Raw genomic sequence first — 115,004 nt, 5'->3', positions numbered from 1 at the left:
GCCGCCATGCATGGCACCTCCATGGAGGAGGAAGTTCGCCAGATCCTAAAGCGAGCAGTGGCCGCGCCGGAAAGTCTGGGAGATCTCGCCGTTAAGTTATTCAGCCCGGCTTACGGCAGCGAAGCACTGGAATTACCCGAACGTGAAACCTTTCAACCGCTGAGTTTTGAATGATTATTCTGGATACCAATATAGTCTCGGAATTTATGACCTCACCACCGGCCAGTCAGGTTCTAAACTGGCTAAACGCCCAGCATGTCGCCTCACTCTATATATCGACTATCACCCTCGCTGAAATTAACTACGGCCTAAGCGTGATGCCAACAGGAAAACGCCGCCAACTATTAAGCAAACGATTTACGCAGTTTGTTGATGAAGCCTTTACCCAGCGTGTACTCTCCTTTGACGAGGCCGCTGCAAAGACTTATGGCGAGTTGATGGGCCACCGCAAGGAAATAGGACGACCCATGAGCAGCATGGATGGTCAGATTGCAGCCATAGCCCGAGCCAAAGGGTTTAGCGTTGCCACAAGAAATATTAAAGACTTTGAGCACTGCCAAATAGACCTGATCAACCCTTTTGATTAAGCCGGTTTACAGAGACGCCACCATGCAGAAACTGCTTATAGTAATCAGCCTATCTCTGGCAATAACCCATGCTGCGTATGCCGACTCCGCCACCATCGCCGTGGCAACAAATTTTAAAACAGCCATGACCCAGCTGATTGCACAATTCCACCAGCAATACCCACAACATCAAATCAAACAAAGCAACGCCTCCAGTGGCTCTATTGTTAATCAGGTACAACAAGGCGCACCCTTCACCGCTTTTTTATCCGCCGATAGCCGCTACCCGCAATCATTAGAAAGCCAAGGGCTAGCCATTGCCAATACCCGAACCACCTACGCCGAAGGCCAACTGGTGGTGGTAGCGCCCGGACAAATCATCAGCGACCCACAAACACTGAGCAAAGCTATTAAGGCCACCATTGAACAGCAACATAAAATCGCTATCGCCAACCCCGCCATTGCCCCTTATGGTATGGCCGCCCAACAAAGCCTGAACCACCTTAAGCTCTGGCAAAGCGCCCAAGCGCATTTAGTCAAAGGCAGTAATGTAGGGCAGACCTTTCAATATGTGGCCACGGGTAATGCGCCCATCGCCTTTGTTGCCCTATCCCAAGTCAAACACCTAAACCCCGCCATGGCGTACTGGCCCATTCCGCAAGACTGGTATCAACCGATACGCCAGCAAGCTATCCTGTTACAATCCGGCCAGACTAATCAGGCGGCGATTCAGTTTTTAGCGTTTTTACACACTGAACCTGCCAAAGCAACGATTCGCCAACAGGGCTATCGGATTTAACGAGACACCTATGCTGCCAGAGCAAGACCTGACTGCCATTGTGCTGACCATTAAACTGGCGGCAGTCACTACGGTGATTTTATTAGCGATAGGCACACCCTTAGCCTGGTGGCTGGCCCATACTCGCAACCGTGGCAAAGCTTTATTTGAAGCGATTGTTGCACTGCCCTTAGTACTGCCCCCTACCGTACTCGGTTTTTATTTATTGCTGGCATTTTCTCCCACCAGCCCCTTCGGGCAATTTTGGTTAGGTGCCACTGGTACACCGCTAGCGTTTAGTTTTAGTGCCTTGGTGATTGGCTCGGTACTGTATTCCTTACCCTTTGTAATCCAGCCCCTGCAAACCAGCTTTGAACAACTGCCCAAAAAATTATTTGAAGCTGCCTCTACTATGGGAGCCTCCTTTAAAGATCAATTTATTTCTTTAGTTTTACCACTGTGCAAACGCAGTTTTATTACCGCCGCCAGTTTAGGCTTTGCCCATACCATTGGTGAGTTTGGTGTAGTACTGATGATAGGCGGCAATATTCCGGGAGAGACACAGGTTCTCTCCATTAGCCTTTATGACAAAGTCGAAAACTTACAGTACAGCGAAGCCCATTGGCTGGCGGGCGGGCTAGTGATTTTTTCTTTGCTGTTATTAGCGTTTATTTATAGTTTAAAACGCGGCGATGCTAAATCAACAAGGGTAGGCCTGCTATGAGCCTGTCGATTAAACTTAAGCTGGAGCGGGAAAACTTTTCACTGGCGATAGATACCGTCTTGGAGGCCAAAGGATTTACCGCTGTCTATGGCCCTAGCGGTGCCGGTAAAACCACGTTGTTACGTTGGATAGCTGGGTTGGAACCAGCAACCCAAGGGGAACTCTCCTTTCAGCAAACCGTTTGGCAAGATAAAGAAAAAACATTGCCACCCCAACAACGTCAAATCGGCTATGTCTTTCAAGAGCCCCGTTTATTTCCACACTTAACCGTTGAAGGCAATCTTAATTACGCCTACCAAAGGCGCTTTAATAATAACGGCCCCTCACTAAACCAAGTCTGCGAATGGCTGGAAATAAAACATCTATTGATGCAAGGCAGCGAACAACTGTCCGGCGGCGAACAACAACGGGTAGCCATTGCCAGGGCCTTATTAAGCAGCCCGCAATTAATCCTGATGGATGAACCCTTAGCCTCCCTCGATAAACCCAGCAAGCAACGCATTATTAAACATTTGCAAACCCTGCAAGCCAATATGGCAACACCAATACTGTACGTCAGTCATGACTTTGAAGAAGTCAGTCAACTGGCAGACCAGCTACTACTGATTGACCAGGGGAAAATCACCGCCCAAGGTCCACTGCTGGAACTCAGCCATCGTATTGACTTACCGTTAAGCCATGAAGAAAATGCCGCCAGTATTATTGATGCCACTATCGAGCAACACGACAGAAGCAATCATCTAACGGAATTATTAATCGACAACCATCTATCCCTGTGGATTACTGCCATAGAAGGCCGTGAAGATGAACCTGTCCGTATTCGTATCCCCGCCAGGGATGTGAGTATTAATTTAGAGCGGGCAGAACATAGCAGTATCCTGAATATTCTACCGGCCACCATTGCCGAAATTGAACAAAGCGATAGCAGCGCCAGAGTGTTAATTAAACTTAAGGTAGCCCACCAATATATCTTAGTCCGGCTAACCCATAAATCCGTGACCCGACTGGAACTCACCGTTGGCCAACAAGTCTACGCCCAAATTAAAACCGTCGCGCTACTCAGCGATCAACGAGAACACTAATGCCAAACCCCCACCCCTACGACAGACTAACACCGGAACTCGTGATTGATGCCGTAGAAAGCACAGGCCGCTTAACTGACCTGCGTATCTTCCCGTTGAACAGTTATGAAAACCGCGTCTATCAAGTGGGCATGGATGAAGGCGACCCGGTGATTGTAAAATTCTATCGCCCTGAACGCTGGACTGAAGCGCAGATTTTAGAAGAGCATGAATTTAGCTATGAACTGTTTGATGCTGAAATTCCTGTGGTGCCGCCGCTGAAAAACGAGGCTGGTAAAACTTTATTGGATTATGAAGGCTATCAATTTTCTGTTTATCAACGCAAAGGTGGCCACGCCCCGGAGCTGGATGATTTAGATAATTTATTAATCCTTGGCCGCCTAACCGGAAGGATTCATGCCATTGGTGCACAAAAAGATTTTCAACACCGGCCCACCTTGGATATTGAGTCCTTTGGTGAAAACAGTTTTCAGCTGATCAGTGAGAAGTTTATCCCCAGTGATTTACGCACAGCCTATGTGAGCTTATGCGAAGACTTACTTAAAACTATTAAGCAACAATTTTCCCAAACCACCTTTACCAATATTCGCGTTCACGGTGATTGCCATTCCGGTAATATTTTATGGCGCGGTGAGTCACCGCATTTTGTGGATTTGGATGATAGTCGGATGGCACCGGCTATTCAGGATCTATGGATGTTTATGTCGGGGGACAGGCCCAATCAAACCGCACAGATTAGTGAGTTGGTGGAAGGTTATAACGAGTTTTTTGATTTTGATCCGCGGCAGTTGCATTTGATTGAAGCGTTGCGGACGTTAAGGATTATTCATTACAGCGCCTGGCTGGCCAGACGCTGGGAAGATCCTGCGTTCCCGCATAATTTTCCGTGGTTTAATACGCAGCGGTATTGGTCGGATCATATTTTGGAATTAAGGGAACAGTTTGCTTTGATTAATGAGCCATCGTTGCAATTGTTTTAACTCAACCCCTGCCTTCGCGGGAGTGACAATTTCGAACTCTTGTTGTACCCGCCACTTAATCATCCACGCCACCTGCCGCACTGGAATTAAAACCCACCGCAATCGCCCAAAATAAAAGAAAGGCTTGGCCAACCCAAAGGCCGGGCGGGGTTTGGTTGGAGGTCATAGGTTAGCCTTGTGTAGGTGAGTGATTAGGTGTTGCTGATGGTTTTACGATTAAACATTCAAAGACAAAAGGCAAGGCGTGCCCACTTCCTGCCCGCCTTATTTGCTAATAATTCATTAAATAGTCATTTATTTGATAATACTTCGCTAAAAACGCTCTTATTTGCTAATATTTCTCCAAATAGCCACCTTATTTGGTGATAATTCGCCTATTAGCAGGCATAACAATGAATAACTTATATTTTCCAGCCAGCGCCAATGATGCCAAACAACTCTCAAAGCGAGTCAGCAGCGGGGAGTTAAAGCGCATTCGTCAGGGCATCTATACCGACGCACCCTGGGAGCAGGTGCCCGCCCTAGTGCAAAGCCGCTGGTATGACATTGTTGACTACCTGTTTGAGAATGGCATTGCCTCGCACGTTACTGCAGCCGAACTCAGGCCGGTTGATGGGCGCGTGTTTATTAGTGCGGATATCAAGCACCGAAAAAAAATTACCATTGCCAACACATTAACGATTGATGCATACCCTGGCGACACACAGTTATTAACCGAGTCTTTTGTCCCCAACCTTCGACGCAGTGCACCAGCGCGCTATTTACTGGAAAATCTCCAAGCCACCAGAAAAAGAGCAGGCGACATCCAAAGTAAAGCGCAGGGCAAGGCATGGGTAGAAGGTGAGCTATGTAAAATACTGGAACGCCGTGGTGAAGATGAGCTTAACCGTATTAGAGATCTCGCCCGTGAACATGCTAGTGCGTTATCGCTGGAAAAAGAGTTTGAGCAATTAGACAAACTGATTGGCGCCGTCTTATCAACCAAGCCCGCAGGGCACTTAACGACGCCACAAGCTTTGGCAATGGCACGCCAGCAACCTTTTGATGCCAACCGTGTACAGGCCTTTGAGCAACTGGCCGACTACCTAAGTCGGTGCAACCTAAAACCAAAAGACTATCAATATTCTGCAAGCACTTGGCGCAACCTGTCTTTTTATGAGAGTTATTTCTCAAACTATATTGAAGGGACTGAATTTTTAATTGATGAGGCTGAAGATATTATCTTTTCAAAAAATATTATTGAGCAGCGTCAACAGGATAGTCATGATGTATTGTCGGTGTTTGATGTAGTTCAAGACTATCAGGAAATGACGACAACACCTTCATCAGCAGAAGAACTGCTGTCGCTATTAAGCGAGCGACACAAACTGATTATGCATCAACGCCCTGAAATACATCCCGGGCAATTCAAAAGCAAAGCCAATAAAGCGGGCGATAGCTTATTTGTTCTGCCGGAACAGGTAGAAGGCACATTAGCCCAAACCTTTGGTTTTTATACGGCGCTTCCAGCAGGCCTGCACCGTGCTATTTATATGCATTATCTTATCGCAGAAGTTCACCCGTTTGATGATGGCAACGGGCGACTGGCCAGAATTATGATGAATGCCGAATTAGCCAACGCCGAGCAATTCAAAATCATCGTACCTACCGTCCATAGAGACAGCTATTTAAACGGCCTGAGAGATGCAACCCGCCGCCATAAATTCAGAACAATGACCAAGGTTTTTTCTGATTTACAAGCCTACACCGCCTCCATTGAATGGGGTGATTACGGGGAGGCAAGGTCAACACTGGAAGCCCATTATGCCGACAAACTGCCTGATCAGGGGGTGCCTATCTTTAATCGGCAGATTTCAACATTCAAAATAGAGTTGCCAGTAGATTAAGTAGAGGGGAGAGATGGGAGAGACATCCAAAAAAAGCTTAAATAGTTAAACTGCTAATGAGTTTCTGTCCCATTAAATTCGTGATTAAATTCCTGCGATCAGCCCCAATGTAGTCGGGTTTTGGGTCGGGGGAGAAATTAATCACCTTTTCGGGGGAGAAGAAGCGCACGCAACCAATTTAAAACGGTATTTTCTTTCAACACTTCCCGATCAACACTATCAAAGAATTTCTCCTGCCCAATAGGATCGGCAAAATACTCTTTGCGCGTCATCATGTCATGCTCAGCATCCAGCTCTTTAACTACTATGGCAGGGTTACCCGCCACAACAACATTGGCAGGCACATCTTTAGTCACTATCGCTCCGGCAGCAACAATACTGTTCTCGCCAATAGTTACGCCCTTTAAAACTTTACTACCATCACCCAGCCACACATTATCCTTAATCACCACCGGCGCCACCTCATCCGTGCGATGTGCACGGTCATAAATCCCGTGCCAATCCGAATCCGTAATATAAACACCATTGGCGATCATCACACTGTCGCCAATAATAATTTGATCACCCGCCGAAATCCGACACCCCGGACTAATCAACACATAGTCACCAATATGCAACTCACCCTCATCAGGCTCACGGCCCCACACCCCCAACTTCACCCGACCACCAGGCTCCCCAATGATCGTCGCGCACTTCCCTATTGAAATATTCGGCCCCGAAATATCCACATACCAAGGCTTCATAATCGTATGGTGGTCACCCAGCTCATCACAGGCAGGGCGCAAAAAATGATTGGCATACCAACGACGGAAGCTTAAGTAGTTTTTTTTGACCCAATAAGGGCGGCGGTCTTGTCTCATAGTGGTCTCGTGCGTGTATTTCAAAGAGCAGTCTGCCAGCACACTTCTAAAATCGCAATGACTGAACCCCTATCCCTGTTATAATCAGCGCCATATTCATTTAACGATAGTCACTGTGTCTAACTCCCGCATTATCACCAGCAGCCAAACCGGTATCCACGACAATCTGGAGCCAGTGGTACGCCGGCATTTACACTCGCGCTTTCAACGCCCCTACCCGAATTACAGCAGAGATGTTTTTGAGCAGGCCGCACAGCGGGTAAGCCAACATCATGGCGATCTGATTCTCGACTCCTACTGCGGAGTCGGTGAAAGCACTGTCAGTCTGGCTAAACAATACCCCGGCGCTTTGATCATCGGTATTGATAAATCCGTGGTCAGGCTAACCAAACACAATGAACACTACCGACAATCCGGCGTGGATAACTACCTGCTACTGCGGGCCGATGTGGATGACTTTTGGCGTTTAGCGGTTGAGGCTAATTGGCAATTAGCCAGGCATTGCGTGTTTTATCCCAACCCTTGGCCTAAATCCTCCCAGTTGAAACGTCGAGTGCATGGCTCCCCTCTATTCTCCAGCCTATTGGCGCTGGGTGGCGAGGTGGAACTTCGCAGTAATTGGCCTATCTATGTACAGGAGTTTGCTGCTGCATTAGCGGTGGCAAACTATAGCGCCAAGGCTGAGCCATTTACCCCAGAGCCCGTGATTACACCCTTTGAGCGTAAATATAGTGAGTCTGGGCAGCCGCTCTGGCGCTGTCTTTGTGACCTTAATAGGCAATCCGCCACTTGATTAAGCATTAATCAGCCCCCACAATTACTAACTAGCAATAAACAACCGATATACGGGCACTTCGTCATGGCTACACAACCGATTTCAATCACCAGTGATAACGACAGTATTTGGCTCGCTATTCGCGAGGAAACTGAGAAGACGCTAAGCAAAGAGCCGGTGCTGACCAGCTTTTTGCACTCGACCATTCTTAACCACCAGTCGCTGGAATGTGCTTTGAGTTTTCACCTGGCCCACAAACTCGATAGCCCCACCGCTTCAGCCCTGTTGTTACGGGAAGTGATTGAGCAAGCATTAAAAGAAGACCCGTCCATTGGTAAAGCGATTCGCTGTGATTTGCGCGCCGTGCTGGAACGTGACTCGGCCTGTAATAGTTATTCGATTCCGTTTTTATATTTTAAAGGCTTTCACGCTTTGCAGGCTTATCGTGTGGGCCACTGGTTGTGGACTCAAGGCCGTGAAGAGCTGGCGTTGTTTTTACAAAACTGTGTCTCTACAGAATTTGGTGTAGATATTCACCCCGCCGCTAAAATTGGCCACGGCATTTTGATGGATCACGGCACCGGTGTGGTTATTGGTGAAACGGCGGTGGTTGGTAATAACGTTTCTATATTGCAGTCGGTAACACTGGGCGGTACCGGTAAAGAAGAAGGTGACCGTCACCCGAAAGTGGGCGACGGCGTGTTAATCAGTGCCGGTGCAAAAATTCTGGGCAATATTAAGATTGGCAGTGGCGCTAAAATTGGTGCGGGCAGCGTGGTATTGCAGGATGTTGAAGCGCATACCACGGTAGTGGGTGTGCCAGCCAAGGAAATTGGTCGCCCAACCTCAGACCAGCCAGCACTGGAAATGAATCACGGCTTTACTTGTGATATGGATTGCGATAAATAAGGATTATTGGCAGCGGGGCTTTTTGCCCTGCTGGCGTGCTGCAGCGTACAAATCAAAAGCCACCTCCATATTTGCTTCTAAGCCTTTTATACGGCTTTGATTGGATGGGTGCGTCGACATAAATTCCGGCGGCGCACCATTCGAATTGGCTGCCATATTATGCCAAAGGGTCACGCTGGCACGGGGATCAAAACCGGCTTTTGCCATTAGTTTTAAGCCTATAATATCCGCTTCGGTTTCGTGGGAACGACTAAACGGTAGTGCTACGCCGTATTGCGCGCCAACACCCATTGCTGCCATGACCATTGCCCCCCTTTCTGTTCCCTCCAACAGCGTACCCAGTAATTGCTGAGTAGTTTGTGAAGCATACTGAATCGACACCCGCTCGTTACCGTGCTGGGCTAGTACATGGCCGATCTCATGGCCAACAATGGTGGCTAGTTGGTTTTGGTCATTGGCGACTTTTAAGATACCGGTATGAATACCAATTTTATTGCCGGGTAAGGCGAAGGCGTTGGCGCTGTCGTCTTTAAAGACGACGACTTCCCAGTTACGTTTTTGAGCGCTGGGGAGTGCTGCGATTACACCATTGGCAACGCAGTCTACATATTGATTGGTGGCGACGGCTTTTTCGACTTCGGTAGTTTTTTTCATTTCCGTGAAAGCGGCGACACCCATTTGGTCCATTTCGGATTCTGGCATTAACAGTAATTGTGAGCGACCGGTTGGGGAGGTGGCACAGGCGGCGGTGGCCAAGGCTAAAACAAGGGTGACAATACGTTTCATAAGAGTTGTCCTGTGACCGTAAAATAGTCTGAAGGTTTATCTAACTAAATTTTATAGCGATAGCCGGGAAACAACAATTTTCTTGTTAAAAAATAAGCTGTCATTCCCGCGAAGGCGGGAATCCAGTGCTGTAGATTTTCGCGGCAGCGGAAATAACAGCATAAGCATGCAGTCTGGATTCCCGCCTTCGCGGGAATGACGGAGGTGGGGTTAGGCGGCACTCTCTTGCAGAAAACGCTGCAGGGCTTCAAAGCCACCGATATGATCCTGGCCGTGGAAGACCTGAGGCACCGTGGTTACTGGGCCGCCTACGGTTTTTTCAAGGTCAGCCTGACTAATACCCTCTTTCTCAATATCCACATAGCGGTAGGCCAGCCCTTTAATCTCGCAAAGCTCTTTAGCCCGACGGCAAAAGCCACAGCTCTCTTTTCCGAATATGGTGAATCTTTGCATGGTGGTGCTCCTCTTTAAATGATAGTGAGAGTATGCAGCCGAGATTGTGATTAGAGAAGTTGATTATAATTATGGAATTGATAAATTTTGACTATATAGAAATCTCAGGCTCATCGACTACGATAAGCCACTATGCACCTATTATCGGTAGTGCTTGTGGAAGTGCTTGTGGTACTACTTGTGATAAGGCGCTGACAGCTCATGCACAGATTCGATAAAGGCTCTGGCATGTTCTGGATCCACTTCCGGGGTAATGCCGTGACCCAGGTTAAAGACATGACCGCTACCGTTACCAAAACCTGCCAGAATGGTTTTTACTTCTTCCTGAATGCGACCCGGTGATGCATAGAGCATGGTGGGGTCCATATTGCCCTGTAGTGCTACCTTGTCCCCTACCCGCGCGCGGGCATTGCCAATATCAGTAGTCCAATCCAAACCTAAAGCTGTGGCACCGGTATTGGCCATGGTTTCTAACCACTGGCCACCGTTTTTGGTAAAGAGAATCACAGGGACTTCGCGGCCTTCATGTTCACGGATTAAACCGTTAACAATTTTCTGCATATAGTCTAAAGAAAATTCTTTATAGGCATTGTGGCTCAGCGCCCCACCCCAGGTATCAAAAATTTGTACAGCTTGCGCGCCGGCTTTGATCTGACCATTTAGGTAGGCGGTTACACTTTGGGCTAGTTTATCCAGCAGTGCATGCATGGTTTGAGGTTCGTTAAAGGCCAGGGCTTTAGCTAAACGATGATCTTTTGAGGAACCACCTTCAACCATATAAGTGGCCAAGGTCCACGGGCTACCGGAGAAACCGATTAGTGGCACACGACCATTTAGTTCTTTACGAATGGTGCTAACTGCATCCATCACATAGCCCAAATCTTTTTCTGCATCAGGAATCGGTAAAGCTTCTACTTCGGCAGCTGTTGTTACGGTCTTTTTAAAACGTGGACCTTCGCCGGTTTCAAAATATAAACCCAGACCCATAGCATCGGGGATGGTTAAGATATCGGAAAATAAAATCGCCGCATCTAATGAAGGGTAACGGTCCAAAGGCTGCATGGTCACTTCACAGGCAAACTCGGGATTCATACACAGCGACATAAAGTCACCGGCCTTGGCGCGGCTGGCGCGGTACTCTGGTAAATAACGACCTGCCTGGCGCATCATCCAGACCGGGGTAAAGTCAACGGGTTGTTTTAATAGGGCACGTAGAAAGCGATCGTTTTTTAACTCGGACATACGGTCTTTACCTATCGACATAAAAAAGGCACGAGAGCCGTGCCTTTTAAGAATAAAATAATTACCTGACTATTTAAACTTCTAAATAATCCAGGATGCCTTCTGCGGCCTGGCGGCCTTCCCAGATAGCGGTCACTACCAGATCAGAGCCACGCACCATATCACCACCGGCAAAGATTTTTGGATTGGCAGTTTGGAATTTGTAGGCTTGCTCTTCTTCAGCAATAACACCATCCCAATCGTTAGTGGTAACTTCAAAGTCTTTCAACCACTCCGGTGGGTTGGGTTGGAAACCGAAAGCAACCAGAACGACATCCGCATCAACTATTTCTTCACTGCCTGGAATCGGCTCAGGGCGACGACGACCATTTTCATCGGGCTCGCCTAAACGTGTGGTGACCATTTTAATACCTTCAACTTTGTCGTTGCCGACAATAGCGATAGGCTGGCGATTAAATAAGAACTCTACGCCCTCTTCTCGCGCATTGGCCACTTCGCGGCGTGAGCCTGGCATATTCTCTTCATCACGACGGTAGGCACAAATAACATGGCTGGCCGCTTGACGGATAGAAGTACGGTTACAGTCCATCGCGGTATCGCCACCACCAAGCACTACAACTTTTTTGCCTTTCACACTGATGTAATCGGCGGGGTCTTTTTCAAAACCTAAATTACGATTTACGTTGGAGACCAGGAATGGCAGTGCATCATAAACACCATTCAAATCTTCACCGGGGAAACCGCCCTTCATATATTTATAAGTACCCATACCCATAAAGACGGCATCGTAGTCATCCATTAACGATTGCATGCTAACGTCTTTGCCAACCTCTGTGTTTAAACGGAACTCAATGCCCATTTCTTCAAACACTTCACGGCGACGCGACAGTACGGTTTTTTCTAATTTAAATTCGGGGATACCAAAAGTTAATAGACCACCGATTTCCGGGTAAGCGTCAAATACGACAGGTTTAACACCAGCGCGCACTAAAACATCTGCACAACCTAAACCAGCAGGACCCGCGCCGATAATAGCAACTTTCTTATCAGTCCAAACACGCTTGGACATATCCGGGCGCCAGCCCATCGCCAAAGCGGTATCGGTAATATATTTCTCAGTGGAACCAATGGTTACTGCACCAAAACCATCATTCAGTGTACAGGCACCTTCACATAAGCGATCCTGCGGACAAACACGGCCACAGACCTCAGGTAGGGTGTTAGTTTGATGGGACAGTTCTGCCGCTTCAAACAGGTTGCCTTCAGACACTAACTTTAACCAGTTAGGGATAAAGTTGTGTACTGGACACTTCCACTCACAATAAGGGTTACCACACTCTAAACAACGATGTGCTTGATCTTGTACTTCTTCTTTTTGGTAAGGCTCGTATATCTCTACATACTCTTTGGTGCGAGCATGCATCGTTTTTTTCGCTGGGTCTTGACGACCCACCTCAACAAATTGGAAGTTATTACTTAAACGTTCAGCCATAAAAAAGTCTCGTCGCTTACTCTGGGCGTTGTTTGATGGTATCTAAAAGCGTATCTACGCTGGCAGCTTTTGGTTTAACCAACCAAAACTTACCGACAAAATCAGCCCAATGATCGAGAATATGCTGCCCCCATTGGGAGCCAGTCTCATTAATAAAAGTTTGAATATTGCTACGCAAGTGATTGCGGTAGGCTTCTAAAGATTCGCTATTGATACGCTGAATTTCTACCAGCTCGTTATTGTAACGATCTACAAAACGATTACCCTGATCCAATACATAGGCAAAGCCACCGGTCATACCTGCGCCAAAGTTAACGCCGGTATCACCCAGTACGGTGATATTACCGCCGGTCATATATTCACAGCAGTGGTCGCCTGCGCCTTCAACAACAGCAAAAGCACCGGAGTTACGAACACCAAAACGTTCACCAGCCGTACCGGCTGCAAACAGTTGCCCGCCGGTCGCTCCGTATAAACAGGTGTTACCAATAATGGAGGTTTCCTGTGAGGCAAACTCACTGACCTTAGGCGGATAGATAACCAGCTTACCTCCGGCCATACCTTTACCAACGTAATCGTTGGCATCACCTTCCAGGTACATATTTAAACCGCCGGCATTCCAAACACCAAAACTTTGGCCCGCTGTGCCGGTCAGGTTTAATTTGATAGGGCTTTCTGCCATACCCTGGTTACCATAGCGTCTGGCAATTTCACCGGACAAACGTGCGCCGATAGAACGATCACAGTTAGTCACAGCAAAATCGAATTCGCCGCCGGCTTTATTTTCGATAGCATCAATAGTGCCGGCTACCATGGCTTCCGCTTTCTCGCCTTTATCAAAAGGATCATTAGATGCAGCGCCACAAAACTCTGGCTGGTCTGCCGCATCTGGGTCTTTATAAAGAATCGGTGCAAGGTCCAGGTTGCCCTGTTTTTCGGTAAAGCCTTCAAGGGTTTCTAATAAATCAGCACGGCCGATTAATTCTTCAATCGAACGTACACCGATCTGCGCCATCCACTCGCGAGTTTCCATCGCCAGGAAGCGGAAGAAGTTCATTACCATTTCTACGTTGCCGATAAAATGCTCATCACGTAGATAATCATTTTGCGTGGCTACACCTGTGGCACAGTTATTTAGATGACAGATACGAAGATATTTACAACCCAAGGCCACCATTGGTGTAGTTCCAAAACCAAAACTTTCTGCACCAAGAATAGCGGCTTTAATAACATCTAAACCAGTTTTTAAACCACCATCGGTTTGTACTTTAACCAAACCACGTAAGCCGTTTGAACGCAGAGCCTGTTGTGCTTCTGATAAACCCAGCTCCCATGGAGAACCAGCATAACGAATAGAGGTTAAAGGACTTGCCGCAGTACCACCGTCATAACCGGAGATGGTAATTAAATCCGCATAGGCTTTTGCCACACCGGCAGCGATAGTACCAACGCCGGGCTCTGATACTAATTTAACGGAGACTTGTGCACTGGGGTTAACCTGCTTTAAGTCATAAATTAGCTGGGCTAAATCTTCGATAGAATAAATATCGTGGTGCGGTGGCGGTGAAATCAAGGTAACACCAGGCACCGCATAACGTAGACGGGCGATAAGTTTATTCACTTTGCCGCCAGGTAACTGACCGCCTTCACCGGGCTTGGCGCCCTGGGCTACCTTAATCTGTAGTACTTCAGCGTTTACCAAATAATGTGGCGTAACACCAAACCGACCAGAAGCTACCTGCTTAATTTTTGAGGTGCGCTCTGTACCATAGCGAGCAGGATCTTCACCCCCTTCACCAGAGTTTGAACGACCCCCTAAACGATTCATCGCTGTTGCTAAAGCTTCGTGAGCTTCCGGGCTTAATGCACCCAGTGACATACCAGCGGAATCAAAACGCGGAAGAATTGACTCAATAGGTTCAACTTCATCTAAAGGAATCGGTTTAATATCTTTTTTCAGTGATAATAAATCACGTAGTGAAGCTACCGGGCGATCATTAACTAACGCTGCATAGTCTTTCCACTTGGCGTAGTCATCGGTAGAAACGGCGTCTTGCAAACCTTTAATCACATCCGGGTTAAAGGCATGGTATTCCTTACCGTGAACATATTTCAGCAAACCGCCCTGATCAATTTCTTTACGGGCAATCCAGGCTGATTTAGCTAACTGTGCTTGCTCGCCCTGCAGGTTATTAAAGCTACTGCCTTCAATACGACTGGCAACACCTTTAAAACAAAGGTCAACAACATCACTGCTTAAACCAACAGCTTCAAATAATTGCGCACCGCGATAGGAAGCAATGGTAGAGATACCCATCTTCGACATAATTTTTAGCAGGCCCTTGTTAAGACCTTTGCGGTAGTTGATATGGGCTTGTACCGGGTCACCTAATAATTCACCGACGCGAATCATATCGTCTAATACGCTATAGGCTACATACGGGTAAACCGCTGTCGCACCAAAACCAAACAGACAGGCAAACTGGTGAGAATCGCGAGCAGAGCCACTTTCAACAATGATATTGGTATCACAGCGTAAACCTTCGGCGATTAAACGGTGATGTACCGCCCCGGTAGCTAATAAACTGTGTACAGGTAGTGAACCTTTTTCAAGATTGCGATCAGAGAGTACTAATAAGACAGCACCAGCGCGAACAGCGGTTACCGCTTGCTCGGCAATATCTTCAACGGCTTGCTGTAAGTTTTTCTGCGCAGGGTCAAAGCTGAGTTCGATAGTTTGGCTATCGTAACCGGCTTTATCCAGTGACATTAGACGCTGGAATTTATCCGGCGATAATACGGGTGTAGTAAGAATAATACGGTCCGCGTGATCAGCGGTTTCTTCAAAGATATTTTTCTCAGCACCCAAACAAGTTTCCAAACTCATGACGATAGATTCCCGTAAAGGATCGATCGGTGGATTGGTAACCTGGGCAAATTTCTGGCGGAAGTAATCGTAAATAGAACGCTGTTGGCGTGACAGCACAGCCATTGGGGTATCGTCACCCATAGAGCCTACGGCTTCGTTGCCACCTTCAGCAAGAGGGCGCAGCACTTGCTCGCGCTCTTCAAAGCTAACCTGAAACATTTTTTGGTAAACAGGTATATCTTCGGCGTTGATCAGGTCAGGCTTTTGTACCGGTTCAAAGGTCGACTCTATACGCGTGGCGTTTTCTTTCATCCACTGTTTATAGGGGTGACGGGTTTTAAGTTGCTGATCAATATCTTTGGTGTGTAGCAATTCACCGGTCTTGGTATCAACCGCAAGAATTTGTCCCGGGCCAACACGGCCTTTGGCGACAACATCTTCAGGCTTGTAATCGTAGGTGCCGATTTCTGAAGCCAAAGTGATAAAACCGTTTTTGGTGATGACATAACGGGCTGGACGCAAACCGTTTCTATCCAGCATACATACCGCGTGTCGACCGTCGGTCATGACAATACCGGCTGGGCCATCCCAGGGCTCCATATGCATGGAGTTATATTCGTAGAAAGCTCTTAAGTCGGCATCCATATGTTCCATATTTTGCCAGGCGGGTGGCACTAGCATACGAACAGCGCGGAATAAATCCATACCACCGGCGAGCAGCACCTCTAACATATTGTCCATGCTGGAAGAGTCGGAACCGGTGCGGTTAACTAATGGGCTTATGCCTTCTATATCGGGTAGCAACTCCGTTTCAAACTTGCTGGCACGGGCATCAGCCCAATTACGGTTGCCTTCTATCGTATTGATCTCACCATTGTGAGCCAACATACGGAAAGGCTGGGCCAGAGGCCAGCGAGGTAATGTGTTAGTCGAGAAACGCTGGTGGAAAACACAGATGGCTGTTTCTAAACGCTCATCACCCAGGTCCAGATAGAACTTGGGGAGATCCACCGGCATTACCAGGCCTTTATAGGAAATAACAGACGCTGAAAAACTGCAGATATAAAAGTCTTCATCGCCGGCCAGGGCCAATTCGATTTTACGACGAGCGATATAGAGCTTGGTCGCCAAGGCCTGTTCGTCGGTTTCTTCGGTGTTAATAAATAGCTGTTCGATGCTCGGCAAGCTGCTAAGTGCAATCTCACCACAGTAAGCGGGATCCGTTGGCACTATGCGCCAACCCGCTGAGCTTAAACCCTGCTCTGCCAAAATGCCGTCTACGGTTTTGCGCGCAGCGGCAGCAACTGTTTCATCTTTGCTTAAGAAAATCTGTGCCACACCATACTGTGCGGACAACTCGGCGCCACAGCTTTCTTTCGCCACGGTGCGAAGGAAGCTATCTGGCTTCTTGATTAATAAACCACAACCGTCACCGGTTTTACCATCCGCAGCAATACCGCCGCGGTGGGTCATGCAAGTTAATGACTCAATCGCGGTGCGTAGTAATTCATAGCTGGACTTGCCCGCCATATCGGCGATAAGGCCAAAGCCACAGTTGTCACGGACGTCTTCAGGTCTGTAAAGGCCTGTACTCATATAACGAATCTCGCTAAAAAATCTTTTGTAAAATCAAAAAGATACAACGATCACAGCACAAAATTCTGCCATGCGCAGGAAAAAAGGGAGGACATTCTACACGTATGGCCCTAACGGGACAAATTTGAAGGGGAAATGGCTGTTTTTTGACCAAAAAAAATAAGCAGGGGAAAACTCTGACTATTGACGATTTTCCCGGATATCCTTCTGCACACCAGCAATACTGCGGGCCCAGGGGCGCTGTTTCTGTAGCTCTTGAGGAAGTACTTTGATACCAGCGAGGGCTGCGGGCTTTTCATTATAGGGGCCTGTAACGACCACAAACCAGGGCTTACCCTTTAAGCGGGTTTCAAAATATGTGACTGGCATGCGGTTTATATAGCGCTTAACGAACTCTCTGGCACGGGCCTCATCAACTGAGCCAATTAGCTGTAGCACGTAGTTTGTTTCCGGATAGGCCAATAAGCGCTGTTCTCGCACGGGTATGATGGGCTTGGTCTCAGCTGCTGGTTTAGGCTCAGCTTTTTTGGCTGGTACGGCTGGGGCTGGAGGGACTGGAGGGACTGAGAGTGCAGAAATCACTTTTTCTGGCTCAGGCTCAACCTTTGCCGGAGCAGAGTAATCAATCGACTCGGTATTCACTTCTTCTATGGAGGGCACATTAGTGGGCTCAACACTAGCTACCGATTCTTGCTGTTCAGGCTCTGGAACAACGTGTGCTTCTTTAATCAGGGCAATTGATGGCGGCTCGACCCTTTCAACGCTAACAGGCTGCTGACTTGTCGCCACCTCAACGGGTTGATCATCACGCCCCTGGTATAACCATGACACAATTAACGCCCCAGCGAGAATACCAATAGCCGCCACATGGGCAATAGGAATACCAAAGCGAAACGTTGAGGGCGTAGCTATCGCTTTAACATCTAATAGAGAAGGAACTAACTGATTGACCTCAAATAAATTACCCCCGGAGCGTTCATATAAAACCGCAAGCTGGTCATTGCTTAACGGTAAATCACCGGCATAACCCACCGAACGAAGCAGACCTAAAATATAGTCACCGGTTTCTGTTTCGGTAAGTGGTTCCAACTCAACTAGTTTGATGTGCTCATCGTTAAACGAGGCCAGCTTTGCTAATTGCTCAACCTGGTACTCACCGGCAATTAACAAGCAGATATTACCCTCTCCCAAATCAACCATTTGATGGAGCAGCTTATAAGCGTCAATTGAAAGATAATGGGCCTGGTCAACCGCCAACATAATGGGCTCTGGTTCACCGTCGATAATTAAGCCTGATCGTAAGGCAGCGAGAAAGTCCACCTGACTAATTGGGGAGGGTAGTTGAAAATTAAGCTGTTCGTTAAGGGACTCTAGTAGCTGCTCAGGTGAAGTAGACTCTTCGGCATTGATAAAGCAGCAGTCCATGGCATCTTCAATCAGCTCATAGGCTTGATCAAGCAAGGTTGAAGTACCGGAACCGGTAGCTCCTACTAACAGAACTGTTTGGCCACCGAAGCGGCTAAAGTGAACCAGTTGATCTAGTAGCTGGCGACGCATGCCTCCGGCATAAAAATAATCAGACTCAAAATCAACAGCAAAGGGGTCTTCCCCGAGATCGAGGCGCTGCACATAATGCTCAGCGTCATAACTGGCTGCTTCAGTCATTAGGCATTCCTATTGCTGCTCTTTGATAAAGGTAGTCACTGTTAAGCTGAGACGCCGGCATCGGTTAGGGTATCGCGCACATCTTGCTCCGCAATATCGCTGGTAACAATAGCCTCGCCCACTTTCTTTAACAATACTAAGCGCAAGCGCCCGTCTAATACTTTTTTATCTACGGCCATTAACGATAAAAATTGGTCGCAGGTCATTGCTGGTGGTGCTACAGGTAGTTCCGCCCGCAATAAAATGCTGCGAACACTTTCAACATCTTCAGCGCTGATCCACTGCTTTTTTTCTGATAGCTGGGCAGCTAGTTGCATACCGGCTGCCACAGCTTCCCCATGCAGCCAATTACCATAGCCTTGCGCCGTTTCTATCGCATGACCAAAGGTATGACCTAAATTAAGGATAGCCCGAATACCCGCTTCACGCTCGTCACTGGCTACGACTTTGGCTTTATTTTCGCAGGAGCGGTAAATAGCCTCTGCCAGCTTAGTCTGGTTGCAGGCTAACAGTTCTTCTATATGCTGCTCTAGCCATTGGTAAAAGTCAGCATCGCATATCAAACCGTATTTGATGACCTCGGCAATACCCGCCGATAGTTCGCGCTGGGGCAAAGTCGTTAGGGTGTTGGTATCGGCAATAACACATTGTGGCTGGTGAAAAGCCCCAATCATATTTTTACCTAAGGGGTGGTTAACACCGGTTTTGCCGCCAACAGAAGAGTCTACCTGGGATAATAAAGTAGTGGGAATCTGGATAAAGTTAACGCCGCGTTGGTAGCTCGCCGCCGCATAGCCAGTCATATCACCGATCACACCGCCACCCAAGGCCACTAATGTAGTGGTGCGATTATGCTTATCTTCCAGTAGTTTATCGTAAATAGCACTCAACACTTCCAGTGATTTATGCTGCTCACCGTCCGGCAATATCACTTCTGAATATTGTAAACCTGACAGACTCTCTCTAATTTTGGCAAGGTAGATGGGAGCTACAGTTTCATTACTCACCACCAGCACCTGGCGACCCGTAATATGGTTAAGGAGTAATTCTGGCTGGCTCAATAAGCCTTCGCCGATATAGATCGGGTAGCTTCTATCACCTAAGTCGACACTGAGCGTTTGCATGATATGGCTTAACTTGATTAACTTGAGGGTGTTATGTGAATGCGATATTAGAACACATTCGCTCTTATAAGATAAACCGCTGTCCCGGATTTTGAGTCAGCTTTTACGACGAAAGCATCCGGGTCAGTTCTTGTGCAACAGATTTTGGACTGCGACCATCGGTATCAATCACATAGTCCGCGATTTCTTCGTATAAAGGATGGCGAAGGTTCATCAAGTCGGTCAATACCTTACGAGGCTCCTCGGTATTAAGCAAAGGGCGCTTTTTATCTCTGGCAGTTCTGCGTACTTGTTCGTCGATGGAGGTCATCAGATAAACTACTCTCCCTCGGCCAGCCATAGCTTTGCGGTTTTCCGGCTTAAGGATTACGCCGCCGCCAGTTGCCAACAAGGTTTTATCCAGCTGGGTTAATTCATCCAGCATCGCCGCTTCACGATCACGAAAACCCGCCTCCCCTTCCATATCAAAAATCCAGGGAATATCGACGCCACTGCGGTCTTCAATTTCTTTATCAGTATCTTTAAAGTCTAAACGAAGATCGGCGGCTAATAGCCGCCCGATGGTAGATTTGCCGGCCCCCATAGGACCGACAAGAAAAACGTTGGAAGAAGATTTCATGCTGTTTTCAGGTGTATTGTTGTAAGGTGTATTATTGTCAATTTTATTTTAGTCGATAAGCGTATCAGCCAGAATTCTTGGCGTGATAAAAATTAATGTCTCAGTCTTTTCTTGCGTCACTGAGGTGTTAGTAAACAAACGGCCCAGATAAGGAATATCACCTAATACCGGGACTTTAGATTCTGACTCAACATCAACGGTACGGAACACACCGCCCAGTACAACGGTTTCGCCATTACCCACAAGAACTTGCGTGGTGAGTTCAGTAGTATCTATAGTCGGCACAACGCCACCATTGCCTGATGGTACTAAGTCACCGATGGAATCCTGATTAATTTCCAACGTCATAATGATGCGATCATCAGGAGTAATACTTGGGGTTACCTGTAATTTCAATACCGCCTCTTTAAACGAGATGGTGGTTTCACCGTTGGCTGAAGATTCCTGGTAAGGAACTTCAGAACCAGACTTGATAACCGCTTCTTGCTTATCACCGGTAATGACTTTTGGCTGTGAAACAATTTCACCGCGACCTTGTGATTCCAGTGCATTTAATTCCATCTGTAAAATAACATCCTGATTAACAAAGCCTACCGCCACACTACCTGTTGGGTTGGCAACACCCAAGTCGACGTTCAGTGCATCCGGCGCAAGTACAGGTTCTGACAAATCATTACCTTGGGCAAGGTCCAGGGCAGCCTGGGCAACCGAGTTACGACTGCTAATAATCGATTCAGTATTACCACCAAAGAATAACGAATCATCACCGTTAATCTCATTGATACCTGAAGCACCCCACTGCACACCTAGCTCTTCATCAAAACTGGAGTTGGCAATAACGATTCGGGCTTCAACCAATACCTGTCTAACAGGTACATCCAGCAAGCGAACTACGCGACGAAATTCCTGAAGCTTCTGGGCCGTCTCTGTCACTAATAGTGAGTTAGTGCGCTCATCAACAATCACGCTGCCACGAGGCGACAACAAACTTGTGGTTGCTACTTCATCACCGCCACCGCTGCCTTCGCTACCAAATAACTTATACATTTCACGGGCATCCGCATAACGAATACGGATATATTCTGTTTGCAGTGGCGCCAACTCTTCTATCTGTTTGTTATTCTCAATTTCCTGACGCTCTCTCTCGGCAATTTCTGCCGCAGGAGCCACCATCAATACATTGCCGTTTTGGCGCTTATCCAGACCTTTGGTTTTTAGTACTAAATCCAGAGCCTGGTCCCAAGGTACATTCTGAAGTCTTAAAGTAATACGACCAGAAACCGTATCACTGGCCACCAGGTTAAGGCTGGTAAAGTCAGCAATTAACTGCAGTACGGCACGAACTTCAATATCCTGGAAATTTAGCGATAACTTGTCACCCACATAGGCGAACTCTTTTTTCTTCAACTCAAGTTCTTCAACGGTAAGAGGCTTAACACTGACTACATACTCGTTATCGGTCTGGTAGGCCAGGTAATCGTAATCACCACCGGCTTTCAAAGAGAATAATGCACCACCTTCGCTAGGCTGGGCTTCAACCGACTGAACCGGAGTAGCAAAATCGCTAACATCATAACGACGCTGAAAACGCTCGGGCAGACTGACATCATCAAAGTCAACTTTGATAAAGCCGCCTTCAACAAAAACATTAATACCAGCTTTAGGATTAGCCAGGTTAATTACTAAGCGGCCTTCACCTTGATCACCACGCTTGAAATCAACATCAACGATTTCATTACCCACCGTGGCAGGCTTTGCAGAGGCCACTGATAAAACAGGATTTTCTTTGGTAGGTTTTAAGTATTCACGAACACCGGAATCACCCACATCAACATACAGGCTATTGCCCTCAATGCGGGTTTGATAAGGTGCCAACTCCACTAAATTTAAGATCATTCGCGTGCGACCACCGGCTTCTAAAATTACCGCGCTGCTAGCGTTACCATACGAGAGTGGGAATTTTTTCTGCTCCAGCTTGCTAGAGACGCCGGCGAAGTCGAGGGCAATTCTTGCTGGCTTTTCAATATTGTAGCCTTTGGGCTTTGGTGGCGTACCATCAAAATCCAGGCGCACTTCAAAGCGACCGCCAGGCTGAGAACTAAATTTAACATCCGTTAAGTTGACGGCACTAAAAGCCGTACCAGCAAACAATGCGCATAGTAATAGCGAAAGAGTCCTTAATATAGGCAGTGACCTGAAAAAACAGCCCCCAGTATTTGAACTCAAATGTTTGTTTACAATATCCATGGAAATCTCCGCTCTTACTCTTCTTCTATTGTCTTTAACTGAATGGTTCTTGGTCTTTCTATCCAACCGTCCACACCATTAGGTACTATTTCAATTACCGAAACATAGGTCTCCGTTGATTCAACAATACGGCCATGATTGCGCCCTACATAGTCGCCCAATTTAATGCGATGGACACCGCCTGTTTCATCTTGCATCAGGGCCCATAAAGCATCCCCTTGCTGCAAAGTCCCCACCATAGATAAAGAATCCAGGGGAAACTGCTCCAGATATTCTTTAGTACGATTGGGATCAGGTTTAACATTGCTGGCCATACGTAAGCGCGTAATCTCTGTCACTTCTACGGGCCTTTCAAAAGGACTACGCAGAGCTGATGCGCTATAGGTAAAAGCTTTATAAGCTTTAAAGACTGGAATAGGCTTGATCAGACCGGCAGGGCGGGACTTTTTCTCCGCCATAAAATCATCGAGATCCTCATAACCGCCGCCACCACAGGCAGTAAGGGTGATAACAGAAACTACTAATAAAATTTTTGAAAAGACATTAGGCATCGTCCACCTCCAAATCCTTATAGCGATAGGTCTTGGCTGTGATTTTCATAGTCAGTGCGGAAGAGTCTTTTTGTTTAGCAATTTGAAAGTCATGCAGTGTGACAATTCGAGGAAGGCCGGCAATACCGCTAACAAAGGAGCCCAGATCATGATAATTGCCACTGACTTCAATCTGGATCGGCAACTCAATATAGAATTCTTCAGCCCGCTCATTACCCAAGGTAATGCTGCTAATTTCCAAGCCGCTGGCCAGACCTTTGTTGGTAATATCTTCCAGTAGCCCAGGGACTTCAGTATCACTAGGTAGCTGGCTAATTAGTGCGCCAAATGATTCTTCCATTTCTTCCATTTGTTTGCGGTAAGCCTTCAGGTTTGCCGCCTGAAAAGCCTTGCGTTCAAATTGTGATTTAAGATCTTGTTCTTTCTTTTCAGATTTGGCTAACTCATTTTGCAGATCGGCAACATCGTAAAAATAGCCTGCCGCTAATACCCCGATAAAAACCGCAACCCAAACAATCGTTTTTATCATGATTGGCCATGAGCCAACATTCTCCAGATCTAAATCATTAACATCAAAGTCTTTGAGTTCTTGTATTGCATCGTTAAATGACATCAATTATTTCTCCCCTTCTTCGTTGCCGGAAGGAGTGCTAATGTTAAATGACATTGAAAATTCACTCGCCTGCTCGCCAAATTGCGGGTTGGCGGTTACCGCAGTTAAATTCGGGTCATCAAACCACTCGGACTTATCAACCTTACGCATCAGGCTTGAAATTCGGTTATTGGACTCAGCAATACCCATCAAATTAATCGCATTTGCACTGCGGGATAATTGATTGTAAAAAACGCCATCAGGCAAGCTTCTTACCATTTCATCGAAAATTCTAACGATAATGGGTCTGTTGCCCTGTAGCTCCTGGATAACTTTCATACGGTCCAAAAGCTCTTGCTTTTTCTTTTTCAGCTCGCGAATTTCTTTAACTTGCAGCTCTAATTCGCTGATTTGTTTTTCCAGGTATTTATTTCTGGAGTCCTGGTGATCGATAGCACTATTTACGATCATATCCGCCAACATCACCAAGGCGAAACCAAGCGCTGCAATCACACCCAGAACAACCAAAAAGGCTTGTTTTAGTTCCTGGCGTCGCTCTTCGCGCCAGGGAAGTAAATTGATATTAGCCATTAATCGAAACTCCTTAGCGCCAAACCGCAGGCGACCATCAGTGAAGGAGCATCATTACTTAATGACATGGCATCAACCCTAGATGCCACCGACATATTGGTAAAAGGGTTCGCCAATGTGGTGGGAGTACCTAATTTATCCTGAACAATGTCAGCTAAGCCGGTCATTGAAGCTACGCCGCCAGCTAACACGATATGATCAACATCATTGTACTGACTGGAAGAGAAGAAAAACTGCAAGGAGCGAGTCACTTGCTGTACGACTGCATCCTTAAACGGCTCAAGTACTTCAGGCTCATAGTCGTCGGGTAATCCGCCTTGCTTCTTGGCCAGGCCTGCCTCATCTAAAGAAAGACCGTAACGACGTTGAATTTCTTCGGTAAGCTGGCGTCCGCCAAATAATTGCTCACGAGTATAAACGGTTTGGCCATCGACCAACACACTTAAAGTGGTCATGGTAGAACCGATATCGACAATGGCTATAGCACTGTCTTCATCACAATCCAGATGTGGGCGAATCAAGTCAAAGGTGCGCTCAATGGCATAGGCTTCGACATCAACAACTTTGGCCGTGATATCTGCCATCTCCAGGGCGTCAACTCGCAGCTCGACGTTTTCCCGACGGCAGGCTGCCAGCAGGACTTCAACCTGCTCAGGGTTATGTTCCGACTCGCCCTGCACCTCAAAGTCTATGGCAACTTCATCCAGGGGGTAGGGAATATATTGGTCAGCTTCCAGGGTAATCTGGGTTTCCATGTTGTCGTCATTGAGGCCATCGGGCATATCGATCAACTTGGTAATGACCGCCGATCCGGCAACGGCCACCGCCGCTGTCTTCATTTTCGACTTGGAGCGCTCATAGGCCTTGGTGACAGATTCAGCTACACCTTCTAACTCTGCGATATTTTTCTCCACCACAGCATTGGGTGGCAAGGACGCCACTGCATAGCTCTCGACCTTGTATTGGTCGCCAGTTTTACTAATCTCCAGAAGCTTTACTGAGGTGGAGCTTATGTCCACCCCCAAAACCGGGGTCAATTTCTTTTTTCCTATTAGACTGCCTAACACAGTAAATTTCCTTTTTGCGTCCGTAACTTAGAAGCTCACTTACATAAGTTACATTAAATATCACGTATGGGGATTGCGCAAATTAATCATCATAAAAAAGTGTCCATAATTTCACGCTTTGGCTCACTGACTTAAAGTACTGGCTTAAAATACTGACTTAACGTAGTGACTTAAAGTAAAGTATCGAACCACGATCAACGCAACTGGAAAAGTATGGCTCATATCACAAATTTCACCAGAATCACTTTATGGTTAATGCTATCAGCATCCACCGGTGCCTTATTAATATTAGTCAGCGCCTATTTATACCTTAGCCCTAAATTACCGCCAGTCGATGTGCTTAAAGACGTGCAATTACAAACACCATTGCGTGTTTTCTCTACCGATGGTCAACTTATCGGCGAATTTGGCGAAAAGCGCAGAAGCCCCATCGCCTATGATCAAATCCCTAATCAATTCGTACAAGCCATATTGGCCGCTGAAGATGACCGCTTCTTTGATCATCATGGTGTGGATATAAAAGGCCTGCTGCGCGCTGCCTCGCAATTATTGGTAAGCGGCTCAATAAAAACCGGTGGTAGCACCATCACCATGCAGGTAGCAAAGAACTATTTCCTGAGTTTTGAGAAGACTTTTTCAAGGAAATTCAATGAGATACTACTAGCCCTGCAAATTGAGCGAGAGCTGCCCAAACAAGAAATCCTTGAGCTATATGTGAATAAAATCTTTTTGGGCAATCGCGCTTACGGTATTGAAGCCGCCGCCCTGGTGTACTACGGCAAATCGATTAACGAGCTGGATTTAGCCCAGCTAGCCATGATTGCAGGGCTGCCAAAAGCCCCCTCTGCCTATAACCCACTGGTTAACCCATCTCGCGCTATTATCCGCCGTAACTGGATTTTAAATCGTATGCTGGATTTACAATATATTGACGACAGCGAGCATATTGAAGCTATTAGCAGCCCGATTACCGCCACTTATCACGGCTCTAAAGTGGAGCTATATGCACCGTATATCGCCGAAATGGTGAGAAAAGACATGCTTAACCGCTATGGGCGGGCGACCTACACAGATGGCTTCAGGGTATACACCACCATCAATAGTGAACTGCAAGATAGCGCTACCAAGGCGGTTATCAGCGGCTTGCTCGCCTATGACAAACGGCACGGCTATCGCGGGCCTGAACAGAATCTCGCTGGCGAGACTACGGCAGAAACCGGACAGGAGATTGATACTGAGCCGGACTACACGGAATGGTTGGCAGCACTGCGCAAGGCCTCTAAACCTGGCGATCTTGTTCCCGCTGTTGTTATTGATGTGCAAGAACAATCTGCGACAGCGTTATTGGCCAATGGCAATGCGATTGAAATTGCCTGGGAGAACGGCCTCAAAGGCAAGCGCCCCTATATAACCGTTGATCAATTAGGGCCCAACCCCAAAACAGCCAGCGATGTGGTTGCTGTGGGTGATGTAATTCGAGTGCAGCAGCAAACCGACAGCAGTTGGTATCTCACTCAGTTACCGGCAGCCCAGGCCGCTTTGGTTTCTTTAGATGCTGATAATGGCGCAGTCCTTAGTCTGGTCGGTGGCTTTAACTATGGCCAGAGTAAATTTAACCGTATCACCCAGGCCACTCGCCAACCTGGCTCGAATTTTAAGCCCTTTGTTTATACCGCAGCCCTGGCCAATGGTTTTACCCCTGCCAGCACCATCAATGATGCCCCCATCGTGTTTAAAGATGCGAGCCTGGAAAGCACTTGGCGCCCCACCAATGATGGCGGTAAATTTTACGGCCCCACGCGACTGCGTTATGCCCTGTTTAAATCTCGCAATTTGGTATCGATACGCTTACTGAGAAGTCTGGGAATTTCCAAAACCATTAACTATGTTGAGAAGTTTGGCTTTGACCCCAGCCAACTGCCTCGAGACCTCTCTCTGGCACTGGGCAGCCACTCGCTAACCCCGCTAGAGATAGTAAGTGGTTACTCCGTGCTGGCTAATGGAGGTTTTAGTGTTGAGCCATTTTTAATCCAGCGCATTAATGACATCGATGGCAACCTCCTTTATGAGGCCACCCCTGCCACCGTTTGTCGCAACTGCGAAGAGCCGGTTGAGCCTTCCACCGAGGCTACCGAAGAACTGGCCACCCTTGAGGATATTCTGGAACAGGCCGACGCGGAAGAAGAAGAGTTAAGCCTGCCAGAAGCAGAGCGTGTTATCGAACCCAGAGTGGCTTATATCATCGATAGCATGATGCGCGATGTAGTCAAAAAAGGCACCGGCCGCAAAGCCAGAAGCCTTGGCCGAGACGACCTTGCGGGTAAAACGGGTACCACCAATGGCCCTACCGATGCCTGGTTTTCCGGTTATGGCGGCGGCATTGTTACCACAGCATGGTTTGGCTTTGATAAAAACGGTGTGCTTGGCAATAGAGAATATGGCGGCTCAGCGGCTTTGCCGATCTGGATTGACTATATGCGTGTCGCCCTGAAAGGCCGACCAGAAATCACCCCCAAGCAACCCGAAGGTATTGTCACCGTTAAGATCGACCCAACAACGGGCCTACTCGCCAAGCCCGGCCAATCCAATGCCATCTTTGAAATCTTTAGGGAGGAGCTCGCCCCCACCATGGAAGCTGATAACGAAGATCTTTCCGGAGACCTCAACCAATCTGAAGAAGTGATGGTAGAGGATATTTTTTAAACCAGTGCGTCATTCCCGCGAAGGCGGGAATCCAGTGCTGTAGATTTCCGCTTTAGCGGAAATAACAGCATAAACATGCAGGCTGGATTCCCGCCTTCGCGGGAATGACGGGTAGGGTTTAAATCGCCTCAAGCGCTTCCACTAATTTACTCACCCCCACAATTTCCATACCCTGCACACCATCTTTAGGTACATTGGCCTGTGGCACAATCGCTCGTTTAAAACCATGCTTGGCCGCTTCATGAATACGCTCCTGACCACTGGGCACAGGGCGTATCTCACCCGATAAGCCCACCTCACCGAATACCACTAAATCCTGCGGCAAAGGCCGGTTGCGAAAACTCGACACAATAGCCAATAGCAATGACAGGTCCGCACTGGTTTCCAATACCTTAACGCCACCCACCACATTCACAAACACATCCTGGTCACCCACCTGCAAACCACCATGTCGATGCAATACCGCCAATAACATCGCCAAACGGTTTTGCTCCAAACCCACAGCAACCCGCCTGGGGTTGCCTAAGGGCGAGTCATCTACCAGCGCTTGAATTTCTACCAGCAAAGGCCGAGTACCTTCCCAAACCACCATCACCACACTGCCGGAAGCAGGCTCTTCGGTGCGGGATAGAAAAATAGCCGAGGGGTTTTTAACCTCCTTTAAACCCTGCTCGGTCATAGCAAAAACCCCTAACTCATTGACTGCACCAAAGCGATTCTTTTGGCCACGGAGCGTTCTAAAGCGGCTATCTTCAGAACCCTCTAACAAGATTGAGCAATCAATCATATGCTCCAGAACCTTGGGCCCAGCCAAACTGCCATCTTTGGTCACATGCCCCACCAAAAACAAAACCGTGCCGGTTTGCTTGGCATAACGGGTTAGATAAGCGGCACACTCCCTCACCTGGGACACACTGCCCGGCGCGGAAGTAACATCCTCACTATGAACAACCTGAATAGAATCAACCACCAATACTTTCGGCTTTAACACCTCCGCCTGGGCGCAGATGGCCTCAACATTGGTTTCAGACAACATATTTAATTTATCGGTAGGCAGGCCTAAACGCTGGGCGCGCATAGCCACTTGTTGCAATGACTCTTCACCAGTGACATAGAGTGCATCCATCGATTGCGCCAGATGACACATGGTTTGTAACAACAATGTACTCTTACCTGCACCAGGGTGACCACCCACCAACACCGCCGAGCCATGCACCAGACCACCGCCGAGAACACGGTCAAACTCCCCTGCACCGCTGCTAAAACGAGGTAGCTGCTCCAGGTTGATCTGATCAAGGGTTTGCACTGCCTGACCATTGGCCGCACCGGCATAGCCTTGAAAGCGTGCCTCTTTAGCGGCAGCAGGGGAAGAAGCTAACTTAACTTCCGACAGCGTATTCCAGGCCCCACAATCCTTGCACTGACCCTGCCAGTTGGCATAGTCAGAGCCACAATCATTGCAGACATAAGCGGTTTTGCGTTTGGCCATTGGGGCATACCTGTCGATAAAAAGCTGATGTTAACCAATAACTGTATATATTAACAGTATCTATTTAAGCAGCTTAACTGGTGCCTTGCCAGTGCGAGCCGTACAATAGGCGACCGATGCAACACTCAGGCTAAGTCCTGGGTTAATAACAAAAACCTAGCCAGCACATGTTGAACACTTTACTGTAAGCCTTATGTCATCCCTGATTCCCGAGCGACCGCTAATTATTTCTCCTTCCCTGGCCACCACCATTGGCCTGGAAGAGGCGGTGCTCCTGCAGGTGCTTAACGACTGTATGGAATATAGCCAGGGCAGCCAACAACGCGGCTACCAATGGTTCACCCTAAACCGTAACGACCTGCAAAAATATTTACCGTTTTGGGATCTGAACGAGTTACAGCGCATCTGCCAAAGCTTAAAAGATAAAGGCATCATCCTGATTGAGTCTGCTCCACTGACCCAAAACCAGCAGTTTCGCTTTGCGATGAATGAGCAATCCCAGGCAACTGAGCCCTCGCCACAACAAACTGTAGCAACGCCGACCAAGAAAAGTGCCAACCTGTTAGCCGATAACTGGCAGCCCGATGAAGACTTACTGCAACTGATTACCATGAACCACAATATCCCCCGTGACTTTGCCTTACAGCAGCGGGAAGATTTTGTGCTGTATTGGCGGGACCGCCAGCAAGTGTCCCATTCATGGTCCAGTAAATTCCGCCAGCATGTTTTAAAAGAATGGCGCTTTCATCAAAGCCGGCAAGCGACCGCTAACAACCAGCAGGCATTGTCTAACGATATTAATCAGCAGTGGCAGCCCAGCCCCGATGCTTTGGAAATTTTATATCGCACCGGCATTACGGCTGATTTTATCGAAGACTCTATTCCGGAATTTGTGTTGTACTGGCGTGAACGTGGCGAAGCCCATAGCACCTGGAATTCAAAATTTATTGCCCATATCAGAAGGCAATGGGCGCAGTTTAATAAAACCATGGAACTGGATTACGAGCCACGGGAAATTCCCGCCAACTGGCAACCCAATGAAGATGTTTACGATATTTTAAAACTGGCTAATATAGATATGGACTTCGCCAGGCAACTGGTGCCAGAATTTGTTTTATTCTGGCGCGATACCCAACAAATCCAGCGCTCCTGGAATACTAAATTTTTACAGCACGCCAAATACCAATGGGCGACTCGTCATCAAATGGGGCAACACTATGCAGGACAGCAACTCACTGATCGATCAGGTCAACCGGAGCGTAAGAGCACCTTCGACCTCCTCACCGACAGAAGCTGGGCCAAAGACCTCGTTGAAGGCGAATAAAGGTAAAGCGAAGATGACAACACCTACAATGCATAACGCCACACCTACTGAAGACCATATTACCGCCATCAACCAGATGTTTACGGAATTTCAGTTGGCGTACCATAATCAATTTCACAAAGCCTTTTCTGACGACCAGAAAATTATGATGGCGAAACAGTTATGGGTAAAAACACTGTGCGACTTAAGCCCTGAAAGAATTATGATTGGCACGCGCAAAGCGATTAAAGAATCAGAATATTTACCAACACTTCATACTGTAAGAAAGTTTTGCGATCCCAACCCCGAAGAGTTTGGCCTACCTGATGCCTACAATGCTTATTTGGAAGCCTGCCGCGCCGCCACACCTAAAATTGAACAAAGCTGGTCACATCCTATCGTTTATTTAGCGGGCAATGCATCGGACTGGTTTTTTCTTAGCGGCAATAGCGAAGCCAAAGCCTTCCCTGTTTTTAAACGCAATTATGAAATTTTAGTGGGCAGGGTAATCAATGGTGAGCGACTGGATATGCCTATCCATAAAGCCATCCCTGAAAATATTAGCCAGCCATTAAGCAATAAAGAGAGAAAAGAGCGCTTACAGGCTATGCGGGAAAAACTGGATATTTAAACCAGACCTTCCGCCGAGCAGCCATGGGCCAACGCAAGCCACAAATTGTTCCCTGATTCTTTAAGCGCGCTCTATCCATGGCTTTTATGCTGATAATCGCTACAATAAGCGACCCATTCCTAGCATAGATAGATAGATAGCAATCACCATGTCCGATTCCGACTCTAACAACACACATTTTGGCTACAAAACCGTAGAACGCGAGCAAAAAGCGGGGATGGTGGCCGGTGTATTCCATTCGGTAGCCGCCAAATACGACGTTATGAATGACCTGATGTCGGCGGGCATCCACCGTATCTGGAAACGTTTTACCATTGAAATCTCTGGGGTACGTCCCGGCCACCAAGTTTTAGATATTGCCGGAGGAACGGGGGATTTAGCAGCAAAGTTTAGCAAGATTGTGGGAGATGAGGGTCGAGTCGTACTGGCAGATATCAATGATTCCATGCTAAAAGTGGGCCGCGATAAGCTGACCGACCTGGGTCTGGTGGGCAATATTGAATACACTCAGGCCAATGCCGAAGCCCTGCCCTTTCCCGACAATACCTTTGATTGCATCACTATCGCCTTTGGGCTGCGCAATGTGACGGATAAAGATAAAGCGCTGCGCTCCATGCTAAGGGTGCTTAAACCCGGTGGCCGCCTATTGGTACTGGAGTTCTCAAAACCTGAAAGTGAACTGCTCAGCAAAGTCTACGATAATTACTCCTTTAAGCTACTGCCCAAGATCGGCAAGCTGGTGGCGGATGATGAAGAGAGCTACCGCTATCTGGCGGAAAGTATTCGAATGCACCCTGATCAAGACACCCTAAAAGCCATGATGGAAGATGCCGGCTTTGCCCGCTGTGAATACCATAATATGACGGGCGGGATTGTAGCGGTTCATAAAGGCCTTAAGGCATGATTACTGAGCCCAAAATCATTAGCACAACACTTCACACCACAGCCATCGGTGCGTTGGAAGCAGCGATTAATGCAGCGCTAAAACTGGACCCCTCCACACTCAATAAACTGGCAGAGCTAAAGAGCCATGTGTTTTTACTCCATTGCAGCTCACCGCTATTAAATCTCTACCTGATACCCGGCGACGGCGATATTCGCCTTTGCGGTTTTTATGATGGCAAGGCCGACACCGCTCTAACAGGTAGCTTCAGCGAATTTACTAAACTGGCTACCTCCGCCGACCCTGCCAGCGCTTTAATCAACGGTGAACTGGAACTGCATGGCGATAGCCAGGCCTTAATCACGCTACAAAAAATTCTCAAGCAACTGGATATCGATTGGGAAGCCCCCCTGGCCAATATCTTTGGCGATGTGGTTGGCCATCAACTGGGTCGTAATATTCGCCAGGGTTTTCGTTTTGGCCTGCAAGCCTTGCAAGGGATTAAGCGACAAGTAGACGAATATATTGTTGAAGAAAGTGACCTGGTGCCAGCCCGCTGGCAGGTTGATCATTTTTTAACAGATGTCGACAAACTTGCTATGCGCACTGACCGACTTAACGCACAAATCCAAAAAATTAAACAGCGTCTGAACCCTCAAGGATAACCGTGTCTCGCACCCAACGACTTAGCAAAATCGCCAGTGTTGCCCTCCGTTATCGTCTGGATACCTTTGTTGATGCCGATCAATTACCTTCGGGGCTAAGCGCTTTATTCGCTATTGCCCCCTGGCGGTTATTGCCTGCCCCCAAACAATCACGTGGTGAGCGTTTGCGTTTATCCCTGGAAGCCCTGGGCCCGGTGTTTGTTAAATTTGGGCAAATGCTCTCCACTCGTCGCGATTTATTGGCAGACGATATTATTGATGAGCTGGCAAAACTACAAGATCAAGTCCCGCCGTTTCCATCGCAAGACGCTATCAATATTATAGAAACCGCACTGAAACAGCCGGTTAATGAACTGTTTGCCAAGTTCGAACCAGAACCGATGGCATCAGCCTCCGTTGCTCAAGTCCATGCCGCCACCTTACATTCTGGTGAAGATGTTGTAGTTAAAGTTATCCGCCCCGGTATTGATAAAACCATTTGCCAGGATATTAAGCTGCTATTTAGTATTGCCAAACTGATTGAAAAATATCTACCGGATGGGCGTCGTTTACGTCCCACGGAAGTGATTGAAGATTATCAGCATACCATTCTCGATGAATTAGACCTGCAACATGAAGGTGCCAATACCGCACAGCTGCGTCGCAACTTTGAAAACTCCGATACGCTCTATATACCAGAAGTGCACTGGGACTATACCAACCACAAAGTGCTAACCATGGAAAGAATTCATGGCATTGCGGTCACGGATGTTAAAGCGCTGGAGGCCCAAAATACCAATATGAAATTATTGGCGGAACGCGGTGTTGAAATCTTTTTTACCCAAGTACTGCGAGATAGTTTTTTCCATGCAGATATGCATCCGGGAAATATTTTTGTCTCTCGGGAGCATCCACAAACACCGCAATATATTGGTATTGACTGTGCCATTATCGGCTCGCTCAGTGATTTTGATCAGTACTATATCGCCAGAAACCTATTAGCCATGTTCCAAAGGGACTACCGTTTAGTGGCCGAGCTCCATGTTGAGTGTGGCTGGGTTCCACCCCATACCAAAGTCAATGAGTTTGAATCTGCCATCCGCAGTGCCTGCGAGCCGATTTTTGAAAAGCCCATTGCGGAAATCTCCTTTGGCCAATTATTGATTTATCTGTTCCAGACCGCCCGCCGTTTTGAAATGGAAGTGCAGCCTTCATTAGTCCTACTGCAAAAAACCATGCTCAATATCGAAGGTCTGGGACGTGAGCTTTACCCACAGCTTAACCTCTGGGATACCGCCCAACCCTTTTTGGAGCAATGGCTTAAAGACCGCTACGCGCCCAGCGGCATTTATAAACGGTTGGCCAAACATGTGCCCGGTTGGTTAGAGCAATTACCCCAGCTACCTCAAGCCGTGCTGGATAGCTTGCAACAGTCCAAACAATTACAGGCCGCTAACGAGCAGCAGCAGTTACAAATCAAGCAATTAGAACAGCAGCTGCAAAGTGACCGCCGCCGAAGCAATACCCTTGGCCTAACCATGCTAATAGCTCTTGCCGCTGTTAGCCCTCTGGTCTTCGATGGCTTGTTCGATCTGAAACAGGTATCGACCACAGCTTGGGGGTTAGCCGCTGTAGCCGGAGTGCTATGGCTGCGACGCTAAATCTTCTATGGCATAATGCCCCCATCAAAGCACGCAGAATACGACGGCCGAAAATGACTGAAAGCACCGCGGTAGATATCACCCAGGAATTTCTTGAACAGGTACGCTGGACCAGCGATGGCCTGGTGCCCGCTATTACCCAGGATGCTGAAACTAATGATATCCTGATGTTTGCCTGGATGAACCGTGAATCACTGGCTCTAACGGTGCAAGAACAACGAGCTGTCTATTGGTCACGTTCACGGCAAAAGCTTTGGCGTAAAGGCGAAGAATCTGGGCACGTGCAGTCGATTAAGGAAATCCGTATTGATTGCGATGAAGATGTAATCATTTTGAAAGTGGAGCAAATCGGCGGCATTGCCTGTCATACCGGCAGGCGCAGCTGCTTTTATCGTCGCTTGGAAAACAACGCCTGGCAGACAGTCGAAAAGGTTATTAAAGACCCTGGCGATATTTATTCAAAGTAAGTACCGTAAACCAAAACCCAAGAAGCAATTATGAGCGACGTACTAAAAAAATTGGCAGACCTGCTGGAACAGCGTAAACAAAACGCTGATCCCGAATCCTCCTACGTTGCCAGCCTGCACCATAAAGGCTTAAACAAGATTTTAGAAAAGGTGGGCGAAGAAGCTAATGAGGCGATTATCGCTGCCAAAGATGCCGAGCACAGCGGTGACAACAAAGACCTGATCTATGAAACCGCCGACCTGTGGTTTCACTCCCTCGTTATGCTGTCACACCTCGGTGAAGACAGTGATGCAGTGTTAGACGAACTGGCCCGCCGTTTTGGTCTATCCGGTATCGACGAAAAAGCATCAAGAGAACAGTAAACAATTAACAGATATATGGAGAACAGTTATGGGAATCGGTGGAATCAGCATTTGGCAGTTATTAATTATTTTAGCCATTGTCGTCATGCTATTTGGCACCAAACGCCTGCGTAATATAGGCGGCGATTTAGGCGAAGCCATCAAAGGTTTTAAGAACAGCATGAGCGACGATAAGAAAGACCCTAACGACGAGAGTGACGAAAGCCTCGGCAATATCGACGCCAAAGCTGAAAAAGCCGACGAAGAAAAGTCTTAAGCCACCTCCGCCAAATAGTTATTAATCTATGTTCGATATTGGTTTTCTGGAACTACTGCTAATCGGTGTTCTGTCCCTACTTATTATGGGGCCGGAACGCCTGCCCGGTGCGGTGCGTAGTGTGACGCTATTTGTCTCCCGCATGCGCCGCAGTTTCAATCAGATTAAATCTGAAATAGAGCGGGAAGTTGGTGCCGACGACATTAAACAGCAAATCCATAACGAAACCATTATGGAAAGCCTGGCCAAAACCAAAAGCGACCTGCAAGAAAGTTTCCAGGAAACCGCTGACGAACTCAAGCCCGACCTCGATAAACTGCAATATGATATAGAAGACATTATCAGCGCAGACGAAAAAGAACCGACCGACGATAAGCCTCAATCATGAGCGACACCCAAACCCCACAAGACGACGACCAGGCCCAACCCCTTGTCACCCATTTAACCGAATTACGTGATCGGTTGCTGCGTTGTGTACTAACCATACTGTTCGTTTTTTTGTGCCTGTTTTATTTCGCTAACGATATTTATCATTTTGTCTCAGAACCGCTGCGCACTCTACTGCCGGAAGGCACTAGTATGATCGCAACTGAAGTGGCCTCGCCGTTTTTAACACCGTTTAAATTAACATTGGTAGCTTCTATTGTTGTGGCTATGCCGATGATCTTGTATCAAGTGTGGGGCTTTATTGCACCTGGAATGTATCAATCAGAAAAGCGAATTGCCATTCCTTTACTGGTTTCGAGTATTCTGCTTTTTTATGCGGGTTTAGCCTTCGCTTATTATGTGGTGTTCCCACTGGTATTTGGTTTCTTTAGTGGCGTCGGCCCTGAAGGGGTTAGCTATACACCGGATATTGCGCGCTTTTTGGATATCACTCTAAAACTATTTTTTGCTTTCGGTATAGCGTTTGAAATTCCCATTGCCACACTGCTTTTAATCTGGGCGGGAATTACCACCCCGCAGGCGCTGTCAGAAAAAAGACCCTATATTGTGGTTGGGTGTTTTATTTTTGGGATGCTACTAACACCACCCGATATTATTTCACAAGCTTTGCTCGCTATACCTATGTGGATGCTATTTGAGATTGGGGTTTTCTTTGGGCGATTTATTGGTAGCAAGAAGATGGGGCCGGTTGAAGAATAGAATACCTCCGGCCCTAAGACCCCGTTATAAATTTTCTTCAGCGAACTCTGCCAACCGGGAACGCTCAATCCCACTCACATGCATAATCCCCGCATGTTCAAAGTCTTTGCTTTTTTCCACCAGATAAGTCAGACCGGAAGTCACCGGCGTAATATATTTGTTATCTATCTGTGCCAGGTTACCTAACACTACAATTTTAGAATTTACCCCTACCCGCGTAATAATCGATTTCAATTGAAACTGCGTTAAACCCTGGCACTCATCAATAATGATATAAGCATTATTAAATGAGCGACCTCGCATAAAATTCAGCGACTTAAATTGAATATTGGCACGCTCTTTAATGTAATCAATACTGCCATAGGGCGATTCGTCATGGCCGTGTAATACCTCCAGATTATCTTCAAAGGCCGCCAACCATGGCGCCATTTTTTCTTCTTCGGTACCGGGTAAAAAACCAATATCTTCTGCAATCGGCGGCGTGTTACGCGCAACAATTAATTTGTCATAGCGCTTTTCTTCCATAATCGCATGTAGGCCATAGGCTAAAGCGATCAGTGTTTTACCTGAACCTGCCGGGCCGGTTAAGGCGGTCATATCAATATCGTCGCACTGCACCAAAAAGAAGGCCATTGCCTGCTCGATATTTCGTGGCGTCAAACCCCATAGCTGTTGTGACATTAAACGCTCGCGACTTAGCTGCTGGATATGAATAGACTTCGCATCCACCTCACGCACCAAACCCACAAAATCACCATCGTCACAAACAAACATTTGCGGATAAGCGTTGGGCAAAATACTACTGTCAATCACATGCATGGTGGCCTTACCCTTTTGCACCGATTTCACAGACTCTACACGATCCCAAAAATCACCTTCAAGGGTTTCATAGCCTTTGGACATCAATTCGATATCCTCGATCACCCTATCCTTTCTATAGTCTTCAACGTTTTCTAAACCCGAGCCCTTGGCCTTTAACCGCATATTAATATCTTTAGTCACCAGGCAAACATATTTATCTGCATTGTGAGTTTGCAGATGCAGGGCCACATTAATAATACGGTTGTCGTTGGCCTGTTGGGGGGAGCCGTCCAAATAAGGAGCTTCATTATCATGACTAATTAGCTGATCGGGGAAAATCGCCAGACAGCCGGTCACATCGCCTCCTTTGGCTTCCACAATATCAACTCCATCCTGGATTGCCTTGGGTGAGGCATCGCTTAATACGCCATCGATGGCATTAATCGCAATTCTCGCCTCGCGACTAACATCTTTATCCTTTCTATCTTTGATCGTGTCCAGTTCCTCTAATACCGTCATCGGAATGACTATCTTATGTTCCTTAAACGCATAAAGCGCCATAGGGTCATGCAGTAGAACGTTGGTATCCAGGACAAATATTTTTTCCATCGATAAAGCTCCGGTTTTTGTTATCAAAGGTATTAATAAGGGGAGTACAACAGCTTGAAAACCATCGATATGACGGCTGAAAAGAACGTAGATAAGCAAGGTGTAACAAGTAGTGACTCGAGGGAGTCAAAAGAGTGCATCGTGTTGTGAGGCATTGCTGGCAATCCCCCACAAGCACCACACTAAATTGCAATAATCGCAAAAGAAGCAATGGCAGAACCCAGAGCTGGTGCATGTGTCTCGATTATTAAAAGATGGCGGGATATTGTCAACCTATTACTGCCTTACTGCACTCAAATGATCAGTAAATAAACGATTAATCATGCTAACGGCCGAATCTCAGTATGATCAACGACCCTTGCAACAAAAAGCCTTTTGAGCACAGGCCTAATTAATCTATTGAATAGCCATATCGACTGACATTTACTCTAATATCAGCTAGTCTATGCCTCCCAATCAAAGGGCCGATGTTATAACAACCGTCATCTGTCCTTTTTATTTTGAAATGCTCTCGGTACACATTAGTATGTTAGACAAGGATACCCTCTCCCAGCTTAAACAGCTCAAACAAAATATTGAAGACAGCAAAGAGTACGCTGTAGGTATTGTTAAAGGGACACAAAGAAAATTTGGGTTTGTAATGCTAGACGATGGCCGGGAGATTTTTATTAACCCCGATGAAATGCAAAAAGTCTTTCCCGGGGATAAAGTCAAAATACTGATTACCACCAAGCAGGAAAATAAAGACGCTAAAGCAAAAGTTAGTGGTACTTTAGAAAAACTGATCGACTCCCCGCTAAAAGAATTTACCGGCCGTTATATTGTTAAGGGTAAAGGGCATTTTGTTGAGCCCGATGTACCTAATTTAAAGCGCTGGATTTTTATTCCACCGCAGGCACGCCTTAACGCCAAGCCCAACGATTTTATCCGCTGTAGAATTAACCGCCACCCCTATCCCCAAGCCAAACCCCAGGCAAAAATTACTGAAGTCATTGGCGCTGCGGATAAGGTCGGCATTGAAACTGACTATGTTGTTAGCAAATTTCAACTTGAGCCCGCCTGGCCTGACAATTGGAAGAGCTCATTAATAGAAGTCAATACCAATGATCGCGAAGATTTAACAGCGCTACCGTTTCTTACTATTGATGCCGCCAGCACAATGGATATGGACGATGCCTTATTTGTAAAAAACACAGAGCAAGGTTGGCAGCTACAAGTTGCTATAGCCGACCCCAGCGCTATGATTGCTGTTGACTCTGAGCTAGATAAGCTAGCGCGCCAGCGGGCAATATCAACCTACATGGCTGGACGACCAGTATCTATGCTGCCGGAAGAACTGGCCAATCATTTATGTTCTTTAACACTGAATACCACCCGGCCCGCCTTAGTATGCCAAATGGAGGCCGATCAACAAGGCAAAATCATCAGCTACAAAATCATTGAAGCCATGATTAGCTCCAAGGCAAAATTAAGCTACCGCGATGTTTCTGCATTTTTAGACCAGGATGGTGTCGATGAAAGCCTTGCTGACTGTAATAACCACAAAGATACACTACTGGCATTAAAAGCGCTGTCTGCGGCCTTACGGAGCCAAAGACAAGAACATAACCTGGTCATTCCTAACCGCCAGGAATACCGGCTAGTCCTTAATGCACAACGTAAAATTGACCATATAGAACCCATTAAAAAAACCAGCGCTCATCAGCTCATTGAAGAGTGCATGATTGCTGCTAATCGCTGCGCAGCAAATATGTTAGATGGCCAGGGGATTTTTATAAGTCACCCGGGGTTTCGTAGTGAGCGCTTAGCGGATGTGAAAAAGCTGGCAGAGGAACAATTGTCGCTAACCGATATTGATTTCTCAACACCGCAAGGCTATCAGAAATTAATGAAAAGTATTGATGATGATAAGCTGGAATTTCCTTTGCGCCCCGTTTTAAGTCGCCTGCTTGAGCGCAGCCGTTTAAGCGCTGAAGTGCTACCCCATTACGGTATGGGCCTGGACAAGTATACGACTTTCACATCACCCATCAGAAAATACAGCGACTTAACAGTACACCGCTTACTGAAGAGTAAAATTAAACTATCTAAAACAGCGGCTGTAAAAGCAGAAGACCTGGCTATTATGCAACAGGGACAAGATAATTCCCGCCAGGCTCGTTATCAAATGGAGCAATGGCTAAAGTGCCAGTTTATGCAGCCCTTGATTGGCCAGACCTTTATGGGCACCATTTCCCAAATTAACAGTAATGGCTTTACCGTCAGGCTGGATGACCACTTAATTGAAGGCTTTGTTGAAACGCGCTTATTGCAACAAAAGTACAGTTTTGACCCTATGCGTTTGCGTTTAACCAGTAAATCACAAACCATTGAACTGAATCAGGCGATCGAAGTCGTTGTTAAGGAAGTGGATAGCAACGCGCGTAGTATTCGCTATACCCTGCCTGAGCCCGTTAATTAACCCGCCGCTTGCTGATAACGTGTCTTAATGGGGCACTTAACACCGAGGTAAGGGGATAAACAAGAGCTGGAAGTAGAACCTGCTTCGTAACTGGGGCAGTTAAGAAAGACAATCGAAATACGAATACAAACTTAGCGATGTAACAGGTAGCGGCTCGCTGAACGGTTAGAGGCAATAACGCCCTGTTGCTGGTCCAGGCTGCGCTTAACCTGGCCTACGGTAGTGATCATCTCATCAACACCCATAGCGCGAAGAAACTCACTGATATCACAGCGGGTGGCCTCAAAAAGTGAAGACTCAATCTGCCCAAGGGCCTCAACAACCAGGAACCCTGTCTCATCTAACCTTGAGTCAGCATCAAAAATAAGATTGGTGAAAACGTCCACTATGGACATCTCATCAATCACTCCACTTTCTTTTTTATTCAGCGCCATAATCATTATCTCTCTCAGGCAAGTTATTCTATTACAACCGCATCACTAGCTTGCCACACCCTGAGTATGGACCACTATTGGAAAAATGCACAAAAATTGGCGTTAATGTGTCACATATAAGGTGATTTCACTCCATTTTCGGTCAAAAACCCAATAAGCAGCGCTAGACAGACGATAAAAAGCAATGTGATTTAACGCCAATAACTTAACAAATCTGTTAGAAAGAAAGCGGAGTTTAGTGATTAGTTTGGCGTTTTAGTTTAGCCGTAGAACCAGTAAGCAATAAAAATAGCGGAGACAATGCCAGCAATATCTGCGGTTAAACCGCAGGCCAAAGCATGGCGGCCATGGCGAATACCCACACTGCCAAAGTAGACCGCCAGAACATAAAAAGTTGTTTCGGTGGAGCCTTGTATGGTGGCGGATAATAAACCCTGGAAGGAATCGACACCGTGGGTGTTCATGGTTTCAACCATCATCGCCCTTGCACCGGAGCCGCTAAGGGGTTTCATCATTGCTGTTGGTAGGGCATCAACAAAGCGTGTATCCCAACCGGCCATGACCACCACATCCCGCACACTATCAATAGCAACATCCAAAGCACCACTGGCTCGGAAGATACCAATGGCTACCAACATCGCTAATAGAAAAGGAATAATATCAATCGCCACCTGAAAGCCTTTTTTAGCGCCTTCAATAAATGTGTCATAGACATTGACCTTTTTATAATGAGCCACCAGTAAGAACAGCATAATGATACTGAAAATCATTAGGTTGCTAACCAGACTGGAACTTTGTTGTAACTGCTCAGCACTTAAGGTGGCGAAGTAGGCTATCACCGCAAATAGCGAACCCATTATCAAAGCCAGATACCCTAGCACTACGGTATCCCACAATTTTATTTTTTGTACCCATGCAGTGACTAACAAACCCGCCAAGGTTGAACAGCTAGTAGCTAATAAAATAGGAATAAAAACAGAAGCGGGATCAACTGCACCTAATTGTGCGCGATAGAGTAAAACCGTTATTGGGAATAAGGTTACTGAAGAAGTATTTAGTACCAGAAAAAGAATTTGTGCATTGCTTGCAGTATCGGGTTTTGGGTTAAGCGATTGCAAGTCTTGCATCGCTTTAAGCCCTAAAGGGGTTGCCGCATTATCAAGACCCAGAACATTGGCAGAAAGATTTAATGTCATTGAACCGATAGCGGGATGCCCTTTTGGAACTTCGGGCATTAACCGTGTAAACAAAGGTGACAATGCACGGGCCAGTTTTGCCATTAAGCCACTGGCTTCACCCAATGCGGCAATACCCAACCATAAACTCAACACACCGACCAAGCCAATAGAAAGCTCAACAGAGAGTGATGCCATATCAAAGGTGGATTTTATAATCCGTTGAAAAACATCAGCGTCGCCTAAGCCTAACCACTGATAAAGCGCGGAAAGAAATCCTATAACAAAAAAACTTAGCCAAATCCTATGCAGCATTATTATTGTCTATGTTAAAAAGGTGCATTACCCGGCGTTCTTGGGAACGGAATCACATCACGAATATTTTCCATGCCAGTGACATAGCTAATTAAACGCTCAAAACCAAGACCAAAACCCGCATGGGGTACAGTGCCGTAGCGACGAAGATCCTTATACCACCAAAGCTCATCACCCACACCTTGCTCTGCCATACGCGCCTGCAAAACATCCAAGCGCTCTTCACGCTGGCTACCGCCAATAATTTCGCCGATACCCGGCGCTAATACATCCATAGCGGCAACGGTTTTTTCATCGTCGTTCATCCGCATATAGAAGGCTTTAATCTCTTTAGGGTAGTTCATCACTATCACTGGAGCACCCACATGTTCTTCACATAAAAAACGTTCATGCTCAGACTGTAAATCAATGCCCCACTTCACTGGATACTCAAATTTCTTTTTGGTTTTTTCCAAAATATCAACGGCTTCGGTGTAATCCATACGAACGAAGCTTTTATCGGCAACAGCTTGTAATCTTTCCAGACAGGTTTTATCAACAAACTGATTAAAGAAAGCTAAATCATCTTCGCATTTTTCCAGCACGGTTTTAAAAAGATAACTTAAAAAGTCTTCTGCTAAATCCGCATCGTCATTTAAATCCGCAAAAGCTATTTCCGGCTCTACCATCCAGAACTCGGCCAGGTGACGACTGGTGTTGGAGTTCTCTGCCCGGAAGGTTGGGCCAAAGGTATACACTTTGGACAAGGCCATACAATAGGATTCAACATTTAATTGGCCGGAAACAGTTAGGAAGGATTCCTCACCAAAAAAGTCCTGGGAAAAATCGATAGCTTCATTTTCTGTGCGGGGAAGGTTACTTAAGTCCAAGGTACTAACCCGAAAGAGCTCACCGGCACCTTCACAGTCACTAGCTGTAATCAGCGGTGTATTAATCCACTGAAATTCACGATCAAAAAAATAATTATGAATGGCATTGGCCAGTACTGTACGCACACGGGTTATGGCGCCAAAGGTATTCGTTCTGGGACGCAGGTGAGCAACGGTTCTTAGGTATTCAAAGCTATGGCGTTTTTTGGCGATAGGGTAGGATTCAGGATCGTCCACCCAGCCAATCACTTCAACGGACTGCGCCTGAATTTCAAAGGCTTGCCCTTTGCCCTGCGAGGCGACCAACTGACCTGAGATTTTAACCGAACAACCGACACCAGCTTGCAAAACTTCCTCTTGATAATTATCCAGCTCTGCGGGGACAACCGCCTGAATAGCATCAAAGCTGCTACCATCGTGGATGGCCATAAAGGAAAAACCGCCTTTGGAGTCCCTGCGACTTCGTACCCACCCCTGTGCAGTGACGGCATTACCCGTTGCTATTGATCCGGCAAGTAATTGTTTGATGGAAGTCGCGGCCATTAATAAAATCTCTGGAAGGGTAATTAACTGGAATGGCAGACAGTTTACGCGGTTTTTTCAAACAGTAAATCCCAAACGCCATGACCTAAACGCTCACCGCGCTTTTCAAATTTTGTAATGGGCCGATACGCCGGCCGATCGGAGAAGCAATACTCATCGGCCTGGTTGCTAAAACCTTCCGCTGCGGCCATGACTTCCATCATATGTTCCGCATAGTGTTCCCAGTCGGTGGCCAGATGAAGAATACCACCCTCTTTTAATTTGCTGCGTAAAGCCTGTACAAAGGGAGTTTGGATCAGGCGGCGCTTATGATGTTTCTTCTTATGCCAGGGGTCGGGGAAATAGATTTGAATCCGGTCCAGGCTATTATCTGCAATACATTGCTTAAGCACTTCCACCGCATCATCACAGTAAACCCGGATATTGTCGACATTATGTTCTTCCATACCGTGGAGTAATTTACCCACACCGGGGACATGTACTTCTACTCCGATAAAATCTTGCTCCGGTGCCGCCTTCGCCATTTCAACCAAAGAAGCGCCCATGCCAAAACCAATTTCTAACACCACTGGAGCCTGGCGGTCAAAGACCTGTGCATAGTCGATCATGCCATCCGCCAGCAATAAACCTTTGCTGGGCCAATGGTTGTCATAAGCTTTTTGCTGGCCTGGAGTCATTCGACCGGTGCGCAGTACAAAGCTACGAATACTGCGGCGTTTTTTATCATCGACGGGGATGTTTTGATCTGACATGTACGTTTGCTTACCTACTTATTTCTATTCGCCAATATGCTTATAAACCGCTATGGCCATGGTTAACCATCCAGCGATAAACGCCACACCGCCTATCGGTGTTATAGCACCTAGCCATTTGATACCCGTTAATGCCATTACATAGAGGCTGCCGGAAAAAATAATTATACCGGCAATAAAGAGCCAACCGGTCCAGGTTAACAGTGACACCTCGGGGAATTGCAGCATTAAAATACCCACTAACAATAAAGCTAATGTATGATAAAAATGATATTGCACGCCGGTTTGGTAAACGGCCATTAGATCTGTGGTGACTCGCCCCTTGAGCCCATGAGCACCAAAGGCACCGATAGCTACAGCCAGCAAACCACTAATAGCTGCGATGATTAATAATGTTTTTGCCATATGTTTTTCTGCTGCTGTTAATCTGTCATTCCCGCGAAGGCGGAAATCTACAGTGCTGGATTCCCGCCTTCGCGGGAATGACGAGGGAGGGGAGTAGCCGCTTATAAAAAAACCGCCTGACGGCGGTTTTTCTGGCGAGGGCTGAAAACCATTAGGCTTCCATGGTCGCCCTGACTTTCTTCATTGCGTTTTTTTCCAACTGACGAATACGCTCAGCGGAAACACCGTATTTATCAGCCATTTCATGTAGCGTTGGCTTTTTTTCACTTAACCAACGGGCCTGTAAAATATCACGACTACGTTCATCCAATTGTTCCAAAGCTACTTGCAAGTGCTGGTTGCTATTGCTTTCCCAGTCAGCATCTTCCAACAAAACCGCGGGATTGGCGGTGTTATCTTCCAGATAATGTGCTGGGGCAACAACACCATCATCTTCATCATCGGCACCGGCATCAAAACCGAGGTCAGAGGCAGTTAAGCGACTTTCCATACGGCGGACTTCTTTAACATCAACGCCAAGATCATCAGCTACTGCATTGGCTTCAGCATTATTTAACCAGGCCAGCTTTTTCTTGGCGCCGCGAAGGTTAAAAAATAATTTACGCTGGGCTTTGGTGGTAGCCACTTTAACAATGCGCCAGTTACGCAAAATAAACTCGTGCATTTCAGCTTTAACCCAATGCACAGCAAAAGAGACCAGGCGAACACCCTTCTCGGGGTTAAAACGCTTAACCGCCTTCATTAAGCCAACATTGCCTTCCTGGATTAAATCCGCCAGTGGCAGGCCGTAGCCTTTGTAAGATTTGGCGATATGCACAACAAAGCGCAGGTGAGACATAACCAGCTCACGGGCAGCTTCTAAATTTTCGTGGTAATACAGCTCTTCACCTAACTCGCGCTCACGCTCGACGGTCAGGATCGGGAAGTTATTCACAGTCTGCATATACGCCGTGAGGTTACTCCCGGGTACTAAGTTGACAGTCTGCAGTGCGGTACTCATAACGCTATCTCCAATTAATCGGCGGCAATTTTAGCACTCATTCCGTTAGAGTGCTAATCACTTAAAAGTTCACCTATAGACGCTTTTAATAGCGTTTGAATAGCCCAATATGGTGCTTATTTGAGCTATATCAAGGGGGCGCCTAGCGAGGTTCTATTGAGCCCAGATGGCGACTGACTGCTAGCCAGGCTCCCGCCAGACCCAGCAAACCGGAGGCCAGCCATAGCAGCAGGGTTTGGCCAAAGCCCAAGCCCTGGAGGACAAATTGGCTTTGATAGAGGCCTGAAAGTTCGGCGACAGGGCCGCTGAGCCAGAACAGGCTAATGGAAACCAACAGCCAGGACATCATACCACCGCCCAAACCATACCAAAGGCCGGTATACAGGAAGGGCCGGCGCACAAAGGCGTTGGTAGCGCCCACCAGTTTTACAATCACAATCTCATCCCGGCGGCTTTCAATCGCCAGCCTGATGGTATTGCCAATCACCAGTAACACCCCCAAGGCCAGCAATGCCGCCAGCGCCAGCGTCATACGCTTGCCCAGCTCCATCATGCTATAGAGACGCTGAACCCACTCTAAATCGATAATAGCCTGCTCAATTTGGGGTAATGCCTTTAATTCTTTATAAAGCGCCTCAGTTGCCGCCGCTGAAATCTCTTGTTCAACCGGCCTAACGACAATAACGGCGGGCAATGGGTTTTTGTCCAGATGCTCTAACACATCACCATAGCCGGATAATGCCTGGAACTCTTCCAGCGCCTGAGTGCGGGAAATGTAGTCAACTTCGGCAATATCCTGCCTAAGTCGCAGCTTTCTAGCCAATTTCCGGCTATCTTTTTCAGATACAACTTTATTGACGAATAGGGATATTTGCGCCGCACCATCCCAACCTCGGCTGACAGACTCAGCATTTTCCAAGGCGACAAATAAACCAGAGGGCAAAGCCAGGGCAATACCAATCACCAGCCAAGTCATAATGCTAGGAATCAAAGTGTCAATCAGGCGCATGAAACTATCGCGGGCTACCAACTTATGGTGGGCCAGATAGCTATTCATTTTATCGCCGATACTTGTGCGACTTTGGCTAGCGCCTTTGCTATCTCGGCGAACGGTGCTCTTGTTCGACATATTCAAGCAACACTCCCAGGGGTAGTGACTATCTCACCCTGGCGCAGGGTCATCATGCGATAAGGCAAACGGGCAATCAGGCTTAAATCGTGGCTGGCAATTAAGACGGTGACACCCACCTGATTGAACTGTTCAAACAGATGCATAATTTCAGCGGACAGTTCCGGGTCAAGGTTACCAGTGGGCTCATCCGCCAGTAGGATTTTGGGTTTGTTAACCACCGCCCGGGCAATACCCACACGCTGTTGCTCACCACCCGACAAGGTGACGGGCATTTGTTTTTCTTTACTTAGCAGACCCACTTTATCCAAGGCGGCGCGCACTCGGCGCCCTACTTCCCTTGGTTGGTAACCGGCAATGACTAACGGTAGCGCAATATTATCGAAGACGGTGCGATCAAATAATAGTTGATGGTTTTGGAACACCACACCAATATCACGTCGCAGTGCGGGAATTTTTCGGGCAGGCAAGCCGCGAAGATTTTGCCCATCAACTAACACTTGCCCTTGGGTAGGTCGCTCCATCACCATCATCAATTTAAGCAAGGTACTTTTACCCGCGCCACTATGGCCCGTTAAAAAAACCATTTCATTAGGCTCAATGGTAAAGCTCACCGATTTGAGCGCTTCATGGCCGCCGGGGTAACGCTTGCTGACTTGGTCGAACTGTATCATTCAGGCTTCGCAACAATTAATGAATGGATTAAATATTTTTATTCTTCTACATCGAATAAGGCTTCAACAAATTCTTCCGCGATAAAGGGTCGAAGGTCATCAACCTGTTCACCAACACCAATAAAACGTATCGGCAGACCCAGCTGTTTACTAATGGCAAAAATAATTCCGCCTTTGGCAGTACCATCCAGCTTGGTCAAGGTTAAACCGGTAACACCAACTACTTGCTGGAAACTTTTTGCCTGTGACAGGGCATTTTGTCCTGTACCGGCATCTAATACCAGCATCACTTCATGGGGAGCGGTATCATCAAGCTTGCCCATAACTCTAACAACCTTCTTTAATTCTTCCATTAAGTTGTCTTTATTGTGCAGGCGGCCGGCGGTATCGGCAATCAGTACATCCACATTGCGCGATTGCGCTGCCTGTACTGCATCAAAAATTACTGAGGCACTATCGGCACCGGTATGCTGGGCTACAACGGGGACATCGTTACGTTCACCCCAAACCTGTAATTGTTCAACAGCGGCTGCACGGAAGGTATCGCCAGCCGCTAACATAACGCTTTTGCCTTCGGCCTGGAAACGTTTGGTTAATTTACCAATGGTGGTGGTTTTACCAACACCATTTACACCAACCATTAAAATTACATAAGGTTTTTTGCTGGTATCGATAACCAGTGATTTTACCGAGGGTTTTAGCAGCGCCGCCAATTCTTTTTGCAATGACTGGTAAAGTGCATCGGAATCAAATAACTCTTTACGGGAAACTTGTCTGGCAAGGTTATCCATAATGGACTGGGTGGCTTCAATGCCAACATCAGCTACCAGTAATTGAGTCTCAAGATCTTCCAGCAGCTCATCATCAATTTCTTTTTTACCCAGAAAGATGGCACCCATGCCACTGGAAAAACTGCTGCTGGTTCGCTTAAGGCCTTTTTTAAGGCGAGAGAAAAAGCCGGACTGGGTTTCCTCGGCTGGTGCTTCTAGCTCAGCCTCTTGTCTGGTTTCACCAACAACGGGGAGCTCTTCGCTCTCGCGTTTGTTATCAGCATCGGCTTCAGGCCTGGATTTAAAACGATCAAAAAACTTCATGGATTTTATAATTACTCATCACTCTTCTAACAGGGGTGCTATCCTACCATTCTTGAGGCTTGAAACGGAGCCTCAATTACTGAATCACCACCACCAAAAACACAAGCAAGCAATGAGCAGAGCAAAGACCAGGCGATCGTGCAATTCACCCTCTAATCAACTGCGGATTATTGGGGGCCAATGGCGTGGCCGAAAACTTAGCTTCCCCTCCATTGACGGGCTGCGCCCAACCACGGATCGAGTCCGCGAAACAGTCTTTAACTGGCTAGCGGTAGATATTCATGATGCCCAATGTCTCGACCTTTTTGCTGGCAGCGGTGCACTGGGGCTTGAAGCGCTATCACGGGGGGCCAGCCTGGTTGACCTGATTGATAATGCCCGGTCGGCAACTAATCTATTGCGGGAAAACCTGCAATTGCTCAAGGCCAGCAATGGACAGGTAACGCAGGCTAGCGCCGCTGACTGGTTGCGACAAAACACCGACAAGACCTATGACATTATCTTTCTGGATCCTCCTTTCCATCAGGATTTGGCCCAAATCTGCATTCAGCTGATCGATCAACAGGCCATGCTTAAGCCCGGCGGCTGGCTTTATCTGGAAATGGGCAAGGAAGAGGCCCTGCCTGAGCTACCCCCCCAATGGCAGCTGCATCGGGAGAAAACCGCCGGCCAGGTCTGCTACCGCTTATATAAATTACCCAGACAGGTATAATCGCACCACATTAAGCGATTATTGAGATAGCCACATGACAACCGTGATTTATCCCGGCACCTTTAACCCCATTACCAACGGCCATATCGATTTGGTAGAAAGAGCCGCCAAGCTGTTTGATAAGGTGGTACTTGGGATTGCCTATAGCGAGAAAAAACAGCCGATGTTTGCGCTGGGCCAGCGCATCGAGCTATGCGAACAAGCGCTCTCGCACTTAGATAATATTGAAGTCTGTGGCTTTAGTGATCTGCTGGTCAATTTCGCCGCCAGCAAGGGCAGTACTACTGTTCTGCGTGGCGTGCGCTCCATGAAGGACTTTGAGTATGAAATGCAGATGGCTGATATGAATCGTGCTATGCAGGCTGGCTTTGAGACCATTTTCCTCACACCTTCCCCCGGTTTAGCCTGTATCTCCTCCTCGCTGGTGCGTGAAATAGCCTCTATGGACGGCGATGTCTCAGAGTTTGTCCCTGCGGTGGTCAACGCTGCATTCAACGACCGCTTTAACGCCTAAGACTCTGTTATGGCTCTGCTGATTACCGACGAGTGTATTAATTGCGATGTCTGCGAGCCGGTGTGCCCCAACGAAGCCATCTACCAGGGGGATGAGATCTATGAGATTGAGCCCGCACGTTGTACCGAATGCGTTGGTCACTTTGATGAGCCCCAATGTGTGACAGTCTGTCCGGTGGACTGCATTCCCCTGGATCCGGACAACTCGGAAACACAGGATGAGCTGCAGGCTAAATATGAAGACTTGATTGCAACGGGCTAGACTGCAGGATAAAACGACAGACAATAAAAAACGACCTACTGGTTACCCAATAGGCCGTTTTTTTTGAACTGAAATTAGTCTTCGTAAGCAACGACGTCTTTCTTGTAACCCGAACGGGTACAGCCCAGACAGCGTACAAAAGTTGATTTGGCGGGGCCAACGACCAGTGTTTCTCCAGCTTCAATGGCATTACCGCCAGCCAATGAGAACGGCAGGCTAACAACATAAAAGGCGGTACCAACAACCGTGGCAACTAGTAATAATGGTCTGGCAATCACTAAATCTCCAGCCATGGCCAGTGCTGACGGCTCTTCTTCTACCGCCTGGGTATAACCCAGCTGGGGGAATAACAATACCATTGCCATGCTAAGCACTAAGCCAGCGCGAGTCAGTTTGTCAGCCACTTTTTGCATCATTTTCCACATGCTCTTTCTCTCCGTAAATCTCTCTAAAGCCTTCTTGATATAACCAAAACTCTATTGGGGATAATCAGTTACACCCATATTGCAAGTAATCATAGACTTAAATCCCAGTTTCGTCCCGAACAGCAACGAAAAAACTCCCTAATCTGTGAATTTGCACACGGCCAGGCTTTAGCGCTGGCAGCGACGACAATAAACCGTACTGCGCTGGCCAAGGCGAATTTCGGTTAACTCCCCCTTACAAACCAGGCAGAGCTCCTCACCTCGGCCATAAACTTTAAGCTGCTGCTTAAAATAACCCGGCTTGCCATCACCTCCAACAAAGTCCCGCAGGGTGGTGCCGCCCTGCTCTATAGCTTTGGCTAAAACTATCTTAATTTCATCGGCCAGGAGCAAATAGCGCTGTTTGGATATTTTGCCCGCCGCACGGTCTGGCCTGATACCGGCGGCAAATAAGGCCTCGTTGGCATAAATATTCCCTACGCCGACCACATTTTTATTATCCATAATAAAGGTCTTAACCGCTGATTTGCGCCCGCGAGATAACTGAAACAAACGTTCGCCGTCAAATTGGTCCGATAGCGGCTCAGGGCCCAGGGATGCTAGCAATTTATGGGTGTCTTCTTTAACCCCCTGCCATAGCAGGCAGCCAAAACGGCGCGGGTCGGTAAAGCGCAAAGCCTGGCCACTATCCAGCATCATATCGACATGATCATGAGCCATAGGAGGCTCATCGGCTTCGATAATTCGTAAACTGCCTGACATACCCAGATGGAGAATAGCGCTACCGTTGGATAATTTAAGCAGGATATATTTTGCCCGCCGCTCAACGGATTGAATAACTTTACCTTTCATCAGGCGGGGCAAGTTATCCGGTACCGGCCAGCGTAGGCTGGGCTGGCGCACTACCAGCTTCTTGATAGTGCGCCCTTGAAGATGAGGCTCTATACCTCGTCGAGTGGTTTCTACTTCGGGTAATTCAGGCATGGACCTAACCGTCATTCCCGCGAACGCGGGAGTCTAGTGTCTCTGGGATCCCGCCTTCGCGGGAATGACAATACTATGGGCACAAAAAAGCCCGAACTAAGTCGGGCTATTTTAGAACCTGCCATCAATTACTTGATTTTAGATTCTTTATATTCAACGTGCTTACGCACAACAGGATCGTATTTTTTAAATACCATCTTGTCAGGGGTGTTGCGTTTGTTTTTGTCTGTGGTGTAGAAGTGACCTGTACCAGCAGTAGAAACCAATTTGATCTTATCGCGTGCGCTTTTAGCCATGATCTACTCCTTATACCTTCTCGCCACGAGAACGACAGTCAGCTAAAACGACGTCGATACCCTTTTTATCAATGATACGCATACCTTTTGCAGATACACGAAGAGAAACAAAGCGATTTTCACTTTCTACCCAAAAACGATGACGATGTAAGTTGGGCAAAAAACGACGACGCGTGCGGTTTTTTGCGTGGGAAACATTGTTTCCTGTTACTGGGCGTTTGCCGGTAACCTGACATACTCTGGACATGATTCGTCCCTTCCAAGACTAATTAATAAAAAACTGTTTGTGGGGTGTAAAGCATGGCGCCCAACTTATCCGAGAGCACCTCCCCCAACGGAGCGCGACTTTATACCAGAACACCTATGTGATCGCAACTTAAACTTGGAAAAAGCGCAAAAAATTGGCTCAAATAAGCCCTCTTTCCGCAAAAGAGACTACTTCACCATCGCCAACCACAAAATGATCCAGCACCCTGATATCAACCAACTTTAGGGCATCGACCAGGATACGAGTAATACGCATATCTGCCTGGCTGGGTTCAGCCACACCACTGGGGTGATTGTGGGCCAATATGACCGCAGCGGCATGGTGGTGCAAACAGCGTCTCACCACCTCTCGTGGATAAACACTGGCGCCGTCAATCGTGCCATAAAATAAGGTTTCAAAAACGATAACCCGGTGCTGGCTGTCCATAAACAGACAACAGAACTGCTCCTGGGGCTTGCCCTTCAAACAACTCTCCAAGTACTGGCGGGTCAAGCGCGGGTTGGTCAGCCCATCGCCCCTGACCAGCTGCTCATACATATGCCGCCGGGACATTTCCAGCACTGCCTGCAACTGGGTGTATTTGGCTTCACCCAAACCGCAGCCCTCACAGAAGCGGGCTAAATCTGCATCCAGCAGTTCCCTAAGGCTGCCATATTGCTTGATTAGCAGGCGTGCTAAATCTACTGCGGTGAGTCCCGGTGTTCCCGTACGCAGGAAAATAGCCAGTAACTCAGCATCGGATAAGGCCGCGGGGCCTTGCTTAATCAGTTTTTCACGAGGTCGTTCGGCGCTGGGCCAATCAGTAATAGCCATAATATCGTCCTTGAAGTTGGGGGAAAGTGTTGTTCTCCCTATCCTAGAGAGAACACATATCTTACAATCTCTGTCCTGATTTGCCGAGAGTGCACCGACAAAAATATGCAACAACTTAACAACAAACAGATATTGCTGGGAGTCACCGGCGGTATTGCTGCCTATAAAGCTGCCGAGTTAATCCGTCGCCTGCAGGACTTTGGTGCTGAAGTGAGAGTCGTTATGACTAAAGGGGCACAGGAATTTATTACCCCGCTAACGCTACAGGCACTATCCGGCAACCCTGTTCACTATGATCTACTGGATACCGAAGCTGAAGCTGCTATGGGCCATATCGAGTTAGCCCGCTGGGCTGATTTGGTCGTAGTAGCTCCCGCCAGTGCAGATTTTATGGCCAGGCTGGCCTCCGGGCAGGCCGATGACCTGTTGACCACCCTCTGTTTGGCAACCGATGCCGGCATTGCCATTGCACCGGCTATGAATCAGGCTATGTGGCGTGACAGCTCGACCCAAGCCAACTTGCAAACACTGATTGACAGGCAGGTCGCTATTTTTGGTCCCGGCGATGGCTCACAAGCCTGCGGGGATATTGGCCCCGGACGTATGCTGGAAGCCGCCACACTGGCAGAAATGACCGCCGACCAGTTTCAATCCCGTGAGCTCGATGGGATAAATGTCGTGATTACAGCCGGCCCCACCCGGGAGGCTATCGACCCGGTACGCTACATCAGCAATCACAGCTCCGGCAAAATGGGCTTTGCATTAGCACAGGCTGCTATTGAAGCCGGAGCCTCCGTTACCCTGATCGCCGGCCCGGTATCCCTGGCTACCCCCGACAGAGCTCAGCGTATTGATGTAGAAAGTGCAGAACAAATGCATCGGGCAACACTGGATAGCCTGGCCAAGTGCGATATATTTATCGGTGCCGCCGCTGTTGCCGACTACCGCCCAGCCACCAGCGTGAAGCAGAAAATTAAAAAGTCAGTCGATACCATGTCCATTGAACTGGTACGCAACCCCGATATTATCAGCGCCGTAGCCAGCCATAAGCAGCGGCCCTTTACCGTCGGCTTTGCCGCTGAAACACAGGATGTTGTTAGCTATGCCAAAGGCAAGCTTGTGAAGAAAAACCTGGATTTGATTATCGCCAATGATGTCTCGAATGCCGAGATTGGCTTTAACAGCGACAACAATGCCGTTACGGTCATTTGGAACAAGGGAGAAAAGGCCTTGCCCACGGCGTCCAAACAACAATTAAGTCGTTGTTTACTCAAGGAAATATCACAGTCTTACAAAGAGAACCAAGCCACTTAACAAAACCGGGGCATTGCCGGGTAATTTCCCAGCAAATTATCCAAAAAACACTAAACTAAGTGAATCGTTTCCACCGACAACACTACAACTCATTGAGCAACCACGGACGCAATGGCAAAGACTAGAAAGAGTAGCAAAAAATCGGCAGAACATACTAACCGCAAGCCGCAGAATAAATTACTAAGCACCCTGATTAGCAGTGCAACTCTCAGCGTTATTGTGATTGCTGCGGCCTTTAGCTATGTAGCGTTGATCGAGCGGCCGATGATTAGCCAGGCCAGCATAGAATCACAATCCCAAAGCCTAGTGGATAGCCAGGTCTCATTATTAGACCAGGCCCTCAACCAACTCAGGTTGCGCTTATCCAGTATTGCCCTTTCCGAGCAACTGCATGCCGCCCTGGATTCAAGGGATGACGTCAGCATTGCCCGTTACCGTCAAGAATTAAGCCGCGCTTTTCCTGAAGCAACCAGCGTTAAACTGATCGAACTTGGCCCGCTGGGCATTGCATCACTGAATAAGGAAAGCCGGGAGCTGCGCAATAATATTGAGCTGGATTTATTGCGCCATGTCAGCAACGGTAACAATGTTGAGCCAGAAGCTTACCAGTATGAAGGCAAGTGGTTATTTTCTTTGGCAGAGCCGGTTAAATCTAACAGTAAAAACTATGCCAGTGCCGCGCTTTTAGTCACCCTGAGTGATCAATATTTACGAGATTTGCTGGGGCAACTCGATAATAGCCTGGGGCAAACCCAACTAATCCAGCAGTTTAAAAATAAGCAGCACCTGATAGCCTCCGTTGGCATGGCTGGCGAAAGCAATTATCAAGTAACCGCTGATGCTTTGGTCTCACAATGGCAATTGACCTTTTCACCCTCGCCGGAGCTGGTAGCTAAAAGTGGCCATAGCGCTAATTCCCTGTGGCTCATTATGGGGATTGCATTAATCGTTACTTTGATAGCCGCCGGTAATTTACTGATCACCCTGCAAAAAACACTGGCCGAAAATTTAGCGGCATTGCTCAAGGCCAAAACCAAAAACAAATCTGACTTTACACTGCCGGGCTTTAGTAACGCAGCAGAGCAGCTCACTGAAAAGCTGGCCAGTGTCCCAGCAACCGTTCCAGCATCACCGAAAGCTGCCGCGACTGCGGCACCGGTTGCCGAGGAAGAACCCCTGCTGGAGCTCGATGAAATAGAAGACAGTAACGACCCCGTCATCCCTGAGACCCTGCCGGAAGATATTTTCCGAGCCTACGATATCAGGGGACTGGCGGATACCGAGTTGACCGATGAGGTGGTTTACGCCATCGGCCTGGCTATAGGCAGTGAAGCACTGGACCGGGGTCAACAAAAGGTTATCGTCGCGGCGGATGGTCGCCATAGTTCACCAACCATCCGCGATGCCCTGGTTAAAGGCCTGACGGACAGTGGCCGCGATGTGATTGATATCGGCACCCAACCAACCCCGCTGATGTATTTTGCGACTCACCAGCTGGGTACTCAAAGTGGCGTTATGATTACCGGCAGCCACAACCCGCCGGAGTACAACGGTATTAAGATTGTAATTGATGGTAAAGCCCTGTCTGGAGCAGCGATTAGCGCATTAAAAGACCGAGTCATTACCAAAAACCTGGTTACAGGCGCAGGCCAATATCAGGCGCAGGAGATCGAGCAGAGTTATATCGATTACATTATTAATGATATCGCCATCGCCCAGCCCCTGAAAATAGTCCTTGATGCCGGCAACGGCGTAGCCGGGGCAATTGCACCTCGCTTGTTTGAGGAGCTTGGTTGCGAGGTTATACCCCTATACTGTGAAGTTGATGGTAACTTCCCGAACCATCATCCAGACCCCTCTGTTGAAGCGAATCTGGCAGATTTGAAAAATGTGGTGCAAGAGCAACAGGCCGACCTGGGTATAGCCTTTGACGGCGATGGCGACCGACTAGGGGTGGTGACCGCGTCAGGTCAATCCGTACCAGCAGATCGTCTGTTAATGCTACTGGCGCAAGATGTGGTTTCACGTAACCCCGGTGCTGATGTGTTATTCGATGTGAAATGCACGCGCAACCTTAATACCCTGATTAGCAACTATGGCGGCCGCCCCATTATGTGGAAAACTGGCCACTCCTTTATGAAGGAAAAAATGGCAGAAACCGGCGCCCTGCTAGGCGGTGAGTTCAGTGGTCATATCTTCTTTAAAGAGCGCTGGTTTGGTTTTGATGACGGCATGTATGCCGCCGCACGCTTAATTGAAATCCTAAGTACCACAGACCCTGACCTCGACTTACAACTGCAAGCCTTCCCTGAAAGCTTTGGTTCACCGGAATTGAAAGTTACCACCACCGAGTCGCAAAAATTTGCGATTATTGAGCAACTGGTTAACAGCGCTCAATTCGATGAGGGTAAAATCTCAACCCTCGATGGCCTGCGGGTAGATTTTCCCGATGGCTGGGGGCTGGTCAGGGCGTCCAATACCACACCCATGCTGATTCTTCGCTTCGAAGCGGATACGGAACAAGCCATGGCCAGGATACAATCACAGTTTAAAGATCAGCTACATGGCATTGATAACAGCCTGCAGTTTGGTTTCTAATAACACTTTTACCTACTTTTAAGGAACACCTATGTCCCTAAGCCGCGATGCCGCCGGTAATGTCGCTAACGTATTGACTGAGGCGCTGCCCTACATACAACGTTTCACCAATAAAACCATTGTGGTGAAATTTGGTGGCAACGCCATGACTGACGACCACCTAAAAGAGCAGTTTGCACGGGATATTGTGCTAATGAAACTGGTGGGCATGAACCCTATCGTGGTTCATGGTGGCGGCCCGCAAATTGGCCGTTTACTGGAACAGCTCAATATTGAGTCACGCTTTGTCGACGGCATGCGTGTTACGGATAGCCAAACCATGGACGTTGTTGAAATGGTATTGGGGGGCAGCGTTAACAAAGAAATTGTTAACTTGCTCAACCATAATGGCGGAAAAGCTGTGGGTATTACCGGTAAAGACGGTGATTTAATTCACGCTAAAAAAATGAGTGTTACCCAACAAACACCTGAAATGACCGCCCCGGAAATTATTGATATTGGCCATGTAGGTGAGGTTGAGTCTATTGATACCAGCGTGCTGGATATGTTGATTAATAGTAATTTTATCCCGGTTATTGCGCCGATTGGTGTAGGCAGGGATGGCAGCTCTTACAACATTAATGCAGACCTGGTAGCCGGTAAAATTGCCGAGGTTTTACAGGCAGAAAAGTTGATGCTGCTAACCAATGTTGCCGGCCTGCTGGATAAACAAGGGGCAGTATTAACTGGAATGAGCACCCAACAGGTAGATGATTTAATTGCCGATGGCACTATTTATGGTGGCATGCTACCAAAAATACGCTGCGCCCAGGACGCAGTCAAAGCCGGTGTAACCAGCTCCCATATTATTGATGGTCGCGTTCCCCATGCGGTTTTATTGGAAATATTTACCGATGAAGGTGTCGGCACATTGATCACTAATCGCAGCCTATAGGCTCACACAGCGCAAAATAACACACATAAAAAACGCAAAAAATATTCCACCGGTGAATTTTTTTGCGTTTTTTTTTGAAAAAAAATCTTCAGAAAGTTCACTTCTTTTGTTGATTCTTATTGCAGCTTTAGCTGGTAATCGATAGGATTGACCATCATTACAAAAACAACCACTGGTAGTTTAGTGGTACTGTCATTGACCTGTAATTGATACTCGTCGTTGAAAGTACCTAAACGAAAAGTGTTACTTGTATCTGTAACTGATGTTACACATAGTAGTTATCATCCTGTTTACAGTTACAGTTAGCACGACTAACTTCCAAGCTTAAGATTATCATGACTAAAAAAGTGTCCCGCCGAGAACAAATTCTCCAAGCACTGGCCCATATGTTGGAGGTCAGTCCCGGCGAACGTATAACTACCGCTCGCCTGGCTAAAGAAGTTGGCGTTTCTGAAGCGGCACTTTACCGACACTTCCCCAGCAAATCCAAAATGTTTGAAGGCCTTATCGAATTTATTGAAGACACCATATTCACCCGTGTGAGTATGATCCTCAAAGAAGAAGATCGAGCCATAGCCCGCTGTGAAAAAATCCTTGGCCTGCTACTCGCTTTTACTGAGCGCAATCCTGGTATTACTCGTATTCTCACCGGCGATGCATTAGCCGGGGAAACCGACCGACTAAGAGCCAGGGTGGTACAGTTTTTTGATCGTTATGAAACCCAGCTAAAGCAAGCCCTGCGGGAAGCGGAAATTCAGGAAGGTATTCGCCCGACGATGCCAGTGGCCATTGCCGCCAATTTACTAATGGCTACCGTAGAAGGACGTATTTGCCAGTTTGTTCGCAGTGAATTTAAGCGCAAGCCTACAGAGAATTGGCAAGACCAATGGCCAGTGATTATGGATGGGTTTTTCAAACAAACGGCGGGCAACGCCACCGCACCTTTAGCCCAGGCTAGCTACCAGAACGGTTAAACTTCTTTTCAACATATACCCCCGCCTCTGTCATTCCCGCGTAGGCGGGAATGACAACAAACAGAAATCAGTAATAATCAGGCCGATTAGACTTTACGGGCTGGGAATGCTGGCGTCGCATTTCAACGCGATTCAATAAGGTTTTAAAGCGATCCATATCGCGCTGATAGGCAGCTTTAACCGCCTCTATCTCAACATTGCGAACCACTATAGATTGCTCGGTATCTTCGATTTCCAACCTTAAGGTATTGATATTCTTACTTAAGTTCTCGGGGACTGTAGCGCCACGACGCTCAATATCGGCTGCCCTTTGCTGCTCACGCTCTATTTGGGATTTAATCGAGACCAGGTTGCTTTTAAGAATGCTGATGCGAATTTTCAAATCGCGCATGGCGCGCTGCTGCGCCGCTTCAATATCATCGAGGCCACTGTAGCGAAGCATCAGCGACTTATCCCAGGCTTGCAAGCGCTTATCTTCTTCTTCCTTTAATCTGGCGCGGGATTCATCGGTATTGCGCAGCTTCAGCTCTTCTTCACTCAGCTGCCTGGGCACCCTGCGAATCAACGAGCCATCCGGGCTGATAATGTCATAGCCCCGGGCCACAAACTCCGGTGGCATATTATCATCTATCACCGGAACACCCTTATCATTGATATAGCGATATAACTGACCAGAAGCCGCCAGTGTTAAGCCGGAAGTTAGCAACAGGCTACAGAGCAAGAAGCCAACAACAGGTAGCCGATAACAGATTTTATGATTGAGTATTGAGTCCATTTTACGTTTAGTGGTCCCTATTTTTCTAAAAAACCTATGCAACAGATTATAGGAGATTTATACACCATATTGCCGGCGATAGGCTTCAATTTTAGCAACATTGTCCCCCTGATCAGGCTGATTACGTAAATAATCAATGATCTGGCCCAAATCGACGATATTGATAACCGGGATGGCAAAGTCTTTTTCGACCTCCTGGATAGCCGAGAGTTCGCCCTTGCCACGCTCCTGGCGGTTCAGGCCAATCACTACACCGGCAGGCTCTGCGCCATTATCGGTAATCATCGTCATCACTTCACGCACCGCAGTACCCGCGGTAATCACATCATCAATAATCAGGATTTTGCCCTGCAAAGGGTCACCGACAATAGTCCCTCCCTCACCGTGCGTTTTGGCTTCTTTGCGGTTATAGGCAAAGGGTACATCGCGGTCAAAATGGTCGGCCAATGCCGTAGCTGTAGCTGCGGCCAACGGTATGCCTTTATAGGCAGGTCCAAATAACACATCAAATTCGACACCAGACTCAATAATCGCATTGGCATAACAGCGCGCCAGCAGCGCCAGAGCAGCACCGTTAGAAAATAGCCCGGCATTAAAAAAGTAGGGGCTAACGCGGCCAGATTTCAAGGTGAACTCACCAAATTTTAACGCATTTTTGGCAATCGCCAGTTCAATAAATTGTTGCTGATAAGAATGCATGTAGTGTCTCAATAGGTTAATCAATCGGTATTTAGGTTGCTGGTCACGCTTAAAAAAGAAAAATTTGCTGGCTTTACTAGCAAGGAGTTTCTAAACTTATACCTTAGCGGCCATGCTGTTACAAAAATGATAGCAAAACAGCGACTTGGCATCGATACCCCCCTACAGCTGGTCAGTTAGCGGATAACTCCAACTCTGTGCTCTAAAAAACCAGAGAACCGTTCCGGCTTTCACCAGAGATTGCTGGCTATCATTTTTTCCAGGCTCGGTATCATACGCTGTCCATTGTAATGAGGCGACCATGAGAATCATTAGTTTTTGCGCAGACGGCATTCGAGAAGCAGCCAAAGAGGGCTTCTACGAATGGGTGTTGGATCAGGATGCAGATTTTATTTGCATTCAAAACCTGAAGGCACAGGAATATGACCTGCAAGCTGACACCTTCTGGCCACAAGGCTACAACCCCTATTTCTTTGATGCTGTAGAGAAAGACTCTAACGGCGTTGCTATTTATTGTAAGGAAATGCCCAAAGCGATTATGACTGGGCTAGGCTTTGCCGACTACGATATGGAGGGGCGTTATATCCAGGCCGACTTCCAGGATATCAGCATAGGTTGCCTGCTGGCACCCAGTGCCTATAAGGCTGACGATGCCGCTAAGGCGCATAAAAAACAATTTTTTGAGCTATTCCAAAACCATTTAAGCAAAGTGCGCAACAAGCGTCGTGAGTTTGTTATTTGCGGTAACTGGAATATGACGCACACCCAGGCCGACCTGCAAGACAGCCAGGCTAACCGGGATATGTCCGGGGCCTTGCCAGAAGAACAGCAATGGATGGACCAGCTATTGGGTGAATTGGGTTACGCGGATGCTTTCCGTGAGATCAATACTGACAGCGACGAATTTACCTGGTGGCCGAATGGCGATCGCAGCAAAGATGGCTGGCGGGTTGATCACCAGATTGTATCCGAGGGTTTTAGGGCGGTGATTGAGTACGGCGCTATCTACAAAAACCAGACCTTCTCAAGCCATGCGCCGTTGATTATGGATTACGACTACGAAATGCAGTCGTAATGTCATTCCCGCGAAGGCGGGAATCCAGCCTGCATGCTTATGCTGTCCGGGATACATATGGCCTCATTGCACCAAAGGGCGCAATAGCAGTGCAAAGTAGTATTAATCAATGGGGAGACTTGTTTTTGGTGGCTACTCTGCAGGCTTGGGGGGTGTTAAATGGCCCCGCTGAGGAGTCGGGGCCAGTGCCGTGACAGTTTTGAGACAGCGAAGCGCTTTAAGGCTCAAAACTGGCTAAGGGTAGCCCGGAGGGCCACAGGACCATTCCGCAACCCCCACCCAATACCTTGGCGCCCCTAACCAAAAAAACCACCAGCACCAAACCCAAAAGATATTTACCCCAGGCAGCAATGCGCGAAGGCGGGAATGACAGTGGCTAAACAGCCAGCGCAGCCTTCTGCAAATCAATTAACTCGTAAATCCCTTTCTCAGCCAAAGCCAGCATGCTATCCAGCTCCGCACGGGTATAAGGCTCGCCTTCAGCAGTGCCCTGTACCTCAATAAATCCACCCTTTTCAGTCATAATGACATTCATATCAGTTTCCGCATTGGAGTCTTCAGGGTAATCCAAATCCAGCACCGCCTCCCCTTCATACACACCTACAGAGACCGCAGCCGTCATTTGTTTTAAAGGATTACCTTCAATCATTCCCTCTGCATTCATATAGCGAATAGCATCCACCAAAGCCACACAAGCACCGGTAATAGAGGCCGTGCGAGTACCGCCATCCGCCTGGATAACATCGCAATCAATGGTAATAGAGTTTTCACCCAGGGCCGTTAAATCAACAGCGGCTCGAAGTGAGCGGCCAATCAAACGCTGAATCTCTACAGTGCGCCCACCCTGTTTGCCCCTTGCGGCTTCACGACCCATACGACTGCCGGTGGAGCGAGGTAACATGCCATACTCCGCTGTTATCCAACCCTGGCCCTGCCCCCTGAGGAATCTCGGCACCCCCGCATCAACCGAAGCTGTACAAATAACCTTGGTATTACCAAAAGTCACCAACACCGAACCTTCTGCGTGACAGGTAAAATTACGGGTGATTGTCACTTCGCGAAGCTGATCGTTACTACGGCCACTGGGTCTGTTCATAGGGGGTCCTGAAATACTCACTAAAAAGTTAAACACAAAAGAGCCGGCATTATACACATGAACGCTATGACGCGGAGCGCCAATCAAGCTAGAATAACTCCCCTTATTTCTCAGCAGGTAAGCATCACTATGATTCGCAGCATGACCGCCTTTGCCCGCCAGGCTTCGCAACACGACTGGGGCTCACTGATATGGGAAATTCGCTCAGTTAACCACCGCTATTTAGAGCCCAGCTTCAAACTCCCGGAGTCCATGCGCCGACTGGAAAACGACCTGCGGGAAAGGCTGCGCAAAACCCTGAGCCGCGGCAAGGTTGAATGCAGCTTGCGGGTACAATTTCAAGCTGGGGGCGGCTCCAGCCAACTGTCGATCAATACTGAGCTTCTAACACAATTGATTAGCGCCGGCGAAAGCGTGCAGCAGCAACTCAATGAACCTTCAGCACTCAACCCCCTGCAATTGCTGCAGTGGCCCGGCATTATGTCCGAGCCCGAGACCGACAGCGATTTAATGTGCGAGCAAGCGCTGGCCTTATTCCAGGTTACCCTGGAGCAACTGGTTGAAAGCCGCGAGAGAGAGGGTGCGGCCTTAAAACTGTTTATCGAACAGCGTCTGGATACCATTGGTGATATTACCGCCGCCGTTAAACAGCAACTGCCGAAAATCCTTCAAGCCCAGCGCCAGAAACTGCAAGAACGATTGCAAGAGCTAAAGACTGAGCTCAATGAAGACCGCCTGGAACAGGAAATGGTTATTCTAGCCCAGAAAGCCGACGTCGATGAGGAACTGGACCGGCTGGATGCTCACCTTATAGAAGTAAGAAGAGTATTGAACAAAGGCGGTGCCTGCGGCCGACGCCTGGACTTCCTGATGCAGGAATTAAACCGGGAAGCGAATACGCTATCATCAAAATCCATTGTCACCGATACCACACAAGCGGCGGTTGAGCTAAAAGTACTGATTGAGCAAATGCGCGAACAGATACAAAATATAGAATAACCACAATAATCACTGCAGCCGATTCGCCCCGAGGAAAGTCCTGAATGTCAGTCTCTGAACAAACCACCAGAGCAAAGCTCTACACCATCTCTGCACCATCCGGCGCCGGCAAAACCAGCCTGGTCAGTGCCTTGATCGATTCCACCCAACAGGTCAGGGTCTCAGTATCGCACACCACCCGCGCCATGCGCCCCGGTGAGCAAGATGGTGTTAACTACCACTTTGTTAGCCATGATGCCTTTAAGTCCATGCTGACAGAGCAAGCCTTTTTGGAACATGCCGAGGTTTTTGGCAACTACTACGGCACCTCAAGAGAGTGGGTAGAGCAAACACTCAATGCAGGGGATGACGTCATTCTGGAAATTGACTGGCAAGGCGCCCAGCAGATCAAAAAGCTGATGCCGGAAACGCTGGCTATCTTTATTATGCCTCCCTCCCAAGCGACGCTGCGGGAACGTCTAACCAATCGTGGCCAGGACGACAAAGCGGTGATTGATAAGCGCATGGCCGAAGCCGTTAGCGAGATGTCCCACTATGAACAGGGGGATTTCCTGGTGATTAATGACGACTTTAATACCGCACTGGCAGACTTACAGGCGATACTGCGTAGCTCCCGATTAGCCTTAGAGCCCCAGAAACAGCGACATCAGGACCTTTTAAAGGATTTATTAAGCTAACCGCCGTCATTCCCGCGAAGGCGGGAATCCAGACTGCATGCTTATGCTGTTATTTCCGCTAAAGCGGAAATCTACAGCACTGGATTCCCGCCTTCGCGGGAATGACGTAAATATAGCCGGTAGATTGTTTTTGATACACTATCTTTGCTACAATGCGCGGCCATTTTGATCGACCCTGCATTCAAGCCAGATCCGTCGAAATACCCAAAAACTGAAACGAGAAACACCATGGCCCGTATTACTGTTGAAGATTGTCTGGATAAAGTTGATAACCGCTTTGAATTAGTGATGGTTGCAAGCAAGCGCGCCCGCGCACTGGCTACCGGTGGCAAAGAGCCTCTGGTTGCCGAAGAGTCTGACAAACCAACGGTTATCGCCCTGCGCGAAATTGCTGATGAAATGATCTCCCCCGCTGAAATCATGAATCCGAAGGAAGAAGAGCCTGAAGAAATCATGTTAGATATGGACATGGAGATCAATCCTGAAACACCGCCATCGTTCTAATAGAACGACTGAGCATTAAAAAATCCAAAAAGGCCGGGTGATTAAATCAACCCGGCCTTTTTCATGCCTGCCATTTTGCGCAAACCTTTGCGTGGGATGAAAGTCGTGGTATAAATTCTTTATACCCTTAATACAACCTCAAAACACCGACAGCCAAACAAGAGCAAATCACTACATGCAACAATACAGCTTCTTTCAGCAACGCGATAACCGCGAAGAAGTGGAAAACATCGATGCACTAGGTAATGCCCTGCAAAGCTATCTCTCACCGGTCCAGGTCAAACTGGTTAAACGCGCTTACTACTATGCCGAACAAGCCCACGAGGGGCAGCGGCGGCGCAGCGGCGAGCCTTATGTCACTCACCCCCTTGCCGTCGCTGGTATTCTGGCTGATATGCATATGGACCACCAAAGCTTAATGGCGGCCATGCTGCATGATGTTATAGAAGACACCAGCATCAGCAAAGAAGCCCTGGGTGAACAATTTGGCGACTCCGTGGCCGACCTGGTGGATGGCGTCAGCAAGCTAACCCGCATGGAAGACCAAACTCGAGCGGAAGCGCAGGCAGAAAACTTCCAAAAAATGGCCTTGGCCATGGCCAAAGATATTCGCGTTATCCTGGTTAAGCTGGCTGACCGCCTACACAATATGCGCACACTCGGTGTCCTGAAACCGGAAAAGCGTCGCCGTATTGCCAAAGAAACCCTGGATATGTACGCCCCGATTGCCCAGCGTTTAGGCATGCACAATATTCGCGTTGAATTTGAAGACCTGGGTTTTGCCACCCTAAACCCAATGCGTTCTACCCGCATTCAGGCAGCGGTTAAATCTGCCCGCGGTAACCGCAAAGAAATTATTCAACAGATTGAAGAGTCCATAGAAGCCTGTTTAGAACGGGAAGGCCATGAGGCCGCAGTCGTTGGCCGGGAAAAACACCTTTATAGTATTTACCAAAAAATGCGCGGCAAGAGAAAATCCTTTTCTGAAATTATGGATATCTACGCCTTTCGTATTGTGGTGGACAGCGTAGATACCTGTTATCGGGTTTTGGGCTGTATTCACAGTTTGTACAAACCAGTGCCAGGCCAGTTTAAAGATTATATTGCTATTCCAAAGTCTAACGGCTACCAATCTTTGCATACGGTTTTGTTTGGTATGCACGGCGTGCCTATTGAAATTCAAATCCGCACCCACGAAATGGAAGAAATGGCCAATCATGGTATCGCCGCACATTGGTTATATAAAACCAATGAAGGAAAACCACTTAATGGCAGCCATACACGGGCCAGGCAATGGCTACAGGGTTTGCTTGAAATGCAGCAGCGCGCGGGTGACTCTTTAGAATTTATTGAAAGTGTAAAAATCGATTTATTCCCTGATGAAGTTTATGTTTTTTCTCCCAAGGGAAAAATTATGGAACTGCCACAGGGTTCTACTGCCGTTGACTTTGCTTATGCTGTGCACACCGATGTCGGCAATAGTTGTGTGGCAAGCAGAATTAACCGGCGTCTGGCGCCCCTTTCAGAAAAACTGCAAAGCGGCCAAACCATAGAAATTATTACCTCCTCCGCCGCGCAACCCAACCCGGCCTGGCTTAACTTTGTTGTCACCGGAAAAGCTCGCACCAATATTCGCCACTTTCTGAAAAACCAGTTAACCAATGAATCGGTAGCATTGGGTAGAAGGCTCCTGGAAAAAGCGTTGACGGAACTGGGCTCTGGTATCGACCAACTCAATGAACAGCAAAAAGAATTACTGCTAAGTGATACCGGCATGAAAACCTTTAATGAAGTGTTAGAAGATATTGGCATGGGTAATCGTGTCTCGTTCTTAACTGCCCACCAATTACTGGCCGAGACCGACGATGAAGGCAAAACCAACCATCCGGGAAATGCCACCCATTCACCGTTGCTTATTCGCGGCAGTGAAGGCTTCCAGGTTAATTTTGCCCATTGTTGTTACCCAATACCCGGCGATTCTATTGTAGGTTTTATCAGTTCAGAGCGAGGCATTGTTGTTCATACCGACAACTGTCATAACAGCCAGGATTTTAGAAACAACCCCGAGCGGTCCGTCCCCCTACGCTGGGACGATGAAGTTGAAGGCGAATTTTCCGTTGAGCTAAAAGTTGAATTGGAAAAAAGCCGCGGCATCATTGCTGTGTTAGCTACCAAGATAAATAGTCTGGACGCTAATATTGAAAAAATAAGCGTCGAGGAAGAAGGCCCCAGACTCAATAGCGTCAATGTTGTAGTAGGCGTGCATTCCCGTATTCACCTGGCGCGGATTATGAAACATATTCGCCGTATCAAAGAAGTTGTAAAAGTTACCCGCGCTAAACATTAATACTATATAAACACTGCTATATAAGCCCTACTATAAGCCCCACTGCATAAGGATAATTTTGTGAGTAAAAAAGAAATCATTGCAACCAGCAAGGCTCCTCAAGCCATTGGCCCCTATTCACAAGCCGTAAAGGTAGGTGATACAGTTTATTTATCCGGACAAATTCCTTTAATCCCTGAGACTATGGAGCTGGTAACAGGTGATATAAAAGCACAGGCTAAACAAGTCTTTGATAATTTAGCCGCCGTAGCGGCAGCAGCGGGCGGTAGTTTGGATGATGCGGTTAAAGTAAATATTTCACTGATAGATCTTGGGGATTTTGTGGATGTTAATGAAGTGATGGCAAATGTATTTCAACAGCCATTTCCGGCAAGGGCCTGCGTTCAAGTGGCGGCACTGCCTAAAGGATCGGCGATAGAAGTGGAAGTAATTTTGTCTGTATAAATTTAACCCGTCATTCCCGCGAAGGCGGGAATCCAGCACTGTAGATTTCCGCTTTAGCGGAAATAACAGCATAAGCATGCAGTCTGGATTCCCGCCTTCGCGGGAATGACGGGTTTTTTTTGGAATGACATATTAGAATTTCATTTTAAAGATCTGAAACTCAGGATTCTCACCCGTACGATCGCGAACACCCTGGTAATTATCCCGCTCTTCCTTGGTGTACTCAGGAAACCATTCCACTCGCGAACGGAGTGACGGATTATCCGACAACTTAAATCGCTCGGGGCGCCACTCTTCCTGCTTATCCATATTCTTGCGCCATTCGGGTTCAGAACCCACTACCACGACTTCTTCTATATCACTGCGATATTCTTTATCTTCCAGTAAATCATCTTTACTGAGCTTTTGCGCAAAAAGGCTGCCTACGGTTAATGCCGTAATCATAAGCAGAACAATGCGTTGAAAACTATAGGGTGACGAAGTATTCCTTTTCATAGGCTTCATTATTAATTCACCTGTTCCTGCCATTCGAGAGTTTCAAGCCAGTAGTGTCTGGTGCTTGGAATCCATGCATCGGCAGTACGAGCCACCACCCATGAATTAATAAAGTTTAGAAAATCAGCATCGCCTTTATTGATGGCCATACCTTCTTTAAAAGCCAGCAGTGGTTTTACCAGAGGGATATCGACTTTGTCAGTATTTTGCAGGGCTACAAATTTCGGCAATGGGTTGGCAGCAATCATCGCGTGTATTTCACCTTTCAGCACAGCGCTTACCAGTTTTTGTTGTGTGCTATAAGTTTTTATTTTGGTTTTTGAAAACATGCGCTGGGCCACAGAAGCCGAAACCGTTTCACCCACTACACCAATATTGATATTTGGCTGCTTTAATTCATTGATACTTTTAATATCTTTAGTCAGTTTGGTATTGGCGGCCAGACCAATACCGGCATCGCCGTAGGGGCGGCTAAAATTTACCCGCAAAGCACGACTCGGCTTAATGCCCATACCTGAAATAATGATATCGATCTCGCCTTTTTCCAGAGTAGGAATTAGCTGGGCCCACTCATATAAACCGATCTGGGCTTTAATCCCCATATCAGCCGCCAGACGACGAGCCATATCAACCTCGGAACCTACCAATTGGCCGTCTTTTGCACGCATCACCCAAGGTGAGAAAAGCGCAACGCCGACACGGAGCTCACCGCTGTCGAGCACTTGCTGCAAACTACGTGGCTGTTCAGCCGCAGTGAGGTTAAATGAAAAAAGTATGACTGAAAGTAATACCAGCGTTCTAATCAAATGGTACATAATCGCTCCTTGAATTAACGTTTTACAATCAGCTAAGATTATTGGCCTTTTTGCTCGCAGCAACAAGCCATTTATTCCTCTTCTCTGAGTAATTCTCCATAACCTTGTTGATAACCGCGATAACGCAAATGATAACCTGTGGCCAATAAACGAGCATTGCTGCATCGTTTACTATTGCGGCGGGTGGTGCCGCTAGTATCAAGGGTCTTGGAATCAATACCCAACTGCTGGGCAAGCCAGGTTTTAACCTCCCACAGAGCCACCGGCTCGCTATCTACACCGATATAACAGTTCTCCATAGCCTGCTGTTGGCTATCCAGCAGAATTAAATGTGCCAAAAATCCTACACAGTCGTCCCGGTGAATACGGTTGGTCATTAACGGCGGCGATGGCGGGCAGCCCTGCCCGGCCTTTACCTGCTCAATTAAACGACGCCTGCCGGGGCCATAAATACCGGCGAATCGAATCACACAGTGAGGCATAATACTATCGGCAGCGATCCGCTCCGCCTCTAATAAACGCCTACCGGAAAAAGAGCCAGGTTCAGTGGCACTGGTTTCATCAACCCATTGGCCATCACCTTGATGGTAAACACTGGTGCTGGATACAAACAATAATCGCTTAACAGCACCGGGGTTATTTAAAGCAGCAAGCACATTGGCCAGGCCTTCAACATAGACTGCCTGATAACGCTGGTCGCTAAACTCACCGGGTGTTAGGGTCACAACCACATAGTCAAAGCGCAGCCCAGCCAGACAGGCTAGCGAAGCCGCATTCGTCACATCGGCGTTTAGCGTAGTGATCGGCTCCGGTAATTGGCCGCTGCGACGCAGGCCCCATACGGCATGGCCTTTACCCGCCAGCTGCAAGCCCAGCGGGATACCAATATCACCACAACCGACAATCAAAATATTGCTAGCCGACAAAACCCTCTCCCGCTGAAATGTTGCTCACCAAACACCGTAGGGTGGATTATATTCCACCCTACAAGTTCATCAATAAATTCTATGATAGTAATAGCACCTTTTGATAGAAAATATTAATCTAGTGCTTTCAGCATAAAACAGGCAAAGATCATGACCCTGACTGAACTGCGCTATATCGTCGCCCTCCATCAAACCGCCCACTTTGGCAAGGCGGCGGAAAAATGCTTTGTTAGCCAACCGACCTTAAGTGTTGCTATTAAAAAGCTGGAAGAGGAATTGGATGTCTCCCTGTTTGAACGCAGCCGCAGCCAAGTGCGCGCAACCCCACTAGGAAAACAAATTATTGCGCAAGCACAAGCCGTCTTAGAGCAGGCCAATGTGATTAGCGAAATGGCCAACCTGGGCAAAGACCCGCTGGGCAGCACACTCTCTATTGGCGCTATCTTCACCATTGGCCCTTATCTATTCCCACACTTTGTTCCCCAGCTGCAAAAAAACGCCGCCAAGATGCCGCTCTATATCGAAGAAAACTACACGGCTATATTGCGAGAGAAGCTGCGTCAGGGTGAATTGGATGCCATTATTATTGCCCTGCCCTTTAATGAACCCGATGTGGTTACCCAAAGCCTGTACGAAGAAAGCTTTGTTGTGCTGTTAGCCAAAGACCACCCCCTGGCAGAGCGCAAAACCATTACCGCCAAACAACTGGAAAAAGAACAGGTTCTGTTGTTAGGTGAAGGCCACTGCTTCCGGGATCAGGTGCTGGAAGCCTGCCCCGGCCTTAGAAAAAACTTTGCCAGCGGCAATCACCCGCTGCAATCTGTGGTGGAAGGCAGCTCCCTTGAAACCCTGAAATATATGGTGGCCTCCGGCCTCGGTATTACCGTTTTGCCAGCCTCAGCGGCACAACTCGACCAATACGGTAACGGCGCACTGGTCACTCGCCCCCTTGCCAACACCCAGTTCAGTCGTACCGTCGCCCTGGCCTGGCGAGCCAGCTTCCCTCGCCACCAGGCTATTGATGCCCTAAGCCTGGCCATTAAACAATGCCAGCTTGGCAAAGCAGTGAATGGGTAAGCCTGTTTTGACAGCCAATAAAACACTCGATCAAATACCGGTTCAAGAACTGAAAGGCGTTGGTCCCAAAATGGCCGAGAAGCTGGCGGGGCTAAGTATTCATAGTGTTCAGGATATCTTGTTCCATCTCCCCCTGCGCTATCAGGATCGAACCCGGATTACACCGATTGGAGCCTTACAGGCAGGCGTGGATGCCGTTATTGAAGGCGAAGTTAAAGCGGCAGATATTGTGTTTGGTCGCCGCCGCAGCCTGGTTTGTCGACTACAGGATGGCACTGGCACGGTGACGCTGCGCTTCTTCCATTTTTCCGCCGCGCAAAAAAATAATTTAAGTCATGGCAGCCGATTGCGCTGCTTTGGCGAAGCACGGCGTGGCAGCAGCGGCCTTGAGCTCTATCACCCGGAATACAAACTGGTCACAGACCAACAGGCCCCCACGGAAGAATCACTGACGCCCATTTATCCCAGTACAGAAGGACTGAGCCAACAGGCATGGCGTAAACTTAGCGAACAGGCACTAAAACGAGTTAAGCCTAACACCTTGATCGAGTGGCTACCTAAACCACTTCACCTTAACGGCAATACTGTTAGCCTGGAACAAGCCCTGATCTATTTACATCGACCACCCACCGATGCACCGGTGGGCTTGCTAACAGAGGGCGAACACCCCTATCAACAACGCCTGGCATTTGAAGAATTACTGGCTCACAACCTGAGCTTGCTGAAACTGCGAAGCCAAACCCGCGCTGAAGGTGCGCCGTCACTGATTGGCGGTGAACAACAAACCCGGGCATTTTTACAGGAGCTGGACTTTGAGCTAACCGGTGCCCAGCAACGTGTGGTCACTGAAATTAACCATGACCTTGAACAAAGCAAACCTATGCTGCGATTAGTGCAAGGGGATGTCGGCTCAGGTAAAACGGTAGTCGCTGCACTGGCGGCCCTAAAGGCTGTCGCCTGTGGTTATCAGGTTGCTATTATGGCGCCCACAGAAATCCTGGCGGAGCAACACTTCACTAACTTCGGCCACTGGATGCAACCGCTGGGTTTATCCATCGGCTGGCTGACCGGCAAAGTCAAAGGCAAACAGCGAAAGCAGCAACTGGAAGCGATGATTAATCAGCAGGTCGATATTGTAGTGGGGACCCATGCCCTGTTTCAGGATGAAGTGCAGTTTGCCAAACTGGGCCTGGCCATTATTGATGAACAACATCGCTTTGGGGTTCACCAGCGACTGGCGTTAAAAGAAAAAGCCTCAGCAGCTGTTGGCCACCCTCATCAATTGATTATGACCGCCACCCCTATCCCCAGAACTCTGGCCATGAGCGCCTATGCCGATCTGGATACCTCGGTGATTGATGAACTGCCACCGGGGCGAACACCGGTTACAACGGTGGTGATTGATAACGCCCGCCGGGCACAAATCGTCGAAAGAGTTCGCAATGCCTGTAGTGAAGGCCGCCAGGCCTATTGGGTGTGTACCCTGATTGAAGAGTCCGAAGCCCTGGAAGCCCAGGCCGCTGAAGATACCTGCGAAAACCTGCAAGCCCTATTGCCTGAACTGAATGTGGGCCTGATCCATGGACGGATGAAAGCCGATGAAAAGGCCTCCGTGATGCAGGCCTTTAAGGAAAATGGACTGGATTTATTGGTCGCTACCACTGTAATTGAAGTGGGGGTGGATGTACCCAACGCCAGCCTGATGATTATTGAAAATGCAGAGCGATTGGGCCTTGCCCAGCTGCACCAGCTTCGGGGTCGAGTTGGCAGGGGCAGCACCGCCAGCCACTGTGTATTAATGTACCAAGCGCCGTTGGGGCAACAGGGTAAAGAGCGCTTGCAGACGATGCGTCAAAGCAGCGATGGTTTTGTGATCGCAGAAAAGGACCTGCAACTGCGCGGCCCCGGCGAACTACTGGGCACCCGCCAGACCGGCCTGCTACAGCTGCGCATAGCGGATTTGGAGCGGGACAGCCACCTGCTCGACCAGGTCAACATAGCGGCACAACAGATACTGCAGCAACAGCCCCAGGCGGTAGACCCCTTGATCCAGCGCTGGCTGGCGGACGGCGAGCAATATGCCCAGGTCTAACGTTAGAACGCCAATTCTGCGACGGAGCTCACACCAGACTAGCCAACTTCAGCACTGATACACGGCAAAAAGCCTGTCTTGAGCTACAATTCCTATTCCAATAAATAATTCGCCAGATTCTAAAGCTTAGGCAACAATAGCTTAGGCAACAATCCTGGTGATATGTACCACCAAAATGCTGTATTGAGGAGCAACCCATGTCAGTGCCCGCTGTCATTGAAGACATTTTAACCAAGCACAATATCGAATTTGCCGTTGTTGACGCGCATCCCACCGCCAGTCTTATAGGCCAGGCGAGGACCACCATCTTGCAAGATAGCAAAGGAAAGGTTCAGGTAATCTACAGCAGCGACAGTATCCTGGATGTTGACGCCCTGTGCCGCCTGACGCAGCGGGAATTAAAAGCCGCCAGCCCCAATGACGTACAAGCTATTTGCAGCAAGGCCAAAATTGAACGCTTACCGACCATACCCATGGCTTTAGGGCTGGACATTATTATTGACCAAAGCCTGTTGGACAGCAGCGAACTCAAGCTCGACACCGGTAGCGAGCGTAGTCTGGTTAATATGAATGTTGAACAATTTAAACAACTGATTAATGGTGCCCAAACCGGCTCAATCACTGTGGATGAAGCACAACTGCAAAGTGCAGCGCTGGACGACGTTGATGATATTGCAGATATCAGCTCTGCGATTGCCAACTTTACCCAGATAAGAATGAAGCAGCGCCTGGAAGAGACACTGGAATTTCCGCCCCTGCCCGAAACCGCACAGCGTATTATCAAACTGCGGGTTGACCCCAATGCTGATATTAAAGACCTTACCGATATTGTAGAAACAGATCCGGCGCTGGCGGCACAGGTGGTAAGCTGGGCTGCGTCACCCTATTACGCCGCACCGGGAAAAATAAAATCCGTACACGATGCCATTGTTCGGGTACTGGGTTTTGACCTGGTATTAAATTTATCACTGGGCCTGTCGTTGGGCAAAACCCTGAACTTACCCAAAGATAGTGCCAAAGGTTTTACCCCCTATTGGGAACAAGCTGTCTATGCTGCCACCGCAGTGGAAGCCTTAGTCGGTGCGATTCCACCCAAAGAACGCCCCATTATGGGCATGGCTTATTTATCAGGCCTGCTACATAACTTTGGTTATTTAATTCTTGCTGAAGTCTTCCCCCCACACTTCTCTAATATTTGTCGCTATCAGGAAGCCAATCCTTTTTCCAACCACTGCCATATCGAACGCCATTTACTCGGTGTGACTCGAGAGCAGCTAGGGGCTTGGTTAATGCGAACCTGGAGTATGCCGGACGAAGTGAATACCGCTATTCGCTTTCAAAACGAAGCGAATTTTGACGGTGAAAATAATGCCTATGCCAACCTGATGTTTATCGCTATGCGCTTATTACGCAAACACGGTATTGGTGACGCCCCCTCAACCCCGATACCTGACGAATTATTCGAGCGCTTGCATTTAGACCGCGAAAAAGCCGAAGAGGCCATTGCGACAATGATGGAATCTTCAGCAGAGCTCAACATGATGGCAGCGAATATGGCTGCTTAATCCCTCCGTCATTCCCGCCCCCGATTAAAGCGCTCGAGGGCAGGCTTCGGCGAAAATGACTATCGTCATTCCCGCGAAGGCGGGAATCCAGCCTGCATGCTTATGCTGTTATTTCCGCTAAAGCGGAAATTGACAGCACTGGATTCCCGCCTTCGCGGGCATGACGGGGTATATTTTTCCAAAAAACTATTCCAGCGACAAAAACATTTTTTGCAAAGGTTTTTCTTCAACGTCATCGTAAACCGCAACCACTTTGGTAAAGCCCAATTTCAAACAGGTCGCTTCCGACTGCTGCTTGATATGTATCATCAAGCCCCTGGCCCCCAGAGCCTTAGCCTTGTCTATTAAAGCTTCTAACAGAGCATGCAACATAGGTTCTGTATAAAACTTTACCGCGACCAAGCGAGAGATATGGTAATAACACTCGCCACCATCCGAGGGAATGGGTACCAGACGTCCACTCAATAAAACCGTGCCCCGCACGACTACCGCTGCTATCGATTGCTGACTACCAGCCGGGGGATTAATGGGTAAACAATAGGGATTCATTGGGAACAAGTGCTGGCAAATACATTCCACTTGCCAATAATGAAAACTATCGGGGGTCAGCCATTGTATCGTTGCAAAAACGGGGAGATGATTTTTACGAGAAATAAACCGGGAAATAAGCATAGTGTAATCCTTTACAGTGAGTGGCTAAAAAAATCTATCGAGCCCCTTCCAGAGGCTTGCCGGCATCATAAACTATTGCGCCATTAAAATAAATCAGCGTTTTTCCGGCATTGGCAGCTCAACCAAACCTTCAGTTGCAAGCATTAAGCCCCGCTGAAAATACTCACTACTTTTTTCATGCTCGCCCAGATGGGCTAACAAGCGACCCATTTCAGCACAGACTTCACCACTGTCTTCAAACTGCAAACTCCTTTCAAAATATTCCCTGGCTTTACCCCATAAAGAATTACGCAATGATAGACGACCTAAACATAAAAACAATGCGGCATCGTTATTGCGCTCTTTTAGCCAATTTTCTGCAATGATTAACTGCCTGTCGGCATCTTGGGTGGCTATTTTTCCATAGAGAGAAACTAATTGATCATTCCAGTCTTTTTTCAGCCGGTTGCGGATCAACTTCTCTGCTTCCTGCATTCCACCCAGCGCCATAATATTCTCAGCATAACAGGCAATCACTTCACTGTTGGATTTTGAAGCACTGGAAAAATCCTGCCACAATTGCTGCAGTTCAGCTAATGCATCATTACGAGACTTGGCTGCGTCCATAATACTTTCTTTGCTGGCAGTCATTTCTAAAGCGCCCAGCTCACCGGGGGATAGTACCTTGTATTTTTTTAACTCCGGCAATAGTGCCAACACTTCCTGCCAATCGCCTAAGCCCTGGTAAGCCTGCGCCAGTAAAGACAATACATGGGGATGTTTGCCGGCATTGCGACGGACGCGGGTTAAGGTTGCCAGGCTTTGCTCAAGCCGCCCGCTGCGCAATTGCAACTCTGCCTGGGTAAGGCCCACCGCAATACCTGCACCGCTGGTGCTCTGCTCCGCCTTCTTTAAAAAACTTTTCATTTGCTTGCTATCATCCAGCGCATGACTGGCGCGGGCGGCTACCAGATAATTAAGCAGGGGAGTTTCCGACCTTGCCGCCGCCCGGGATAAAATCCTCCGCGAGCTTTGCCAGTTGCCTTCAATAAAAGCAATTAAACCTTTGGTGGTCTGTTGTTGGCTGCGACGATAGCCGCGACCAGACACCCAATCACTCAACGCACCAGTACCACTAATCAAGCGTCTGGTCACACTGAAAAAGCCATAAACCGCAGCAAATAGAACTACAAACAAACCAATACCCACCCACAGACTCGTCTCCAGGGTATAGGTATGGTAACTCACTAAAATATAACCCGGGTCCAATTCAATGGCGGCGACCAAAGCAACCGATAACATTAATACGATTAAGCTGGCAATAAAGAAGCGCTTCATTGAGCTGGCGCCTCCGCCGCTGTATCAGGCTGGGTAATAGGCACAACCTGGTGAATCGTTTCAATATAGGTTTTAAGTGCACGTAGTGAGCTGGAAATATCTGGCAGGCTAACGGCTACCTGTTGCTGTTTTAAAATTTCAATGCGAGCAATCAATGGATCAGTAGCGGTTTTATCCAGCGTGTAATAAGTGCTTAACCAATGATGTGCTTTAGCTAAACTGTCTTCATACAATGTTTGCTTGCCCGCCAAGCTGGCCATCTGCGCCTGTTCAAACATCAGGCGCACATTTTGACGTACCGCGGCCTCGTATTCAGGTGCCAGCAAGGGTTGATACACATCGTCGCGGCGAGTGATTTGAATATAGCTGCTGAGTTTATCCAGGGCGGCTTTAAATCCTACCGCCAGGCGTTGCTGCCAGGTGTCTACTACAGGTGCTTCTGGCTCGGCCACCGCCAGCTCCGGCAATTTAATTAATTGCAGTGTTTCCGCCTGCTGTGCCAGCGCCGACAATTGTAAATAATGGCCCTCGATATCAAGGGTAACCGCAGCGCGAAGGTTTGCCATATCATTGGCCAGGGCTTCACGCACTGAATAAAGTGCACTGTCATCCAACTCTTTTACAATGGAATCTGCAGCTTTTAATAATTCGAGTGCGCCATTGACTTCTTTGCCCATTAATAAACGCTGGTTCGCCAGACGCATTAGATATTCCGCTTCAGCTAATAACCAGTCATCGCGGTCGGTGGTGGATAATGACAGCAGACGTTTTTGCTGGCTGCTAATTTGTAGCTGTAAATTTTCAATCGCCTGCTGCCACTGCTGTTGCTGCTGTTGCTGCTGATCGAGCTGGCGCTGGAGGTTTCTATTATTATCGGCATGGGTATCGACACGCTGAATCGCGCCGGCAATATCTGCCTGGCTTTGCTGTAAGTTTTTTTGTTGGGCGGCATCACCCTGCCACAGAAAAACGCTAAGCCCAATACTCCCAAGGGCGACCACCAACGTCAGCAGCCACAAAGCCATACCGGGCCCTGCTTTTGGTGCCGCAGGTTTTTTTGGTGTCGCAATCACTTTGGGGGCATCTTGTTCTTTTTCTGGCTGTTGATTATCCACGCGTTATTCCATCGTTTTTGTTGGTAAAGCTAAAGATTATATAAGGCCTTCAGCATTGACTGATCACTTGCATTATCCGCTATCGCTATAGAACTAAAGCCAAGCTGTTTCGCTATGGCGGCTACCCGGTCGCCGGGAACTACGATTGTTATATCGCTTATTTTATTATCACCCATTAACTGATAAAAGTTAGTTACGCTCTCACCACTATTCAGGCAAACCGTATTAATGGCCTGCTGCTTAAACAACGCTACTAATTCACCATCGGCTAACGCGGGTAAAACACGTCGATAACATTCAGCATAGCTTACATCAGCACCGCGCTGGATTAATTGCTCCGCTAAATAATCTCGTCCACCGACGCCACGAATAATTAACACTTTTTGCTGCGCCAGTTGTTGCAAACTTTTAGTCTGCAACAGGGCTTCGCTATTCATAGCCCCGTCTAACGCATAGGGGCTACAAGGCACGCCCTGCTCGATTAATTGGGCTACCGTTTTTTTTCCAATACCGTGCCAATGAATATCAACCGGGAGCTGCGGCCAGTATTGATGAATCCACTCCATACCATAGTGAACCGCATTGGTGCTGATAAAAATGACATGCTGGAATTCGTCCAGCGCCATAATGATTTGTCTGCAGTGTTGTAGCTGGTCGGCATCGTTTAACTCAACGATATCTATTACCGGGCAATGGCTCGCTTTGCCACCCGCAGCTTCTATATCCGCTAATAACGAACTAGCTTGACCTTGCGGCCTTGTCACCAATACTGACAGCGTCTGCAATGCCATGGCTATTGTTGGTAAACCGCTTGTAAAATTTCAGCGGCGCCCTGAGCTAATAAGTCTTCTGCTACGGCAACACCCAGGGCCTCTGCTTCGCTTCGGCCAGCGCGGCGCTCACTGCGTAATAAGGTTTTGCCATCGGGGCTGCCCACTAAACCGCGCAGCCATAATTCTTTGTCGTTATCGGGATTCGCAATCGCAAAGCAGGCAATAGGAACCTGACAACCCCCTTGTAGTTTTAAGTTCATCGCACGCTCTGCGTAAACACGTTCAGCGGTGGCCTGGTGATGCAAAGGCGCTAATAATTGTTTAATCCGCTCATCATCAACTCTGGCTTCTACGCCTACCGCACCCTGGCCACCAGCGGGCAGACTATCTTCCGGGCTAATGCGCTCGGCAATGCGGTCTTCCATGTCCAAACGTAGCAGGCCAGCACTGGCGAGTATTATCGCGTCGTATTGGCCTTCGTCCAGCTTTCGCAATCGTGTATTCACATTGCCGCGTAAATCGATAATCTCCAAATCCGGACGCCGGGCGCGAATTTGGCACTGGCGCCGCAGGCTGGATGTTCCGACTTTGGCGCCCTCCGGTAATTCGCTGAGGCTTTTATAGTGGTTGGAAACAAAGGCATCACGAGGGTCTTCACGCTGGCAAATAATCGATAGCCCCAGGCCGGGCGGGAACTCCATCGGCACATCTTTCATAGAGTGCACGGCAATATCCGCACGGCCATCCAGTAATGCTGTTTCCAACTCTTTAACAAACAGGCCTTTGCCACCGATTTTAGCCAGCGGGGAATCCAGGATTTGATCGCCGCGGGTGGTCATACCCAATAGCTCAACCTGCAAACCAGGATGGGCGGCTTCCAGCTCGGCTTTAATAAACTCGGCCTGCCACAGGGCTAGAGGGCTTTCTCGGGTGGCAATGCGGACCAGTTGCTCGGACATATAACAGGTGTCACTCAGTGATAAGGGTTAGAAGACGCTATGATAAGTGACTGGGGCTGTAGGACAAGGGCTGTAGGGTAAAGTTTCTGGCGAATTTTTACAGGCTTTGCAGTAGCTTACGCACCGCAGGCAGATGCCGGCGGCTAACCTGGGGGCCCTGCTCCATATCGGCAATCTTAATATGGGCGCCTTGCTCGGTTTTCCCCAAACCCCGAATATGGGCCACGGCAACCAGCGCATTGCGGTGGATACGGACAAAGCTTTGTCCTAGTTCCTGTTCCAGCTCTTTTAGGGGGTCGTCAATCAGCACCTCTTTAAGCTCCCCTTGCTGATAGTAGAAGACGGTCACATATTTATGGTCCGCCAGAAAATAGCGCACCTCATCAATGGCGATTAGCTCAATACCTCGACTGGATTTGGCGGAGATATGGCTGCGTTCTGTAGCTAGTTCTTTAATATCGCCCCCGCTGTTAACCAAAGCAGACAACTGCACGCGATTAAGCTTTTGCGCTTTTAGCAAAGCCTGGGATAGCTTCTCCCGGTTGACGGGCTTTAACAGATAATCCACCGCATTGGCGTCAAAGGCGTCCAGGGCATAGTCGTTATAGGCGGTACAGAAAATAACGGCGGGGGGTTCGTCGCTTTTGGTCAGGTGACGGGCAGCTTCCAAACCATCCATCACCGGCATACGAATATCCATCAATATCACATCGGGCTTATGCTGATTAAAAGCGGTGATAGCCCCTTCCCCGGTCTCGGCTTCGGCTACTGCCTCGCAGCCAGCTTGCTGCTCCAACAGACGAGCCAGCCGCATACGAGCCAAGGGTTCATCATCAACAATCAATACCCTCATGTAGTTTCCTTTTGCGTCGCCTCATCCATGGGATAAGTGATCACAGCATGGTGATCATTACCGACCATACGGGTGATCAGGCCAGCCTTGGGGCCATATAAGGCCTGCAGGCGGCGGTGAATATTATCCTGGGCCAGTTGATGACCTTCGACATCGCTGTGGGTATTTTCCATCACTGGGTTGATCACTGAGAGAGTTAAAACACCCTCTTCCATAAACGCGCTGATGGTTACCACACCGCCCAGGGGTAGCTGCTGAATACCGTGGTAAATGGCATTTTCAACCAGTGGCTGTAAGGTCAGGCTGGGAATCTTAATACGGTGAGATACTTTATCCAGCTGCCAGTCCATCTGTAAGCGCTCGCCCAGACGCAGCTGTTCAATACGGGCATAGCGCCGGCATAGCTCTAATTCCTCTGCCAGGGTCACCTCGGTTTCAACCTCCGCTAAACTGGCGCGAAATAAGCCAGCCAAATCCTCAACCGCTTCTTCTGCTGCCTCTTGGTCCACGGCAATCAGGCTGGCAATACTATTCATACTATTAAATAAAAAATGGGGGCGGATACGGGATTGCAGCGCCTGAATACGGGATTGCAGTTCCGCCCGCTGGTTTAACCGCAACTGCTGGGTCAGGTAAAAATAGCGCAGGGCAATCCCCGCCAATACCGCACAAATCAGCACATCGGTGGCCAGGCGCCCACCATCGATGGCCCAGTGACTATTGCCCGCAAAGGCTCCGCTTAACATCCATTGCCCAAAAATACTGGTGGATGCTACAACAGCCAGAATCAAGCAGTAACAAACACTGGCCGCTTTAGGCAATGGCCAGTCAACCAGCCCGGGACGAATCTGGCAGAGTAGTGCCGCACTCAATAAAAAGGACCACTGCACAAATAAGGAGGTTAAGGAAAAGGACTGCCAGGAAAAAGCCTGCAAACTACCGCTGGCCAACTCTAAAACCAGAGCCAGCAGCTCCGCAACCAGCACTAAAAACAGCACGGCTTGCACATTGCACAAATCAGGAATAAAGAACTCTTGATTATCGGTGGCTTTATCGTTGTTATTCATAACGCTAGGAAGTAGCTACAGTGTTCAAACTATAGCAGAGGATGGCTTGATCAGCGCTAGACGCGAAACACAAAAAAGACGCGGTGCACTATAACCAGGTTCATAAGTAGGGTGGATTGTAATCCACCCCTCGGCCTCTTCTGTTATAATCCGCCGCAACTGCCAACCACAGATACAGTGAACCGATTTCATGACCGATAAAGAACCAGCCATCAAGCCCTGGGGCGGACGTTTTTCCGAGCCTACCGATGCCTTTGTTGAGCGTTTTACCGCCTCCGTTGAATTTGACCAGCGGATGTATCACCACGATATCAACGGCTCACTGGCCCATGCCCAGATGCTGACCAAAGTTGGCGTGCTCACTGAAGAGGAATACCAGCAGATTCAAGCCGGGCTTGAAGCTATTCGCGGTGAAGTGGAAGCGGGTGAATTTCAGTGGTCGGTGACGCTGGAAGATGTGCATATGAATATTGAAGCGCGGTTAACCGATAAGATCGGTATTACCGGTAAAAAGCTTCATACGGGACGGTCCCGTAATGATCAGGTAGCTACCGATATTCGCCTGTATTTGCGGGATGAAATCGACAGTATTGCGAAAGAATTGACCCGCTTGCAGCAGGGCTTAACCACGTTGGCGGGTAATGAAGCCCACACCATTATGCCTGGATTCACTCACCTGCAAACCGCCCAGCCCGTGACCTTTGGCCACCACCTATTAGCCTGGAATGAAATGCTGGAGCGAGATTACAGTCGGTTGATGGATTGCCGTGCCCGGATGAACCAAAGCCCTCTGGGGGCTGCGGCACTGGCCGGTACTACCTATCCTATTGATAGAGCAATGACAGCTGAGCTGCTGGGTTTTGATGCCCCTACTGAAAACTCGCTGGATTCTGTTAGCGACCGTGACTTTGCGATCGAATTTACGGCCTTTGCCAGCTTAGTCATGACGCACTTATCCCGCTTTAGTGAAGAGCTGGTGTTATGGACCTCCGCTCAATTTGATTTTATCGAACTGCCAGACCGTTTCTGTACCGGCTCCTCGATTATGCCGCAGAAGAAAAACCCGGATGTGCCTGAGCTGGTCAGGGGCAAGGTTGGCCGTGTGAATGGTCACCTGATCTCCTTGCTGACCTTAATGAAGTCACAACCACTGGCCTACAACAAAGATAACCAGGAAGATAAAGAGCCTCTATTCGATACCATTGATACCTTAAAGGACTGCCTGAAAGCCTACGCCGATATGGTGCCTGCGATTAAGCCTAAGAAGGAAGTGATGGAAGAAGCCGCTCGTCGTGGTTTTTCCACCGCAACGGATTTGGCGGATTACCTGGTTCGCAAAGGTGTTGCCTTCCGTGATGCCCATGAAATTGTGGGTAAATCGGTGGCCTATGGTGTTGAGCAAAAGAAAGATCTGTCCGAGATGACATTGGAAGAGCTACAGCAGTTTAGCGATATAATTACTGGCGATGTGTTTGATGTACTGACCCTGGAAGGCTCTGTCGCTGCCCGTGATCATATTGGTGGTACTGCTCCACGACAGGTCATTGCAGCCTCAAAGCGCGCCTCCGGTAAGATTAGTAAGCGCTAACAAACATGCTTTGATGTCACTAAAACTCAATCGCCTTAATGCCGATATGTAAGACCATATCCGGCGCAGTATCTACGGCAATATCTTCGCTCACCGCTAAATCCAATACCCAGCGTTCACCCAAGCGAACCGCGCCACCTAAAATTAATTGCGCAGAGTCATTACCCAATTCGGTTAATGCACTATCGTAAAAGGCCGTGTGAGCATCGAGCTGAATTTTTAAACTCACACTCGATGTGACTTGCCAACTGAGGGTTGAAGAACCATACAACACAAAATCTTCTTGTAACTCTTCAACAACTTCGCCGCCGCCCATCCACATAGCCCCGGCGCTAGCATGCAATATAATATTATATTTCTGCAACAAGCCCTGATCACTAACATTTAAACCAAAGGATACATCGGTAGATTCTGATCCATGTAAATCATCTGCATCCCCAGTAGGCAGCTTAACCGCCGTACGTAAAGCCCACTGCCGGGTTTCAGTTTGAGATAACTGGTACCCCATGCTCAAACTGACATCACCAATACCATCATTGGAGCTGGCGACACGACTCAGAACCTGTCCATCCCGCACATAGGTAAACTGCAGCTGATCACGGGGAAATTCTGGGCGCCCCGCATCAGGGAAACCAAACAGGTCATGCCAATCGTCAATAAGACTATCCAGACTCCCGCTGTCATGGCTGAGATAGGGTAAATCAATACCCAACTCAATGGCATCATTGAGTCCGTAGCGAAACTGGATATTGGCGCGATGGGTTTCACCATCAATAAAAATGGCTTCGCTGGACTTATTGTCTTCGGTAAAGTTATTGCTGATATCCAGCTGCAAACCAGTTCTACTGGTTCCGGCTGTCGCCAGCTTGGCACTCTGTGCAGCGGGTAGGCCATAGATCTGCACAAAGGGGCTGCGATTGGTCATCACATAGGGGTCATCAATAACATCAGCCTGAACAGAGTTAGCCGCAGCCGCTAGCAAAAATCCTGCGGTTTTGTTGTTGATCATCCCCTGGTGCTCCAAACATTTTTTTGTGAGTCACTAAACGCTGCCGAGTATAGCAAATTAACGTTGGGGTTCGGCCTTTCTGCCGGTATAATCGCCGACATTAACCATTGGAAATAGATCATGCACACACCCCAAGTCGCCGCTCTTATTAGAGCCGCGCTAGCCAGAACTGCTCTTTTGAGCAGCCTGCTTATCCTGACCGCCTGCGGCCAGAAGGGTCCGCTGTATCTGCCACAAGACCCCAATGCAAACCCCGAGGAAGTCTCCAGCGACGAAGCTCCAGCACCAGCCGCTACCGAAAAAGACAAACCCAAGGGCCCTACGCCCACAGATAACCTAGACTAAACCTCAATCAATACTCTTTATACAGGTGAAACAATGGATGCTTTTGAGTATCGCAACGGCGAGTTATATGCCGAAAATGTTCCTTTAGCTCAAATCGCTGAACGCTTTGGTACACCCACTTATGTGTATTCAAGGGCTTATCTTGAACAGCAATTTTTGTCTTACCAGAGCGCATTGCAAGGTCGCGAACATCTAATCTGCTATGCCGTAAAAGCCAATTCCAATATTGCCGTGTTAAACGTACTGGCCAAGCTGGGTGCCGGCTTTGATATTGTCTCCCAGGGTGAACTGGAGCGAGTGCTAGCCGCCAGCGGAGACCCGGCTAAAATCGTCTTTTCCGGTGTGGCAAAAACACCTGCGGAAATGCGCAGGGCTCTCGAAGTCGGTATTCACTGCTTTAATCTTGAGTCCGCCGCAGAGCTGGAAGTCTTACAGACGGTAGCCGCTGAAATGGGGGTGACTGCACGTATCTCCCTGCGGGTTAACCCGGATGTGGACGCCAAAACTCACCCCTATATTTCAACGGGCTTAAAAGAGAACAAGTTTGGCATTGATATTGAGCTGGCGCCTTCGGTCTACCAGCGCGCCGCCGCTTTAAGCCATATCGAGATTATCGGTGTAGATTGCCATATCGGCTCGCAACTTACCGAAGTAACGCCATTTCTGGATGCCCTGGATCGTGTACTGGCATTGGTTGATCAGTTGGCCAGTGATGGTATTACCATCAGCCATCTGGATCTGGGGGGCGGCTTGGGAGTGCGCTATAGCGATGAAGAGCCGCCGGCGCCCTCTGAGTATGTAGCCAAAGTGTTAGAGCGCCTTGGCGATAGAGAGATTGCCCTGGCCTTCGAGCCTGGCCGCTCGATTACCGCCAATGCCGGTGTGCTGCTCACCAAAGTAGAATACCTCAAGCCCAACCCGCACAAAAACTTCGCCATTATCGATGCGGCGATGAACGATATGATTCGCCCTGCCCTTTACCAGGCCTGGCTGAATATCGAGCCTGTCACTCCGCGCACTGAAGGCGAGAGCAAAAGCTGGGATTTAGTGGGCCCGGTTTGTGAAACCGGCGACTTTTTGGGCAAAGACCGGGACTTAATCCTTGAAGCCGGGGATTTATTGTCCGTGGCATCATCGGGTGCCTATGGCTTTACTATGAGTTCCAACTACAATAGCCGTGGTCGCGCCGCAGAAATCATGGTGGATGGTGATAACTTCCATCAAATACGGGCAAGGGAAAGTATTGCAGACTTAATGCTGGGCGAAGCGCTGCTACCCGATAGTTAAAAGAAAGTTAAACGAAGGTTAAAAAAGAGCTAAACCGGATACCGAACATGTTGTTACGCTTTACCAAAATGCACGGGATCGGCAATGACTTTGTCGTCCTGGACTTGATCTCCCAGCGGTTTAACCTGCAAGAGGAGCATGTGCGCATGTTCGCTGACCGGCGCCTTGGTATCGGCTGTGACCAAGTGTTAGTGGTAGAAACCCCACGCCAGCCCGATGTGGACTTCCGCTACCGGATTTATAACTGCGATGGCGGTGAAGTGGAACAATGCGGCAATGGCGCTCGCTGTTTTGCCCGGTTTGTGCGAGATAAAAAACTGACCGGCAAGAAAACCATTCGGGTAGAAACCAGTAGCGGCATTATTGAACTAGCTGTTATGGAAGACCACCAGGTAGAGGTGAATATGGGCGAGCCAATCCTTAGCCCTGCCGAGATTCCCTTTACCACCGAGGAAGCCCAGTGTGGCGTCTATTCTATTGAAGTCAACGGCCAACGCTGTGAAATCGGGGCTGTCTCTATGGGCAACCCCCATTCAGTCATGCTGGTGGATGATGTCGATACTGCCGATGTGGAAACACTGGGGCCGGCAATAGAGTCCCATAGCCAATTCCCCCAGCGAGTCAATGCGGGCTTTATGCAGATAGTCAGCCGCAACGAAATTAATTTGCGAGTCTATGAACGCGGCGCAGGTGAAACGTTAGCCTGCGGTACTGGCGCCTGTGCGGCGGTGGTGTCTGGTATTGTGCGCGGTTTATTAGACCAGCAAGTCATCACCCATTTACCCGGTGGCAGCCTGACTATTGAGTGGCGCGGCGAAGGTCATCCCGTTATGATGACAGGGCCTGCTACCAATGTATTTGAAGGACAAATACAGCTATAAAACTGATAAGGTTCAACAACAGTAAGAGAGGACGATGTGGACGTAGCCGAAAACAATAATAAAGCCCCTGTACAAGACATCACCGAAGAAGATGTTGCACTGTATTTAAAAAGCCACTCAGGGTTTTTCTTAAAACGCGATGACCTGTTGCTTGGACTGGAGTTAGCCCACCCAAGTGGTAAAGCCGTTTCTCTGCTTGAACGCCAGGTTTCACTGTTACGTGAACGCAATATGGATATGCGCACCCGTCTTGGCGGCTTAATGGAAAATGCCGAAGATAATGACCAGCTTTATGATAAAACCCAGCAATTGGTTTTAGGGTTAATTGAGGCACAGGGGCTGGATAGTCTCGTTAATACCTTTAACCGCAGCTTACTTAGTGATTTTGGTATCGATTTTTCTAACCTCACACTGTTTGGCAACCCGGACCAACATCGCAAGGTTGTATCTCGTATGGTTCCCGTTGACGATGCCTTTGAAAAAGTTCCCAGCTTATTAAAAAGTAATAATGCTACCTGCGGTGTATTAAGACCGGAAGAGCTGCAATTTTTATTTGCCGATCAAGCCGAACACGTTGGCTCTGCTGCGGTTATCCCATTAAGCCATAGCAACCCATTAGGTGTTATCGCAATTGGCAGCAAAGACCCTCATCATTTTAGTTCATCGATGGGCACTTTATTTTTATCCTATATCGCTGAAGTATTAAATCGACTAATACCGCGCTACCTGTAAAGTCCATCGCCAGCGGAGCGATTAATGAATAAGAAAGAAGGTGATCACTGGCAACAACTAATTAATGAATTTCTTCATTATTTAGAAACAGCTCGTCAGTTGTCATCTCATACCCTTAGCAACTACCGCCGCGATTTAGAAAAGTTCTCCGCTTACTGTCTGCAAAAAAATATTACCGACCCTACCCAAGCCCATAGTGCCGATGTTAGACAATGGGTGGCGCAATTACATCGCGGCGGCTTAGCGGGCCCCAGTTTACAACGGGCACTATCTGCCCTGCGCAGTTTTTACAAATACCGCAGTCGCCAGGGAGAAAAGAATAATCCCGCACTGGGCATTCAGGCACCAAAATCCGCTAAAAAATTACCCAAGGCTTTAGATGCTGACAATATGCAGCAATTACTGTCGATAGAGGGTGATGACTGGTTAAGCATAAGGGACAGAGCCATTCTGGAATTATTTTATTCTTCCGGTTTACGTTTATCAGAATTGGTAGATTTAAATCTTCAGGATATTGATTTGCCCCAGGCCTTAATTACAGTCACTGGTAAGGGTAGAAAAACCCGTACACTTCCCATTGGCAGCTTTGCGGTTAAGGCAATAAAAGATTGGCTGTCTGTTCGTGAAGAGGTGAATCCGGCAGATGGCGCGGTATTTTTATCTAAACAAGGTCGCCGACTTGGCCAACGTTCAATTCAACTGCGATTAAAAAAATACAGCCTGCAACAAGGTGTTAACCAAAGCGTACACCCCCATATGTTACGCCATTCTTTTGCCAGCCATATGCTGGAATCCAGCGGTGACTTGCGAGCAGTGCAGGAATTATTGGGCCACGCCAATATTTCTACCACGCAGGTTTATACTCATTTGGATTTTCAGCACCTGGCCAAGGTCTATGATAAAGCTCACCCGAGGGCGAATAGAAAAACTGATAAAGCAAAAGATCTTTGAATAGAGAAACAATGTTTATTTAGCTTGATTCGTTCTAATATAATTTCGTCTGCTCGCGCTTTTTACTACAATTTTTTGTATCTCAGCGGTTATCTACATGCTAAAAATTCCAGACGAATTTTCTTTTTTTATCAAAGAAAATCCGCCAGAAAAACCACAGGTTGCTATCAGCGCCTGCCTTAATGGCGAGGCGGTTCGTTATGATGGCACCAGCAAAAGACTAGCAACCACTTCAACACTCTTATCTAACGCTTTAACTTTATTGCCGATATGCCCCGAGGTAGGTGCAGGGATGACTACACCCCGCCCACCCATTCAATTAGTCCGTACCGGCGACCAAATAGAAGCGATGGGTCGAGACGATAAAAATCTCAACCCGACACCCCAACTTGAACAATTTCGGCAACAGAGTATTGATAAGCTAGCCCCTTCCCTATGCGGTTATATTTTTAAAGCCCGGTCCCCCAGCTGCGGAATTAACAGCACGCCAATTTTTAATTCAGAGGGTGAAGACATTGGCGTTGGCAGCGGCTTGCAGGCCGCCTATGTTCAGCAAACCCTGCCATGGCTTCCAATACAGGAAGAGCAAGACTTAGCCACCGAGCAGCAATGCCAGCAGTTTATTTTTCAGTGTCAATTACTAAGGGATTTACGTCTGGGCTGTCAGCAGCAAGGCCTGGCTGCTGTACACAAACATTATGTAACCATCATCAACGTGCTACCCAATCAACAACAAGCAGCCTTGGAAGCGTCAATGAAAGCAGGTACTCAGGAACGGTATTGGGAGATATTACTAAGGGCCTTAGCGGTGTAAGGCCCTCGAAGAATCAGCCTAAACGGCGTCTTCGTTAGTTTCGCCAGTACGGATACGGACAATATGCTCAAGAGGGGCAACAAAGATCTTGCCATCACCAATCTTGCCGGTATTGGCCGCACCACTAATGGCTTCAATCACGGTTTCTACCTGATCATCATTAATAGCGATTTCCAATTTCACCTTAGGTAGAAAGTCCACCACATACTCTGCGCCACGGTATAGCTCGGTATGGCCTTTCTGGCGACCAAAGCCCTTAACCTCTGTAGCGGTAATGCCGCTAACACCCACTTCAGATAAGGCCTGGCGCACATCGTCTAGTTTAAAAGGCTTAATAACCGCGGTAATCAGTTTCATTACTTGCTCTCCTATATAGCACCCCTGCCGATGCAGGTAGCTCTTTGCATTATTGTGGGTGCTAAGTTAGCTAGCAACTGGATGAAAAGCAAGGGCTTACAGGAAAAATGGGCCGCTGAGGGCTAATGACCGATCTAAAGAACCGGCACCGATGACAATGGTTACTCTAATTGGCCAACGTACCTAAGAAAACGAAGAGCGCCGGCCTTATTTGCCGCCCCTCCTAAACCGTCAACCGTCATTCCCGCGTAGGCGGGAATCCACACCCCCCTCTCACATCCATCCCAGCCCTACTATTTCGGCCATGCGTAAACTTGCACGGCAACCTTTGAACCTTAACCCTGATATTTAAACAAATGTGATTGTTTAAGGTGGGAATTTCTTGCCTTAGAGTGTCTCATTAAAGATGGGGATTGGCTCGGTTATTAAGCGCAGCCTTTGTTATGCGCGTATGTGCAGTATATAAATGTTATGCACCTTGAATATGAAGAACTTTTTTGAAGAAATCGCCAATAACAATGATCAATGGTTTTCAGAAACCATCGGTGAAGATGCAGCTGATGAAACCTTCATCGTATTATCGGGTACGGTGTTAATAGACACACCTGAAAGCACTATCACAATTAGCCAGGGGCAATCCTACTCCGTTAAGCCAGGCATAGAACATAGGGCAAGGGTAAAGGGCGCCCGAAGGTGGGGAGCAATGGGACAGACACTTTCACTGTTCGCTTTCACTGTTCTTTCACGTATATCCAACTAAATTCCCAATTCTAGCCATCCACACAATGTCACTATATAGCGACACCAGTCCATAAACTTACAGAAATGTCGCCATATATTGACAATTATGCCAGCCATCACTATATTGCCGTTATATACCGACAAACATATGAGCTTACAGCCATGCAATTTGATGAATTGAAGACTATGGGGCAAGCCTTGGCGACCTGGCGAAAAGAACAAAAATACACCCAGCAAGCTTTAGGGAAAAAAATTAAAATCGACCGGCAAACCATATCAGATATTGAGCGTGGTCAATTCACCGGCTCATTGGCTATTCTGCTGCGCTATATCCATTGTGCAGGCTATGAACTTGGGCTATCACATAAACTAAGCCCCTTCCCAAATCTGGATAATTTGGGCGATCACTATGGAGAGAATGATGATTGACCTGCCTAATCGCATAAAAGAAGTCAGCATTTCATCCTTTGGTCAACATGCGGGAAGATTGGCCCAACCGGCTGAGTATGCATTTTATTATGAGAGCCCAGATTGCCCACCCTGCTCACTTAACATGCCATTGCGCGATGCACCTTACAACTATGGCGAACTGCATCCAGTATTCCGACAGAACCTGCCTGAAGGTTATGTTCGGCGTTACATCGCTGAAAGGTTAGAACGCTATGCAACTGTTAATGATCTTTATCTGCTTGCCCTTCAACGCGACAATGGCATTGGCCATATAACCGTTGAGTCCACAATAGTGGCAGGAAACAATGAGCAACTTTCCCTTGATGACATCCTTCATTGGCGAGGAAGCAAACCTATTTTTGCAGAGCTGCTTGATCGCTATTACCTGAGTGGAATACTGTCTGGAGTTCAACCCAAAGTCATGGTGCCAATTTCTGGCCGATCAACTATTCATCAGAATGACTTAATAGTTAAAACCTTTGATGATGAATTTGAGCAACTTACAGTCAATGAATATATTTGTATGTCTGCAGCAAAACATGTCGGACTAAACCCTCCAAATTTTTGGCTATCTGACGATCATATGAGTTTTGTTATAGAACGATTTGATATCAATGACGGCCAGCAATTGGCCTTTGAAGATTTTACTGTACTAACCGGGCAACCAAAATACCGTGGAAAATATGAGACCTTGATGCGTGCAACGTGGGATTACACACACTCTCAGGAACAGATGGAACGCATGTATCGCTATATTATTTTTAACTGCTTAATTGGTAATGGAGATGCACACCTGAAAAACTTTGCGCTTCAGTATAGTCAGGACCGCCAGAATATTACTCTGACACCGCCTTACGATATTACCCATACTCTGATATACCCACATCTTGACAATACCATGGCGCTTAAAATGAAAGGGGCGAAAATATTCCCAGACAGGAAAACCCTGACAAATTTTGGTGTTCCTTTTGGCCTGCGCAATGGCCAAGCCATCATTGAGGAATATGCTGACTTACTCAATGATTTTTACCAAAGCTTTGATGCTATCAATCTTATGCCCGGCCTGAAGGATTCACTTAGAAAATCGCTATCATCTGCGATGATTTACTCTGAAGGGGCATTTAGACACGATAAAAAACCAAAATATAAATAGTCATGCTCTACGAACTTGTCTGACAAGAACAAAAAAGGGCGCCCGAAGACGCCCTTAGTTAGTCACTAGCAATAATCCTATTACTTATTAGTAAACTCTGGGTAGGCTTCCATACCACATTCAGATAGATCTACACCTTCGTACTCTTCCTCATCAGAGACTCTGATACCGATTACCGCTTTCAGAATACCCCAAACAATCAAGCTGGCTACGAATACCCAAACAAAGATAGTCGCGGCACCGATCAACTGACCAGAAAAGCTTGAACCGTCGTTAGTTAGGGGAACCAGTAACAGACCTAACAGACCAACAACACCGTGAACAGAGATAGCACCTACAGGGTCATCAATTTTCAGCTTGTCTAGCGTCAGGATAGAGAATACAACCAGAGCACCACCAACAGCGCCGAACAAAGTTGCTTGCAGGGCAGTAGGTGTTGAAGGCTCAGCAGTAATAGCTACCAGACCAGCCAAAGCACCGTTAAGAGCCATCGTCAGATCCGCTTTGCCGAACAGGGTGCGAGCAACGATAAGAGCAGCAACCAGGCCACCGGCAGCAGCAGCGTTAGTATTCATAAATACCACCGCAACACTGTTTGCACTTTCTACACTGGCTGTTGCCAATACAGAACCGCCGTTGAAACCGAACCAACCCATCCACAGGATGAAGGTACCTAAAGTCGCCAAAGGCAGGTTAGCACCAGGGATTGCGTTAACTTCACCGTTAGGGCCGTACTTACCTTTACGGGCGCCTAGCAGTAGAACACCCGCTAGAGCCGCAGCAGCACCAGACATATGAACGATACCGGAACCAGCGAAGTCAGAGAAACCCAAGTCGCCAAGTGTGTACATACCAAATACGGCATTGCCACCCCAAGTCCATGAACCTTCCATTGGGTAGATGTAACCAGTCATTACCACAGCGAAAGCCAGGAAAGCCCAAAGCTTCATACGCTCAGCAACGGCACCGGAAACAATCGACATTGCAGTAGCAACAAACACTACCTGGAAGAAAAAGTCAGCGGAAGGTGCGTAAGTCGCAGCTTCTTCAGCGCCGGTTACACCGTCGCCAGTAATGGTGGCAAGCATAATGTCGCCGCCGTACATGATTGCGTAACCGCAAACCATATACATAATGCAAGAGATTGCGTATAGAGCAACGTTCTTGGTTAAGATTTCTGTGGTATTTTTAGAGCGAACCAGGCCCGCTTCTAACATGGCAAAACCTGCTGCCATCCACATAACCAGCGCGCCACAAATTAAGAAATAAAATGTGTCGAGCGCATACTGTAATTGAAAAATTTCGTTTTCCATCGTTCAGCCCTCCAAAAGGCTAAGCTCGTTTAGTTAAAAAGCCAGAGTAAAAACCCTTAACTTAGATAGCTTCATCGCCAGTCTCGCCGGTGCGGATACGGATCACCTGCTCTAGGGTAGAAACAAAGATTTTGCCATCGCCAATTTTGCCAGTGTTGGCAGCATTGGTGATTGCCTCGATAACTTGATCTAGCGCTGCTTCAGCAATCGCTACTTCAATTTTTACTTTCGGTAAAAAGTCGACAACGTATTCTGCGCCACGGTATAACTCGGTGTGACCTTTCTGGCGTCCGAAACCTTTTACTTCTGTAACAGTAATACCCTGTACACCGATTTCAGACAGCGCTTCGCGCACGTCGTCCAATTTGAATGGTTTGACTACAGCCGTAACCAGTTTCATTGGCCTTCTCCTAAAATGTTAGTTGATTAGTACACAGGGATTATTAAAACCAGTGTGACTAAATAATGTTAAAAGGGTCAGCTGCGCCGCAACGCAGCTGACCAAATTAGTGCCATCAAAAGTCGGGGGAGACAAAGCACTAAAAGGTTTGGATTATCAGCAAGCTTGCCAATAACCCGGATTACACAAACTTACTCGCCGATTGGCAGGCTGTAAGAAAGTACAAAGTGAAGATCATCTTCCACAGAACCGTCAGTATCTTCATCAATTACTTGGCTGACAGTGAAAGACAGGTTGTCGTTGTAGGCATAGCTGATATCGAGGTGCACATAGTCCGTGCTTACATCTTCAACGTCATCTGAATCTGTCATACCCACAGTCGCTGAGAATTTACCCATTTCAGCACCAACCGTGATGTATGAGTAACCGCTACCACCGGCAATGTTATCCAGGTAAGAAACAGAGAAAGGACCGTAGCCAACAGACAAGACGGCTTCAGACAAGTTACCCGCTTCACCCAACTCTTCGTCACCAGGGTAAACATAAGTCCACACGCTAGCGTCAACAGTAAAGCCAGCCAGCTCCAAACCGTAACCTGCGTATACGTCATACTCCTGACCCATTGCATCGTCACCTGATGATGCCCAAACACCGGCATAGGCGCCGCCCAGGCTGGCAGTGATGTCACCTGAAACTGCTGGTGAACCGTTACTCAGGTCCTGACCACGCCACAGGTACATATTGGCAACAGCCGCTGATGCAGCCACTTCTATTTCAGCCACTGCTGGGGTTGCTACTGTTGAAGCAACTACTGCCGCTGCTAATAATGTCTTTACTGTTTTCATTCTCACTATCTCCAAGTTCTAAGAAAATTCTAATTAATATCATCTGTGCTAGCTCGCGTTAATTAACACTCACAAAACAAGAGCTATACCTCTGTTTAGCACGGGGCATACCAACTTTAAAATAGCCATTAAAATCAATAGGTTAAATAATAATTAGCAATAAAAAACCAGAACAACCCCAAAGTGGCGCCTGTTTGCGCCCATCTATGGTGCTCTGTGAAAATTGCGCACCCAATAAGTGCATTTTGTTTTTTTGGGGGATTCAGGGGCCTGAAAAGCCCTATTTATGCCCCTTTATGGGCATAAATGCAGAACTTGATTAGGGCAATATCCAGGATCGGAGGGATTAATCGGGGGAACAAGATAAAAGCCTGCTCCACAAGTAGGCAAGCGTTAGGTAGAACAGCTTATTGCGAGACCTCTAACTGCTCTAAACGTTGTATTAACGAGCGCAGTTCCTGCTTGATGGCTTCAATCTCGGCTTGCTGCGACGAAGCCGTAAGGGGTTTACTTCGAGCGGGCATAAGCGCAGGTGCCACCGATATCAGTGCCTGCTCCACCAGAACCTTAGCCTGGTCTCCGGTTTTTCCCGGGGCACCCGCCTCTGCGGTGGCGCCCTCGGAACCACCGGCTACCCACACTCGGCTGCCGGTTAAGGTTTTGCGCTTCACATAGCGGCCACCACTGCCGGCACCGGGCTGGCCAGGCTGGCCAGCTTCGCCGCCATTACCCGGGCTGGCTTCAGTACGGATCAAATTCGCCACCGGTGATACATTCAAAGCAGGGTCAGCCGCCCAAAAAAGCACCGTAATGTCACCGGCATCACCACCAGCACCGCCAGCGCCACCGGCCCCGGCATCACCGCCGACAGGTGCACGGGAACATTTTTTTTCAAAACCACCAGCGTCACCGCCATTACCGCCCTGAGCGCCTATACCGCCATGACCACCGCTGGTATTAATTAGCATATCTCCCAGGCTTACCAGGCCTATCTGCAGGCGAATAGAAACACCATTGCTACCATCAATGCCCTTTGCACCGTTTTCACCGGCCAGGCCATCTTTACAGCTGGAACCCGATTGTGCTTTAGCACTAACGGCTGTTGTCTCACCGCTGGCACCGGCTCCCTCAATAAGTACGTCTGAACCAATAACAGCCCGATCGGCTCTTACCTGCCATTGACTAACGCCGTCAGCAAAACGAATACGCGCACCGTCACCCAGGGTGAGTGATGTTAATGACAAGCGCTGCTGATCAACCGCTACGGTATAGGTTTCTCCCGTTGGCACCTCCAGGGTCGTCAAAGACCAGGCTGAGGCGCTTAACAGAGCACTCGTCATTAGCAGCAAATATTTCATTTTCAAACCCCGAAGATAAACTATAAAGCTGGGCAGCTTACGCCAACACAACCATAAATCAAACCGTCATATGGCTGCGAACTTCTTCTTCCACCATGTCTTCACCTCGCCCGGCCAGTATAATTTCGCCCCGATCCATCACCGCATACTGGTCACAGAGGTCCCGAGCAAATTCAAAATACTGCTCTACCAGCAAGATGGCCATATCACCCTGTTGTTTAAGAATGGTAATGACATTATGAATATCTTTAATAATAGACGGCTGTATACCCTCGGTGGGTTCATCCAGAATAAGCAGCCTGGGCTTCATAACCAAAGCCCGGGCAATGGATAACTGCTGTTGCTGGCCGCCGGACAAATCGCCGCCACGACGGCGGGTCATCTGGCGCAGCACGGGGAATAAATCAAAAATTTCTTCATCAATTTTACGCTGCTTTCTGGGCAGGGCGGCAAAGCCGGTTTGCAAATTTTCTATCACAGTGAGCTGTGAAAAAATCTGCCGCCCCTGTGGCACATAGGCTATACCGCGCTGGGCCCGTGAAGCGGCACTGAGCTGGCTGATATCCTGGCCTTCCCACTCTACCGTGCCAGCCGTAGCGCGATGACGCCCCGTAATCGCCTGCATCAGGCTGGATTTGCCCACACCATTGCGACCTAATACACAGCTAATTTCACCTTTGGCCGCTGACAAGCTGACACGTTGCAGGGCCTGGCTGGCACCATAATGTAAATCGATATTCTCTGCTTTTAACATAGTCTAACGCCCCAGATAAACTTCGATAACTTTTGGGTTGGTCGATACGGTCTCCAGATTACCCTCAGCCAATACGCTGCCTTCATGCAGCACGGTAACGTGGCAATCCAGGGCCCGGACAAAATCCATATCGTGTTCTACCACAATCACTGAGTGTTGTTTGCTGATCGTTTTTAACAACTCTGCGGTTTCCATGGTTTCAGTATCGGTCATGCCCCCGGCAGGTTCATCGACCAACAAGACTTCCGGGTCCTGAATAATCAACATGCCTATCTCTAGCCATTGCTTTTGTCCATGGGACAAGTTTGCTGCAAGGTCTCCAGACTTTTCTGTTAAACCCACAATGCCAATAACTTCATCAATACGCTGCTGCTGTTGCCCGGTTGATTTAAAAAATAATGACTGCCAGATACCCCGGTTACCTGCCAGGGATAAGTCCAGGTTGTCTCGCACACTCAGGCTTTCTACTACTGTAGGCTTTTGGAATTTGCGGCCAATACCCATATTGGCAATATCCGCTTCATCAAAACGAGTGAGGTCAACCACATCTTTATATTTCACTTCGCCTTCATCAGGCCGGGTTTTCCCAGTGATAATATCCATCATGGTACTTTTGCCAGCACCGTTGGGGCCAATAATAGCTCGCAATTCTCCCGGCGCTATATCCAACGATAAATTATTAATGGCCTTAAAACCGTCAAAGGTTTTGGTAACACCATTGAGGTATAACAGACTCTGTGGATTTTCTTTCGCTTCCAATATCATGATGCCTCTCCCTTGTTGGCCTTAATTCGCCCAAACAAGCCGACGACACCATTGGGCAAATACATTGTTGTTAATACAAATAAACCGCCCAGCATAAACAGCCAGATTTCAGGGAAGGCGCCGGTAAAAAACGTTTTGCCATAGCTAACAATAAAAGCCCCGATCACGGCACCATACAAAGTGCCGCGCCCACCTAAGGCCACCCAGATAACGATTTCTATGGATTTAATAGGGCTGAATTCACCCGGGTTGATAATACCAACCTGAGGCACAAACAAAGCGCCGGCAATACCTGCCAGTACCGCCGAGAATACAAACACTACTAATTTGTAATGTTCTACCCGGTACCCCATAAAACGGGTGCGGCTCTCGGCATCACGAATAGCGATCAACACTTTGCCAAATTTACTCTCGGTGATAAAACGGCAGGCGATATAAGCAAGCACTAAAGATAAAGCGCTGATCAGGAACAGTCCTACTGCGGTGCCATCTGCTAACAAACTAAAGCCAGCAATATCTTTAAAGTCGGTCAGGCCATTGTTACCACCAAAACCAAACTCATTCATATAAAAAGCCTGTAGTAATGCATAGGTCATGGCCTGAGTAATAATCGAGAGATACACACCGGTAACCCTTGAACGAAAGGCCAACCAGCCAAACAAAAATGACAACAGGCCCGGCGCTAATACCACCATCAATAAGGCAAACGACAGGCTATCAAAACCCTGCCAATACCAGGGCATTTCAGCCCAATCTAAAAACACCATAAAATCTGGCAGGTCTGGATTACCGTAAACACCGCGGTCACCAATTTGTCGCATCAAATACATGCCCATGGCATAACCGCCCAGGGCAAAAAATGCACCGTGACCCAAGCTGAGGATACCGCAATAGCCCCACACCAAATCCAGTGCTAGTGCCAATAAAGCGAAACACAAATATTTACCTAGCAACGATACGATATAAGTAGGCACATGCAAGGCAGAGCCTTCGGGTGCAAACAGGTTTAACAGGGCGATAATAATAGACGCTAGGATAATAAAACCGATAAGCTTGCTGCCAATCTTGTCATTCATTAACAGGCTCATCAATACAGACTTATTATTCATTAACATCATGTTAATCCTCTACAAAGCGGCCTTTAAGGGCAAACAGCCCCCGGGGTCGCCACTGAATAAATAAAATGATGAAGACCAATACCATAATTTTTGCGATCACTGCGCCGGTATAAGGCTCTAGGAATTTATTAGCCACGCCTAAACTCATCGCACCAAAAAATGTACCCAGCAAATTACCGACGCCACCAAACACAACGACCATAAATGAATCAATGATATAGCCCTGGCCCATATTGGGGCCTACATTGGTGAACTGGCTTAGCGCAACACCGGCAATGCCCGCAATACCTGACCCTAAACCAAAGGTCAGTGCATCTACCCAACTGGAGTGAATACCCATTGAGTTGGCCATGGCACGGTTTTGGGTAACGGCTCGCATCTGCAAACCTAACAAGGTTTTTTTCAATACCAGCGCCAGCACACCCAGCACGATTAAACTAAAAAACAATACATAGATACGGTTGTAGGTAATGGCAACCGCTTCATTCATTTGCCAAAAGCCACTGATAAAATCCGGGCTGATGACAGCAACATTATTGGAGCTGTACATTCTCACTGCTTGTTGCAAAATAAGGCTGATACCAAAGGTGGCTAACAGGGTATCTAATTGGCGACCGTACAGATGGCGAATAACCAAACGTTCAATCAGTACGCCCACCGCTCCGGAGACTAAAAACGCAACTGGAATCGCTATAAAGATGGAGTATTGAATCAATTCTGGAAATAGCTGCTGAATAGCAAAGGTGGTGTAGGCACCCAGCATAATCATTTCACCGTGGGCCATATTGATCACCCCCATAACACCGAAGGTAATGGCTAAACCGATGGCCGCCAGCAATAAGATGGAGCCCAGGCTTAAACCAAAAATAAAATCTTCTATCACTTTAAAAAATTTCAACTGACTTTTAGCATCTTTTAAACGGTTTTCTGCAAGTTCTGCAATCTCCTGGTTCTGTTCTACATAAGCGCCTTTCTCGTCACGCTGGCTAAGACGGGCTAGCAAGTTAACGGCATCGGGGCTGATGCTATCTCCGATCACTTGCATCGCTATCATTCTTAAAGGCTGGTTGTCACTATCGATATCAATCATCGCCAGCGCCAACTGCATGGATTGTTTAACCTCACGGTTTTTTTCGGTTTTTATGGCGGCACTAATGGCTTGTCGCAATGTTTTATTGGGCACCTTTATCAGGTTCTTTGCTGAATTTAACCGTAGCTCGGCATCACTGCTGGTCAATTCAAGGCTAGAGATACTGGCACGCAGTACGCGCCGTAACTTATTATTGATTCTGATTTTCTTAATGGTATTTTTTTCAACGACACCAAGATCTTCGCCGCTAATAACGCCGCTAATAGAAACACTGGACGATGTTTCCAATAGATAGACTATCTGCTTGTCTTGCTTGCGGTAATAAAGCCTGGCATCCAACATCGCTTTTAAGGCGGGTAATACACGGGCATCATCCAACGTTGCCAGGGCTTCAATAGCCACTGCTTTTTGACGGTTGGAATTAACTATTAACGCGGATAATTTTCCATCAAAACCATTCTCTGCATTCTCTGCAAACAATAAGGATGTGAACAACAGCTGTTGTATACATACTATTAAAAATACAAGGCGTTTCATTTTGCAACCAGTCCGGTTAAAAAAATGGCCCCAACCTTTCAGTTGAGGCCACTAGATAGGGCTCAGTCAAACCTTATTAGAAGTTTTGTCCTGAACATTTTTTGGTTTCAGTATTGTAGTTACCGCAGCTGATAGCGGGATCTTGCCAATCTGAAATTACTTTTGCAGATTCAGCCAAATGATCAGTCCATGCATCACCGGGAACTTCTGTAGTTTGTGATACGATTTCAAATTGACCATCAGCCTGGATTTCACCAATTAATACTGGCTTAGTGAAGTGGTGGTTTGGCAATACTTTGGCAATACCACCCGTCAGGTTTGACACTTCAATACCGTACATAGCAGGGCGAACCTTATCCACTTCCACGGAGCCCGCTTTATCAACGGCTTTAGCCCATGCTTTGAAACCGATATAGGTCGCTTCCATAGGGTCGTTGGTAACGCGCTTGTTATTTTTGATGTACTTTTTCCACTGGGCGATAAACTCAGAGTTAGCCTCTGATTCAGCACTTTGGAAGTAGTTCCAGGCGGCTAAATGCCCCACCAATGGCGCAGTGTCAAAACCGGAAAGCTCTTCTTCACCAACAGAGAAGGCAACAACTGGAATATCTTCAGCACTAATACCCTGGTTAGCCAGTTCTTTATAGAACGGTACATTGGCGTCACCGTTAACCGTAGAAACTACCGCTGTCTTTTTGCCCGCAGAACCAAACTTTTTGATTTCTGATACACGGGTAGTCCACTCTGAGAAACCAAAAGGTGTGTAATTAACAGAAATATCTTCCTCGGCCACCCCTTTGCTGATTAAGTAAGCCTTAAGGATTTTATTAGTTGTTTGAGGATAAACGTAATCGGTACCTTCCAGAACCCAGCGTTTTACTTCCTCTTCTTCCATCAGGTAATCAACCGCAGGTATAGCCTGTTGGTTAGGCGCAGCACCGGTATAGAAAACATTTTTTGAGGACTCTTCACCTTCGTACTGTACCGGGTAAAATAGCAAGCCGTTCAGTTTTTCAATTACCGGCAGTACTGACTTACGTGATACTGAAGTCCAGCAGCCAAAAATAACATCAACATCTTTTTGTTCGATCAGTTCTTTGGTTTTTTCTGCAAATAAAGGCCAGTCAGATGCAGGGTCAACGACAACCGCTTCCAGTTGCTTACCCAACAAACCGCCTTTTTTATTCTGCTCTTCAACCATCATTAAAACGGTATCTTTTAGCGTCGTTTCACTGATTGCCATAGTGCCCGATAGGGAGTGCAGCACACCGACTTTGATAGTATCCGCAGCTTGGGTAATGGCAGCACTTAAACTTAAGGCTGCTACGCCTAACGCTTTTGCGCCGACTTTTGCCCATGAATGTTTCTTTATATCCATAATGATCTCCAGCGTGTAGTTTTGTTTTAGTCCAAGCGCTTAGAGCAGAATTAATGCCAACCTGGTTCTTATACTTAATTTATCTTATTAAACCCTTATTTTTCAGCCACTTGTGCGACAGGAAAAATTGACCCCTAAAGATCTAGTTATTTTGTGGCTACAATGTGCGCACACAACAAGGGCACAAGGATTATTGCGCCTCATTTATGTGCAAATGATGTGAAAGCAGACAAGCAGCCTTGCTCACAGGGGTTAAATCCAGCTACGGCTGTTTTATTTTTGAACATTTATGGGGCGGCGGCGATCAATAAGGTCCTCTGTGAATTGTCACCGCACCAAGATAGGGTGGATAGACTTATGCTGACCCTCGGGGGCTCAACATACCCTGAGCCACAATAAAATCAATAATCGTGTCCAGGCCTTGCCGGGTTTTTAAATTGGAAAAAACAAAGGGCTTATTTCCACGCATTTTTTTTGCATCACGATCCATAACATCCAGGTCCGCACCCACCATAGGTGCCAGATCTATTTTATTAATCACCAACAGATCAGACTTGGTAATACCAGGCCCGCCCTTGCGGGGTATCTTATCGCCGGCTGATACATCGATAACATAGAGAGTAAGGTCTGAAAGTTCAGGGCTAAAAGTAGCTGCTAGATTATCCCCCCCACTTTCAATCATAACCAGCTCAAGCTCAGGGAAGCGCTCGTTTAATTCTTCCACCGCTGATAAATTCATTGAGGCATCTTCGCGTATGGCTGTATGGGGGCAACCTCCGGTTTCCACGCCAAGAATACGATCGCTATTCAGCACATCGTTGCGTAATAAAAACTCGGCATCTTCGCGGGTATAAATATCATTGGTGATCACCGCAATATGGAGACGGTCTTTTAAACGGGCGCAGAGCTCCTTAACCAATGCAGTTTTTCCAGAACCTACAGGGCCTCCGATACCGAGTCGTAAAGCGGGTTTAGACATATAATTCACTATGGTTACCTCAATCTATAAACAATGATCGCCCTTAGGATCGAAACAGGCGGGAGTATTGGGTTTCATGTTGCGCAGAAATTAATGCCAGCGCCGGCAAACCCGCACCCAGATTATCGTCACTAAGGCTTAGCGCCTGTTGGCAGCAGTGCTCAACGGCGGGCATTAAGTCGACCAACAGTTGCTGGGCTTGAGTTTGCCCCAGTGGCACCAATTTAGTCGCCGCTGCTACCTGGTTTTCTAACCAGCTCCAGCAGAAACCATGGAGCAGCGAAGCCTTATCAACAGACCAGTACACACCTGCCATAGCAAAGCCGTTAGCAAAACTACTGGGCTGCTGGCGGGGCCAGTCGGCGGCGGCGAGTAATTCCAGCGACACCAGCAATCTCATCAGCGCCCGGCCCATCTGGGTATCTTCAAGCTCGAACTCGGCAGATTCACGGGAGGCTAGTAAAAACTGGTTCCAGTGATTAACCTGCTCCAGGTCCTGCTGTTGCCAGCTATCATATAAGCGGGCTAATACGGGTAAATCCAAATGGCTGATACTGTGTTGCATCACGCCCTCTATCCATTGCTGAGCGCTGGCTTTATCAGGCAGGTAACCCAGCTCAACAGCATATTCCATGCCCTGGGAATAGGCATAGGCGCCCACCGGCAATGCGGGACTCACTAAATGCATAAGGTGAAGCAGAGAAGGATTTATCATCACTTAATGGCCATGGTGGTTGTTATAGGCACCATTCTCCGGATGAAAAGGCCGTTCACAGCAAACCACGGTAAGACCCAAGCCTTGCAGCATTGAATCTAATACATGGTCCTGCTGATAGCGTAACCAGCCATTACCGATTTGCAAGGGCACATGACGGTTGCCCAAGTGATAGGCGGCACGCATCAATAAATGGTCATTGTCGCAACTGGCTTGCGACACGGTTTCCTGTGCCGCAATCACTTTTACCAGTGTGCCATCGTTGCAACGCATCAGGTCGCCATCTTCCAGTACTCGACCACGCTCCAAAAACCACCCCAGGGTTTCACCACAGTCGGTCCGAGCCTTATTGCGGCTTTTTTGTCGCTGGCCAAAGTCCAGTTTTATCTCCAGGCTATGGCCGATGGTTTTATCCGTAGCTGCTGTAACCAACTCAAAACATTCTTTCATGGCAGTAGACACTTAAAATAATGAGTAACGCTGAGCCAGCGCTACAACGTCAGCGGGCTCACACACTAACAGTTCACCATTAGCGCGCACTTCGTAGGTTTCCGGGTCGACTTCCATGGTCGGCATCCAATTGTTTAAAATCATATCGCTCTTGGTGACGGTGCGGCTACCTTTACAGGCCACCAACTTTTTCTTTAAGCCCAGGGCATCCGCAACACCAGCCTGCATCGCGGCCTCACTCACAAAGCTCAGGGACGTTGCCTGCAAGGCCCCGCCAAAGGCACCAAACATTGGGCGATAGTGAACCGGCTGTGGCGTCGGTATCGATGCATTGGGGTCTCCCATGGGGGCTGCTGCAATCATACCGCCTTTAATAATCATGGCAGGCTTGATACCAAAAAACATTGGCTTCCATAATACTAAATCTGCAAGCTTGCCCACTTCGACGGAACCCACTTCGTGGCCTATGCCATGGGCAATAGCCGGGTTGATGGTGTATTTGGCGATATAGCGCCTGGCCCGCTGGTTATCGGAGTAACTGCTATCACCGACGAGAGCACCACGCTGTACTTTCATTTTGTTGGCGGTTTGCCAGGTGCGACAAACCACTTCGCCAACACGCCCCATCGCTTGCGAGTCAGAAGCAATCATGGAAAAAGCGCCCAGGTCATGCAATATATCTTCGGCGGCAATGGTTTCCCGGCGAATACGAGAATCCGCAAAGGCCACATCTTCTGGAATATTGGGGTCAAGGTGGTGGCACACCATCAGCATATCTAAATGCTCATCAACAGTATTTACCGTATAAGGCCGGGTTGGATTGGTCGATGAGGGCAAGACATTGCTTTCACCACAAGCCTTGATAATGTCGGGAGCATGGCCACCACCGGCACCCTCGGTGTGGTAGGTATGTATGGTGCGACCTTTAAAGGCAGCCAGGGTATCTTCAACAAAACCGGACTCATTCAAAGTATCGGTATGAATGGCCACTTGCACATCATATTCTTCAGCCACATTTAAACAGTTATTGATCGACGCCGGTGTGGTTCCCCAATCCTCGTGCAGTTTTAAACCCATGGCTCCCGCGGCCAATTGCTCTTCCAAACCAGCGGGCAAGCTGGCATTACCCTTGCCGAGAAAACCGAGGTTCATCGGCAGGCCTTCAGCGGCCTGTAACATTTTGCCGATATGCCAGGGACCGGGTGTGCAGGTAGTGGCGTTAGTGCCCGTGGCTGGGCCGGTGCCGCCACCTAACATAGTAGTTACGCCGCTCATTAAGGCTTCTTCTATTTGCTGCGGGCAAATAAAATGAATATGTGAGTCGATGGCTCCGGCCGTAAGAATCTGCCCTTCACCGGCAATCACTTCGGTACCGGGGCCAATAATAATATCGACACCGGATTGAATATCCGGGTTGCCGGCTTTGCCGATGGCACTTATACGCCCCTCTTTAATTCCCACATCGGCTTTGACGATACCCCAATGATCTAAAATCAAAGCATTGGTAATAACGGTATCCGGTGTTGCTGCCGAAGCTTGCTGGCTTTGCCCCATGCCGTCGCGAATAACTTTACCGCCACCAAATTTTACTTCTTCGCCGTAGTGGGTGAAGTCTTTCTCTACTTCAATCCATAAATCAGTATCGCCCAATCTTACCCGGTCACCTACGGTCGGGCCATACATATCCGCATAGGCGCGGCGGTCAATGCTTGTCATACCCTACTCCAAAAATTCTGTTTTTATTAAATGGTTTAAAGTTCGCCCATCACATCGCCACGCATACCGTAAACTTTTCTCTCGCCGGCAAGCGCCACTAACTCTACGGCTCTACCCTGCCCGGGCTCAAAACGAACGGCGGTACCCGCGGCAATATTCAAGCGAAACCCCCTGGCCGTTGCGCGATCAAATTGCAATGCCGGGTTGGCTTCAAAAAAATGGTAATGGGAACCCACTTGAATAGGTCTGTCACCGGTATTTTCGACCTGTAAGCTGACTGTTTCGCGGCCGGCATTAAGGGTTATTTCACCTTCTTGAGTTTGTACTTCACCTGGAATCATCGTGTTATCCTGCTCGCTACAATTTAAACAATGGGGTTATGAACGGTAACCAACTTGGTACCATCGGGGAACGTCGCCTCAACCTGCACCTCATGAATCATTTCTGCCACGCCGTCCATCACATCATCGGCACTAAGAACAGTGCGACCATGACTCATCATCTCGGCGACGGTGCGCCCTTCACGGGCCCCTTCCATAATCTCAGCACTGATCAGGGCAATACTCTCAGGGTAATTAAGTTTTAACCCCTTGGCTTTGCGACGCTCGGCTAAGAGTGCTGCGGTAAAAATCAACAGCTTGTCTTTATCACGTGGACTCAGTTCCATAATTGTTTCAACCTGTCTTTATGCTTAAAAAGTGTGTTAAGTATTCCAAATTCGTGGCCTTTGTACTGTACGCGCCAATAAAATGGGGCGCAATAATTGCCAAATCGTTTCAAAGCCCTGACGGCATACTTCCGCTGATGCACCCAGATAACGCACTAATAAAACGCCACCACGCTGGCTGACCCCCCAATCATGGTCTGGTACGGGTGCTGGCAATATATTTCTTATTTCATCCAGGGAGATAGCAGCATCGTCATTAATAGTCCCAAAAAAAGTGCCGCTCACGGTTCGGCCGGCCATGCCCCAGGGAGCGTCGAGCATAGGACTACCGCCGATAAAATTTACCCTGTCGATATAGACAGGGCGACCTTCACGACTGATTTCTATACGCTGTTTAACATCGCCCTGGTCAAACTGTTCGCCACTGGCACGGCGGCCCAAACAGACGATATCCCAACCGATCAGCTGGCTATTTGCCGACAGGTCAAAACGGCTCAACAGTTCACCCCTGGCGCCATTAAATAATATAGTTTCCTGTGGCAGCCATTCCAGCACCGCCCCCTCTGCCAACCGAGCGGTGACACCTTGGTACTGCGGTGACGCGTAATCAGCAACACGGTACAACTTACCGGCCGCTGGTGTTGTCACCAGGGTTTCGGATATTGGCAAGCACTCTAAATCAATGACCAGGTTATCGCCAGCTACCATGCCCCCTGGAGGATGCAACAAATAGAGATGGCAGACAGGCCCTTCTGGATAAAAAGGTCTTTGTACCCGCAATGGCCCCTGATGAATGGACGACTGTAGTACGGTGCGCTCGCTTTTACGCTTTAATTGCAAGCGTAAACTCGCCTGCCAGCCATCAGCCTGTGCGGCTATCTCTGAGCATGGGGAAACGTTGAGTAGCGAAGGGGTTGCCAAGTTAAGAGGTGACGCCATTGATTGACTCTTGGTTTACTTACTATCGGTCTTATTCCTCTAGCATAAGTTTTAATACACAAATAGAAAAGCAAAAATTAGTCTGCCACAATAAATCAGCCACCGCGCACCACTAATGTGCAAACATAAGCAACTGGCACAGAATTAGCTGGCCATCGCAGGCATTAAAAAATACAATTGCCCTATTGTTTCCCAAGTTGAACGCTCCATGACAACCACAAATACTATTGATAGCTTTATTCAGCAAGCAAAAAAATTGCTGCCCGGTGACAGTCTCACAGCGGATATTGAGAAAAATTTGCGCGCGCTGGCACACAGCGCTTTTAGCAAGCTGGATGTGGTTAGCCGTGAAGAGTTTGATGCCCAGGTTGCTGTCCTGCATCGTTCCAGGGAGAAAATAGAACAGCTTGAGCAACAGCTCGCTGAGCTAAACGAAACCATCAACCCGCCATAAACTTAAATCATTCACTTCCAGGGAAGGAAGCCTATGTCACTTGCTATTGTTTATACCCGCGCCAAATGCGGTGTGGATGCGCCACAGGTTCGCGTTGAAACCCATCTATCTAACGGATTGCCTTCACTGTCGATAGTTGGCCTACCTGAAACAGCGGTCAAAGAAAGTAAAGACCGCGTGCGCAGCGCCATTATTAATTCCTATTTTGAGTTTCCCCGGCGGCGTATCACCATTAATCTCGCCCCCGCTGACTTACCTAAAGAAGGTGGACGTTTTGATTTGCCGATTGCTATCGGGATTCTTGCGGCCTCAGGACAAATACCCAGTGCCGCGCTGGAACACACAGAGTTTTTAGGTGAACTGGGCTTAACCGGTGAATTACATGCCGTGCAGGGCTCACTGCCAGCCGCCATTAAAAGTACTGAAGCGAAACGTTCGCTGGTAGTACCTCCGGCGAATGTGGCCGAAGCTGTACTCTGCGAACAAGCGACTGTCTTTAGCTGTAAGAATTTGCTGCAGCTATCTGCCCACCTACACAACAGGGAGGTATTAACACCGCAGCGAGCTGAGCCACAATCACTCCCCAACCATAGTTACCCCGACCTTAGCGAAGTAAAAGGCCAGGCACTGGCCAGGCGCGCCCTGGAAATTGCCGCCGCCGGCAAACACAATGTATTATTTTGTGGCCCCCCGGGCACGGGTAAAACCATGCTCGCCAGTAGACTGCCCGGGATTTTGCCTCCCCTTAATCAGCAAGAGATGCTTGAAGTCGCTGCGGTTTATTCTATCAGCCAGCAAAAACAGCAACGGGATTATTATCAACGTCCCTTTAGAAACCCACATCATACGGCCTCGGCCGTTGCTTTAGTCGGTGGCGGCAGCAACCCACGCCCCGGTGAAATCTCCCTGGCCAACCACGGTGTGTTATTTCTAGATGAGTTGCCAGAATTTCAACGCCAGGTTTTAGAAGTGCTCCGCGAACCTTTGGAGTCTGGCGAAATATTAATTTCCCGCGCTAATCAGCAAGTGGCTTTCCCCGCAAACTTTCAATTAATTGCCGCCATGAACCCCTGCCCCTGCGGTTATTACGGCGACTTACAAAAAGCCTGCCGCTGTTCACCGGATAAATTACAGCGCTATCGCGATAAAATTTCCGGGCCACTGCTTGATCGTATTGATATGCAGGTAACGGTTAATCGCATACCGATCAGCGCTTTGCGGCACAATAACCAGAACGCCGAATCTTCGACCACAGTGAGCCAAAGGGTTATTCAATGCCGGAAGATACAACTGGACCGCCAACACAGTGCCAATGCCCAACTGGATAATCGGCAGCTGGATAACTATTGTCGTTTAACTGAAAAAGATCACCAACTATTAGAGCAAGCCGTAAACCAGTGGCATTTATCTTCCCGTGCCTATCATCGTATTTTACGCGTAGCGAGAACGATTGCTGATCTGGATGGGGCAATTAATATTGATCGTCGGCATTTGGCGGAGGCGATAAGTTATCGGGCGCTGGATAAAGAGGTGACTTAGTTTTTTTGATGAGCAGTTTTCTTTCTATACGTCATTCCCGCGTAGGCGGGAATCCAGCCTGCATGCTTATGCTGTTATTTCCGCTAAAGCGGAAATCTACAGCACTGGATTCCCGCCTTCGCGGGAATGACGGTTGGGTAGGGAATTACAAATCCCGTGCGTTAATATAAGCCTGCTCGGAAATATGATGATAGTTTTTTACCCCATCGGCATAGGCGCGCCACGATTTGTACACCTTGGCGGCCATGGGGTCTTCTTCGGCGACTTCAATCAGATACTCATTAGACGCTTTATGGAGTGCCCGCAAGACATCATCCGGCAATTTGCGAAGTTCCGTGTTATGGTTTTTTTCTAAATTTAATAATGAAGCATTATTGCGCGCCGTATATTCATCCAGCATATCCTGGTTGGCATAGCGGGCGGCAATTTCTACCATCTTTTGTAGATCTTTGGGTAAAGACTCAAACGCGTCTTTATTAATAATTAACTCTAAGGTTGGGCCCGGTTCGTGCCAGCCCGGGTAGTAATAATATTTTGCCACTTCATGTAAACCCAGCGCCATATCGTTATAAGGTGCTACCCATTCGGTAGCGTCAATAACTCCAGTTTGCAACGATGTATATAACTCACTGCCGGGCAAAGTAACCGCCGTACCACCGGCACGACTAAAAACTTCGCCACCAACGCCAGGCACACGCATTTTTAAACCTTTGATATCGTCCATGGAATTAATTTCGCGGTTAAACCAACCCGCCATTTGCACACCGGTATTGCCACCGGCAAAAGGAATAATATTAAAAGGCGCATAAGCCTCACGCCATAATTCCAGACCACCACCGTAGTGCAGCCAGCCATTCATTTCCTGCGCGGTCAGGCCAAAAGGAACGGAGGTAAAAAACGGCGACGAGGGGATTTTACCTTTCCAATAGTAGGCGGCACCATGTCCCATCTCGGCAGTGCCTTGAGAGACGGCACTGAATACTTCCAGTGCTGGTACAATTTCACCACCGCCATATACTTTAACCGTTAGGCGCCCATTGCTCATTTCATTAATGACTTTGGCAAAGTTTTCTGGCGCCGTACCCAAGCCCGGAAAATTCTTTGGCCACGTAGTTACCATCTTCCACTTAAAGGTCTTTTCACTGCTTGCGGCAACCACGGCCTGATCGCCTTTTTCGCCCTGTACAACTTCAACGGCCCGTTCGATAACCAGCAACCCACTGACCGTCACCAGCGCTGCTACCAATAGCAGAATAATAACGGGACTAAAACGATTATAGTGTGTGCTCATGTTTATTCTCTGCTCTTTGCTCTAGCTGTTACAAGGCTTCAAGATTGGCATACTGCACCACCAACCATTTGGTGCCCTCGTCATCAAAGTTTACCTGTACTCTGGCAGAAGGCCCCTGCCCTTCAAAATTAATCACCGTGCCTATACCAAAAATAGAATGTAGCACCTGCTGCCCTAAGTTGATCCCGGTTTCGGGAATACTATGATTCTGGAATGCTGAAGGCGAATAACTGGCCGGTCGTGTAATGGTGGTATTGAGTCTTACCTCTTGCACCAATTCTTTTGGAATTTCACGAATAAAGCGCGAGGGAGAATTAAAGTTTTCGGTGCCATACATGCGTCGGGATTCGGCATAGGTAATATAGAGTTTTTGCATGGCACGGGTAATGCCCACATAACAAAGGCGGCGCTCTTCTTCTAAACGGCCGGGCTCATCCATCGACATTTTATGGGGGAATAAGTTTTCTTCCATGCCCACCAGAAACACCAGGGGGAACTCCAGACCTTTTGCCGAGTGCAGGGTCATTAGTTGCACGCTGTCTTCATATTCATCGGCTTGTTGTTCACCGGCATCTAAAGCGGCGCTATCTAAAAATTCCTGTAAAGGAGATATAGTTTCATCTTCAGCAACAAACTGCCCTGAAGCGACAACCAGTTCCTGTAAGTTTTCTATTCTTGCCTGCCCTTTTTCACCTTTTTCTTTTTGATGGAATTCGATAAGGCCAGATACACTCACCACATGATCGGTTAGCTCATGTAAGGTCAGCTCATCTGTATCCGCATCCATGGTATCAATCAAGTCGACAAATTTTTGTAGTGCTGTTGATGCACGATTGGGTAATAACTTTTGCTCAATAATTTGCTTAGCCGCTTTCCACAGTGAAACAGCATGCTCACGGGCATAGTCCCGTACGGTATCCACCGTTTTACTACCAATACCCCGCGTCGGCGTATTAATCACCCGCTCAATCGCGGTATCGTCATCGCGGTTATTCATTAACCGCATATAGGCCAGGGCATTTTTAATTTCCATGCGATCATAAAACCGCTGGCCGCCATAAATGCGATAAGGAATACCACTGCGAATCAACGCTTCTTCTAATACCCGCGACTGGGCATTGGAGCGATACAAAATAGACGAGGTACTTCTGGTATTGCCATCCTTTACCCATGCTTCAATTTGCTCTACTACAAAGCGGGCTTCGTCCTGTTCGTTAAAACCGGTATACAGTGAAATTAATTCGCCTTCGCCATCTTCCGTCCAGAGTTCCTTGCCTAAGCGGTCGCTATTATTTTCAATCACCGCATTGGCGGCCTGCAAAATGGTTGAGGTTGAACGGTAGTTTTGTTCCAGACGAATAATTTGAGTATTGGGAAAGTCCTTTGAGTACTGTTGGATATTTTCAATTTTTGCACCACGCCAGCCGTAAATCGATTGGTCATCATCACCAACCGCCACCACAGGGATTTGCTTGCCGGCCAATACCCGCAACCAGGCATATTGAATGGTATTGGTATCCTGGAACTCGTCCACCAAAATGTGGGTAAACCGCTCTTGATAATGCTTTAGCACGGCAGGTTGTTTTAACCAGAGTTCATGGGCGCGCAATAGCAGCTCGGCAAAATCAACAACACCCTGCCGCTCACAGGCCTGCTCATAGGCAAGGTAGACCCGCAACATCATGGTATGGTTTAAATCTTTACCGTAGTCTTCTATGTGCGCGACTCGACGGCCTTCATCTTTTTGCCCATTGATAAACCATTGTGATTGTCTGGGGGGCCAGTGGCTTTCATCAAGGTCCAGCTCTTTGTGGATACGCTTAATAATTCTTAGCTGGTCATCGCTATCCAGAATTTGAAAGTTTTGCGGCAGGCCCGCTTCCTTCCAGTGGGCTTTTAGCAATCGGTGGGCAATACCGTGAAAGGTGCCCACCCACATACCCCGGTGTGCACCGGAGCCACCCAGGGATGCTCCCATCAGCTCATCAATACGGGCACGCATTTCTTTAGCGGCTTTATTGGTAAAGGTCACCGATAAAATACTATAAGGGGATGCACCTTCCGCCTGAATTAACCAGGCAATACGATGCACCAGCACGCGGGTTTTACCACTGCCAGCGCCGGCCAGCACCAATAAGTTAGCGGAAGGAGCAGCAACGGCTTGCCGCTGAGCGTCATTTAAATCATTGAGAATATGCGATACATCCATAGCGGCGCATTCTAGCAGACTACTGGAAAAAAATGGCGCCCAATAAGAGGGGGATGGCTGACTGAAAAAACATCCATAAGACTATTGTGAAAAATGCGTTAGAATAAATACCAGAACAATAAACACTAACCAGCCGGAAAGCGCTTTGAAGCCTCTTAATATCATCAATGCCATTGAATTAGCCCGCTCGGATTTGCGTAAATCCGAACTTAAGGTGGCGGACTTTATCCTTGGCCAACCGGATAAAGTGATTCATCTGCGCATTGTCGACCTGGCGCAAAAAGCTGGCGTTAGTGAGCCTACCGTGGTTCGCTTTTGCCGTGCTATTGGCTGTGATGGTTTCCAGGATTTTAAATTATTGCTGGCACAGCATGTTGCCCATAGCCCCAGCTACGAAGAGTTTAGCCTTAGCGAGCATGATTCGGCCCGGGAATATACCATTAAGGTGTTTGACTCGGCGATGGATACCCTGAAAAAGGTGCGAGACAGTCTCGATACTCGCTCTATTGAGGCCGCTGTTGATGTCCTGCAAAAAGCCCGTCGGGTAGAGTTTTATGGCTTTGGTGCTTCCAGCCCGGTGGCTACAGACGCCCAGCATAAGTTTTTCCGTTTGCAGATCCCCTCTTCCGCCTACTCTGACCCTCATATTCAAGCGATGTCGGCTATGTCACTACAGCCGGGGGATGTGGTGGTGGCCATTTCCCAGTCAGGAAGAACCCAGGTATTACTGGATGCGATGGCGCTGGTTAAAGAGACCGGCGCTACGATTATTGGGCTGGCCCCCAGTAATACGCCCGTAGCTCGGGACTGTGATATTGCGCTGCATATTGATGTTAAAGAGGATATTGAAAATTACACGCCGTTACCCTCGCGGATGGCTCATATGGCGGTGATGGATATTCTTGCGGTGGGTGTTTCCAAAGCCAAGGGCCCTGCGGTGGGTGAGCATTTACAAAAGATTCATCGCGCCCTGCAGCCACTGCGACAACAATAACCCCCCCGCCCCCGTCATTCCCGCGAAGGCGGGAATGACGGGGTTTTAGCTGTCTTAACCTCTATTAACCCCCTATATATTATTGCTGCATCTTCAGAAAGGGGTTTCCCATCACCCGAATTAAGGGTAATGTTTGTTAAAACACCCCCAAAAACTTGGATTACCATGTCTATTCTCGCCAAAACCCAGCTTCAGCAACTGCAACTCCCTCTAGCCATCAGCCAGCAACTCGCTGATTTACGCTATCGACAGGGCCTGCTGAGTGCCAGCTCTTCGCTATCCACTGACCTATTGGCGGGTATGGCCGTTAAGTCACAGCTTAGTGCCAGTAAAATCATGGCCGCCAAAGATTCATCACCCAACTTTAACTATTCACAGGCCCTTAGTTACTTATCCACTATCAAAGCACAGCCCCTCAGTTGCGCGTTGATTAAAGCGCTGCACCAACAGCTTAACCCGCAAGGTGGCCGCTGGCGCAGTGTAAAGCTGAAGGTCTCACGAAGAGACCAGCCCGATAAGCAGTTGCTGGTGCCCGCCGGCCAAGAGGCTATCGCCGCTGCGATGGAGCTATTAGTCAGCGAATTTAACCAGGCGATTCACAATGGCGTTGAACCGCTGGTAGCCATTCCGCTATTGCTAATGGAATTAATGAAAACCTTCCCCTTCTTTGATGGCAACCGCCGGCTGGCTTTATTGCTGGCCAGGCAGCTGCTTGATCACCAGGGCTACGATGTTGTTAACACGATTGACCTGGAATCCGAGATGATTGCTACAGAGCGCGCTTTTTACCGTTCACTGAATCATAGTGATAGCACTAACCCGATCCCGTGGTTAAGTTATTGGTGGGTATTAATTCGTCGTCTGTACCAGCGCTTTGACCGACAAATTCAGCACGCTAATATCAGCCCGGGGCGCGGCTCTAAAACTGCATTGATAGAGCGCTTTGTTAAACAACAGCAACACCCTTTTCGCTACGGTGATGTTTGCCGGGCTTTCCCCACCATTAGCAACGATCATATTCGAATGATCTTACGGAGCCTGAAAGAGAGGCATATTATTCTCACTGAGGGCAAAGGCCGCGGCGCGGTATGGAGGCTCTGTTAATCCCCCCCCCCGTCCTTCCCGCGCAGGCGGGAATCCAGCCTGCATGCTTATGCTGTTATTTCCGCTAAAGCGGAAATCTACAGCACTGGGTTCCCGCCTGCGCGGGAATGACGAGGGGCTTGGGTACATTATATAGTGGTTGTGTTTAAGCTAATCACTAGATGCTGTGCTTTATCTTAAACGTCGCCGAAACCCAGTAAACCTGCGGTGAACCTCGCAAAACCCCACTCCATTTTTTATTCCTCAAACTCAATATTTGGTTGAACAGAACCCCCTTTATCCCTATAATGCGCCCGCCTTAATCGACGATTGATTAAGCAGCCACTCCATTTTCAGGTTTTTGACCTGAATTCAGGTAGCCAGAGTCACGATACGCACCCAGAGG

At 48.0% G+C, this 115,004-nt stretch carries 114 protein-coding genes (1 of these 114 running past the window's edge); 51 read left to right on the top strand and 63 right to left on the bottom strand.

Going from position 1 to position 115,004, the window contains the following annotated elements; all coding sequences use genetic code 11:
* The 7 genes from P8H32_RS06210 to P8H32_RS06180 form a co-directional block, all read left to right on the top strand.
* Positions 1-174, top strand: partial view of a hypothetical protein gene (locus P8H32_RS06210; protein WP_297291357.1) — the 3' portion only. Its footprint begins 60 nt before the window's first position; 174 of the gene's 234 nt are visible here — the last part of the coding sequence; its start codon lies off the left edge, out of view; its stop codon occupies positions 172-174.
* Positions 171-587: a type II toxin-antitoxin system VapC family toxin gene (locus P8H32_RS06205; protein ID WP_297291358.1), complete on the top strand. Its 417-nt coding sequence runs from the start codon at positions 171-173 to the stop codon at positions 585-587. The genes P8H32_RS06210 and P8H32_RS06205 overlap by 4 nt, the downstream gene beginning before the upstream one ends.
* A gap of 22 nt (positions 588-609) precedes the next feature.
* A complete protein-coding gene (gene modA, locus P8H32_RS06200; RefSeq protein ID WP_301088770.1) occupies positions 610-1,365 on the top strand; it encodes a molybdate ABC transporter substrate-binding protein in 756 nt (251 codons plus the stop codon).
* Between the two features lie 10 nt (positions 1,366-1,375).
* A complete protein-coding gene (gene modB / locus P8H32_RS06195) occupies positions 1,376-2,068 on the top strand; it encodes a molybdate ABC transporter permease subunit (RefSeq protein WP_301088768.1) in 693 nt (230 codons plus the stop codon).
* Positions 2,065-3,150, top strand: a complete 1,086-nt coding sequence (gene modC, locus P8H32_RS06190) for a molybdenum ABC transporter ATP-binding protein (RefSeq protein WP_301088767.1) — start codon at positions 2,065-2,067, stop codon at positions 3,148-3,150. Before modB ends, modC begins: the two co-directional genes overlap by 4 nt.
* Positions 3,150-4,130, top strand: a complete 981-nt coding sequence (locus P8H32_RS06185; RefSeq protein ID WP_297291362.1) for a serine/threonine protein kinase — start codon at positions 3,150-3,152, stop codon at positions 4,128-4,130. The genes modC and P8H32_RS06185 overlap by 1 nt, the downstream gene beginning before the upstream one ends.
* Positions 4,131-4,522: 392 nt before the next feature.
* Positions 4,523-6,016, top strand: a complete 1,494-nt coding sequence (locus P8H32_RS06180) for a Fic family protein (protein ID WP_301088766.1) — start codon at positions 4,523-4,525, stop codon at positions 6,014-6,016.
* Positions 6,017-6,153: 137 nt separating this feature from the next.
* On the opposite strand, the gene P8H32_RS06175 is transcribed toward P8H32_RS06180, so the two are convergent.
* Positions 6,154-6,876: a DapH/DapD/GlmU-related protein gene (locus P8H32_RS06175; protein WP_297291364.1), complete on the bottom strand. Its 723-nt coding sequence runs from the start codon at positions 6,874-6,876 to the stop codon at positions 6,154-6,156.
* A gap of 61 nt (positions 6,877-6,937) precedes the next feature.
* Between P8H32_RS06175 and P8H32_RS06170 the strand changes: the two genes are divergently transcribed.
* Positions 6,938-7,669, top strand: coding sequence for a tRNA (guanosine(46)-N(7))-methyltransferase TrmB (locus P8H32_RS06170; RefSeq protein ID WP_367279170.1), 732 nt, complete (start codon positions 6,938-6,940; stop codon positions 7,667-7,669).
* Positions 7,670-7,735: 66 nt separating this feature from the next.
* Positions 7,736-8,560, top strand: coding sequence for a serine O-acetyltransferase (gene cysE, locus P8H32_RS06165; protein WP_297291365.1), 825 nt, complete (start codon positions 7,736-7,738; stop codon positions 8,558-8,560).
* A gap of 3 nt (positions 8,561-8,563) precedes the next feature.
* Here the strand turns inward: cysE and P8H32_RS06160 are convergent, their stop codons facing one another.
* The 13 genes from P8H32_RS06160 to P8H32_RS06100 all read right to left on the bottom strand — a co-directional run bounded on the left by P8H32_RS06160 (position 8,564) and on the right by P8H32_RS06100 (position 25,454).
* Positions 8,564-9,346, bottom strand: coding sequence for a M48 family metallopeptidase (locus P8H32_RS06160; RefSeq protein WP_297291366.1), 783 nt, complete (start codon positions 9,344-9,346; stop codon positions 8,564-8,566).
* A gap of 210 nt (positions 9,347-9,556) precedes the next feature.
* Positions 9,557-9,799: a GrxA family glutaredoxin gene (locus tag P8H32_RS06155; protein ID WP_297291020.1), complete on the bottom strand. Its 243-nt coding sequence runs from the start codon at positions 9,797-9,799 to the stop codon at positions 9,557-9,559.
* A gap of 174 nt (positions 9,800-9,973) precedes the next feature.
* Positions 9,974-11,041: a uroporphyrinogen decarboxylase gene (gene hemE / locus P8H32_RS06150; protein WP_297291021.1), complete on the bottom strand. Its 1,068-nt coding sequence runs from the start codon at positions 11,039-11,041 to the stop codon at positions 9,974-9,976.
* Positions 11,042-11,114: 73 nt separating this feature from the next.
* On the bottom strand, positions 11,115-12,533 hold the full coding sequence (locus P8H32_RS06145) for an FAD-dependent oxidoreductase (protein WP_301088761.1): 1,419 nt from the start codon (positions 12,531-12,533) through the stop codon (positions 11,115-11,117).
* A gap of 16 nt (positions 12,534-12,549) precedes the next feature.
* Positions 12,550-16,998, bottom strand: coding sequence for a glutamate synthase large subunit (gene gltB / locus P8H32_RS06140; RefSeq protein WP_301088760.1), 4,449 nt, complete (start codon positions 16,996-16,998; stop codon positions 12,550-12,552).
* 180 nt (positions 16,999-17,178) lie between these two features.
* Positions 17,179-18,663 carry an AAA family ATPase gene (locus P8H32_RS06135; RefSeq protein WP_301088759.1) on the bottom strand — a complete coding sequence of 495 codons (1,485 nt, stop codon included), beginning with the start codon at positions 18,661-18,663 and terminating at the stop codon, positions 17,179-17,181.
* Between the two features lie 41 nt (positions 18,664-18,704).
* Positions 18,705-19,787 carry a 3-dehydroquinate synthase gene (gene aroB, locus P8H32_RS06130; protein WP_301088757.1) on the bottom strand — a complete coding sequence of 361 codons (1,083 nt, stop codon included), beginning with the start codon at positions 19,785-19,787 and terminating at the stop codon, positions 18,705-18,707.
* A gap of 103 nt (positions 19,788-19,890) precedes the next feature.
* Positions 19,891-20,406, bottom strand: coding sequence for a shikimate kinase AroK (gene aroK / locus P8H32_RS06125; protein ID WP_297292807.1), 516 nt, complete (start codon positions 20,404-20,406; stop codon positions 19,891-19,893).
* Positions 20,407-20,454: 48 nt separating this feature from the next.
* Positions 20,455-22,653, bottom strand: a complete 2,199-nt coding sequence (pilQ, locus tag P8H32_RS06120; RefSeq protein WP_297292806.1) for a type IV pilus secretin PilQ — start codon at positions 22,651-22,653, stop codon at positions 20,455-20,457.
* A gap of 14 nt (positions 22,654-22,667) precedes the next feature.
* Entirely contained in the window at positions 22,668-23,204 is a 537-nt protein-coding gene (locus P8H32_RS06115; protein ID WP_297292805.1) for a pilus assembly protein PilP, read from the bottom strand.
* Positions 23,197-23,817, bottom strand: a complete 621-nt coding sequence (locus P8H32_RS06110) for a type 4a pilus biogenesis protein PilO (RefSeq protein ID WP_297292804.1) — start codon at positions 23,815-23,817, stop codon at positions 23,197-23,199. The genes P8H32_RS06115 and P8H32_RS06110 overlap by 8 nt, the downstream gene beginning before the upstream one ends.
* A gap of 3 nt (positions 23,818-23,820) precedes the next feature.
* Positions 23,821-24,387: a PilN domain-containing protein gene (locus P8H32_RS06105; protein WP_297292803.1), complete on the bottom strand. Its 567-nt coding sequence runs from the start codon at positions 24,385-24,387 to the stop codon at positions 23,821-23,823.
* Positions 24,387-25,454 carry a pilus assembly protein PilM gene (locus tag P8H32_RS06100; RefSeq protein WP_301088753.1) on the bottom strand — a complete coding sequence of 356 codons (1,068 nt, stop codon included), beginning with the start codon at positions 25,452-25,454 and terminating at the stop codon, positions 24,387-24,389. The genes P8H32_RS06105 and P8H32_RS06100 overlap by 1 nt, the downstream gene beginning before the upstream one ends.
* Before the next feature lie 213 nt (positions 25,455-25,667).
* On the opposite strand from P8H32_RS06100, the gene P8H32_RS06095 reads away from it, so the two are divergent.
* Complete coding sequence (locus tag P8H32_RS06095; protein WP_301088751.1) at positions 25,668-28,157, top strand: penicillin-binding protein 1A; 2,490 nt, start codon at positions 25,668-25,670, stop codon at positions 28,155-28,157.
* Between the two features lie 118 nt (positions 28,158-28,275).
* On the opposite strand, the gene radA is transcribed toward P8H32_RS06095, so the two are convergent.
* Positions 28,276-29,646, bottom strand: coding sequence for a DNA repair protein RadA (gene radA, locus P8H32_RS06090; RefSeq protein WP_301088749.1), 1,371 nt, complete (start codon positions 29,644-29,646; stop codon positions 28,276-28,278).
* A gap of 193 nt (positions 29,647-29,839) precedes the next feature.
* Between radA and P8H32_RS06085 the strand changes: the two genes are divergently transcribed.
* The 10 genes from P8H32_RS06085 to tatC all read left to right on the top strand — a co-directional run bounded on the left by P8H32_RS06085 (position 29,840) and on the right by tatC (position 37,000).
* Complete coding sequence (locus tag P8H32_RS06085; protein ID WP_297291654.1) at positions 29,840-30,970, top strand: DnaT-like ssDNA-binding domain-containing protein; 1,131 nt, start codon at positions 29,840-29,842, stop codon at positions 30,968-30,970.
* Between the two features lie 13 nt (positions 30,971-30,983).
* Complete coding sequence (locus P8H32_RS06080; RefSeq protein ID WP_297291653.1) at positions 30,984-31,580, top strand: replication protein P; 597 nt, start codon at positions 30,984-30,986, stop codon at positions 31,578-31,580.
* Between the two features lie 148 nt (positions 31,581-31,728).
* Positions 31,729-32,484 carry a bifunctional demethylmenaquinone methyltransferase/2-methoxy-6-polyprenyl-1,4-benzoquinol methylase UbiE gene (ubiE, locus tag P8H32_RS06075; RefSeq protein ID WP_297291652.1) on the top strand — a complete coding sequence of 252 codons (756 nt, stop codon included), beginning with the start codon at positions 31,729-31,731 and terminating at the stop codon, positions 32,482-32,484.
* Complete coding sequence (locus P8H32_RS06070) at positions 32,481-33,128, top strand: SCP2 sterol-binding domain-containing protein (RefSeq protein ID WP_297291651.1); 648 nt, start codon at positions 32,481-32,483, stop codon at positions 33,126-33,128. The genes ubiE and P8H32_RS06070 overlap by 4 nt, the downstream gene beginning before the upstream one ends.
* Positions 33,129-33,130: 2 nt before the next feature.
* On the top strand, positions 33,131-34,768 hold the full coding sequence (ubiB, locus tag P8H32_RS06065) for a ubiquinone biosynthesis regulatory protein kinase UbiB (protein WP_297291650.1): 1,638 nt from the start codon (positions 33,131-33,133) through the stop codon (positions 34,766-34,768).
* A gap of 53 nt (positions 34,769-34,821) precedes the next feature.
* Positions 34,822-35,235, top strand: a complete 414-nt coding sequence (gene hisI, locus P8H32_RS06060) for a phosphoribosyl-AMP cyclohydrolase (RefSeq protein ID WP_297291649.1) — start codon at positions 34,822-34,824, stop codon at positions 35,233-35,235.
* 30 nt (positions 35,236-35,265) lie between these two features.
* A complete protein-coding gene (locus P8H32_RS06055) occupies positions 35,266-35,598 on the top strand; it encodes a phosphoribosyl-ATP diphosphatase (protein ID WP_297291648.1) in 333 nt (110 codons plus the stop codon).
* Positions 35,599-35,626: 28 nt separating this feature from the next.
* Positions 35,627-35,854 (top strand): Sec-independent protein translocase subunit TatA, encoded by a 228-nt coding sequence (gene tatA / locus P8H32_RS06050; protein WP_297291647.1) that lies wholly within the window; start codon positions 35,627-35,629, stop codon positions 35,852-35,854.
* A gap of 28 nt (positions 35,855-35,882) precedes the next feature.
* A complete protein-coding gene (gene tatB, locus P8H32_RS06045) occupies positions 35,883-36,242 on the top strand; it encodes a Sec-independent protein translocase protein TatB (protein ID WP_297291646.1) in 360 nt (119 codons plus the stop codon).
* The gene (tatC, locus tag P8H32_RS06040; protein ID WP_297291645.1) at positions 36,239-37,000 is read left to right on the top strand and encodes a twin-arginine translocase subunit TatC; all 762 of its coding nucleotides are present in this window, start codon (positions 36,239-36,241) and stop codon (positions 36,998-37,000) included. Before tatB ends, tatC begins: the two co-directional genes overlap by 4 nt.
* A 24-nt stretch (positions 37,001-37,024) precedes the next feature.
* Here tatC and P8H32_RS06035 read toward each other — a convergent pair whose 3' ends face one another.
* Entirely contained in the window at positions 37,025-38,410 is a 1,386-nt protein-coding gene (locus P8H32_RS06035; RefSeq protein WP_297291644.1) for a PhoH family protein, read from the bottom strand.
* A gap of 526 nt (positions 38,411-38,936) precedes the next feature.
* On the opposite strand from P8H32_RS06035, the gene P8H32_RS06030 reads away from it, so the two are divergent.
* On the top strand, positions 38,937-40,871 hold the full coding sequence (locus P8H32_RS06030; protein ID WP_301088746.1) for a VacB/RNase II family 3'-5' exoribonuclease: 1,935 nt from the start codon (positions 38,937-38,939) through the stop codon (positions 40,869-40,871).
* A 131-nt stretch (positions 40,872-41,002) separates the two neighbouring features.
* Here P8H32_RS06030 and P8H32_RS06025 read toward each other — a convergent pair whose 3' ends face one another.
* The 9 genes from P8H32_RS06025 to ftsY form a co-directional block, all read right to left on the bottom strand.
* Entirely contained in the window at positions 41,003-41,305 is a 303-nt protein-coding gene (locus P8H32_RS06025; protein WP_297291642.1) for a hypothetical protein, read from the bottom strand.
* 260 nt (positions 41,306-41,565) lie between these two features.
* Complete coding sequence (locus P8H32_RS06020) at positions 41,566-42,678, bottom strand: nucleoside recognition domain-containing protein (RefSeq protein ID WP_301088744.1); 1,113 nt, start codon at positions 42,676-42,678, stop codon at positions 41,566-41,568.
* A 131-nt stretch (positions 42,679-42,809) separates the two neighbouring features.
* A complete protein-coding gene (gene asnS / locus P8H32_RS06015; protein WP_301088743.1) occupies positions 42,810-44,207 on the bottom strand; it encodes an asparagine--tRNA ligase in 1,398 nt (465 codons plus the stop codon).
* Between the two features lie 44 nt (positions 44,208-44,251).
* Positions 44,252-44,959, bottom strand: coding sequence for a tRNA (guanosine(46)-N7)-methyltransferase TrmB (trmB, locus tag P8H32_RS06010; RefSeq protein ID WP_301088742.1), 708 nt, complete (start codon positions 44,957-44,959; stop codon positions 44,252-44,254).
* 24 nt (positions 44,960-44,983) lie between these two features.
* Positions 44,984-45,364, bottom strand: a complete 381-nt coding sequence (locus P8H32_RS06005) for a DUF423 domain-containing protein (protein ID WP_301088741.1) — start codon at positions 45,362-45,364, stop codon at positions 44,984-44,986.
* A gap of 151 nt (positions 45,365-45,515) precedes the next feature.
* Positions 45,516-46,364: an RNA polymerase sigma factor RpoH gene (gene rpoH, locus P8H32_RS06000; RefSeq protein ID WP_297291637.1), complete on the bottom strand. Its 849-nt coding sequence runs from the start codon at positions 46,362-46,364 to the stop codon at positions 45,516-45,518.
* Between the two features lie 142 nt (positions 46,365-46,506).
* The gene (gene ftsX, locus P8H32_RS05995; RefSeq protein WP_301088739.1) at positions 46,507-47,493 is read right to left on the bottom strand and encodes a permease-like cell division protein FtsX; all 987 of its coding nucleotides are present in this window, start codon (positions 47,491-47,493) and stop codon (positions 46,507-46,509) included.
* A gap of 2 nt (positions 47,494-47,495) precedes the next feature.
* Positions 47,496-48,167 carry a cell division ATP-binding protein FtsE gene (gene ftsE / locus P8H32_RS05990; RefSeq protein ID WP_301088738.1) on the bottom strand — a complete coding sequence of 224 codons (672 nt, stop codon included), beginning with the start codon at positions 48,165-48,167 and terminating at the stop codon, positions 47,496-47,498.
* A gap of 38 nt (positions 48,168-48,205) precedes the next feature.
* Entirely contained in the window at positions 48,206-49,261 is a 1,056-nt protein-coding gene (gene ftsY / locus P8H32_RS05985; protein ID WP_301088736.1) for a signal recognition particle-docking protein FtsY, read from the bottom strand.
* 112 nt (positions 49,262-49,373) lie between these two features.
* Between ftsY and rsmD the strand changes: the two genes are divergently transcribed.
* From rsmD to P8H32_RS05970, 3 genes are read left to right on the top strand one after another with little or no spacing between them, the layout of a single operon-like run.
* Positions 49,374-49,973: a 16S rRNA (guanine(966)-N(2))-methyltransferase RsmD gene (rsmD, locus tag P8H32_RS05980; protein WP_301088735.1), complete on the top strand. Its 600-nt coding sequence runs from the start codon at positions 49,374-49,376 to the stop codon at positions 49,971-49,973.
* A gap of 34 nt (positions 49,974-50,007) precedes the next feature.
* Complete coding sequence (coaD, locus tag P8H32_RS05975; protein ID WP_297291632.1) at positions 50,008-50,487, top strand: pantetheine-phosphate adenylyltransferase; 480 nt, start codon at positions 50,008-50,010, stop codon at positions 50,485-50,487.
* 9 nt (positions 50,488-50,496) lie between these two features.
* Positions 50,497-50,748: a YfhL family 4Fe-4S dicluster ferredoxin gene (locus P8H32_RS05970; protein ID WP_297291631.1), complete on the top strand. Its 252-nt coding sequence runs from the start codon at positions 50,497-50,499 to the stop codon at positions 50,746-50,748.
* A gap of 74 nt (positions 50,749-50,822) precedes the next feature.
* On the opposite strand, the gene P8H32_RS05965 is transcribed toward P8H32_RS05970, so the two are convergent.
* The 5 genes from P8H32_RS05965 to radC form a co-directional block, all read right to left on the bottom strand.
* Complete coding sequence (locus tag P8H32_RS05965) at positions 50,823-51,173, bottom strand: hypothetical protein (protein ID WP_297291618.1); 351 nt, start codon at positions 51,171-51,173, stop codon at positions 50,823-50,825.
* A gap of 168 nt (positions 51,174-51,341) precedes the next feature.
* Entirely contained in the window at positions 51,342-52,157 is an 816-nt protein-coding gene (gene mutM / locus P8H32_RS05960) for a bifunctional DNA-formamidopyrimidine glycosylase/DNA-(apurinic or apyrimidinic site) lyase (protein ID WP_297291619.1), read from the bottom strand.
* Between the two features lie 128 nt (positions 52,158-52,285).
* On the bottom strand, positions 52,286-52,453 hold the full coding sequence (gene rpmG / locus P8H32_RS05955) for a 50S ribosomal protein L33 (RefSeq protein WP_085758309.1): 168 nt from the start codon (positions 52,451-52,453) through the stop codon (positions 52,286-52,288).
* Positions 52,454-52,463: 10 nt separating this feature from the next.
* Positions 52,464-52,700: a 50S ribosomal protein L28 gene (rpmB, locus tag P8H32_RS05950; protein WP_297291620.1), complete on the bottom strand. Its 237-nt coding sequence runs from the start codon at positions 52,698-52,700 to the stop codon at positions 52,464-52,466.
* A 159-nt stretch (positions 52,701-52,859) separates the two neighbouring features.
* On the bottom strand, positions 52,860-53,534 hold the full coding sequence (gene radC, locus P8H32_RS05945; protein ID WP_297291621.1) for a DNA repair protein RadC: 675 nt from the start codon (positions 53,532-53,534) through the stop codon (positions 52,860-52,862).
* Positions 53,535-53,639: 105 nt separating this feature from the next.
* Here radC and coaBC point away from each other — a divergent pair, with 105 nt between their 5' ends.
* The 4 genes from coaBC (at position 53,640) to slmA (ending at position 59,354) form a co-directional block, all read left to right on the top strand.
* Positions 53,640-54,848 (top strand): bifunctional phosphopantothenoylcysteine decarboxylase/phosphopantothenate--cysteine ligase CoaBC, encoded by a 1,209-nt coding sequence (gene coaBC / locus P8H32_RS05940; protein WP_301088731.1) that lies wholly within the window; start codon positions 53,640-53,642, stop codon positions 54,846-54,848.
* Positions 54,849-54,959: 111 nt separating this feature from the next.
* Entirely contained in the window at positions 54,960-57,446 is a 2,487-nt protein-coding gene (locus tag P8H32_RS05935; protein ID WP_297291623.1) for a phosphomannomutase/phosphoglucomutase, read from the top strand.
* Between the two features lie 31 nt (positions 57,447-57,477).
* Positions 57,478-58,380, top strand: a complete 903-nt coding sequence (argB, locus tag P8H32_RS05930) for an acetylglutamate kinase (protein ID WP_297291624.1) — start codon at positions 57,478-57,480, stop codon at positions 58,378-58,380.
* A gap of 335 nt (positions 58,381-58,715) precedes the next feature.
* Complete coding sequence (slmA, locus tag P8H32_RS05925; RefSeq protein WP_301088729.1) at positions 58,716-59,354, top strand: nucleoid occlusion factor SlmA; 639 nt, start codon at positions 58,716-58,718, stop codon at positions 59,352-59,354.
* Between the two features lie 67 nt (positions 59,355-59,421).
* Here the strand turns inward: slmA and P8H32_RS05920 are convergent, their stop codons facing one another.
* A complete protein-coding gene (locus tag P8H32_RS05920) occupies positions 59,422-60,129 on the bottom strand; it encodes a hypothetical protein (protein WP_297291626.1) in 708 nt (235 codons plus the stop codon).
* Positions 60,130-60,186: 57 nt separating this feature from the next.
* The gene (gene pyrE / locus P8H32_RS05915) at positions 60,187-60,828 is read right to left on the bottom strand and encodes an orotate phosphoribosyltransferase (protein ID WP_297291627.1); all 642 of its coding nucleotides are present in this window, start codon (positions 60,826-60,828) and stop codon (positions 60,187-60,189) included.
* Between the two features lie 301 nt (positions 60,829-61,129).
* Here pyrE and P8H32_RS05910 point away from each other — a divergent pair, with 301 nt between their 5' ends.
* Positions 61,130-61,903, top strand: a complete 774-nt coding sequence (locus P8H32_RS05910; RefSeq protein ID WP_301088728.1) for an exodeoxyribonuclease III — start codon at positions 61,130-61,132, stop codon at positions 61,901-61,903.
* Between the two features lie 376 nt (positions 61,904-62,279).
* Here P8H32_RS05910 and rph read toward each other — a convergent pair whose 3' ends face one another.
* Positions 62,280-62,999 (bottom strand): ribonuclease PH, encoded by a 720-nt coding sequence (gene rph / locus P8H32_RS05905; RefSeq protein ID WP_297293056.1) that lies wholly within the window; start codon positions 62,997-62,999, stop codon positions 62,280-62,282.
* A gap of 129 nt (positions 63,000-63,128) precedes the next feature.
* On the opposite strand from rph, the gene P8H32_RS05900 reads away from it, so the two are divergent.
* The 5 genes from P8H32_RS05900 (at position 63,129) to P8H32_RS05880 (ending at position 67,970) form a co-directional block, all read left to right on the top strand.
* Positions 63,129-63,998: a YicC/YloC family endoribonuclease gene (locus tag P8H32_RS05900; protein ID WP_301088726.1), complete on the top strand. Its 870-nt coding sequence runs from the start codon at positions 63,129-63,131 to the stop codon at positions 63,996-63,998.
* A 44-nt stretch (positions 63,999-64,042) separates the two neighbouring features.
* Positions 64,043-64,675: a guanylate kinase gene (gene gmk, locus P8H32_RS05895; RefSeq protein ID WP_297293058.1), complete on the top strand. Its 633-nt coding sequence runs from the start codon at positions 64,043-64,045 to the stop codon at positions 64,673-64,675.
* Between the two features lie 228 nt (positions 64,676-64,903).
* The gene (gene rpoZ, locus P8H32_RS05890) at positions 64,904-65,179 is read left to right on the top strand and encodes a DNA-directed RNA polymerase subunit omega (RefSeq protein WP_297293059.1); all 276 of its coding nucleotides are present in this window, start codon (positions 64,904-64,906) and stop codon (positions 65,177-65,179) included.
* A gap of 220 nt (positions 65,180-65,399) precedes the next feature.
* A complete protein-coding gene (spoT, locus tag P8H32_RS05885; RefSeq protein ID WP_301088799.1) occupies positions 65,400-67,526 on the top strand; it encodes a bifunctional GTP diphosphokinase/guanosine-3',5'-bis pyrophosphate 3'-pyrophosphohydrolase in 2,127 nt (708 codons plus the stop codon).
* Positions 67,527-67,586: 60 nt separating this feature from the next.
* Positions 67,587-67,970: a RidA family protein gene (locus tag P8H32_RS05880; RefSeq protein WP_297293061.1), complete on the top strand. Its 384-nt coding sequence runs from the start codon at positions 67,587-67,589 to the stop codon at positions 67,968-67,970.
* Between the two features lie 132 nt (positions 67,971-68,102).
* Here the strand turns inward: P8H32_RS05880 and P8H32_RS05875 are convergent, their stop codons facing one another.
* The 3 genes from P8H32_RS05875 to P8H32_RS05865 all read right to left on the bottom strand — a co-directional run bounded on the left by P8H32_RS05875 (position 68,103) and on the right by P8H32_RS05865 (position 70,206).
* Entirely contained in the window at positions 68,103-68,474 is a 372-nt protein-coding gene (locus tag P8H32_RS05875; protein ID WP_297293062.1) for a hypothetical protein, read from the bottom strand.
* Positions 68,475-68,476: 2 nt separating this feature from the next.
* Complete coding sequence (locus tag P8H32_RS05870; RefSeq protein ID WP_301088723.1) at positions 68,477-69,280, bottom strand: transporter substrate-binding domain-containing protein; 804 nt, start codon at positions 69,278-69,280, stop codon at positions 68,477-68,479.
* Positions 69,281-69,351: 71 nt separating this feature from the next.
* Complete coding sequence (locus tag P8H32_RS05865) at positions 69,352-70,206, bottom strand: SDR family oxidoreductase (RefSeq protein WP_301088722.1); 855 nt, start codon at positions 70,204-70,206, stop codon at positions 69,352-69,354.
* Positions 70,207-70,356: 150 nt separating this feature from the next.
* On the opposite strand from P8H32_RS05865, the gene P8H32_RS05860 reads away from it, so the two are divergent.
* From P8H32_RS05860 to P8H32_RS05850, 3 genes are all read left to right on the top strand, one after another.
* A complete protein-coding gene (locus P8H32_RS05860) occupies positions 70,357-71,283 on the top strand; it encodes a hydrogen peroxide-inducible genes activator (protein ID WP_297292824.1) in 927 nt (308 codons plus the stop codon).
* Entirely contained in the window at positions 71,276-73,375 is a 2,100-nt protein-coding gene (recG, locus tag P8H32_RS05855) for an ATP-dependent DNA helicase RecG (RefSeq protein ID WP_297292825.1), read from the top strand. Before P8H32_RS05860 ends, recG begins: the two co-directional genes overlap by 8 nt.
* 197 nt (positions 73,376-73,572) lie before the next feature.
* Entirely contained in the window at positions 73,573-74,940 is a 1,368-nt protein-coding gene (locus tag P8H32_RS05850) for an aminoacyl-tRNA deacylase and HDOD domain-containing protein (RefSeq protein ID WP_301088720.1), read from the top strand.
* Between the two features lie 186 nt (positions 74,941-75,126).
* On the opposite strand, the gene P8H32_RS05845 is transcribed toward P8H32_RS05850, so the two are convergent.
* From P8H32_RS05845 to P8H32_RS05815, 7 genes are all read right to left on the bottom strand, one after another.
* Positions 75,127-75,489, bottom strand: coding sequence for a hypothetical protein (locus P8H32_RS05845; RefSeq protein WP_301088718.1), 363 nt, complete (start codon positions 75,487-75,489; stop codon positions 75,127-75,129).
* 216 nt (positions 75,490-75,705) lie between these two features.
* Positions 75,706-76,929 (bottom strand): heme biosynthesis protein HemY, encoded by a 1,224-nt coding sequence (locus P8H32_RS05840; RefSeq protein ID WP_297292531.1) that lies wholly within the window; start codon positions 76,927-76,929, stop codon positions 75,706-75,708.
* Positions 76,926-78,044, bottom strand: coding sequence for a uroporphyrinogen-III C-methyltransferase (locus tag P8H32_RS05835; protein WP_301088716.1), 1,119 nt, complete (start codon positions 78,042-78,044; stop codon positions 76,926-76,928). Before P8H32_RS05835 ends, P8H32_RS05840 begins: the two co-directional genes overlap by 4 nt.
* Positions 78,045-78,073: 29 nt before the next feature.
* Positions 78,074-78,835, bottom strand: a complete 762-nt coding sequence (locus P8H32_RS05830) for a uroporphyrinogen-III synthase (RefSeq protein WP_301088715.1) — start codon at positions 78,833-78,835, stop codon at positions 78,074-78,076.
* Positions 78,836-78,837: 2 nt separating this feature from the next.
* Positions 78,838-79,776: a hydroxymethylbilane synthase gene (gene hemC, locus P8H32_RS05825; RefSeq protein ID WP_297292528.1), complete on the bottom strand. Its 939-nt coding sequence runs from the start codon at positions 79,774-79,776 to the stop codon at positions 78,838-78,840.
* Between the two features lie 97 nt (positions 79,777-79,873).
* Positions 79,874-80,629 (bottom strand): LytTR family DNA-binding domain-containing protein, encoded by a 756-nt coding sequence (locus P8H32_RS05820; RefSeq protein ID WP_297292527.1) that lies wholly within the window; start codon positions 80,627-80,629, stop codon positions 79,874-79,876.
* Positions 80,626-81,696 carry a sensor histidine kinase gene (locus P8H32_RS05815; protein WP_297292526.1) on the bottom strand — a complete coding sequence of 357 codons (1,071 nt, stop codon included), beginning with the start codon at positions 81,694-81,696 and terminating at the stop codon, positions 80,626-80,628. The genes P8H32_RS05820 and P8H32_RS05815 overlap by 4 nt, the downstream gene beginning before the upstream one ends.
* Before the next feature lie 190 nt (positions 81,697-81,886).
* On the opposite strand from P8H32_RS05815, the gene argH reads away from it, so the two are divergent.
* Positions 81,887-83,284 (top strand): argininosuccinate lyase, encoded by a 1,398-nt coding sequence (argH, locus tag P8H32_RS05810; protein ID WP_297292525.1) that lies wholly within the window; start codon positions 81,887-81,889, stop codon positions 83,282-83,284.
* 19 nt (positions 83,285-83,303) lie between these two features.
* On the opposite strand, the gene P8H32_RS05805 is transcribed toward argH, so the two are convergent.
* Entirely contained in the window at positions 83,304-84,293 is a 990-nt protein-coding gene (locus P8H32_RS05805) for a DUF3187 family protein (RefSeq protein ID WP_301088713.1), read from the bottom strand.
* A gap of 120 nt (positions 84,294-84,413) precedes the next feature.
* Here P8H32_RS05805 and P8H32_RS05800 point away from each other — a divergent pair, with 120 nt between their 5' ends.
* The 6 genes from P8H32_RS05800 to P8H32_RS05775 all read left to right on the top strand — a co-directional run bounded on the left by P8H32_RS05800 (position 84,414) and on the right by P8H32_RS05775 (position 89,303).
* Positions 84,414-84,638, top strand: coding sequence for a lipoprotein (locus P8H32_RS05800; protein ID WP_301088711.1), 225 nt, complete (start codon positions 84,414-84,416; stop codon positions 84,636-84,638).
* A gap of 33 nt (positions 84,639-84,671) precedes the next feature.
* Positions 84,672-85,925, top strand: a complete 1,254-nt coding sequence (lysA, locus tag P8H32_RS05795) for a diaminopimelate decarboxylase (RefSeq protein ID WP_297292522.1) — start codon at positions 84,672-84,674, stop codon at positions 85,923-85,925.
* A gap of 47 nt (positions 85,926-85,972) precedes the next feature.
* Positions 85,973-86,806, top strand: a complete 834-nt coding sequence (gene dapF / locus P8H32_RS05790) for a diaminopimelate epimerase (protein WP_297292521.1) — start codon at positions 85,973-85,975, stop codon at positions 86,804-86,806.
* Between the two features lie 36 nt (positions 86,807-86,842).
* Positions 86,843-87,538: a DUF484 family protein gene (locus tag P8H32_RS05785; RefSeq protein ID WP_297292520.1), complete on the top strand. Its 696-nt coding sequence runs from the start codon at positions 86,843-86,845 to the stop codon at positions 87,536-87,538.
* Between the two features lie 24 nt (positions 87,539-87,562).
* Positions 87,563-88,489 (top strand): tyrosine recombinase XerC, encoded by a 927-nt coding sequence (xerC, locus tag P8H32_RS05780; RefSeq protein WP_301088709.1) that lies wholly within the window; start codon positions 87,563-87,565, stop codon positions 88,487-88,489.
* A gap of 97 nt (positions 88,490-88,586) precedes the next feature.
* Complete coding sequence (locus P8H32_RS05775; RefSeq protein WP_301088708.1) at positions 88,587-89,303, top strand: DUF523 domain-containing protein; 717 nt, start codon at positions 88,587-88,589, stop codon at positions 89,301-89,303.
* 18 nt (positions 89,304-89,321) lie between these two features.
* On the opposite strand, the gene glnK (P8H32_RS05770) is transcribed toward P8H32_RS05775, so the two are convergent.
* A complete protein-coding gene (gene glnK / locus P8H32_RS05770; protein WP_297292517.1) occupies positions 89,322-89,660 on the bottom strand; it encodes a P-II family nitrogen regulator in 339 nt (112 codons plus the stop codon).
* Positions 89,661-90,144: 484 nt separating this feature from the next.
* Between glnK (P8H32_RS05770) and P8H32_RS05765 the strand changes: the two genes are divergently transcribed.
* The 3 genes from P8H32_RS05765 to P8H32_RS05755 all read left to right on the top strand — a co-directional run bounded on the left by P8H32_RS05765 (position 90,145) and on the right by P8H32_RS05755 (position 92,004).
* Positions 90,145-90,420, top strand: coding sequence for a cupin domain-containing protein (locus P8H32_RS05765; RefSeq protein ID WP_301088707.1), 276 nt, complete (start codon positions 90,145-90,147; stop codon positions 90,418-90,420).
* Positions 90,421-90,485: 65 nt separating this feature from the next.
* Positions 90,486-90,830, top strand: a complete 345-nt coding sequence (locus P8H32_RS05760; protein ID WP_301088706.1) for a helix-turn-helix transcriptional regulator — start codon at positions 90,486-90,488, stop codon at positions 90,828-90,830.
* Complete coding sequence (locus tag P8H32_RS05755; protein WP_301088704.1) at positions 90,820-92,004, top strand: type II toxin-antitoxin system HipA family toxin; 1,185 nt, start codon at positions 90,820-90,822, stop codon at positions 92,002-92,004. The genes P8H32_RS05760 and P8H32_RS05755 overlap by 11 nt, the downstream gene beginning before the upstream one ends.
* A gap of 80 nt (positions 92,005-92,084) precedes the next feature.
* Here P8H32_RS05755 and P8H32_RS05750 read toward each other — a convergent pair whose 3' ends face one another.
* The 16 genes from P8H32_RS05750 to P8H32_RS05675 all read right to left on the bottom strand — a co-directional run bounded on the left by P8H32_RS05750 (position 92,085) and on the right by P8H32_RS05675 (position 107,028).
* Complete coding sequence (locus tag P8H32_RS05750; RefSeq protein WP_297290771.1) at positions 92,085-93,317, bottom strand: ammonium transporter; 1,233 nt, start codon at positions 93,315-93,317, stop codon at positions 92,085-92,087.
* A 61-nt stretch (positions 93,318-93,378) separates the two neighbouring features.
* The gene (gene glnK, locus P8H32_RS05745; RefSeq protein WP_297290770.1) at positions 93,379-93,717 is read right to left on the bottom strand and encodes a P-II family nitrogen regulator; all 339 of its coding nucleotides are present in this window, start codon (positions 93,715-93,717) and stop codon (positions 93,379-93,381) included.
* Positions 93,718-93,908: 191 nt separating this feature from the next.
* The gene (locus tag P8H32_RS05740) at positions 93,909-94,562 is read right to left on the bottom strand and encodes a TorF family putative porin (protein ID WP_301088703.1); all 654 of its coding nucleotides are present in this window, start codon (positions 94,560-94,562) and stop codon (positions 93,909-93,911) included.
* A 407-nt stretch (positions 94,563-94,969) separates the two neighbouring features.
* The gene (locus P8H32_RS05735) at positions 94,970-95,920 is read right to left on the bottom strand and encodes a hypothetical protein (protein WP_301088701.1); all 951 of its coding nucleotides are present in this window, start codon (positions 95,918-95,920) and stop codon (positions 94,970-94,972) included.
* Positions 95,921-95,978: 58 nt separating this feature from the next.
* Positions 95,979-96,674: an urea ABC transporter ATP-binding subunit UrtE gene (gene urtE / locus P8H32_RS05730; RefSeq protein ID WP_297290767.1), complete on the bottom strand. Its 696-nt coding sequence runs from the start codon at positions 96,672-96,674 to the stop codon at positions 95,979-95,981.
* A 3-nt stretch (positions 96,675-96,677) separates the two neighbouring features.
* On the bottom strand, positions 96,678-97,439 hold the full coding sequence (gene urtD / locus P8H32_RS05725; RefSeq protein WP_301088695.1) for an urea ABC transporter ATP-binding protein UrtD: 762 nt from the start codon (positions 97,437-97,439) through the stop codon (positions 96,678-96,680).
* Positions 97,436-98,548 (bottom strand): urea ABC transporter permease subunit UrtC, encoded by a 1,113-nt coding sequence (urtC, locus tag P8H32_RS05720; RefSeq protein WP_297290775.1) that lies wholly within the window; start codon positions 98,546-98,548, stop codon positions 97,436-97,438. The genes urtD and urtC overlap by 4 nt, the downstream gene beginning before the upstream one ends.
* A gap of 10 nt (positions 98,549-98,558) precedes the next feature.
* Entirely contained in the window at positions 98,559-100,184 is a 1,626-nt protein-coding gene (urtB, locus tag P8H32_RS05715; RefSeq protein WP_301088693.1) for an urea ABC transporter permease subunit UrtB, read from the bottom strand.
* A 76-nt stretch (positions 100,185-100,260) separates the two neighbouring features.
* Positions 100,261-101,562 (bottom strand): urea ABC transporter substrate-binding protein, encoded by a 1,302-nt coding sequence (gene urtA, locus P8H32_RS05710; RefSeq protein ID WP_297290764.1) that lies wholly within the window; start codon positions 101,560-101,562, stop codon positions 100,261-100,263.
* Positions 101,563-101,917: 355 nt separating this feature from the next.
* Positions 101,918-102,541, bottom strand: coding sequence for an urease accessory protein UreG (gene ureG / locus P8H32_RS05705; protein WP_297290763.1), 624 nt, complete (start codon positions 102,539-102,541; stop codon positions 101,918-101,920).
* 43 nt (positions 102,542-102,584) lie between these two features.
* Positions 102,585-103,253 (bottom strand): urease accessory protein UreF, encoded by a 669-nt coding sequence (locus tag P8H32_RS05700; RefSeq protein ID WP_367279169.1) that lies wholly within the window; start codon positions 103,251-103,253, stop codon positions 102,585-102,587.
* 6 nt (positions 103,254-103,259) lie between these two features.
* On the bottom strand, positions 103,260-103,706 hold the full coding sequence (gene ureE, locus P8H32_RS05695; protein WP_301088689.1) for an urease accessory protein UreE: 447 nt from the start codon (positions 103,704-103,706) through the stop codon (positions 103,260-103,262).
* A gap of 12 nt (positions 103,707-103,718) precedes the next feature.
* On the bottom strand, positions 103,719-105,422 hold the full coding sequence (ureC, locus tag P8H32_RS05690) for an urease subunit alpha (protein WP_301088687.1): 1,704 nt from the start codon (positions 105,420-105,422) through the stop codon (positions 103,719-103,721).
* Between the two features lie 35 nt (positions 105,423-105,457).
* A complete protein-coding gene (locus tag P8H32_RS05685) occupies positions 105,458-105,763 on the bottom strand; it encodes an urease subunit beta (protein WP_297290759.1) in 306 nt (101 codons plus the stop codon).
* A gap of 23 nt (positions 105,764-105,786) precedes the next feature.
* On the bottom strand, positions 105,787-106,089 hold the full coding sequence (ureA, locus tag P8H32_RS05680; RefSeq protein ID WP_297290758.1) for an urease subunit gamma: 303 nt from the start codon (positions 106,087-106,089) through the stop codon (positions 105,787-105,789).
* 36 nt (positions 106,090-106,125) lie between these two features.
* Positions 106,126-107,028, bottom strand: a complete 903-nt coding sequence (locus P8H32_RS05675; protein ID WP_297290757.1) for an urease accessory protein UreD — start codon at positions 107,026-107,028, stop codon at positions 106,126-106,128.
* 208 nt (positions 107,029-107,236) lie between these two features.
* On the opposite strand from P8H32_RS05675, the gene P8H32_RS05670 reads away from it, so the two are divergent.
* Together P8H32_RS05670 and P8H32_RS05665 are read left to right on the top strand one after the other, a co-directional pair.
* Positions 107,237-107,482, top strand: a complete 246-nt coding sequence (locus P8H32_RS05670) for an accessory factor UbiK family protein (RefSeq protein ID WP_297290756.1) — start codon at positions 107,237-107,239, stop codon at positions 107,480-107,482.
* Positions 107,483-107,515: 33 nt separating this feature from the next.
* Positions 107,516-109,021, top strand: coding sequence for a YifB family Mg chelatase-like AAA ATPase (locus tag P8H32_RS05665; protein ID WP_301088685.1), 1,506 nt, complete (start codon positions 107,516-107,518; stop codon positions 109,019-109,021).
* A 145-nt stretch (positions 109,022-109,166) separates the two neighbouring features.
* Here the strand turns inward: P8H32_RS05665 and P8H32_RS05660 are convergent, their stop codons facing one another.
* Complete coding sequence (locus P8H32_RS05660) at positions 109,167-110,312, bottom strand: TRAP transporter substrate-binding protein (RefSeq protein ID WP_301088683.1); 1,146 nt, start codon at positions 110,310-110,312, stop codon at positions 109,167-109,169.
* Positions 110,313-110,340: 28 nt separating this feature from the next.
* Positions 110,341-112,521, bottom strand: a complete 2,181-nt coding sequence (uvrD, locus tag P8H32_RS05655; RefSeq protein ID WP_297292183.1) for a DNA helicase II — start codon at positions 112,519-112,521, stop codon at positions 110,341-110,343.
* Positions 112,522-112,666: 145 nt separating this feature from the next.
* Between uvrD and hexR the strand changes: the two genes are divergently transcribed.
* Both hexR and P8H32_RS05645 read left to right on the top strand, forming a co-directional pair.
* Positions 112,667-113,515, top strand: a complete 849-nt coding sequence (hexR, locus tag P8H32_RS05650) for a transcriptional regulator HexR (RefSeq protein ID WP_297292184.1) — start codon at positions 112,667-112,669, stop codon at positions 113,513-113,515.
* Positions 113,516-113,680: 165 nt separating this feature from the next.
* Positions 113,681-114,619: a Fic family protein gene (locus P8H32_RS05645; protein WP_301088681.1), complete on the top strand. Its 939-nt coding sequence runs from the start codon at positions 113,681-113,683 to the stop codon at positions 114,617-114,619.
* The last annotated feature ends 385 nt before the right edge of the window (positions 114,620-115,004 follow it).

The sequence above is a fragment of the Oceanicoccus sp. genome (genome assembly GCF_029238675.1).
In the GTDB taxonomy this organism is placed as follows: domain Bacteria; phylum Pseudomonadota; class Gammaproteobacteria; order Pseudomonadales; family Dasaniaceae; genus Oceanicoccus.
Note: the sequence above shows the minus strand (reverse complement) of the source record. Positions and strands in the feature narration are given on the sequence as shown.

What these genes read in the sequence shown, in the direction of transcription:
- P8H32_RS06205 (WP_297291358.1), top strand. Translation starts at nt 171, where the DNA reads ATGATTATTCTGGATACCAATATAGTCTCGGAATTTATGACCTCACCA.
- modA (WP_301088770.1), top strand. Translation starts at nt 610, where the DNA reads ATGCAGAAACTGCTTATAGTAATCAGCCTATCTCTGGCAATAACCCAT.
- modB (WP_301088768.1), top strand. Translation starts at nt 1,376, where the DNA reads ATGCTGCCAGAGCAAGACCTGACTGCCATTGTGCTGACCATTAAACTG.
- modC (WP_301088767.1), top strand. Translation starts at nt 2,065, where the DNA reads ATGAGCCTGTCGATTAAACTTAAGCTGGAGCGGGAAAACTTTTCACTG.
- P8H32_RS06185 (WP_297291362.1), top strand. Translation starts at nt 3,150, where the DNA reads ATGCCAAACCCCCACCCCTACGACAGACTAACACCGGAACTCGTGATT.
- P8H32_RS06180 (WP_301088766.1), top strand. Translation starts at nt 4,523, where the DNA reads ATGAATAACTTATATTTTCCAGCCAGCGCCAATGATGCCAAACAACTC.
- P8H32_RS06175 (WP_297291364.1), bottom strand. Translation starts at nt 6,876, where the DNA reads ATGAGACAAGACCGCCGCCCTTATTGGGTCAAAAAAAACTACTTAAGC.
- cysE (WP_297291365.1), top strand. Translation starts at nt 7,736, where the DNA reads ATGGCTACACAACCGATTTCAATCACCAGTGATAACGACAGTATTTGG.
- P8H32_RS06160 (WP_297291366.1), bottom strand. Translation starts at nt 9,346, where the DNA reads ATGAAACGTATTGTCACCCTTGTTTTAGCCTTGGCCACCGCCGCCTGT.
- P8H32_RS06155 (WP_297291020.1), bottom strand. Translation starts at nt 9,799, where the DNA reads ATGCAAAGATTCACCATATTCGGAAAAGAGAGCTGTGGCTTTTGCCGT.
- hemE (WP_297291021.1), bottom strand. Translation starts at nt 11,041, where the DNA reads ATGTCCGAGTTAAAAAACGATCGCTTTCTACGTGCCCTATTAAAACAA.
- P8H32_RS06145 (WP_301088761.1), bottom strand. Translation starts at nt 12,533, where the DNA reads ATGGCTGAACGTTTAAGTAATAACTTCCAATTTGTTGAGGTGGGTCGT.
- gltB (WP_301088760.1), bottom strand. Translation starts at nt 16,998, where the DNA reads ATGAGTACAGGCCTTTACAGACCTGAAGACGTCCGTGACAACTGTGGC.
- P8H32_RS06135 (WP_301088759.1), bottom strand. Translation starts at nt 18,663, where the DNA reads ATGACTGAAGCAGCCAGTTATGACGCTGAGCATTATGTGCAGCGCCTC.
- aroB (WP_301088757.1), bottom strand. Translation starts at nt 19,787, where the DNA reads ATGCAAACGCTCAGTGTCGACTTAGGTGATAGAAGCTACCCGATCTAT.
- aroK (WP_297292807.1), bottom strand. Translation starts at nt 20,406, where the DNA reads ATGAAATCTTCTTCCAACGTTTTTCTTGTCGGTCCTATGGGGGCCGGC.
- pilQ (WP_297292806.1), bottom strand. Translation starts at nt 22,653, where the DNA reads ATGGATATTGTAAACAAACATTTGAGTTCAAATACTGGGGGCTGTTTT.
- P8H32_RS06115 (WP_297292805.1), bottom strand. Translation starts at nt 23,204, where the DNA reads ATGCCTAATGTCTTTTCAAAAATTTTATTAGTAGTTTCTGTTATCACC.
- P8H32_RS06110 (WP_297292804.1), bottom strand. Translation starts at nt 23,817, where the DNA reads ATGTCATTTAACGATGCAATACAAGAACTCAAAGACTTTGATGTTAAT.
- P8H32_RS06105 (WP_297292803.1), bottom strand. Translation starts at nt 24,387, where the DNA reads ATGGCTAATATCAATTTACTTCCCTGGCGCGAAGAGCGACGCCAGGAA.
- P8H32_RS06095 (WP_301088751.1), top strand. Translation starts at nt 25,668, where the DNA reads ATGGCTCATATCACAAATTTCACCAGAATCACTTTATGGTTAATGCTA.
- radA (WP_301088749.1), bottom strand. Translation starts at nt 29,646, where the DNA reads ATGGCCAAACGCAAAACCGCTTATGTCTGCAATGATTGTGGCTCTGAC.
- P8H32_RS06085 (WP_297291654.1), top strand. Translation starts at nt 29,840, where the DNA reads ATGTCATCCCTGATTCCCGAGCGACCGCTAATTATTTCTCCTTCCCTG.
- P8H32_RS06080 (WP_297291653.1), top strand. Translation starts at nt 30,984, where the DNA reads ATGACAACACCTACAATGCATAACGCCACACCTACTGAAGACCATATT.
- ubiE (WP_297291652.1), top strand. Translation starts at nt 31,729, where the DNA reads ATGTCCGATTCCGACTCTAACAACACACATTTTGGCTACAAAACCGTA.
- P8H32_RS06070 (WP_297291651.1), top strand. Translation starts at nt 32,481, where the DNA reads ATGATTACTGAGCCCAAAATCATTAGCACAACACTTCACACCACAGCC.
- hisI (WP_297291649.1), top strand. Translation starts at nt 34,822, where the DNA reads ATGACTGAAAGCACCGCGGTAGATATCACCCAGGAATTTCTTGAACAG.
- P8H32_RS06055 (WP_297291648.1), top strand. Translation starts at nt 35,266, where the DNA reads ATGAGCGACGTACTAAAAAAATTGGCAGACCTGCTGGAACAGCGTAAA.
- tatA (WP_297291647.1), top strand. Translation starts at nt 35,627, where the DNA reads ATGGGAATCGGTGGAATCAGCATTTGGCAGTTATTAATTATTTTAGCC.
- tatB (WP_297291646.1), top strand. Translation starts at nt 35,883, where the DNA reads ATGTTCGATATTGGTTTTCTGGAACTACTGCTAATCGGTGTTCTGTCC.
- tatC (WP_297291645.1), top strand. Translation starts at nt 36,239, where the DNA reads ATGAGCGACACCCAAACCCCACAAGACGACGACCAGGCCCAACCCCTT.
- P8H32_RS06035 (WP_297291644.1), bottom strand. Translation starts at nt 38,410, where the DNA reads ATGGAAAAAATATTTGTCCTGGATACCAACGTTCTACTGCATGACCCT.
- P8H32_RS06030 (WP_301088746.1), top strand. Translation starts at nt 38,937, where the DNA reads ATGTTAGACAAGGATACCCTCTCCCAGCTTAAACAGCTCAAACAAAAT.
- P8H32_RS06025 (WP_297291642.1), bottom strand. Translation starts at nt 41,305, where the DNA reads ATGGCGCTGAATAAAAAAGAAAGTGGAGTGATTGATGAGATGTCCATA.
- P8H32_RS06020 (WP_301088744.1), bottom strand. Translation starts at nt 42,678, where the DNA reads ATGGCATCACTCTCTGTTGAGCTTTCTATTGGCTTGGTCGGTGTGTTG.
- asnS (WP_301088743.1), bottom strand. Translation starts at nt 44,207, where the DNA reads ATGGCCGCGACTTCCATCAAACAATTACTTGCCGGATCAATAGCAACG.
- trmB (WP_301088742.1), bottom strand. Translation starts at nt 44,959, where the DNA reads ATGTCAGATCAAAACATCCCCGTCGATGATAAAAAACGCCGCAGTATT.
- P8H32_RS06005 (WP_301088741.1), bottom strand. Translation starts at nt 45,364, where the DNA reads ATGGCAAAAACATTATTAATCATCGCAGCTATTAGTGGTTTGCTGGCT.
- rpoH (WP_297291637.1), bottom strand. Translation starts at nt 46,364, where the DNA reads ATGAGTACCGCACTGCAGACTGTCAACTTAGTACCCGGGAGTAACCTC.
- ftsX (WP_301088739.1), bottom strand. Translation starts at nt 47,493, where the DNA reads ATGTCGAACAAGAGCACCGTTCGCCGAGATAGCAAAGGCGCTAGCCAA.
- ftsE (WP_301088738.1), bottom strand. Translation starts at nt 48,167, where the DNA reads ATGATACAGTTCGACCAAGTCAGCAAGCGTTACCCCGGCGGCCATGAA.
- ftsY (WP_301088736.1), bottom strand. Translation starts at nt 49,261, where the DNA reads ATGAAGTTTTTTGATCGTTTTAAATCCAGGCCTGAAGCCGATGCTGAT.
- rsmD (WP_301088735.1), top strand. Translation starts at nt 49,374, where the DNA reads ATGAGCAGAGCAAAGACCAGGCGATCGTGCAATTCACCCTCTAATCAA.
- coaD (WP_297291632.1), top strand. Translation starts at nt 50,008, where the DNA reads ATGACAACCGTGATTTATCCCGGCACCTTTAACCCCATTACCAACGGC.
- P8H32_RS05970 (WP_297291631.1), top strand. Translation starts at nt 50,497, where the DNA reads ATGGCTCTGCTGATTACCGACGAGTGTATTAATTGCGATGTCTGCGAG.
- P8H32_RS05965 (WP_297291618.1), bottom strand. Translation starts at nt 51,173, where the DNA reads ATGTGGAAAATGATGCAAAAAGTGGCTGACAAACTGACTCGCGCTGGC.
- mutM (WP_297291619.1), bottom strand. Translation starts at nt 52,157, where the DNA reads ATGCCTGAATTACCCGAAGTAGAAACCACTCGACGAGGTATAGAGCCT.
- rpmG (WP_085758309.1), bottom strand. Translation starts at nt 52,453, where the DNA reads ATGGCTAAAAGCGCACGCGATAAGATCAAATTGGTTTCTACTGCTGGT.
- rpmB (WP_297291620.1), bottom strand. Translation starts at nt 52,700, where the DNA reads ATGTCCAGAGTATGTCAGGTTACCGGCAAACGCCCAGTAACAGGAAAC.
- radC (WP_297291621.1), bottom strand. Translation starts at nt 53,534, where the DNA reads ATGGCTATTACTGATTGGCCCAGCGCCGAACGACCTCGTGAAAAACTG.
- coaBC (WP_301088731.1), top strand. Translation starts at nt 53,640, where the DNA reads ATGCAACAACTTAACAACAAACAGATATTGCTGGGAGTCACCGGCGGT.
- P8H32_RS05935 (WP_297291623.1), top strand. Translation starts at nt 54,960, where the DNA reads ATGGCAAAGACTAGAAAGAGTAGCAAAAAATCGGCAGAACATACTAAC.
- argB (WP_297291624.1), top strand. Translation starts at nt 57,478, where the DNA reads ATGTCCCTAAGCCGCGATGCCGCCGGTAATGTCGCTAACGTATTGACT.
- slmA (WP_301088729.1), top strand. Translation starts at nt 58,716, where the DNA reads ATGACTAAAAAAGTGTCCCGCCGAGAACAAATTCTCCAAGCACTGGCC.
- P8H32_RS05920 (WP_297291626.1), bottom strand. Translation starts at nt 60,129, where the DNA reads ATGGACTCAATACTCAATCATAAAATCTGTTATCGGCTACCTGTTGTT.
- pyrE (WP_297291627.1), bottom strand. Translation starts at nt 60,828, where the DNA reads ATGCATTCTTATCAGCAACAATTTATTGAACTGGCGATTGCCAAAAAT.
- P8H32_RS05910 (WP_301088728.1), top strand. Translation starts at nt 61,130, where the DNA reads ATGAGAATCATTAGTTTTTGCGCAGACGGCATTCGAGAAGCAGCCAAA.
- rph (WP_297293056.1), bottom strand. Translation starts at nt 62,999, where the DNA reads ATGAACAGACCCAGTGGCCGTAGTAACGATCAGCTTCGCGAAGTGACA.
- P8H32_RS05900 (WP_301088726.1), top strand. Translation starts at nt 63,129, where the DNA reads ATGATTCGCAGCATGACCGCCTTTGCCCGCCAGGCTTCGCAACACGAC.
- gmk (WP_297293058.1), top strand. Translation starts at nt 64,043, where the DNA reads ATGTCAGTCTCTGAACAAACCACCAGAGCAAAGCTCTACACCATCTCT.
- rpoZ (WP_297293059.1), top strand. Translation starts at nt 64,904, where the DNA reads ATGGCCCGTATTACTGTTGAAGATTGTCTGGATAAAGTTGATAACCGC.
- P8H32_RS05875 (WP_297293062.1), bottom strand. Translation starts at nt 68,474, where the DNA reads ATGAAGCCTATGAAAAGGAATACTTCGTCACCCTATAGTTTTCAACGC.
- P8H32_RS05870 (WP_301088723.1), bottom strand. Translation starts at nt 69,280, where the DNA reads ATGTACCATTTGATTAGAACGCTGGTATTACTTTCAGTCATACTTTTT.
- P8H32_RS05860 (WP_297292824.1), top strand. Translation starts at nt 70,357, where the DNA reads ATGACCCTGACTGAACTGCGCTATATCGTCGCCCTCCATCAAACCGCC.
- recG (WP_297292825.1), top strand. Translation starts at nt 71,276, where the DNA reads ATGGGTAAGCCTGTTTTGACAGCCAATAAAACACTCGATCAAATACCG.
- P8H32_RS05850 (WP_301088720.1), top strand. Translation starts at nt 73,573, where the DNA reads ATGTCAGTGCCCGCTGTCATTGAAGACATTTTAACCAAGCACAATATC.
- P8H32_RS05845 (WP_301088718.1), bottom strand. Translation starts at nt 75,489, where the DNA reads ATGAATCCCTATTGTTTACCCATTAATCCCCCGGCTGGTAGTCAGCAA.
- P8H32_RS05840 (WP_297292531.1), bottom strand. Translation starts at nt 76,929, where the DNA reads ATGAAGCGCTTCTTTATTGCCAGCTTAATCGTATTAATGTTATCGGTT.
- P8H32_RS05830 (WP_301088715.1), bottom strand. Translation starts at nt 78,835, where the DNA reads ATGGCATTGCAGACGCTGTCAGTATTGGTGACAAGGCCGCAAGGTCAA.
- hemC (WP_297292528.1), bottom strand. Translation starts at nt 79,776, where the DNA reads ATGTCCGAGCAACTGGTCCGCATTGCCACCCGAGAAAGCCCTCTAGCC.
- P8H32_RS05820 (WP_297292527.1), bottom strand. Translation starts at nt 80,629, where the DNA reads ATGAGGGTATTGATTGTTGATGATGAACCCTTGGCTCGTATGCGGCTG.
- P8H32_RS05815 (WP_297292526.1), bottom strand. Translation starts at nt 81,696, where the DNA reads ATGAATAACAACGATAAAGCCACCGATAATCAAGAGTTCTTTATTCCT.
- argH (WP_297292525.1), top strand. Translation starts at nt 81,887, where the DNA reads ATGACCGATAAAGAACCAGCCATCAAGCCCTGGGGCGGACGTTTTTCC.
- P8H32_RS05805 (WP_301088713.1), bottom strand. Translation starts at nt 84,293, where the DNA reads ATGATCAACAACAAAACCGCAGGATTTTTGCTAGCGGCTGCGGCTAAC.
- P8H32_RS05800 (WP_301088711.1), top strand. Translation starts at nt 84,414, where the DNA reads ATGCACACACCCCAAGTCGCCGCTCTTATTAGAGCCGCGCTAGCCAGA.
- lysA (WP_297292522.1), top strand. Translation starts at nt 84,672, where the DNA reads ATGGATGCTTTTGAGTATCGCAACGGCGAGTTATATGCCGAAAATGTT.
- dapF (WP_297292521.1), top strand. Translation starts at nt 85,973, where the DNA reads ATGTTGTTACGCTTTACCAAAATGCACGGGATCGGCAATGACTTTGTC.
- xerC (WP_301088709.1), top strand. Translation starts at nt 87,563, where the DNA reads ATGAATAAGAAAGAAGGTGATCACTGGCAACAACTAATTAATGAATTT.
- P8H32_RS05775 (WP_301088708.1), top strand. Translation starts at nt 88,587, where the DNA reads ATGCTAAAAATTCCAGACGAATTTTCTTTTTTTATCAAAGAAAATCCG.
- glnK (WP_297292517.1), bottom strand. Translation starts at nt 89,660, where the DNA reads ATGAAACTGATTACCGCGGTTATTAAGCCTTTTAAACTAGACGATGTG.
- P8H32_RS05765 (WP_301088707.1), top strand. Translation starts at nt 90,145, where the DNA reads ATGAAGAACTTTTTTGAAGAAATCGCCAATAACAATGATCAATGGTTT.
- P8H32_RS05760 (WP_301088706.1), top strand. Translation starts at nt 90,486, where the DNA reads ATGTCGCCATATATTGACAATTATGCCAGCCATCACTATATTGCCGTT.
- P8H32_RS05755 (WP_301088704.1), top strand. Translation starts at nt 90,820, where the DNA reads ATGATGATTGACCTGCCTAATCGCATAAAAGAAGTCAGCATTTCATCC.
- P8H32_RS05750 (WP_297290771.1), bottom strand. Translation starts at nt 93,317, where the DNA reads ATGGAAAACGAAATTTTTCAATTACAGTATGCGCTCGACACATTTTAT.
- glnK (WP_297290770.1), bottom strand. Translation starts at nt 93,717, where the DNA reads ATGAAACTGGTTACGGCTGTAGTCAAACCATTCAAATTGGACGACGTG.
- P8H32_RS05740 (WP_301088703.1), bottom strand. Translation starts at nt 94,562, where the DNA reads ATGAAAACAGTAAAGACATTATTAGCAGCGGCAGTAGTTGCTTCAACA.
- P8H32_RS05735 (WP_301088701.1), bottom strand. Translation starts at nt 95,920, where the DNA reads ATGAAATATTTGCTGCTAATGACGAGTGCTCTGTTAAGCGCCTCAGCC.
- urtE (WP_297290767.1), bottom strand. Translation starts at nt 96,674, where the DNA reads ATGTTAAAAGCAGAGAATATCGATTTACATTATGGTGCCAGCCAGGCC.
- urtD (WP_301088695.1), bottom strand. Translation starts at nt 97,439, where the DNA reads ATGATATTGGAAGCGAAAGAAAATCCACAGAGTCTGTTATACCTCAAT.
- urtC (WP_297290775.1), bottom strand. Translation starts at nt 98,548, where the DNA reads ATGAATAATAAGTCTGTATTGATGAGCCTGTTAATGAATGACAAGATT.
- urtB (WP_301088693.1), bottom strand. Translation starts at nt 100,184, where the DNA reads ATGAAACGCCTTGTATTTTTAATAGTATGTATACAACAGCTGTTGTTC.
- urtA (WP_297290764.1), bottom strand. Translation starts at nt 101,562, where the DNA reads ATGGATATAAAGAAACATTCATGGGCAAAAGTCGGCGCAAAAGCGTTA.
- ureG (WP_297290763.1), bottom strand. Translation starts at nt 102,541, where the DNA reads ATGTCTAAACCCGCTTTACGACTCGGTATCGGAGGCCCTGTAGGTTCT.
- ureE (WP_301088689.1), bottom strand. Translation starts at nt 103,706, where the DNA reads ATGAAAGAATGTTTTGAGTTGGTTACAGCAGCTACGGATAAAACCATC.
- ureC (WP_301088687.1), bottom strand. Translation starts at nt 105,422, where the DNA reads ATGACAAGCATTGACCGCCGCGCCTATGCGGATATGTATGGCCCGACC.
- P8H32_RS05685 (WP_297290759.1), bottom strand. Translation starts at nt 105,763, where the DNA reads ATGATTCCAGGTGAAGTACAAACTCAAGAAGGTGAAATAACCCTTAAT.
- ureA (WP_297290758.1), bottom strand. Translation starts at nt 106,089, where the DNA reads ATGGAACTGAGTCCACGTGATAAAGACAAGCTGTTGATTTTTACCGCA.
- P8H32_RS05675 (WP_297290757.1), bottom strand. Translation starts at nt 107,028, where the DNA reads ATGGCGTCACCTCTTAACTTGGCAACCCCTTCGCTACTCAACGTTTCC.
- P8H32_RS05670 (WP_297290756.1), top strand. Translation starts at nt 107,237, where the DNA reads ATGACAACCACAAATACTATTGATAGCTTTATTCAGCAAGCAAAAAAA.
- P8H32_RS05665 (WP_301088685.1), top strand. Translation starts at nt 107,516, where the DNA reads ATGTCACTTGCTATTGTTTATACCCGCGCCAAATGCGGTGTGGATGCG.
- P8H32_RS05660 (WP_301088683.1), bottom strand. Translation starts at nt 110,312, where the DNA reads ATGAGCACACACTATAATCGTTTTAGTCCCGTTATTATTCTGCTATTG.
- uvrD (WP_297292183.1), bottom strand. Translation starts at nt 112,521, where the DNA reads ATGGATGTATCGCATATTCTCAATGATTTAAATGACGCTCAGCGGCAA.
- P8H32_RS05645 (WP_301088681.1), top strand. Translation starts at nt 113,681, where the DNA reads ATGTCTATTCTCGCCAAAACCCAGCTTCAGCAACTGCAACTCCCTCTA.